72 protein-coding genes are annotated in these 82,205 nt (G+C 68.5%); 42 read left to right on the top strand and 30 right to left on the bottom strand.

From position 1 onward, the window contains the following. Positions 1–47 precede the first annotated feature (47 nt). The 9 genes from phaC (VV867_RS13450) to VV867_RS13410 all read right to left on the bottom strand — a co-directional run bounded on the left by phaC (VV867_RS13450) (position 48) and on the right by VV867_RS13410 (position 12,595). The gene (phaC, locus tag VV867_RS13450) at positions 48–1,730 is read right to left on the bottom strand and encodes a class II poly(R)-hydroxyalkanoic acid synthase (protein ID WP_328566638.1); all 1,683 of its coding nucleotides are present in this window, start codon (positions 1,728–1,730) and stop codon (positions 48–50) included. Between the two features lie 178 nt (positions 1,731–1,908). Continuing rightward, the gene (gene phaZ, locus VV867_RS13445) at positions 1,909–2,919 is read right to left on the bottom strand and encodes a poly(3-hydroxyalkanoate) depolymerase (RefSeq protein ID WP_328566637.1); all 1,011 of its coding nucleotides are present in this window, start codon (positions 2,917–2,919) and stop codon (positions 1,909–1,911) included. Continuing rightward, positions 2,916–4,595 carry a class II poly(R)-hydroxyalkanoic acid synthase gene (gene phaC, locus VV867_RS13440; protein ID WP_109931859.1) on the bottom strand — a complete coding sequence of 560 codons (1,680 nt, stop codon included), beginning with the start codon at positions 4,593–4,595 and terminating at the stop codon, positions 2,916–2,918. Before phaC (VV867_RS13440) ends, phaZ begins: the two co-directional genes overlap by 4 nt. A 397-nt stretch (positions 4,596–4,992) precedes the next feature. Next, complete coding sequence (locus tag VV867_RS13435; RefSeq protein ID WP_109931861.1) at positions 4,993–5,364, bottom strand: gamma-butyrobetaine hydroxylase-like domain-containing protein; 372 nt, start codon at positions 5,362–5,364, stop codon at positions 4,993–4,995. Between the two features lie 203 nt (positions 5,365–5,567). After that, complete coding sequence (gene hslU / locus VV867_RS13430) at positions 5,568–6,908, bottom strand: ATP-dependent protease ATPase subunit HslU (RefSeq protein ID WP_109931863.1); 1,341 nt, start codon at positions 6,906–6,908, stop codon at positions 5,568–5,570. 29 nt (positions 6,909–6,937) lie between these two features. Next, positions 6,938–7,474 (bottom strand): ATP-dependent protease subunit HslV, encoded by a 537-nt coding sequence (gene hslV / locus VV867_RS13425; RefSeq protein ID WP_089392892.1) that lies wholly within the window; start codon positions 7,472–7,474, stop codon positions 6,938–6,940. Positions 7,475–7,630: 156 nt separating this feature from the next. Beyond that, the gene (locus tag VV867_RS13420; RefSeq protein ID WP_328566636.1) at positions 7,631–8,431 is read right to left on the bottom strand and encodes an SPOR domain-containing protein; all 801 of its coding nucleotides are present in this window, start codon (positions 8,429–8,431) and stop codon (positions 7,631–7,633) included. Between the two features lie 6 nt (positions 8,432–8,437). Further along, complete coding sequence (argS, locus tag VV867_RS13415) at positions 8,438–10,177, bottom strand: arginine--tRNA ligase (RefSeq protein WP_328566635.1); 1,740 nt, start codon at positions 10,175–10,177, stop codon at positions 8,438–8,440. Between the two features lie 198 nt (positions 10,178–10,375). Further along, positions 10,376–12,595 carry a primosomal protein N' gene (locus tag VV867_RS13410; protein ID WP_328566634.1) on the bottom strand — a complete coding sequence of 740 codons (2,220 nt, stop codon included), beginning with the start codon at positions 12,593–12,595 and terminating at the stop codon, positions 10,376–10,378. 220 nt (positions 12,596–12,815) lie between these two features. On the opposite strand from VV867_RS13410, the gene rpmE reads away from it, so the two are divergent. From rpmE to VV867_RS13370, 8 genes are all read left to right on the top strand, one after another. Continuing rightward, entirely contained in the window at positions 12,816–13,031 is a 216-nt protein-coding gene (gene rpmE, locus VV867_RS13405) for a 50S ribosomal protein L31 (protein ID WP_009615432.1), read from the top strand. A 23-nt stretch (positions 13,032–13,054) separates the two neighbouring features. Beyond that, entirely contained in the window at positions 13,055–13,861 is an 807-nt protein-coding gene (locus VV867_RS13400; protein ID WP_328566633.1) for a thermonuclease family protein, read from the top strand. Beyond that, positions 13,858–15,309, top strand: a complete 1,452-nt coding sequence (locus VV867_RS13395; protein ID WP_442965021.1) for a M48 family metalloprotease — start codon at positions 13,858–13,860, stop codon at positions 15,307–15,309. The genes VV867_RS13400 and VV867_RS13395 overlap by 4 nt, the downstream gene beginning before the upstream one ends. Positions 15,310–15,414: 105 nt before the next feature. Continuing rightward, on the top strand, positions 15,415–16,683 hold the full coding sequence (locus VV867_RS13390; protein WP_089392898.1) for a malic enzyme-like NAD(P)-binding protein: 1,269 nt from the start codon (positions 15,415–15,417) through the stop codon (positions 16,681–16,683). A gap of 529 nt (positions 16,684–17,212) precedes the next feature. Next, on the top strand, positions 17,213–18,562 hold the full coding sequence (locus VV867_RS13385) for an NfeD family protein (protein ID WP_109931879.1): 1,350 nt from the start codon (positions 17,213–17,215) through the stop codon (positions 18,560–18,562). Further along, positions 18,559–19,326 carry a slipin family protein gene (locus tag VV867_RS13380; protein ID WP_328566642.1) on the top strand — a complete coding sequence of 256 codons (768 nt, stop codon included), beginning with the start codon at positions 18,559–18,561 and terminating at the stop codon, positions 19,324–19,326. The genes VV867_RS13385 and VV867_RS13380 overlap by 4 nt, the downstream gene beginning before the upstream one ends. 93 nt (positions 19,327–19,419) lie before the next feature. Then, positions 19,420–20,193, top strand: coding sequence for a phosphatase PAP2 family protein (locus VV867_RS13375; protein WP_328566632.1), 774 nt, complete (start codon positions 19,420–19,422; stop codon positions 20,191–20,193). A gap of 47 nt (positions 20,194–20,240) precedes the next feature. Further along, complete coding sequence (locus VV867_RS13370; RefSeq protein WP_328566631.1) at positions 20,241–20,969, top strand: substrate-binding periplasmic protein; 729 nt, start codon at positions 20,241–20,243, stop codon at positions 20,967–20,969. 7 nt (positions 20,970–20,976) lie between these two features. On the opposite strand, the gene yccS is transcribed toward VV867_RS13370, so the two are convergent. Both yccS and dbpA read right to left on the bottom strand, forming a co-directional pair. Then, positions 20,977–23,172: a YccS family putative transporter gene (gene yccS, locus VV867_RS13365; RefSeq protein ID WP_328566630.1), complete on the bottom strand. Its 2,196-nt coding sequence runs from the start codon at positions 23,170–23,172 to the stop codon at positions 20,977–20,979. Between the two features lie 601 nt (positions 23,173–23,773). Further along, on the bottom strand, positions 23,774–25,150 hold the full coding sequence (gene dbpA, locus VV867_RS13360) for an ATP-dependent RNA helicase DbpA (RefSeq protein ID WP_275627880.1): 1,377 nt from the start codon (positions 25,148–25,150) through the stop codon (positions 23,774–23,776). Between the two features lie 335 nt (positions 25,151–25,485). Between dbpA and VV867_RS13355 the strand changes: the two genes are divergently transcribed. Then, a complete protein-coding gene (locus VV867_RS13355) occupies positions 25,486–25,698 on the top strand; it encodes a cold-shock protein (RefSeq protein WP_009615451.1) in 213 nt (70 codons plus the stop codon). Between the two features lie 110 nt (positions 25,699–25,808). After that, on the top strand, positions 25,809–26,303 hold the full coding sequence (gene rloA3, locus VV867_RS13350) for a retropepsin-like aspartic peptidase RloA3 (protein WP_328566629.1): 495 nt from the start codon (positions 25,809–25,811) through the stop codon (positions 26,301–26,303). Position 26,304: 1 nt separating this feature from the next. On the opposite strand, the gene mdtD is transcribed toward rloA3, so the two are convergent. Further along, on the bottom strand, positions 26,305–27,738 hold the full coding sequence (mdtD, locus tag VV867_RS13345) for a multidrug transporter subunit MdtD (RefSeq protein WP_275627878.1): 1,434 nt from the start codon (positions 27,736–27,738) through the stop codon (positions 26,305–26,307). Between the two features lie 257 nt (positions 27,739–27,995). Between mdtD and VV867_RS13340 the strand changes: the two genes are divergently transcribed. Both VV867_RS13340 and VV867_RS13335 read left to right on the top strand, forming a co-directional pair. Next, a complete protein-coding gene (locus VV867_RS13340) occupies positions 27,996–28,547 on the top strand; it encodes a DUF2780 domain-containing protein (protein WP_442965020.1) in 552 nt (183 codons plus the stop codon). 273 nt (positions 28,548–28,820) lie between these two features. Next, positions 28,821–29,363 carry a DUF2780 domain-containing protein gene (locus VV867_RS13335; RefSeq protein WP_109935136.1) on the top strand — a complete coding sequence of 181 codons (543 nt, stop codon included), beginning with the start codon at positions 28,821–28,823 and terminating at the stop codon, positions 29,361–29,363. 1 nt (position 29,364) lies between these two features. On the opposite strand, the gene VV867_RS13330 is transcribed toward VV867_RS13335, so the two are convergent. Next, complete coding sequence (locus VV867_RS13330) at positions 29,365–30,252, bottom strand: acyltransferase (RefSeq protein WP_109935137.1); 888 nt, start codon at positions 30,250–30,252, stop codon at positions 29,365–29,367. 131 nt (positions 30,253–30,383) lie between these two features. On the opposite strand from VV867_RS13330, the gene VV867_RS13325 reads away from it, so the two are divergent. From VV867_RS13325 to creD, 5 genes are all read left to right on the top strand, one after another. Beyond that, positions 30,384–31,631, top strand: coding sequence for an HD-GYP domain-containing protein (locus VV867_RS13325; protein ID WP_109935138.1), 1,248 nt, complete (start codon positions 30,384–30,386; stop codon positions 31,629–31,631). Positions 31,632–31,707: 76 nt separating this feature from the next. Next, positions 31,708–32,247, top strand: a complete 540-nt coding sequence (gene rloA2 / locus VV867_RS13320) for a retropepsin-like aspartic peptidase RloA2 (RefSeq protein ID WP_109935139.1) — start codon at positions 31,708–31,710, stop codon at positions 32,245–32,247. Positions 32,248–32,302: 55 nt separating this feature from the next. Further along, positions 32,303–32,986 (top strand): two-component system response regulator CreB, encoded by a 684-nt coding sequence (creB, locus tag VV867_RS13315; RefSeq protein WP_109935140.1) that lies wholly within the window; start codon positions 32,303–32,305, stop codon positions 32,984–32,986. Continuing rightward, a complete protein-coding gene (gene creC / locus VV867_RS13310) occupies positions 32,986–34,404 on the top strand; it encodes a two-component system sensor histidine kinase CreC (protein ID WP_328566627.1) in 1,419 nt (472 codons plus the stop codon). Before creB ends, creC begins: the two co-directional genes overlap by 1 nt. A gap of 316 nt (positions 34,405–34,720) precedes the next feature. Continuing rightward, positions 34,721–36,094 (top strand): cell envelope integrity protein CreD, encoded by a 1,374-nt coding sequence (creD, locus tag VV867_RS13305; protein ID WP_328566626.1) that lies wholly within the window; start codon positions 34,721–34,723, stop codon positions 36,092–36,094. Between the two features lie 247 nt (positions 36,095–36,341). On the opposite strand, the gene VV867_RS13300 is transcribed toward creD, so the two are convergent. From VV867_RS13300 to VV867_RS13275, 6 genes are all read right to left on the bottom strand, one after another. Next, a complete protein-coding gene (locus VV867_RS13300) occupies positions 36,342–36,965 on the bottom strand; it encodes a glutathione S-transferase (RefSeq protein ID WP_328566625.1) in 624 nt (207 codons plus the stop codon). Between the two features lie 12 nt (positions 36,966–36,977). Further along, the gene (locus VV867_RS13295) at positions 36,978–37,934 is read right to left on the bottom strand and encodes a Vgb family protein (RefSeq protein ID WP_328566624.1); all 957 of its coding nucleotides are present in this window, start codon (positions 37,932–37,934) and stop codon (positions 36,978–36,980) included. A 116-nt stretch (positions 37,935–38,050) separates the two neighbouring features. Continuing rightward, positions 38,051–40,456, bottom strand: coding sequence for a TonB-dependent siderophore receptor (locus tag VV867_RS13290; protein WP_328566623.1), 2,406 nt, complete (start codon positions 40,454–40,456; stop codon positions 38,051–38,053). Between the two features lie 336 nt (positions 40,457–40,792). Then, positions 40,793–41,752, bottom strand: coding sequence for a FecR family protein (locus VV867_RS13285; protein ID WP_328566622.1), 960 nt, complete (start codon positions 41,750–41,752; stop codon positions 40,793–40,795). Beyond that, entirely contained in the window at positions 41,749–42,267 is a 519-nt protein-coding gene (locus tag VV867_RS13280; RefSeq protein WP_009615470.1) for an RNA polymerase sigma factor, read from the bottom strand. Before VV867_RS13280 ends, VV867_RS13285 begins: the two co-directional genes overlap by 4 nt. Positions 42,268–42,439: 172 nt before the next feature. After that, complete coding sequence (locus VV867_RS13275; RefSeq protein WP_328566621.1) at positions 42,440–44,629, bottom strand: malate synthase G; 2,190 nt, start codon at positions 44,627–44,629, stop codon at positions 42,440–42,442. A gap of 292 nt (positions 44,630–44,921) precedes the next feature. On the opposite strand from VV867_RS13275, the gene VV867_RS13270 reads away from it, so the two are divergent. Together VV867_RS13270 and VV867_RS13265 are read left to right on the top strand one after the other, a co-directional pair. Next, the gene (locus tag VV867_RS13270) at positions 44,922–45,380 is read left to right on the top strand and encodes a GNAT family N-acetyltransferase (RefSeq protein ID WP_328566620.1); all 459 of its coding nucleotides are present in this window, start codon (positions 44,922–44,924) and stop codon (positions 45,378–45,380) included. A 22-nt stretch (positions 45,381–45,402) separates the two neighbouring features. Beyond that, positions 45,403–45,921, top strand: a complete 519-nt coding sequence (locus VV867_RS13265) for a glycine cleavage system protein R (protein ID WP_043269369.1) — start codon at positions 45,403–45,405, stop codon at positions 45,919–45,921. Between the two features lie 625 nt (positions 45,922–46,546). Here VV867_RS13265 and rarD read toward each other — a convergent pair. From rarD to VV867_RS13230, 7 genes are all read right to left on the bottom strand, one after another. Next, positions 46,547–47,431: an EamA family transporter RarD gene (rarD, locus tag VV867_RS13260; protein ID WP_275627865.1), complete on the bottom strand. Its 885-nt coding sequence runs from the start codon at positions 47,429–47,431 to the stop codon at positions 46,547–46,549. 344 nt (positions 47,432–47,775) lie between these two features. Next, positions 47,776–48,750: a serine/threonine protein kinase gene (locus VV867_RS13255; protein ID WP_109931714.1), complete on the bottom strand. Its 975-nt coding sequence runs from the start codon at positions 48,748–48,750 to the stop codon at positions 47,776–47,778. A 160-nt stretch (positions 48,751–48,910) separates the two neighbouring features. Continuing rightward, complete coding sequence (locus VV867_RS13250) at positions 48,911–49,357, bottom strand: substrate-binding domain-containing protein (RefSeq protein ID WP_109931716.1); 447 nt, start codon at positions 49,355–49,357, stop codon at positions 48,911–48,913. Positions 49,358–49,436: 79 nt separating this feature from the next. Further along, entirely contained in the window at positions 49,437–50,204 is a 768-nt protein-coding gene (locus tag VV867_RS13245) for a TOBE domain-containing protein (RefSeq protein ID WP_109931718.1), read from the bottom strand. Positions 50,205–50,292: 88 nt separating this feature from the next. Continuing rightward, positions 50,293–50,991 (bottom strand): ComF family protein, encoded by a 699-nt coding sequence (locus VV867_RS13240; protein ID WP_256595807.1) that lies wholly within the window; start codon positions 50,989–50,991, stop codon positions 50,293–50,295. A gap of 52 nt (positions 50,992–51,043) precedes the next feature. Continuing rightward, complete coding sequence (locus tag VV867_RS13235) at positions 51,044–51,337, bottom strand: hypothetical protein (protein ID WP_109931721.1); 294 nt, start codon at positions 51,335–51,337, stop codon at positions 51,044–51,046. Between the two features lie 56 nt (positions 51,338–51,393). After that, positions 51,394–52,311 (bottom strand): LysR family transcriptional regulator, encoded by a 918-nt coding sequence (locus tag VV867_RS13230; RefSeq protein ID WP_328566619.1) that lies wholly within the window; start codon positions 52,309–52,311, stop codon positions 51,394–51,396. Positions 52,312–52,443: 132 nt separating this feature from the next. Between VV867_RS13230 and VV867_RS13225 the strand changes: the two genes are divergently transcribed. The 16 genes from VV867_RS13225 to VV867_RS13150 all read left to right on the top strand — a co-directional run bounded on the left by VV867_RS13225 (position 52,444) and on the right by VV867_RS13150 (position 68,898). Further along, a complete protein-coding gene (locus tag VV867_RS13225) occupies positions 52,444–53,202 on the top strand; it encodes a 5-oxoprolinase subunit PxpA (protein ID WP_109931725.1) in 759 nt (252 codons plus the stop codon). A gap of 72 nt (positions 53,203–53,274) precedes the next feature. Next, entirely contained in the window at positions 53,275–53,523 is a 249-nt protein-coding gene (locus tag VV867_RS13220; protein WP_089392929.1) for an acetyl-CoA carboxylase, read from the top strand. A 10-nt stretch (positions 53,524–53,533) separates the two neighbouring features. Beyond that, complete coding sequence (locus tag VV867_RS13215; protein ID WP_328566618.1) at positions 53,534–54,898, top strand: acetyl-CoA carboxylase biotin carboxylase subunit; 1,365 nt, start codon at positions 53,534–53,536, stop codon at positions 54,896–54,898. Position 54,899: 1 nt separating this feature from the next. Further along, positions 54,900–55,778, top strand: a complete 879-nt coding sequence (locus VV867_RS13210; protein WP_328566617.1) for a 5-oxoprolinase subunit B family protein — start codon at positions 54,900–54,902, stop codon at positions 55,776–55,778. After that, a complete protein-coding gene (locus VV867_RS13205) occupies positions 55,768–56,745 on the top strand; it encodes a biotin-dependent carboxyltransferase family protein (RefSeq protein ID WP_109931730.1) in 978 nt (325 codons plus the stop codon). The genes VV867_RS13210 and VV867_RS13205 overlap by 11 nt, the downstream gene beginning before the upstream one ends. A 211-nt stretch (positions 56,746–56,956) precedes the next feature. Next, positions 56,957–58,012 (top strand): biotin synthase BioB, encoded by a 1,056-nt coding sequence (gene bioB, locus VV867_RS13200; RefSeq protein ID WP_109931732.1) that lies wholly within the window; start codon positions 56,957–56,959, stop codon positions 58,010–58,012. 98 nt (positions 58,013–58,110) lie between these two features. Next, on the top strand, positions 58,111–59,316 hold the full coding sequence (gene bioF / locus VV867_RS13195) for an 8-amino-7-oxononanoate synthase (protein ID WP_109931734.1): 1,206 nt from the start codon (positions 58,111–58,113) through the stop codon (positions 59,314–59,316). Further along, on the top strand, positions 59,309–60,034 hold the full coding sequence (locus VV867_RS13190) for an alpha/beta fold hydrolase (RefSeq protein WP_109931736.1): 726 nt from the start codon (positions 59,309–59,311) through the stop codon (positions 60,032–60,034). The genes bioF and VV867_RS13190 overlap by 8 nt, the downstream gene beginning before the upstream one ends. Further along, positions 60,027–60,833, top strand: a complete 807-nt coding sequence (bioC, locus tag VV867_RS13185; RefSeq protein WP_328566616.1) for a malonyl-ACP O-methyltransferase BioC — start codon at positions 60,027–60,029, stop codon at positions 60,831–60,833. The genes VV867_RS13190 and bioC overlap by 8 nt, the downstream gene beginning before the upstream one ends. A 79-nt stretch (positions 60,834–60,912) precedes the next feature. Next, positions 60,913–61,602 (top strand): dethiobiotin synthase, encoded by a 690-nt coding sequence (gene bioD / locus VV867_RS13180; protein ID WP_328566615.1) that lies wholly within the window; start codon positions 60,913–60,915, stop codon positions 61,600–61,602. 66 nt (positions 61,603–61,668) lie between these two features. Then, a complete protein-coding gene (locus tag VV867_RS13175; protein WP_089392938.1) occupies positions 61,669–61,896 on the top strand; it encodes a hypothetical protein in 228 nt (75 codons plus the stop codon). A gap of 304 nt (positions 61,897–62,200) precedes the next feature. After that, positions 62,201–64,006 (top strand): phenylacyl-CoA dehydrogenase, encoded by a 1,806-nt coding sequence (locus VV867_RS13170; RefSeq protein ID WP_109931741.1) that lies wholly within the window; start codon positions 62,201–62,203, stop codon positions 64,004–64,006. Between the two features lie 206 nt (positions 64,007–64,212). Then, a complete protein-coding gene (locus VV867_RS13165; protein WP_275630539.1) occupies positions 64,213–64,548 on the top strand; it encodes a type II toxin-antitoxin system RelE/ParE family toxin in 336 nt (111 codons plus the stop codon). Beyond that, positions 64,541–64,861, top strand: coding sequence for a helix-turn-helix domain-containing protein (locus VV867_RS13160; protein ID WP_089392940.1), 321 nt, complete (start codon positions 64,541–64,543; stop codon positions 64,859–64,861). Before VV867_RS13165 ends, VV867_RS13160 begins: the two co-directional genes overlap by 8 nt. 241 nt (positions 64,862–65,102) lie before the next feature. Beyond that, positions 65,103–66,899 carry an acyl-CoA dehydrogenase C-terminal domain-containing protein gene (locus VV867_RS13155; protein WP_328566614.1) on the top strand — a complete coding sequence of 599 codons (1,797 nt, stop codon included), beginning with the start codon at positions 65,103–65,105 and terminating at the stop codon, positions 66,897–66,899. Between the two features lie 220 nt (positions 66,900–67,119). After that, positions 67,120–68,898 (top strand): acyl-CoA dehydrogenase C-terminal domain-containing protein, encoded by a 1,779-nt coding sequence (locus tag VV867_RS13150; protein WP_109931745.1) that lies wholly within the window; start codon positions 67,120–67,122, stop codon positions 68,896–68,898. Between the two features lie 460 nt (positions 68,899–69,358). Here VV867_RS13150 and VV867_RS13145 read toward each other — a convergent pair whose 3' ends face one another. Next, positions 69,359–70,249, bottom strand: a complete 891-nt coding sequence (locus VV867_RS13145; RefSeq protein WP_109931747.1) for a LysR family transcriptional regulator — start codon at positions 70,247–70,249, stop codon at positions 69,359–69,361. Between the two features lie 100 nt (positions 70,250–70,349). Between VV867_RS13145 and VV867_RS13140 the strand changes: the two genes are divergently transcribed. After that, positions 70,350–71,051: an MOSC domain-containing protein gene (locus VV867_RS13140; RefSeq protein WP_328566613.1), complete on the top strand. Its 702-nt coding sequence runs from the start codon at positions 70,350–70,352 to the stop codon at positions 71,049–71,051. A gap of 305 nt (positions 71,052–71,356) precedes the next feature. Here the strand turns inward: VV867_RS13140 and VV867_RS13135 are convergent, their stop codons facing one another. After that, positions 71,357–72,058, bottom strand: a complete 702-nt coding sequence (locus tag VV867_RS13135; RefSeq protein ID WP_442965022.1) for a helix-turn-helix domain-containing protein — start codon at positions 72,056–72,058, stop codon at positions 71,357–71,359. A 284-nt stretch (positions 72,059–72,342) separates the two neighbouring features. Here VV867_RS13135 and VV867_RS13130 point away from each other — a divergent pair, with 284 nt between their 5' ends. The 3 genes from VV867_RS13130 to VV867_RS13120 are packed head-to-tail and all read left to right on the top strand — an operon-like array spanning position 72,343 to position 75,588. Next, the gene (locus VV867_RS13130) at positions 72,343–73,632 is read left to right on the top strand and encodes an NAD(P)/FAD-dependent oxidoreductase (protein WP_328566611.1); all 1,290 of its coding nucleotides are present in this window, start codon (positions 72,343–72,345) and stop codon (positions 73,630–73,632) included. Positions 73,633–73,651: 19 nt separating this feature from the next. Beyond that, complete coding sequence (locus VV867_RS13125; protein WP_043319201.1) at positions 73,652–74,200, top strand: helix-turn-helix domain-containing protein; 549 nt, start codon at positions 73,652–73,654, stop codon at positions 74,198–74,200. 38 nt (positions 74,201–74,238) lie between these two features. Then, the gene (locus VV867_RS13120; RefSeq protein ID WP_328566610.1) at positions 74,239–75,588 is read left to right on the top strand and encodes a glutamine synthetase family protein; all 1,350 of its coding nucleotides are present in this window, start codon (positions 74,239–74,241) and stop codon (positions 75,586–75,588) included. Positions 75,589–75,776: 188 nt separating this feature from the next. Here the strand turns inward: VV867_RS13120 and putA are convergent, their stop codons facing one another. Continuing rightward, a complete protein-coding gene (putA, locus tag VV867_RS13115; protein ID WP_328566609.1) occupies positions 75,777–79,712 on the bottom strand; it encodes a trifunctional transcriptional regulator/proline dehydrogenase/L-glutamate gamma-semialdehyde dehydrogenase in 3,936 nt (1,311 codons plus the stop codon). Positions 79,713–80,094: 382 nt separating this feature from the next. On the opposite strand from putA, the gene VV867_RS13110 reads away from it, so the two are divergent. Next, entirely contained in the window at positions 80,095–80,253 is a 159-nt protein-coding gene (locus tag VV867_RS13110; protein WP_009615518.1) for a YqaE/Pmp3 family membrane protein, read from the top strand. 187 nt (positions 80,254–80,440) lie between these two features. Here VV867_RS13110 and VV867_RS13105 read toward each other — a convergent pair whose 3' ends face one another. Continuing rightward, positions 80,441–80,926: a BRO-N domain-containing protein gene (locus tag VV867_RS13105; protein ID WP_328566608.1), complete on the bottom strand. Its 486-nt coding sequence runs from the start codon at positions 80,924–80,926 to the stop codon at positions 80,441–80,443. Between the two features lie 458 nt (positions 80,927–81,384). Between VV867_RS13105 and VV867_RS13100 the strand changes: the two genes are divergently transcribed. Further along, entirely contained in the window at positions 81,385–81,567 is a 183-nt protein-coding gene (locus VV867_RS13100) for a type II toxin-antitoxin system HicA family toxin (protein ID WP_089392951.1), read from the top strand. A gap of 32 nt (positions 81,568–81,599) precedes the next feature. After that, the gene (locus VV867_RS13095) at positions 81,600–82,004 is read left to right on the top strand and encodes a type II toxin-antitoxin system HicB family antitoxin (protein ID WP_328566607.1); all 405 of its coding nucleotides are present in this window, start codon (positions 81,600–81,602) and stop codon (positions 82,002–82,004) included. Positions 82,005–82,205 lie beyond the last annotated feature (201 nt).

Here is an 82,205-nt window from a genome sequence, read left to right as displayed (position 1 = left end):
CGTAGGAGCGGACTCCGTTCGCGATTCGCGCGCAGGGCGAGCGCCGCTCACCGCTCGTGCACATAGGTCCCCGGCGCCGCTTCCATCGGCGGGTGCTCGGCATTGCCCAGTTCGAAGCTCACCGGCCGGCGTTCGCCCGAGCGCTCCTGGATCCACGCCAGCCACAGCGGCCACCAGCTGCCTTCCTGGCGCTGGGTGTCGTAGTACCAGGCGCGCGGGTCGGAGCTGAGCTTGCCGTTCTCGAAGTAGCAGGCCTTGGGGTTGCCCGGCGGGTTGAGGATGCTCTGGATGTGCCCGCTGTTGGACAGCACGAAGCGGCTGTCGCCGCCCAGCAGCAGGGCCGAGCGGTAGACCGCGTCCCAGGGGGTGATGTGGTCGGTGATGCCGGCGACGTGGAAGTTGTCCACCGCCACCTTCTTCAGGTCGATGGAGGTGCCGCACACCTCCATGGCGCCCGGGCGGGCCAGCGGGTTGTGCTTGAAGAAGTCGAGGAAGTCGCCGTGCAGGGCGGCCGGCAGGCGGGTGTTGTCGTTGTTCCAGTAGAGGATGTCGAAGGCCGGCGGCAGCTTGCCCAGCAGGTAGTTGTTGACCCAGTAGTTCCACACCAGGTCGTTGGGGCGCATCCAGGCGAACACCTTGGCCATGTCCTTGCCCTCCAGCACGCCGTGCTGGTAGGAGCGGCGCTTGGTGCTTTCCAGCGTCTGCTCGTCGGCGAACAGCGCCGCCGGGGTTTCCACCTGGCTGTCCAGCAGGCTCACCAGGTAGGTGGCGCTGGCGATCTTGCGCAGCTGCCGGCGGGCCTGCAGGTGGCCCTGCAGCGCGGCGATGGTCAGGCCGCCGGAGCAGGCGCCCATCAGGTTGACGCTGCGGCTGCCGCTGATCGAGCGGGCCACCTCGATGGCTTCGTCGAGGGCCTTCACGTAGGTCGACAGGCCCCATTCGCGGTGGCGCGCGTCGGGGTTGCGCCAGCTGACCATGAACAGCTGCAGGTTGTTCTTCAGGGCGTACTGGACGAAGCTCTTCTCCGGGCTCAGGTCGAAGATGTAGTACTTGTTGATCTGCGGCGGGACGATCAGCAGCGGCTTGGCGTGCAGGTGCTCGCCCAGGGGCTTGTACTGGATGAGTTCGAGCACCTCGCTGCGGAACACCACGGCGCCCGGCGTGGTGGCCAGGTTGCGGCCGACCTCGAAGGCGTGCTTGTTGACCTGGCTGGGCATGCCGCCGTTGTGCAGCAGGTCGTCGAGCAGGTGGCGGCCGCCCTTGAGCAGGCTCTGCCCGCCGGTGTTGAACAGTTCCTTGACCGCCAGCGGGTTGATCAGGCTGTTGGTCGGCGCCATGGCGTCGGCGAACAGCGACAGCAGGAAGCGCGCGCGGGCGCGGTCGTCGCCGTCCAGGTCGCTTTCGTCGATCCACGCCAGCAACTGCTGCTGCCAGGCCAGGTAGGCCTGCAGGGTGCGCCGGTAGAAGGGGTTGAGGCGCCAGGACGGGTCCTGGAAGCGGGCGTCCTGGGGGTTGGGCTGCAGCGGCGAGTCGCCCAGCAGCACGTGGCCCATCTGCTTGCCGAAGGCCGCCAGGTGGCGGGCGCTGTGCAGCGGCCGGCGCACGCCCTGGAAGGCCAGTTGGCGCAGAGTGGACAGCATGTCCTTGCCGCGCAGGCCGACCATGGCGCTCTGGGCATTCATGAAGTCGGCGGGGGCCGGCAGCCTGCCGGTGCTGGAGTTCTCTCGCATGTGCAGCGCTCCCTGGGAAAAGAACCGTCGTGAGTCGGGCGCAGCAAGGCCCGTACCAGAATCGGCGCAGGCGCGTTCCTGACGCGCGCAGGAGCTGAAGCATAGGCACGAATCGACGCGCCTGCCGGCCATCGACGATGAACGTGCACTGTTACGAGGCGATGATCCAGGCCGGGGGTCAGCCGGCCTTGGGGGCGAACGGCCGCGGGTGCATGACCGCGCGCTGCCGTTCCTCGGCGAGGAACTTCATGATGATCGGCGCCACCGTCTCGGCGCGGGTCACCAGGAACAGGTGGCCGTCGTCGATCACGTGCAGCTCCGCGTTGGGGATGCGCCAGGCCAGCAGGCGCATGTTCACCAGCGGGATGATCGGGTCGTCGTCGCCGGCCAGCACCAGGGTCGGCTGGCGGATGTGGTGCAGCCAGTGGATGCTGGTCCAGCCCAGGCCGGCGAACAGCTGCCAGTAGTAGCCCAGCTTGCCCGAGGAACGCACCTTGGCGGCGAAGGCCATGGCCAGCTTCGGGTCGCGGCGGAAGGCGCCGCCGTAGATGTCCGGGGCGATGTGCGCGCCGTAGGACGGCTGGATGTAGCGCCGCGGGCTGGCCATGCGCCAGAGCACCTTGGGCTTGCCCGGGACCATCACCGCCCCGGCGGCAGTGGCCGCCAGGATCAGCTTCTTGCAGCGCTCGGGGTAGTCGTGGGCGAACTGCTGGGCCAGGGCGCCGCCCCAGGACACGCCGATGGCGGTGACCTGGCCGTAGTCCAGGTAGTCGAGCATGCGCGCCGCCAGCTTGGCCAGGCCGGGGAAGCGGTAGGGCGTGCTCGGCGTGGATGAGCCGCCGACGCCGGGCACGTCGAAGGCGATCACCTCCAGGTCCGGGTCCAGCGCGGCGACGAAGGGGAACACCAGCTCCAGGTTGGCGCCGATGCCGTTGAAGATCAGCAGCGGCGTCATGTGCCCCTTGCCCGGCCGCACGGCGGTGCGGATGGTCTGCCCGTCCAGGTCGATGGTGCGGAACACGAAGGGCTGCGGCGCGAGCACGCGCGCGCGGGCCTCGGCCGGCTGCTGCGCTTCGGCTTCCGGGGTTGCGGCGCGTGCCTTGCGCGGGCGCGCGGCCGGCGGCGCCGGCTCGGGTTGCGCCGGCACCTGCCGTTCCGGCGTGGCTTCGGGTAGGTTTTCTGTCTTCATCGTTCGTGTACGTAGGTGCCGGGGGATGCTTCGCCAGCCGGGTGGGCCTTGTTGCCCAGGGCGGTCGGCGCCTTTTTCAGCTTGCCCGCGCGCTCGGCCAGCCACTGTTGCCAGTGCAGCCACCAGGAGTCGGCGTGCTTGCTGGAGTTCTCCTGCCAGGTCTTGGGATCGACGGAGAGGTCCGGGCCGGTCATGAAGCGTGCCTTGGGGTTGCCCGGCGGGTTGAGGATGCTCTGGATGTGCCCGCTGTTGGAGAGGATGAACTCGCACTTGCCGCCGAGCAGGCGCGCCGAGCGGTAGCAGGCTTCCCAGGGGGTGATGTGGTCGTTGAGGCCGGCCAGGCAGTAGAAGTCGCAGGTGACCTGCTTGAGGTCGATGGGCGTGCCGCCCACTTCCAGCGCACCGGGGCGGGCCAGCGGGTTGGTCTTGAACATCTCCACCAGTTCGCCGTGCAGCGCGGCCGGCAGGCGCGTGGTGTCGTTGTTCCAGAACAGGATGTCGAAGGCCGGCGGCTCGTTGCCCAGCAGGTAGTTGTTGACCCAGTAGTTCCAGATCAGGTCGTTGGGGCGCATCCAGGCGAACACCTTGGCCATGTCCTTGCCTTCCAGCACGCCGGACTGGTAGGAGCGGCGCTTGGCGGCCTCGAGGGTCTTCTCGTCGGCGAACAGGGCGACGGTGGTGTCCAGTTCGAAGTCGAGCACGCTGACCATCTGGGTGAAGGCGTGCACCTTCTCCTCGCCCAGGGCCGCGTAGTGGCCGAGCAGGGTGACGGTGGTGATGCCGCCGGAGCAGGCGCCGAGCATGTTCAGGTCCTTGCTGCCGGTGATGGCCAGGACCACGTCGATGGCTTCCTTGAGCGCCTCGATGTAGGTGGTCAGGCCCCATTCGCGCTGGGCCTTGGTCGGGTTGCGCCAGCTGACGATGAAGGTCTGCACCTGGTTGCGCAGGCAGAAGCGCGCCAGGCTCTTCTCCGGCGACAGGTCGAAGACGTAGAACTTGTTGATCTGCGGCGGCACCACCAGCAGCGGGCGCTCGTGCACGCTCTCGGTGATCGGGCGGTACTGGATCAGCTCCAGCACGTCGTTGCGGAACACCACCGCGCCTTCGGTGGTGGCCAGGTTCTTGCCGACCTCGAAGGCGCCCATGTTGACCTGGCTGGGCATGCCGCCGTTGTTCACCAGGTCCTTGGCCAGGTGGCTGAGGCCGTCGAGCAGGCTCTTGCCGCCGGTCTCGAAGAAGCGCTTGACCGCGGCCGGGTTGCTCAGGGTGTTGGTCGGCGCCATGGCTTCGGTCATGAGGCTGATGACGAACTGGCCGCGGTTGATGTCCTGGGGCGACAGGTCGCTGTTGCCGATCCACTGGTGCAGCTCCTTGCGCCAGGCCAGGTAGGTCTGCAGGTAGCGGCGGTACAGCGGGTTCTGGCTCCAGGCCGGGTCGTTGAAGCGGCGGTCGTCGTCGGCCGGGCGCAGGTCCGAGGTACCGAGCAGGACATTCTTCAGCTCCAGGCCGAAATGGCCGACGTGCTTGACGCTGTGGAAGGGCTGCCTGAGGGCCTGCAGCAGCACCATGCGGGCAGTGGACAACAAATCCTTGCCGCGAATGCCTATCACCGGGTTGAGGTTCAGGGTGTTTTCCGCGGCTTGCTGGGACAGATCGTTGTTCTTCTTTTCGGTCATCGGCGACGCTCCATTGTCCTGAGACGAATACTGGCGGGGCTGCACCTAGGTGACGGGCCAAGTACTGCTCGGGTTAGCGGAACGTGGAGCAGGCTCCACGCATGTCAACACTTGGCGGCATCGCTGGGGGTCCGGGGCCCGCGTCTGCAACGGCGTTGCACTGACTTGGTTACCCGAGATTCTCCCGCCGCGCAAGCTGGTGCAGCGTGGTTCCCTGCGCCCGAGTATGTCGCGAAAGATTAGAAAACGCGCCCTAGAGCGCTCGCTCGTCCGCAGCCCGGACACAGGAAACACGCGGTTTCCAGTGTGCAGGGCGAATGTTGCAAATGACGTGCCCTGATCGGGGGCAGGAGGATGCTGGCGCGGCGGCGGCCGGTAAACCGGCGCAAAGGTGGGTTCAGAGCATCAGCTTGACCACCGACTCGTCGGGGTCGCGGGACTTGCCGGCGGCGGCTAGCTCGGCGAGGTACTCGGCCCACAGCTGGTCCTTGCGGGTGCACAGCTGGTAGAGGTAGTCCCAGCTGTACAGGCCGCTGTCGTGGCCGTCGTCGAAGGTCAGCTTGAGCGCGTACTGCCCGGCCGGCTCCAAACCGACCAGGGCGACGTTCAGCTTGCCGACCTGGAGGATCGGGTTGCCATGGCCCTGCACCTCGGCCGAGGGCGAATGCACGCGCAGGAACTCGGCGGAGAGGTCATAGGACTGCTCGCCGTACTTCAGGGTAAGCGTGCGCGAGGCCTTGTGCAGCTGGATGGCAGAGGGAATGTGCATGGGAAACTCCGGCTAAAGGCTACAGGCGGCTCTTCGTAGGAGCGAGCTTGCTCGCGAACCGGGTTGGCACGGTGCCAGGTCTGGTTCGCGAGCAAGCTCGCTCCTACAGGGGGATCAGCCCGTCGCTATTGCCTGCAGCGACGGTGAGGCCACCGGCTCTTCGCTCTTGCTTGCAGCTTGTAGCTTGTAGCCTGCAGCCGCTCTTAAAGAATATACCGCGACAGATCCTCGTCCTGCGCCAGCTCGCCCAGGTGGCCGTTGACGTAGGCGGCGTCGATCACGATCGGCTTGTCGCTGTGCTCGCTGGCCAGGTCGGCCGCGTCGAAGGAGACTTCCTCCAGCAGGCGTTCCAGCAGGGTGTGCAGGCGGCGGGCGCCGATGTTCTCGGTCTTCTCGTTGACCTGCCAGGCGATTTCCGCCAGGCGCTGGATGCCGTCGTCGGCGAAGGCGATATCCAGGCCCTCGGTCTTCAGCAGCGCGGTGTACTGCTCGGTGAGCGAGGCGTGCGGCTCGCGCAGGATGCGCTTGAAGTCGTCCGGGGTCAGGGCCTTGAGCTCGACGCGGATCGGCAGGCGGCCCTGCAGTTCCGGCACCAGGTCGCTGGGCTTGGACAGGTGGAAGGCGCCCGAGGCGATGAACAGGATGTGGTCGGTCTTGACCATGCCCAGCTTGGTATTGACGGTACAGCCCTCGATCAGCGGCAGCAGGTCGCGCTGCACGCCCTCGCGGGAAACGTCGGCACCGCCGACGTTGCCGCGCTTGGCGATCTTGTCGATCTCGTCGATGAAGACGATGCCGTTCTGCTCCACCGCCTCCAGGGCACGGGCCTTTAGGTCCTCTTCGTTGACCAGGCGCTGGGCTTCCTCGTCGCGGATCAGCTTCATGGCCTCGGCGACCTTCAGCTTGCGCGTCTTGCGCTTGCCCTTGCCCATGTTGGAGAACAGGTTCTGCAACTGGTTGGTCATCTCCTCCATGCCGGGCGGCGCCATGATTTCCACGCCGGCCGGGACGTCGGCCACTTCCACGTCGATTTCCTTGTCGTCCAGCTGGCCCTCGCGCAGGCGCTTGCGGAACAGCTGGCGGGTGTTGGAGTCCTCGCGCGCCGGCTCGTCGCCGAAGCCCGCGGTGCGCGCCGGCGGCAGCAGGGCGTCGAGGATGCGTTCCTCGGCGGCGTCCTCGGCGCGGTACTTGACCTTCTGCACTTCCTGCTCGCGGAGCATCTTGATCGCGGCATCGGCCAGGTCGCGGATGATCGACTCGACGTCGCGGCCGACGTAGCCCACCTCGGTGAACTTGGTCGCTTCCACCTTGATGAAGGGGGCGTTGGCCAGCTTGGCCAGGCGCCGGGCGATCTCGGTCTTGCCGACGCCGGTGGGGCCGATCATCAGGATGTTCTTCGGCGTCACCTCGGCGCGCAGCTCGGCCGGCAGCTGCATGCGCCGCCAGCGGTTGCGCAGGGCGATGGCAACGGCGCGCTTGGCGTCGTCCTGGCCGATGATGTGGCGGTTGAGTTCGTGGACGATCTCGCGGGGAGTCATGGACATTTGTTCGGCTACTCCGGAGCGACAGGGCCTCAGACGGCGCTGTCGAGCTCCTCGATGGTGAGGTTCTGGTTGGTGAACACGCAGATGGAGCCGGCGATGTTCAGCGCGGTCTCGGCGATCTCGCGGGCGCCCATGCTCTCGTCGGTCTTCTGCAACAGGGCCATGGCCGCGGCCTGGGCGAAGCCGCCGCCGGAGCCCATGGCGATCAGCCCGTGCTCGGGTTCGACCACGTCGCCGTTGCCGGTGATGATCAGCGAGGCGTCCTTGTTGGCCACCGCCAGCATGGCTTCCAGGCGGCTCAGGGAGCGGTCGGTGCGCCAGTCCTTGGCCAGCTCGACGGCGGCGCGGACCAGGTGGCCCTGGTGTTTTTCAAGCTGCTGCTCAAAACGCTCGAAGAGGGTGAAGGCGTCGGCGGTGGCGCCGGCGAAACCGGCCAGCACCTGGCCGTGGTAGAGGCGGCGGACCTTCTTCGCGTTGCCTTTCATGACGGTGTTGCCAAGGGAAACCTGGCCGTCGCCGCCCATGACGACTTTGCCGTTGCGGCGGACAGAAACGATAGTGGTCAAGGGGGAGTTCTCCACACAGCGGGGCATTGGTGCCCGAATGCGGAGTCATATGGGGATGAAGGGCGCGGCCTTCAAGGCGGGGTGACGGACGTACCTTTCCGGCGCTGCCCGGCGAGTGCCGCGCGAACCCGCCGGGGGGCGGGCCCGCGCGGGGCTTCAGCGGGTCTGGCGCTGCTGTAACAGCAGGTTGCTGAAACCGTTGGCCGACAGCTGCTTCTGCGCCGCCGAGACCTGGGCGCGGTCGCTGTAGGGGCCGACCATCACCCGGTACCAGGTCTCGTCGCGCACCGCACCGGATTCCACCCGCGCGCTCTGGCCGAGGAGGATCACCTGGGCGCGCACGCGGTCGGCGTCGGCCTGCTTGCGGAACGAGCCGGCCTGCAGGAAGAACTGGGTGGCGGCCACCGCCGGCGGGGCGATCGGCTTGCTCGCCGGGGCCGTCGCCGGGGGCGTGGCCTTGGCCTGGGTGGCGGGCGGCTGCGCCGTTGCCGCTTGCTGCGGCTGCGCCGGCGGCGTGGCCGGCTTGACCACCGCGGGCGGCGGCGGGACCTGGCCGTTGAGCGCGGCCTGGGCGCGGGCGGCGTCGATCTTCGCCGCTTCCTCCGGGGTGCTGACCACCGTCGGCGTCTGCGGCTTCTCCGGCACGGCCTCCGGCGGCACCACCACTTCCGAGCCCGGCAGCAGGGTGTAGAAGTCGTACTTGGGCTTCACCGCCACCGCCGAGGGCTGCTGCGCCGGGGTGGCCGGCTTGGCGCCCTGGGCGATGCCCGGCTTCTGCTGCTCGGGTTTTTCCCGGCGGACTTCGTTGCGGCCCGGTTCCAGCTTCATCAGGAACATGATGAAGCCGCCGATGGCCAGGCCTGCGACCAGCCAGACCCAGCCGGGGACCGAGGTCTTCTTGGCCGGGGCCTGGTAGCGGCTGGCGCCGCGCTTGGGAGCGGGTTTCTTCTTCGCCATGGAGGGTTACATGCGTTCCAGGGTTTCCAGGCCCAGCAACTCCAGGCCCTGCTTGAGGGTGCGGCCCGTCAGTGCGGCCAGTTTCAGGCGGCTTTCCTGCTGCTCCGGGGTCTGTGCGGCGAGGATCGGGCAGTGCTCGTAGAAGCTGGAGAACAGCCCGGCCAGTTCGTACAGGTAGGCGCAGAGGATGTGCGGCACGCCCTTGAGCGCCACATTGTTGAGCAGGTCGCCGAACTGCGCCAGCTGCGCGGCCAGGGCCTGTTCCTGCGGGGCTTCCAGGACGATCTGGCCGCCGACTTCGTCATAGCCCTTGCCCAGCTTGCGGAAGATGCTGGCCACGCGGGTGTACGCGTAGAGCAGGTAGGGCGCGGTATTGCCCTCGAAGCTGAGCATCTGCTCGAAGTTGAAGCTGTAGTCGCTGGTGCGGTGCTTGGACAGGTCGGCGTACTTCACCGCGCCGATGCCTACGGCATGGGCGATGTGGCGCAGCTCGTCGTCGCCCAGCTCGGGGTTCTTGGCCTTGACCAGGGTGTAGGCGCGCTCTTCGGCTTCGTCGAGCAGGTCGATCAGCTTCACGGTGCCGCCGTCGCGGGTCTTGAAGGGCTTGCCGTCGGCGCCGTTCATGGTGCCGAAGCCCATGTGCTCCAGGTCCATGCTGGCCGGGACGAAGCCAGCGCGGCGGGCCACCTCGAACACCTGCTGGAAGTGCAGGGCCTGGCGCTGGTCGACGAAGTACAGCACGCGGTCGCAGTGCAGCACCTTGTGGCGGTAGCGCATGGCGGCCAGGTCGGTGGTGGCGTACAGGTAGCCGCCGCCGGCCTTCTGCACGATCACCGGCAGCGGGTTGCCCTCGGCGTTCCTGAACTCGTCGAGGAACACGCACAGGGCGCCGTCGTCCTCGGTCAGCAGGCCCTTGGCCTTGAGCGCGTCGACCACGTTGGCGAGGTCGTCGTTGTAGGCGCTCTCGCCCTTGACGTCGGCCATGGTCAGCTTCACGCCGAGCTGGTCGTAGACCTTCTGGCAGTGCGACAGGGAGATTTCGTTGAAGCGCGTCCACAGGCGCAGGCACTCGGCGTCGCCGGCCTGCAGCCTGACCACCAGCTCGCGGGCGCGGTCGGCGAACTCGGCTGACTCGTCGAAGCGCTTCTTGGCGGCGCGGTAGAAGACTTCCAGGTCATGCAGCTCGGCCTGGGCGTCCACCGGCTGCTCTTCCAGGTAGGCCAGCAGCATGCCGAACTGGGTGCCCCAGTCGCCGACGTGGTTCTGGCGGATCACGGTGTCGCCGAGGAACTCCAGCACGCGGGCCACGGCGTCGCCGATGATGGTCGAGCGCAGGTGGCCGACGTGCATCTCCTTGGCCAGGTTCGGCGAGGACAGGTCGACGGCCACGCGCTGCGCCGGGCCGGCCTTGCGCACGCCCAGGTGGTCGTCGCGCAGGGCGGCGTCGAGGCTGGCGGCCAGCCAGGCCTGGTCCTGGAAGAAGTTGAGGAAGCCGGGGCCGGCGATCTCCACCCTGGCCACCTGCGGGTTGGCCGGCAGCGCGGCGACCAGCTTGGCGGCCAGGTCGCGCGGCTTCATGCCGGCGGGCTTGGCCAGCATCATGGCGATGTTGCTGGCGTAGTCGCCGTGGCTGCGGTCCTTGGTGGTCTCGACCTGGATGTCCGGGGTCAGCCCGGCCGGCAGGGTACCGTCCTCGACGAGGCTGGCGAGGGCGTGCTGGATCAGCTGGCGGATGGTGTCTTTCATGGCTTTTCTCCGTGCTCGCGCGCAACTCGGGGCGGCGACCGCATATCTGGCTCAGAACCGCGCATTATCGGCGCCCGGGGGGCGCAGCGGCAAGCTTCAAGCAGCAAGCTACAAGCAAAAGCCCTTCCGGGCCTTGATTTCCGCCATGCCCACGCGCTTTTCGCTTGCAGCCTGTCGCTTGCAGCCTGCAGCCGCTTTCTAAAATAAATCGATCGGGTCGACGTCCAGCGACCAGCGCACCTGGCGCCCGCCGGGCATGGTCTCGAGGATCGGCAGCCAGCACGACAGCAGGCGGTGCAGCGGCACGCGGGCGCTGCTCATCAGCAGCAGCTGGGCGCGGAAGCGGCCGGCTCGGCGTTCCATGGGCGCCGGCACCGGGCCGAGCAGCTCGACCTCGCTGCCCAGTTGCGCCTGCAGGCGCTCGGCCTCGGCGCAGGCTTCTTCGAGGAAGCCTTCGGCCTGGCCCGGCTTGTGCGCCTCGGCGCGCAGCAGGGCCAGGTGGCAGAAGGGCGGCAGGCCGGCGGCGCGGCGTTCGGCCAGGGCCTGGTCGGCGAAGGCGAAGTAGCCCTGCTCGGTGAGCTGCACCAGCAGCGGGTGGTCGGCCAGGTGCGTCTGGATCAGCACCCGCCCGGGCTCCTCGGCGCGCCCGGCGCGGCCGGCGACCTGGACGATCTGCTGGGCCATGCGCTCGCTGGCGCGGAAGTCGGCGGAGAACAGCCCGCCGTCGGCGTCGAGGATGGCCACCAGGGTCACCCGCGGGAAGTGGTGGCCCTTGGCGAGCATCTGGGTGCCCACCAGGATGCACGGCTCGCCCTTGTTGATGGTGGCGAACAGGTCGCGCATGGCGTGCTTGCGCGAGGTGCTGTCGCGGTCGATGCGCAGCACCGGGTAGTCGGGGAAGAGGATGCGCAGGCGCTCCTCGGCGCGCTCGGTGCCGGCGCCGACCGGGCGCAGGTCCAGCTGGTTGCACTTGGGGCACTGGCGCGGCGGGCGCTCGCGGTGGTCGCAGTGGTGGCAGCGCAGCTCGCCGGAGCCCTGGTGCAGCGTCATGCGCGCGTCGCAGCGCGGGCACTGGCTGATCCAGCCGCAGTCGTGGCACAGCAGGGTGGGGGCGAAGCCGCGGCGGTTCAGGTACACCAGCACCTGCTGGCCGGCGCCGAGGGTCTCGCCGATGGCCCGTTGCAGCGGCATCGACAGCCCGGCGTCCAGCGGCAGGCTCTTCACGTCCAGGCGCTGGAACTTCGGCGCCTGGGCGCCGCCGGCGCGCTGCGTCAGGCGCAACAGGCCGTAGCGGCCGCTGGCGGCGTTGTGCAGGCTTTCCAGCGAGGGCGTGGCCGAGCCGAGCAGGATCGGCACCTTCTCCAGGCGCGCGCGCACCAGGGCCAGGTCGCGGGCGTGGTAGCGCAGGCCTTCCTGCTGTTTATAGGAGGCGTCGTGCTCCTCGTCGATGATGATCAGCCCCGGGTTCTTCAGCGGGGTGAACAGCGCCGAGCGGGTGCCGATGACGATGTCCGCCTCGCCGTCGCGGGCCGCCAGCCAGGCGTCCAGGCGCTCGCGGTCGGTCAGCGCCGAGTGCAGCAGGGCGATGCGCGCGTTGAAGCGGCGCTCGAAGCGGCTGAGGGTCTGCGGGCCGAGGTTGATCTCCGGGATCAGCACCAGCGCCTGCTTGCCGGCCTCCAGCACCTGGTGGATCAGCTGCAGGTAGACCTCGGTCTTGCCGCTGCCGGTGACGCCGGCCAGCAGGTAGCTGTGGAAGGCGCCGAAGCCGGCGCGCACCGCTTCGCAGGCGGCGCGCTGCTCGGCGTTGAGCGGCAGCTCGGCCTGGGCCAGCCAGCCGCCGTGGTGCTCCGCCGGCACGTGGCGGCGGCTTTCCTGGGTGGCCAGGCCCTTTTCCACCAGCAGGTCGAGGCTGTCCTTGTTGATGTCCAGCTGGCCGAGCAGTTCGTGGAGCACGCCGTGGGGGTGCTGCTGCAGCGTCTGCAGGGCCTGGCGCTGGCGTGGCGCGCGGGCCAGGCGCGGGTCGTCGAGGCGCGCGCCGGGGGCGGCGAGCCAGAAGCGCTGCACCCGCGCCTCGGCCGGCTCGCCCTGGCGCAGCAGGTTGGGCAGCGCCCAGGACAGGGTGTCGCCCAGGCTGTGCTGGTAGTACTGCGCGGTCCAGCGGCACAGTTCCAGCAGGTGCGCCGGCATCGGCGGCTCGCGGTCGAGCACGGCCAGCGCCGGGCGCAGCTTGTCCTCGGGCACTTCCGAGGTGTCCGCCAGTTCCACCAGCACGCCGACGATCTCGCGGCGGCCGAAGGGCACGCGCAGGCGCACGCCGGGCTGCAGGTGCCGGGGGTCCACCCCGCGCGGCGGCAGGTAGTCGAACAGGCGGCGCAGCGGCGAGGGCAGGGCGAGGCGCAGGATGCTGGGTGATGGCACGCTGTGGGCTTTCCGGGGCGTCGTGAGGCGGCGATCTTAGCACGGGGCGCGGCGACGGTCGGTCGGCGGCCCGACTTGCGCTGGCGAAAGTCTCTGGTATGATCCACGCCCTTAATTTGCGTGCGGTGCCCGGTAAAAGATCCCGCCCGCGGTCCTCGAAGGCCGTGGCTCGGCTTCTGCCAGAGACTGGGTGGCGGCACACCAACCAGAGGAAGACATCATGAAACCGGAAATCCATCCCGCGTACGAAGAAATCGAAGCCACCTGCAGCTGCGGCAACGTGATCAAGACCCGTTCGACCCTGTGCAAAGGCATCCACCTGGACGTCTGCTCCGAGTGCCACCCGTTCTACACCGGCAAGCAGAAGGTCGTGGACACCGGCGGCCGTATCGATCGCTTCAACCAGCGCTTCGCCATGTTCGGTGGCAAGAAGTAAGAGCGATTTCCGGAAAAGCCTCGATGGCCTTTCCCGATCTGCTGAAAAAGGCGCCCCTGCGGGGCGCCTTTTTTGTGCTCGCGGTTTGCCTGGGCGCGCAGGCGCAGGCGGCCACCTGCCCGGCGCCCGGTAGTGCCTCCATGGTCCGCGTGCAGCGGGTGGTGGATGGCGACACCCTGAGGCTGGCAGATGGCCGCAACGTGCGCCTGATCGGCGTCAACGCCCCGGAGCTGGCCCACCGCGGGCGCAGCGCCGAGCCCTTCGCCGAGGCCGCGCGGCAGCGCCTGCGGGCCCTGGTGGCGGCCAACGACGGCGAATTAGGGTTGCAGCTCGGACGCCAGGCCAAGGACCATTACGGTCGCACCCTGGCGCACCTCTACGACCGCCAGGGCGACAACATAGAGGCGCAACTGCTGGCCGAGGGCCTGGGCTACCTGGTGGCGGTGGCGCCCAACACCGAGCTGACCGCCTGCCAGCAGGCCGCCGAGCGCCAGGCCCGCAAGGCCGGCCGCGGGCTGTGGAAGCGCCCGCCGGTGCAGGAGGCCCAGGCCCTGCGGCAGAGCGGCTTCGCCATCGTCCGCGGGCGCGTCGCCCAGGTGCAGCGCAACCGCGGCGGGCTGTGGCTGGAGATGGACGGCCCGCTGGTGCTGCGCATCGCGCCGCAGCTGGTCAAGGCCTTCGACAGGCGCACCCTCGACGCCCTGCCGGGCCGCACCCTGGAGGCGCGCGGCTGGGTGATTGACCGCGCCGCACGGGGCGCAGTAAAACCGGGGCAGGCACGCTGGATGCTGCCCATCACCGACCCGGCCATGCTGGAGCTGCTGCCATGACCCCGACAAGGATGCTGTTGCTGACCTGCCTGTTCACGCTAAGCGGCGTGCTGGGCGGCTGCGCGGTCAACCCCGCCACCGGCGAGACCGACTTCGTCACCATGAGCGAGCAGGACGAGCTGGCCCTCGGCCGCCAGGCCAGCCAGGAGGCGGCCAAGCAGTACCCGCGCTACGCCGACGAGAAGCTCCAGGCCTACGTGCAGCAGGTGGGCGAGCGCGTCGCCCGGGTCGGCGACCGGCCCACCCTGCAGTACCATTTCACCGTGGTCGACAGCCCCGACATCAACGCCTTCGCCCTGCCCGGCGGCTACATCTACATCCACCGCGGGCTGATGGCCTACCTGAATTCCGAAGCCGAGCTGGCCGCGGTGCTGGGCCACGAGATCGGCCACGTCACCGCCCGTCACAGCGTGCGCCAGCAGAGCCAGGCCAGTGCCTGGAACGTGCTCGGCGCGGCCGTGGCCATCGGCACCGGGGTCAGCGCCGCCGGCGACCTGACCAACGTCCTGGGCACCGCCGTGGTGCGCGGCTACGGCCGCGACATGGAGCTGCAGGCCGACGGCCTGGGTGCCAAGTACCTGGCCCGCGCCGGCTACGACCCCAAGGCGATGATCCAGGTGGTGCGGGTGCTGAAGAACCAGGAGGACTACGCCCGCCAGGTCGCCCAGGCCAAGGGCGAGGCGGTGCAGCCGGTGGGCTACCACGGCCTGTTCGACACCCACCCGGACAACGACCGGCGCCTGCAGGAGGTGCTGGGCCCGGCCCAGGCCCTGGCCGGCGGGCAGCAGGAGGTCGGCCGCGACCGCTACCTGAAGGCCATCGACGGCATGCCCTTCGGCGATTCCGCCGAGTCCGGCATCCGCCGCGGGCAAAGCTTCTACCACGGCGAACTGGGCTTCACCCTCAGCTATCCCACCGGCTGGGGCATGCTCAATCAGCCCACCGCGCTGATCGGCTACCCCGAGGACCAGCAGGCCTACATCGGCATGAAACTGGTGCCGCGCGATGGCCAGCTGAGCCCGCTGGACTACCTGCGCAAGGGCGCCGGCGGCCGCCTGGCCGACGAGCAGGAACTGAACCAGGCCGGCCTGAAGGGCGCCGCCGCGGTGATCCCCGGTTCGCCCGCGCGGCGCGTGGCGGTGATCTACAAGGACCAGGGCGCCTACCTGTTCGTGGGTGTGGTCAAAGGCCGCGCCTCGCTGGAAAGCCGCGACGCCGAGTTCCTCTCGGTGATCCGCAGTTTCCGCCCGCTGCGCGCCGACGAACGGAAACTGGCCGAGCCGCGGCGCCTGCAACTGGTCCAGGTGAAGGCCGGGCAAGGCCTGGAACAGCTGGCAAAGGGCGGAAACGAGCCGGAATCTGACGCGATTTCTCGTATACGATTGCTCAACGATTTGTATCCAACTGGTCAGCCAAAACCCGGGGAATGGTTGAAAATCGTGCGTTAGCAGCATTGACACCACAGCCCTGAAGCTATCTTGGCAGGCGCTTTCTTCCCGCGTATGCTCGGTCGCCCGTCTGTCCAACAAAGCAATAAAGCGGAAGTGCCAAAAATGTCTGATCTCAAGACCGCTGCCCTCGAATATCACGCGCAACCCCGCCCTGGGAAACTCAGCGTCGAGCTGACCAAGCCGACCGTCACCGCCCGCGACCTGTCGCTGGCCTACAGCCCGGGCGTGGCCGAGCCGGTCCGCGAGATCGCCCGTGACGCCGAACTGGCCTACAGGTACACCGGCAAGGGCAACCTGGTCGCGGTGATCTCCGACGGCACCGCCATCCTCGGCCTGGGCAACCTCGGCCCGCTGGCCTCCAAGCCGGTCATGGAAGGCAAGGGCGTGCTGTTCAAGCGCTTCGCCGGCATCGACGTGTTCGACATCGAGGTCGACGCCGAGAGCCCGCAGGCCTTCATCGACACCGTCAAGCGCATCTCCATCACCTTCGGCGGCATCAACCTGGAAGACATCAAGGCGCCGGAGTGCTTCGAGATCGAGCGCGCGCTGATCGAGCAGTGCGACATCCCGGTGTTCCACGATGACCAGCACGGCACCGCCATCGTCACCGCCGCCGGCATGCTCAACGCCCTGGAAATCGCCGGCAAGAACCTGGAAAGCGCGAAGATCGTCTGCCTGGGCGCCGGCGCCGCCGCCATTTCCTGCATGAAGCTGCTGGTGAGCATGGGCGCCAAGGTCGAGAACATCTACATGATCGACCGCCAGGGCGTGATCCACGCCGGCCGCAGCGACCTGAACCAGTACAAGGCGGTGTTCGCCACCGAGACCGACAAGCGCACCCTGGACGACGCCCTCGACGGCGCCGACGTGTTCGTCGGCCTGTCCGGCGCCAACCTGCTGAGCGCCGAAGGCCTCAAGCGCATGGCGCCGAACCCGATCGTGTTCGCCTGCTCCAACCCGGACCCGGAGATCAAGCCGGAACTGGCCCACGCCACCCGCAACGACGTGATCATGGCCACCGGCCGTTCGGACTACCCGAACCAGGTGAACAACGTGCTGGGCTTCCCCTTCATCTTCCGCGGTGCCCTGGACGTGCGCGCCACCCGCATCAACGAAGAGATGAAGATCGCCGCCGCCCTGGCCCTGCGCGACCTGGCCAAGGAGCCGGTGCCCAAGGACGTGTGCGAGGCCTACGGCGTGTCCTCCCTGGAATTCGGCCGTGAGTACATCATCCCGAAACCCATGGACAAGCGCCTGATCACCGTGGTCTCCGATGCAGTGGCCAAGGCCGCCATCGAGAGCGGTGTGGCTACCCTGCCGTACCCGAAACACTATCCGCTGCAGTCGGTGGAAGACGTGTTCAAGGGCTGACCGGGCCGCTCTCTTCGGCCTGAGGCCGAAGGCAAAAGCGCCGTTTCTTCCGTGAGGGGGAAACGGCGTTTTCGTTTCTGGGCTCTTGTAGGAGCGAGCTTGCTCGCGAAGGGTGCAGGCCGGCAGCCATGTAGTCGGGCTGACCTCCGTACCCTCTCCCCAGCTCTCTCCCTGAAGGGAGAGGGGGCTAGTCCGTGCCGAGAGAAGGCTTGGTTTCAGCCGGTAGTCCCTGTGCTAGCCGGCTAACGCCGAAACATCAGCGCACTCCGAACGGTCCCCTCTCCCTTCAGGGCGGGGCGCGCAGCCGAGGGTTAGGGAGAGGGAGCGGAGCCAAGCCAAGGCAGCGGAATCACCGGGGGGCCCCTTCGCGAGCAAGCTCGCTCCTACGAGAAGCCGGCTAGGAGTTCTCCAGCAAAACACCCTGCAACAGCCTGCCACGGGCACCGCGGGCCAGGGGGCTATGCTGTAGGAAGGCGCCGTTACTTCACTCGCCGCGGCGCCGCTTCGACCCTGGCCGGGGAGGCGTGCCATGTCCACGCTGATTCGCCGCTGCGCTTTCTGCCTGCTGCTGTTCGCGGCCGGGGCGCTGGCGGCCCCGCCGGCGGTGGTGCTGACGGTGGACGGGGCCATCGGCCCGGCGACTTCCGACTACCTGGTGCGCGGCCTGCAGCGTGCCGCGGACGAGGGGGCGCCGCTGGTGGTGCTGCGCCTGGACACCCCGGGCGGGCTGGACAGCGCCATGCGCGACATCGTCAAGGCGATCCTCACCAGCCCCATTCCCGTGGTCGGCTACGTCGCCCCCGGTGGCGCGCGGGCGGCCAGCGCCGGTACCTACATCCTCTACGCCTGCCACCTCGCCGCCATGGCCCCGGGTACCAACCTGGGCGCCGCCACCCCGGTGCAGATCGGCGGAGCACCCTCCACGCCGGATACGCCGCAGGGCAAGGATGGCAAGCAGGCCCCGCGCGAGGAAGACACCCTCAAGCGCAAGCAGATCAACGATGCGGCGGCCTACATCCGCGGCCTGGCGCAGTTGCGCGGGCGCAACGCCGAATGGGCCGAGCGCGCGGTGCGCGAGGCGGTCAGCCTGTCCGCCGAGGAAGCCGTGAAGCAGAAGGTGGTCGAGCTCCAGGCCGGCGACCTCGACCAGTTGCTGCGCGCCATCGACGGGCGCAAGGTGCAGGTGGCGGGGCAGGCGGTGACCCTCCACAGCGCCGGCCTCGCCTGGGTCGAACACCAGGCCGACTGGCGCACCCGCCTGCTGGCGGTGATCACCGACCCCAGCGTGGCGCTGCTGTTGCTGATGATCGGCGTGTACGGGCTGATCTTCGAATTCGCCAACCCGGGCCTTGCGCTGCCCGGCGTGCTCGGCGGCATCTGCCTGCTGCTCGGGCTCTACGCCATGCAGCTGCTGCCGGTGAACTACGCGGGGGTGGCGCTGATCGTCCTCGGCCTGGCCTTCATGGCCGCCGAGGCCTTCGTACCCAGCTATGGCAGCCTGGGCATCGGCGGCATCGCCGCGTTCGTGATCGGTGGGCTGATCCTGCTGGACACCGAGGCGCCGGGCTTCGGCATTCCCCTGGGGCTGATCCTCGGCGTGGCCACGGTGAGCGCGCTGTTCATCGCCGGGGTGCTGGGCGTGGCGCTGAAGAGCCGGCGACGCCAGGTGGTCAGCGGCGCGGCTGGCCTGGTGGGCAGCCTGGCGACCGTGGATGCGGTGGCCGACGAGGATGCCCACGCCGGCTGGGTACAACTGCAGGGCGAACAGTGGCAGGTCCGCTGCGCCCGGACCCTGCGCGCCGGCCAGCGGGTGAAGGTGCTGGCGCGCGACGGCCTGCGCCTGGAGGTGGCGGCCGACGACGAATCGGGAGGTGACTGATGGGTATTCCCTTCGGACTGCTGGTGGCACTGGTCCTGCTGCTGATGCTGGTGGCCAGCGCCCTGCGCATCCTGCGCGAATACGAGCGCGGGGTGGTGTTCCAGCTCGGCCGCTTCTGGAAGGTCAAGGGCCCCGGCCTGGTGCTGGTGATCCCGGTGGTGCAGCAGATGGTCCGCGTCGACCTGCGCACCGTGGTGCTCGACGTGCCGCCGCAGGACGTGATCTCCCGCGACAACGTCTCGGTGAAGGTCAACGCGGTGGTGTACTTCCGCGTGCTCGACCCGCAGAAGGCCATCATCCAGGTGGAGAACTTCCTCGCCGCCACCAGCCAACTGGCCCAGACCACGCTGCGCGCGGTGCTCGGCAAGCACGAGCTGGACGAGATGCTGGCCGAGCGCGAGCGCCTGAACGTCGACATCCAGAAGGTGCTGGATGCGCAGACCGATGCCTGGGGCATCAAGGTGGCCAACGTCGAGATCAAGCACGTCGACCTCAACGAGTCCATGGTCCGCGCCATCGCCCGCCAGGCCGAGGCCGAGCGCGAGCGGCGGGCCAAGGTGATCCACGCCGAGGGCGAGCTGCAGGCCTCGGAGAAGCTGATGCAGGCCGCCGAGATGCTGGCCCGCCAGCCCGGCGCCATGCAGCTGCGCTACATGCAGACGCTGGGCAGCATCGCCGGCGACAAGAACTCCACCATCGTCTTCCCGATGCCCATCGACCTGCTCAAGGGGCTGCTCGAAACAAACGGACAGACTAAGAGTTGACTGAAGGCAGGTCGGATAGGGCTGAGGCGTCTACCCTCTAGGTTTTCTGAAAATTCGTTACCGTCCCCTTACGGACGGGTTACGGGGGAAACCATGAGCTACCGTACCCTCGCGGCCCTGACCCTGCTGTCATCCGCCCTCGTCGCCGGTTGCGCCGGCGCTCCCCAGATGAGCTGGTCGCGCATCGGCGACTCCGCCCAGCGCGCCGTGCTCGACCCCGGCACCTGGGCGCCGGTGGCCGGCGCCGCGGTGATCGCCGCCGGCAACTGGGACCACAAGTGGCAGAAGTCCGCGGCCAACCACGAATGGCTGTTCGGCGGCGACGCCAACTCCGCCGCCGACCACATGCTCAACGCCAGCACCGCGCTGAGCGTGGTCACCGGCCTGGTGGCCGCGCCCAGGGGCAGCGAGGGGGAGGAGAAGTGGAGCTGGCGCGGGCGCAACCTGGCGCTGCTGGCCACCGACCGCTACGCCGTGACCGGCCTGGTGGAGGAGTGGAAGGAGGTGTCCGGGCGCGACCGCCCCGACGGCATTCCCGACGACTCCTTCCCCTCCAAGCACACGGCCGTGACCGCCGTGCACAACAGCTTCACCCGGCGCAACCTGGACTACATCGACATGGACCCGACCCTGCGCTTCACCGCCAAGGCCGGGCTCTACACGGTGGACGGGCTGACCGCCCTGGCCCGGGTGGAAGGCTCCAAGCACTACCCGACCGATACTTTGGTGGGCATGGCGGTGGGCAACCTCGCCGCCAACTTCACCTACAATCTGTTCCTTGAGGGGTCGCCAGGTAGTGCCTATTCCTTCGGTGTCCTGCCTGAAGCGGGTGGAGGGATGAGCCTACGCGCGGCGATGCTGTTCTGAGTCCGCCCGCTCGCCAGCAGCGGGGCGCGGGCCTTGCAAGGAGAGCCATGCTGCTGCGTGCCCTGCTGATCGCCCTGCTCCTGCCGCTCTGCGCCCAGGCCGAGGAGCCGCTGAACCTGGTCGCCGACCGCTGGCCGCCCTACGCCGACGCGCAGATGCCCGGCCGCGGCCTGGCGGTGCATTTCGTCAGCACCGCGCTGACCCGCGCCGGCTACGCCATCCACTACGCCGAGGTGCCCTGGCCGCGCGCCCTGCACGGGGTGCGCAACGGCGAGTACGACGTGCTGGTGGACTCCTGGTACAGCGCCGAGCGCGAAGCCTTCGGGCAGTATTCCGAGCCCTACCTGGTGAACCGCCTGCGTTTTCTCAAGCGCAAGGGCTCGCCCATCGTCTTCGACCGCCTGGCCGACCTCTATCCCTTCCGCATCGCCGTGGTCCGCGGCTACAGCTACACCCCGGAGTTCAACGAGGATCGCCGGCTGAACAAGGTGCCGGTGCTGTCCTTCCCCAACGCCGCGATGATGGTGGTGGCCGGGCGTGTCGAGCTGACCCTGGAGGACGAGTGGACCGCCCGCTACATCCTCGAGCACGACCTCAGGGCCGAGCGCGACAAGCTGGAGTTCCTGCCCCAGCCGCTGGCGGAGAACCCGCTGCACGTCCTGGTCAGCCGCGCCAACCCGCGCCATGCGCAGATAGTCGAGGACTTCAATCGTGAACTGCGGCTGATGCGCGAGGACGGCAGCTACGATGCCTTCATGAGCCTGCGCGGGCCCTGAGCCGGGCTCAGGCGGCCGCTTCCTGCTCGGCGCCGATTTCCTTCTTCAGCAGGTGCGCGGCCAGGCTGCGCAGCGGCGCCAGCTCGCGGCAGATCAGCGCCAGCTGGGTCTGCACCAGGCGCTGTGGGTCTTCCAGCTCTTCGGGCACCTGTTCCAGGCGCTTGGCCAGGTCTTCCTCGGCGTCGCTGTGGATGGCCACCGGGCGGCGCTGGGCGAGGCTGGCGGCGATGTCGTCGAGGCTGGCGGTGAGCTGCGCGGCCGCCTCGTCGATCAGCGCGTTGGCCGGCGACTCCGGCAGGCGGTCGCGGTGCGCGCCCAGGGCCGAGAGGTAGCTGAGCAGGGTGTGCGAGAGCACCAGGAAGCGGAAGCCCAGCTCGGCGTCCTTGCGGAAGTGGCCCGGCTCCAGAAGCATGTTCGACAGCGTGGTGGAGAGGGTGGCGTCGGCGTTGTGGGCGTTGCGCCGGGCGGTGCGGTAGGCCAGGTCGTCGCGCTTGCCGCTGGCGTACTGCTGCATGACCTCGCGCAGGTAGCGGGCGTTGCAGGCCAGGGTGCCGCCGACCAGGCTGTGCAGGCGCCGGCCCTGCCAGTCGGGGAGGATGAGGAACACCGCCAGGCCGGCGATGAAGGCCCCCAGCAGGGTGTCGAACAGGCGCGGCAGGATCAGCCCGTAGCCGTTGCCCACCTGGTTGAAGCACAGCAGCACCAGCAGGGTGATGGCCGCGGTGGCCAGGGTGTAGCGGGTGCTGCGGGTGGCGAAGAAGGCCACCCCGGCGACCACCGCCAGCAGCGACTGCACCAGCGGGCTGGGGAACAGGTCGATCAGCGCCCAGCCGGCCACCAGGCCGACCAGGGTGCCGAGGATCCGCTGCACCAGGCGGATGCGCGTGGCGCCGTAGTTGGGCTGGCAGACGAACACCGTGGTCAGCAGGATCCAGTAGCCCTGGGTCGGGTGGATCAGGTGCAGCACCCCATAGCCGGCGGTCAGCGTCAGGCCCAGGCGCAGGGCGTGGCGGAACAGCAGCGAGGTGGGCGTGAGCTGCTGGCGGATGCGTTCGAAGGCGTCGCGCAGCGAGCGCGGCGAGCGGTCCAGCAGGGCGCTGTCCTGTTCCTCGGCGAGGGCGTCGGGGTTGCTCGCGCCGCTGAGCTTCTGGTCCAGGCTGGCGAGGTTGGCGGCCAGGGCGCCGAGCGAGCGCAGCAGCGAGCGCCAGGCCGGGTTGCCCTGCTGGCGCAGGTATTCCAGCGAGGCCTGCAGGTCGGCCAGGGCCTGCTCGCTGTCGTCGTAGTCGAAGCGCTGGCGCAGGCGGATGGCCCGCGACAGCGCCTGGCAGGCCTTGCCCTGCTGGTTGAGCAGGCGCTGGCAGCGGAACAGCACGTCGCTGTGGAAGAAGGCCTCGGCCAGGCGGTTGTAGGGGTAGTGCGAGGAGCTGGCGCGCTCGTGGACGTCCTGGGCGATGAAGTAGAGCTTCAGGTAGCGGCTCAGCTTGGGCCCCGGGCGGCCGTGGCTGAGGCGGCTGAGGATGGTCTCCTTGGCCTGGTTGAGGGTCACCACCAGGCGGCCGTTCTGCCGCGCCAGGGCCAGGCGCCGGCCCTCGACGTCGAGCTGGCGCAGCGGCTCGAACAGCGTCGACTTGATCTTCAGGTACTCGCCCAGCTCGAAGTAGGCGCGGGCCAGCACCTGCTGCACCGGCTGGTTGGCGAAGAGCGCGTTCCACAGCACCGAGAGCGCGCCGTACCAGGCCGCGCCGGCCACCAGCAGCAGCGGCTCCTGCCACAGGTCGCCGGGGGCGCCGCCGCGCTGGTCGACGCCGATCATGGTGTAGATGGACAGGATCAGCGTGGCCGAGGCGATGGCCGCATAGCGCTCGCCCAGCGCGCCCAGCAGCGTCATGCCGAAGGCCGACAGGGCCAGGCCGCCGACGAACAGCCAGGGGTAGGGGAACAGCAGCTCCACCGCCAGCGCGGCGATGAGGAAGCACACCAGGGTCACCAGTAGCGCCTGCAGGCGGCCCAGCCAGTGGTCGTCGGTCTCGGCCAGGGCGCTGGCGATGATGCCCAGGAACAGCGGGATCACCAGCTCGGTGCGGCCCAGCAGCAGGCAGGCGGCCATGGCGCCGGCCAGGGCGATGGTCACCCGCAGGCTGTAGGCGAACTTGTCCAGCGCCCACAGGCGCCGCAGGGACTCGAACAACGGGGAGGAAAGCATGCGCGTCGGGGACTTCCGAGTGTCTCTGCGCTGAGACTAGCGGATCGCCTGGCGCGCGGCTATCGGTCGCGGGTGGGAAGCGTTTCGTAGGAGCGAGGGGGACGCCTAGTTCTTGCTCGCGAATGGTGTCTGCCCCGAAGAGCGCCCTCTCCCTAACCCTCTCCCTGAAGGGAGAGGGGACCGTTGGGCAGAGTCGGGTGTTCTGGAGTTAGCCGGCAAGCACGGTGATGTCCGGCTGAAACCATTCCTCCTCTCGGCACGGACAAGCCCTCTCTCCCTGACGGGAGAGGGGCCGTTCGTAGTGCTCGGGTATTTCGGCGTTAGCCGGCAAGCACAGAGACTACCGGATGAAACCATTCCTCCTCTCGGCACGGACAAGCCCCCTCTCCCTTCAGGGAGAGGGCTGGGGAGAGGGTTACGGACTTCGACGACGCTCCGGAGCATGGCTTGACGCCGCACCCCCTCCCTAACCTTCCCTCGCAAGCGGAAGAGGGGACCGTTGGGCAGAACGAAGGGCCATGCAGCCAGCCGGCGGGGTGCGGCGCCCTGCGGAATCTCCGGATGGTGCCGTTCGCGAGCAAGAGCTGGGCCCCCTTGCTCCTCAGAGAATCCGCACCTTGAACGAGCGGCCCTTGATCTTGCCTTCCTGCAGGCGCTTGAGCGCCGCCTTGGCCTGGTCGCGCTGCACCGCCACGTAGGCCTGGAAGTCGAAGATGGCGATCTTGCCCACCGCGCTGCCGGGCAGGCCGGCCTCGCCGGTGAGGGCGCCGAGGATGTCGCCGGGGCGCAGCTTGTCCTTGCGTCCGCCGGCGATGTTCAGGGTGGTCATCGGCGGCAGCAGGGGCGCGGGGTTGGCGCGCAGGAAGTCGATGCGCTCCCAGTTCAGCGGGGCGCCCTGCAGGTCTTCGATGGCCTGGGCGCGGGAGGCCTCGGCCGGGGCCACCAGGGACAGCGCCAGGCCCTTCTCGCCGGCGCGGCCGCTGCGGCCGATGCGGTGCACGTGGACCTGGGCGTCACGGCTCAGCTCGACGTTGATCACCGCCTCCAGGCCCTCGATGTCCAGGCCGCGGGCGGCCACGTCGGTGGCCACCAGCACGCTGCAGCTGCGGTTGGCGAACATCGCCAGCACCTGGTCGCGCTCGCGCTGTTCCAGGTCGCCGTGCAGGGCCAGGGCAGAAATCTTCTGCGCATCCAGCGCCTGCGCCAGCTCCACGCACTGCTGGCGGGTGTGGCAGAAGGCCACGGCGGATTGCGGGCGGAAGTGCTGCAGCAGGCGCACCACGGCGTCCATGCGCTGGCGCGGGTCGATTTCGTAGAAGTGCTGTTCGATCTGGCTGTCGTCGTGCAGCGCCTCGACTTCCACGCGCTCGGGCTGGCGCAGGAACTTCGCCGCCAGCTGCTCGATGCCGGCCGGGTAGGTGGCCGAGAACAGCAGGCTCTGCCGGCGCGCCGGGAGCTGGCCGATGATGTCGGCGATGCTGTCGTAGAAGCCCATGTCGAGCATGCGGTCGGCCTCGTCCAGCACCAGGGTGTTCAGCCCGTCGAGCACCAGGGAGCCGCGGCGCAGGTGTTCCTGCACCCGCCCCGGGGTGCCGACTACCACGTGGGCGCCGTGCTCCAGGGAGCCGATCTGCGGGCCGAAGGGCACGCCGCCGCAGAGGGTGAGCACCTTGACGTTGTCGGCGGCGCGGGCCAGGCGGCGGATTTCCTTGGCCACCTGGTCGGCCAGCTCGCGGGTCGGGCACAGCACCAGCGCCTGGCAGCCGAAGTAGCGCGGGTTCAGCGGGCTGAGCAGGCCGATGCCGAAGGCCGCGGTCTTGCCGCTGCCGGTCTTGGCCTGGGCGATCAGGTCGCGGCCCTTGAGGATGACTGGTAGGCTGGCGGCCTGGATCGGTGTCATCTCGGCGTAGCCGAGGGCCTCGAGGTTGGCGAGCAGGTCGGCGGAGAGGGGCAGGCTGGAGAAGGCGGTGGAGGTCACGAAGGAAAAACCCGACAGGCGTGTGGGCGCGCAGTGTAGCAGCAGCGGTGCCACGGGACCCTGGAGAAACCGCCAAAACCCGCGAAGTCACTGGCCTCGGTCACCATTCGTCTGAAACGGACGGGCGGTTGGATAGTGTATTTTTATACAGATTCGCTTTCCGCAGATTTTTATCGTAGAGTGCCTCCACTGTGTTTGCATGGGTCGCCGTCGATCGTGACCTGATGCGGTCGGTTATTCCACCCCGTCCTGCTCGACTCCTTGTAACTCCTTGCAACTCAGTTCCTGCCACTCTTTTGTGGCTATTTCTACATCTACGTTCCAAGGAGAACACCATGTCGAATCGTCAGAACGGCACCGTCAAATGGTTCAACGAGACCAAAGGCTACGGCTTCATCACCCCTGAGAGCGGCCCGGACGTATTCGTTCACTTCCGCGCCATCGAAGGCCACGGCTTCAAGACCCTGGCCGAAGGCCAGAAGGTCAGCTTCGAAGTCGTGCAAGGCCAGAAAGGCATGCAAGCCGAGCGCGTTCAGGTAATCAACTAAGATTCCCTGGCGTCGCCGAAAACCCCGGATGGAAACATCCGGGGTTTTTTGTTGCCTGATTGGCATAACCGATCTGTACTGCCATTGCCCCCGACCCCGGAGCCCGATCCATGAAGCTGCGCCTCGCCGGCCTGTTGCTGGCCTTCTCCTGCCCCTCGCTGTTCGCCGCGCAGCCGGCCACCTGGGGCTGGGTCGAGCAGGCCAGGCTGATGCCGGAGAGCGTGCTGCTCAAGGTGCGCCTGGACACCGGCGTGCAGACCTCGGTGATGGACGCGCGCAACCTGGTGCGGATCAGGAAGAACGAGCAGCGCTGGGTGCAGTACGACATCCTGGTCAAGGACGTGGCGAGCGGCCAGGTGCAGCGCCTGCCCTTCGAGCGGCCCATCGAGCGCACCCTCAAGGTCCGCGGCGCCAACGGCATCGAGCATCGCCCGGTGGTGAGCATGGACCTGTGCCTGGGCGACAAGGTCTACCGCGAGCAGTTCGCCCTCACCGACCGCGAGGGCAGCGACTACCCGGTGCTGCTGGGCCGGCGCAGCCTGGAGCACCTGGGTGCGGTGGACGTGTCGAAGACGCTGACCACGCCGCCCACCTGCAAGCCCTGACTCAATGCCCGTCGTCGGGCTCCAGGCGCCGCGGCGCCTGGGCCGAGCGGCCGTCGTCGCGGGCCAGCTGGAAGAAGATCGCCGCCGCCGCCATCGACATCAGCCCCACGCTCAGGTAGGTCGCGTGGAAGGCGCCGAGCACGTCGCCGGCGTTGATCTCGACATCGCTCTTGAAGCCGCCCAGCAGCGCGGCCGCGCAGGCCACGCCGAGGCCGATGGACAGTTGCATCACCACCGACAGCAGGCTGTTGCCGGCGCTGGCGTTGTCGTCGCGCAGGTCGATCAGCGTCAGGGTGTTCATCGCCGTGAACTGCAGCGAGTTGACCCCGCCGAGCAGCCCCAGGTGGATCAGCAGCCAGGGGTACGGGGTGTCCTGGTCGATCAGCCCCAGGCCTGCGATCAGCGCGCCCAGCAGCAGGGTGTTGCCGACCAGCAGGCGGCGGTAGCCGAACAGGTCGAGGATGCCCTTGGCCAGCGGCTTGACGACCATGGCCATGGCGGCCAGCGGGATCATGGTCATGCCCGCCTTGGCCGGCGCGAAGCCCAGGCCGACCTGTAGCAGCAGGGGCGTGAGGAACGGCAGCGAGCCGCTGCCCAGGCGGGCGAACAGGTTGCCCAGCACGCCCACGGCGAAGGTGCGCGTCTTGAACAGGCTGGGCGGGAACAGCGGCGCCTCGACGTTCAGGGCGCGCAGCCAGTAGGCGGCGAGCAGGACCAGGCCGCCGATCAGCAGCATCACCACCCGCACGTGGGGCATGTGCAGCTCGCCCAGGCCTTCCAGGGCGATGGTGATCAGCACCATGGCGCCGCCGAAGAGCAGGAAGCCGGGGCCGTCGAAGCGGCTGAGCGCGGCGCCGCGCAGGTCGGGCATGAGGCGGATGGCGAAGACGATGCCCAGCAGCCCGACCGGGATGTTGATGAGGAAGATCCAGTGCCAGCTGGCGTACTCCACCAGCCAGCCGCCCAGGGTCGGGCCGGTCAGCGGGCCGAGCAGGCCGGGGATGGTGACGAAGCTGAGCACCCGCACCAGGTCGCTGCGCGGGTACACGCGCAGGATCACCAGGCGCCCCACCGGCATCATCAGCGCGCCGCCCAGGCCCTGCACCACGCGGGCGATGATCAGCACCCCGAGGCTTGGCGAGAGCGCGCAGAACAGCGAGCCGAGGCTGAACAGGAAGATGGCGAAGATGAACACCCGGCGCGTGCCGAAGCGGTCGGCGATCCAGCCGGAGGCGGGAATCAGCAGGGCCACGGTGAGCAGGTAGGCGATGACCACCCCCTGCATGCGCAGCGGGTCCTCGTCCAGCGAACGGGCCATGCTCGGCAGCGCGGTGTTGAGGATGGTGCCGTCCAGCGCCTGCATGAAGAAGGCGACGGCCACCAGCCAGGGGAGGATGCGGGCGATGCGCGGGGTGAGGATGAAGGGCTCGCTCATGATGGGTCCTTGTTCGGCTCCCGCAAGCATAGGCGGGGAGGGCAGTGCTGCGCGAGGGGCGCGCCAGAGCCTTTGCGCTGTTCGGCCGCGCTGGCGCGGCGGCGGCCCTGTGCTAGACCTGAAGGGGCTTTCGCGGCGCCCCGCGGGCATGCCGGAAGGGGCGCAAGATTGCGCCGCGGTGGCGGAACAATGGCACCCGGCGCCAGTCCAACCAGCGTGCGGCGCACCTTCGGCGTCGCACGCCACTGCATCAGGAGATGTCGATGACCGTCAGATTCCGTGTCACCTGCGCCGCCGCGGCGCTGCTCGCCGCCAGTTCCGCCTTCGCCTTCAACCTTGGCGACGCCGCCAAGGCGGTGTCCGGCGTGGCCGAGGGCGGCAACCCGGGCCAGGTGGCTTCCACCCCGCAGACCAGCGGCCTGCTCGGCGCCCTCACCGGGCAGCTGGGCGTCAGCGACGAACAGGCCATCGGCGGCACTGGCGCGCTGCTCGGCCTGGCCAAGAACAAGCTCAGCGGCGGCGACTATTCGCAGCTGATCCAGAGCGTGCCGGGGCTGGACAAGCTCAGCGGCGCCAACGCCCTGGGCGGCCTCGGCGGGACCCTGGGCAACCTCGGCGGCACCGGCGCCAAGGGCCTGCTGGGCAACGTCAACAGCATGGGCGACGTGAACAGCGCCTTCAGCACCCTGGGCATGGACCAGGGCATGACCGGCAAGTTCGCCGGCGTGCTGCTGGACTACTTCGGCAAGCAGGGCGTGAGCAGCGACCTGCTGGGCAGCCTGGGTAGCCTGTGGGGTGTGGGCGGCTAAGCGCCGCGACGTTTACTGTAGGAGCGCGCCCTGCGCGCGAATCGCGGGCAGGGCCCGCTCCTACCATACCGGTGGCACGGCTTCTCGTAGGAGCGAGCTTGCTCGCGAACAGATTCCGCCGCGGGGCTCATTCGCGAGCAAGCTCGCTCCTACGAAAGCACTTCGGCGCGTTCTGCAAACAACGTAGGGGCGTCCGGAACGAAGGGCACGGCTGTCAGTCAAATCCGCTGACCGCCCATGCCGAGGCGGGACCTGTCTGCCGCGGAGCCCCCGATGATCGCCCGAGCCCTTCCCATCCTCGCCGCCTGCGCCTGGCTGGCGGCCTTCCCGGCCGCCGCCGAGACCTTCGAGGAAATCCCCAGCGCCGAGTCCGGTGCCGCGGCAACGGCCGCCAACGGCCTGGTGGAAACCCTCGGCCAGCGCCTGAACATCAGCGACGAGCAGGCCATCGGTGGCGCCGGCGCGCTGATCGGCCTGGCCATGAACCGCCTCGACGACAGCCAGGGCTCGCAGCTGCAGAAGAGCCTGCCGGGGCTGGACCAGCTGTCCTCGGGCACCCTCGGCGGCGGCATCGGCGCCCTGCTGGGCGGCGCCGGGCAGTTGCTCGGCGGCATCCAGAACCTGCAGGACGTCGACCAGGTGTTCAACGTGCTGGGCATGAGCGAGGGCATGGTCGACCAGTTCGCCACGGTGATGCTCGACTACCTGGTCAAGCAGGGGCTGAACAGCCAGTTGCTGGGCACCCTCGGCAAGCTCTGGGAAAGCACCCCGCTGCCTGCAGCCCCAGCCACCGCCGTGGCCGGCAAAGCGGTCTAGCTCAGAACTCGGCGCGCAACGCGTCGATGCGTGCGTCCTTTTCTTCCCACAGGCGCGACACCCAGGCCTGCACGTACTGGCGGAATTCCGCATCGTTCTCGTAGTCGCCCTGCCACAGCGCAGGGTCGATCCCGAGGGTGCGGATATCGACTATCACCCGCGGCACCTTGCCGCTGAGCAGGTCCCAGAAGCCCGGCTTGGGACCCTTTGGGTAGACCACGGTGACGTCGAGCATGGCGTCCAGCTGCTCGCCCAGGGCGGCCAGCACGAAGGCCACGCCGCCGGCCTTGGGCTTGAGCAGGTTCTGGTACGGCGACTGCTGCTGGGCCTGCTTGGCCGGGGTGAAGCGGGTGCCTTCCAGGTAGTTCACCACGGTCACCGGCATGCCCTTGAACTTCTCGCAGGCGGCCTTGGTGATCTCCAGGTCCTTGCCCTTCAGGTGCGGGTTCTTTTCCAGGAAGGCCTTGGAGTAGCGCTTCATGAAGGGGTAGTCCAGGGCCCAGAAGGCCAGGCCGAGGAAGGGCACCCAGATCAGCTCCTTCTTCAGGAAGAACTTGAAGTAGGGCGTCTTGCGGTTGAAGGCCTGGACCAGTGCGGGGATGTCGACCCAGGACTGGTGGTTGCTCACCACCAGGTAGGAGGTGTCGCGGCGCAGCTGGTCGCCGCCACGGATGTCCCAGACGGTGGGCGTCATCAGGGCGAAGATGGCCTTGTCGATCTCCGCCCAGGTCTCGGCGATCCACATCACGCCGTTGGAGCAGGCGTCCTTGAGCGCCTTGCCCGGCAGCAGCAGCTTGAGCAGGGCGATCAGCAGCATCGGGCCGATCAGGATCAGGGTGTTGAGCAGCAGCAGGAGGGTGGTGACTATGCCGGTCAGCGTGGCCCACATGGCGGTGCGATTCCTTGTTCCGGTTGGCGCGGCCATGATACGCAGGCGGCGTGGCCAGCCCAAGCCACCCCCCTGCCGCAACGTGCGCCGGAGCACTATGCTCTGGGTAACTGCCCCGACGATTGCCTGCCATGCCCGATTCCTTCTATGTACGCCTGCCGGTCAGGGACGTGACCCTCGGTATGTACCTCCACGAACTGTGCGGCTCATGGATGGACCACCCGTTCTGGCGCCGGCGTTTCCTGCTGGACGACCCCGAGGACCTCAGGCGCCTGCGCGAGAGCGGCGTGCTCGAGGTGCTGATCGACCCGGGCAAGGGCCTTTCGCCCCGTCCCGTACTGGCCCCCGGGGAGCCTGCTACGGCGCCGCCCCCCGTTTCGCCCGCAGCGCCGCCGGAGAAGCCCTGGCGCGCCATGGAGGACGAGCTGCGCGCGGCGCACCGGTTGTGCGTGCAGTCCAAGCGCGCGGTCATGGAAATGTTCCAGGACGCGCGCATGGGCAAGGCGGTGAGCGCCGGTCACGCCCAGGAGCTGGTGGAGCAGATCGCCGCCTCGGTGCAGCGCCACCCCAATGCGCTGATCAGCCTGGCGCGGCTGAAGAACGCCGACGAATACACCTACCTGCACTCGGTGGCGGTCTGCGCGCTGATGATCGCCCTGGCGCGCCAGCTCGGCCTGGACGAGGCGCTGGTGCGCGAGGCAGGCGTGGCCGGGCTGCTGCACGACATCGGCAAGATGCACGTGCCCATGGAATTGCTGAACAAGCCGGGGCGCCTGGACGAGCAGGAGTTCGCCCGGGTCCGCGAGCACCCGCGGCGCGGCCTGGACATCCTCATCCAGGGCCGCCAGGTCGGCGCCCTGGTGCTGGACGTGTGCCTGCACCACCACGAGAAGCTCGACGGCAGCGGCTACCCGCACCACCTGGCCGGCGAGCAGATCAGCCTGTTCGCGCGCATGGGCGCGGTCTGCGACATCTACGACGCCATCACCTCCGACCGCCCCTACAAGGCCGGCTGGGACCCCGCCGAGTCGATCCGGCGCATGGGCCAGTGGTGCGGCACGCACCTGGACGAGCAGGTGTTCCGCGCCTTCGTCAAATGCCTGGGGATCTACCCCGTGGGCTCGCTGGTGCGCCTGGAGAGCGAGCGCCTGGCGGTGGTGCTGGAGCAGCATCCCGAGTCGCTGCTCACCCCGGTGCTCAAGGTGTTCTATTCGATCCGCACGCGCGCGGCGATTCCCCAGGAAGTGCTCGACCTGGCGAAGCTCAAGGGCCGCGAGCGCATCGTCGGCCGCGAGTCACCGGCGCAGTGGGGCTTCCGCAACCTGGAGACGCTGTGGAGCGGCCTGGACCGCCGCCGCGGCTCGCTGTTCGACGGCTGACGGTGGCCGCTGGCGAACCCCGGGCCGGCGTGGTAGTCCTATGCGCCATGCATCCCGAACTGCCCTGGAGATTCCCGTGAAACCCGTTCCCGCCCTGCTTTCGCTGCTCGTCCTGCCCGGCCTGGCCCTCGCCGCCGAGCCCAAGCTCTATGGGCGCTACGAATGGGTCGGCTTGCCCGAGCTGAGCCAGACGCTGCAGGCCAAGATGGACACCGGCGCCTACACCTCGTCGCTGTCGGCCAAGGACATCCAGCTGTTCCAGCGCGACGGCGAGCAGTGGGTGCGCTTCCGCCTGGCCACCAAGGACGGCGGCGACTCGCAGTACGAGCACAAGCTGGCGCGCATCTCCAAGATCAAGAACCGCGCCGACGAAGCCGGCGAGGACGACGAGGAGGAACGCGCCGGCGGCCTCAGCGAGCGCCCGGTGATCCTGCTGCCGGTGTGCCTGGGCGGCGACCAGCAGGTGATCGAGGTCAACCTCACCGACCGCAGCCGCTTCAACTATCCCTTCCTGATGGGCGCCAAGGGCCTGCGCAAGTTCCACGCCGCGGTGGACGCCAGCGAGCGCTTCGCCGCCGGCAAGCCCAACTGCGCGGGTGGCCGCGAAGCCGATTGACGGGGCGCGGGCCTTGCGGCTTGATGGAGGACCGCCACCCCCGCGCACGGAAGCCATGCCGCACATCCTCATCGTCGAAGACGAAGCCGCCATCGCCGACACCCTGCTCTACGCCCTGCAGGCCGAAGGCTTCGCCGCCACCTGGCTGAGCCTGGCCGGCGAGGCCCTGCAGCGCCTGCGCGAGGAGGCCTTCGACCTGGTCATCCTCGACGTCGGCCTGCCCGACATCAGCGGCTTCGAGGCCTGCCGCCAACTGCGCCGCTTCTCCGAGGTGCCGGTGATCTTCCTCACCGCCCGCGACGCCGAGATCGACCGCGTGGTGGGCCTGGAGATCGGCGCCGACGACTACGTGGTCAAGCCCTTCAGCCCGCGCGAGGTGGCTGCGCGGGTCAAGGCCATCCTCCGCCGCGGCCCGCCCCGCGCCAGCGCCGAAGCGGCGCCGGCCGGGCCCTTCCAGGTGGACGAGGCGCGCTTCCTGATCCACTACCGCGGCCAGGCGCTGAACCTCACCCTCCATGAATTCCGCCTGCTCCAGGCGCTGCTGGCGCGCCCGGGCCGGGTGTTCAGCCGCGAGTTGCTGCTGCAGGCCCTGGGCGTGGCGGCCCAGGCCGGCTACGAGCGCAACATCGACAGCCACATCAAGAGCCTGCGCGCCAAGCTGCGCCAGGTGGCCGCGGATGCCGAGCCGATCCAGACGCACCGCGGCCTGGGCTACAGCTACGCGGCGGAGAAGGCCTGATGCCGCTGGGCGTGCGGATCTTCCTGGCGTACTTCCTGTTCGTCGGGCTGACCGCCTACTTCGTGCTGAGCACGGTGATGGACGAGATCCGCCCCGGGGTGCGCCAGTCCACCGAGGAAACCCTGGTGGACACCGCCAACCTGCTGGCCGAGGTGCTGCGCGACGACCTGAAGCACGGCACCCTGGTCCACAGCCAGCTCCCCGAGCTGCTCAAGGCCTACGGCGCGCGCAGCCCCCAGGCGGACATCTGGGGCGTGCGCAAGAACGCGGTGAACCACCGTATCTACGTCACCGACGCCCGCGGCATCGTCCTGCTCGACTCGGCCGGCGAGGCGGTGGGCCAGGACTACTCGCGCTGGAACGACGTCTACCTGACCCTGCAGGGCAAGTACGGCGCGCGCTCCAGCCGCGAGTCGGCGGACGACCCGGACTCCTCGGTGATGTACGTGGCGGCGCCGATCAAGGACGGCGAGAAGATCATCGGCGTGGTCTCGGTGTCCAAGCCCAACCGCACCCTGCAGCCCTACATCGAACGCTCGCAGCGGCGCCTGGCCTGGCTCGGCGGCGGCCTTATCGTGCTCGGCCTGCTGGTCGGCGGGCTGCTCTCCTGGTGGCTGAGCGGCGCCCTGCGCAAGCTCACCCGCTACGCCCAGGCGGTCAGCGAGGGCCGCCGCGCCGAACTGCCGCGCTACCGCGGCGGCGAGATGGCACAACTGGCCGAGGCGGTGGAGCGCATGCGCGTGCAACTGGAGGGCAAGGCCTACGTCGAGCGCTACGTGCACACCCTGACCCACGAGCTGAAGAGCCCGCTGGCGGCCATCCGCGGCGCCGCCGAACTACTCGAAGGCGAGATGCCGGCGGCGCAGCGCGAGCGCTTCGTCGGCAACATCGCCGGCGAGAGCCAGCGCCTGCAGCAACTGGTGGAGCGCCTGCTGAACCTGGCCCAGGTGGAACAGCGCCAGGGCCTGGAGGAAAGCGAATCGGTAAACCTGCACGAACTGGTGGCGGAACTGCTGCAGGCCAACCTGGCGCGCCTGGAAGGCTTGCGGGTGGAGAACGCGGTGCCGGAGGAAGCGCTGGTGGTGGGGGAGCGCTTCCTGTTGCGCCAGGCGCTGGGCAACCTGCTGGACAATGCCCTGGACTTCACCCCGGCTGGTGGCCTGATCCGCTTCAGCGCCCTGCGCGAGGGGGAAAGCTGGCGCCTGGTGCTGTTCAACGAGGGGCCGGCGATTCCGGACTATGCGCTGGAGCGGCTGACGGAGCGGTTCTATTCCCTGCCGCGGCCGGGGACGGGGCGCAAGAGCACCGGGCTTGGGCTGAACTTCGTTGCCGAGGTGGCGGGGTTGCATGGTGGAAGGCTGGGTGTGGGGAATGTCGAGGGTGGGGTGAAGGCTTGGTTGGAGTTGCCGGCTGGCTGACAAGGGAAGAGCCAGAGAGCCCCTCTCCCCAGCCCTCGGCTGCGCGCCCCGCCCTGAAGGGAGAGGGGGCTTGTCCGTGCCGGCTGAAAGCAAGGCTTCAGCCGGGCGTCACGGCATCCGGCGAACTCCAGAGCATCCAAGCGCTCCGAACGGTCCCCTCTCCCTTCAGGGAGAGGGTTAGGGAGAGGGAAAGGCGCCCACCCACCACACCGAAGCAAGCCCCCACACAATCCCCACAATCTCCCCATTCCCGCTCCACAAACCCTCCACCTACGCCAATCAGACTCTCCACCACCCTAACCCCCGGAGAGCCCCCATGAACCGCCCCCTGCTTTTCAAGCTCGGCGCCATCGCCGTGCTCATGCTCCTGCTGCTGGTCCCCCTGCTGATGATCGATGGCCTGGTCGTGGAGCGGCAGGCCTACCGCGACGGCGTGCTGCAGGACATCGCCCGCAGTTCCGCCTACGCCCAGCGCCTGCGCGGGCCGCTGCTGGTGGTGCCCTACGTGCGCCAGGTGCTGGAGTGGGAGCGCGACGAGCGCAGCGGCACCCGCGTGCAGGTGCAGCGGGAGAAGCGCGGGCGCCTGTACTTCCTGCCGGAGACCTTCCTGGTCGACGGCCAGATGAGCACCGAGCTGCGCCACCGCGGCATCTACGAGGCGCGCCTGTACCACCTGGAAAGCCGCGTCAGCGGCAGTTTCGTGGTGCCGGCGCACTACGGCGTGCGCGACGACCTGGGCAGCTACCGCTTCGAGCAGCCGTTCCTGGCGGTGGGCATCAGCGACGTGCGTGGCATCCAGAACGCGCTCAAGCTGAGCCTCGACGACCGCACCCTGGACTTCGCCCCCGGCAGCCGCTCGCAGCGCCTGGGCGAGGGCGTGCACGCGCCCCTGCCGCTGGACGCCAGCGCCGCCGAACAGCGCTTCGACTACGCCTTCGAACTGGCCCTGCTGGGCAGCTCGCGGCTGGACATCACCCCGGTGGGCCGCGACAGCCAGGTCAACCTCAAGGCCGACTGGCCGCACCCCAGCTTCGGCGGCGAGTTCCTGCCGGTGGAGCGCAGCATCGGCGCCGACGGCTTCAGCGCGCGCTGGCGCACCAGCTTCTTCGCCAGCAGCATGGAGGAGGCGCTGCAGAACTGCTTCGCCGGCAAGGGCTGCGACACCTTCGATTCGCGCGGCTTCGGCGTCAGCCTGGTGGACCCGGTGGACCAGTACCTCAAGGCCGATCGCGCGCTGAAGTACGCGCTGCTGTTCATCGGCCTGACCTTCGCCGGCTTCTTCCTCTTCGAGGTGCTCAAGGGCCTGGCCCTGCACCCGGTGCAGTACGCCCTGGTGGGCCTGGCCCTGGCGCTGTTCTACCTGCTGTTGCTGTCGCTGGCCGAGCACGTTGGCTTCGAGCGTGCCTACCTGGCCTCCGCCGGCGCCTGCGTGGCATTGATCGGCTTCTACCTGTGCACGGTGCTGCGCAGCGTGGTGCGCGGCTGCGCCTTCGGCGCCGGCCTGGGGCTGCTCTACGCCATGCTCTATGGCCTGCTGCGGGCCGAGGACTATGCGCTGCTGATGGGCTCGCTGCTGTTGTTCGCGGTGCTCGCCGGGGTGATGGCGCTGACCCGCCGGCTGGACTGGTACGGCGTCGGCCGGCGCGCGGAGCCGCGGTTTTCCCTGGACGAAGTGAGCCACGAAGGCTGAAGGAGGCCGCCATGCAGCTGCTGATCGCTGTACTGCCGGGAGCGCGCCGGTGAGCGCCTGGGGCGGGTTGCGCGAGGAGCGCCGGGCCGGCCGGCGCCTGGCCCGGCGGATCGCCGGCCTGGTGTTGCGGGTGCGCGGGGAAGGGTTCGCGAGCAAGCTCGCTCCTACGAAGAGCGGGGGGCGCGCCCAGCCTGGCCCTGCTGCCCGCGGCGAATAACGCGTCAGCGTTATCCGCCGTGCCGATCCGTCAGGCCGGCTGGGTGGCCTGCAGGGAGGGGCGCCTGGCGGCCTCGGCGTACCAGGCCGCCAGCTTCGGGTAGCGCTCGCGCCAGGCCCAGTCGGGGCGGCGGAAGTCGAAGTAGCCCAGGGCGCAGGCCAGGCCGATGGCAACGATGTCGAAGCGCTCGTTCAGCGTCGCGAAGGCCTCGTTCTCGAAGTGCTCCAGGGCACGCTCGATCTTCTGCTGCTGGCCCTGCAGCCAGTCGTCCCAGCGCTTCTGCTCGGGGCGCACGAAGGTTTCGTAGCGGCTCAGCACGGCGGCGTCCATGACGGCGTCGGCCAGCGCGGCGAGGGTCAGGCGCTGCCAGCGCTGCGGGCCTTCGCGGGGGATCAGCGGTTCGCCGGCGTGCTGCTGGTCGAGATATTCGGCTATCACCCGGCTGTCGTACAGGGCCTGGCCGTCGGCCAGGCGCAGGCAGGGGATCTTGCCCGCCGGGTTGCAGGCGTTGACCCCGGCGTCCGGGCTCACCGGGCTGAGGCTGGCGGCCTGCAGGCGCACCTTGTCGAGCTGGCCGGTCTCGTGCAGCAGCACCATGACCTTGCGCACGAAGGGCGAGGCGGGGGCGTGGAACAGGGTGAGGGTGGGGCTCATGGCGTCTCCTGGTTATTCGCGGATGACCAGCAGCCTATCGCTGCCGGCGTCGGCGCCCCAGACCTCGCCGGGGCGGCCGCTGAGCTGGCTGACCCGGGCCTCGGCCTGGTCGCTGGGGTAGGCGGTGAATTTCTCGCTCTGCGGGTCGAAGCGCAACACGGCGTCGCCGCCCGGGTCGCTGAGCCACACGCGGTCCATGGCATCGACGTAGAGCGCGCCGGGCTGCGGGTGGTCGCCGGGCAGGCGCCAGCTCTTCCACTTGCCGTCGCTGGGGTCGAAGCGGCCGAGCCGGCCGCTGCCGGCTTCGCTGACCCACAGCCGGCCGATGGAGTCGGCGCCCAGTTGCTGCGGTCGCCCGCCTGGTTCGGGCAGCGGGAAGCGGGTGACGGCCTGGCCGAGGGGATCGATGCGGTTGATGCTGTCGTCGTCGGCGGAGGCGTACCAGACCTGGCCGTCGGGCGTCACCGCCAGGCCCTGGGCGCTCTTGCCGCCGGGCGTGGCCCAGACCTCGAGCTTGTGCGTGGCGGGGTCGATGCGGCCGTAGAAACCCTTCGCGCCGGTGAACCAGATGTCGTGGTCGTCATCGTAGGCCAGGCTGTCCAGGCCGGCGTCGGCGGCCTCCTTGGGCAGCGGCACCACCTCGCTGCCGAGGCGGTCCGGGTCGACGCGCACCAGGGCGTTGAGGCCGCTGTCGGCGATCCAGGCCTCGCCGTCCGGGCCGGCCAGCACGGCGCGCGGCTGCGAGCCCTTGCCCAGGCTGACCTGCTCGTCCTGGCCGCTCTGCGGGTCGAAGCGGCCCAGCGAACCATTGCCCCCGGCGACGTACCACAGCCGGCCGTCGTCGAGCATGGCCACGGCCTGGGGCGCGCTGCCTTTGCTCAGGGGGTAGTACTGCGGGTCTGCGGCGTGGGCGGTGCAGCTCAGCAGGAGGCCGAGCAGGGCGGGCAGGAGTCGCGGGCTTTGCGGCATGGGGGTGCTCCCGGGCGTGGCCGTTGGAAGGCGCACTGTAGCGCGCCACGCGCCGGGAGGCGAACGGCGCGCGGGGAACGCGCCGTGGGGAGGGCGGCCGCCATGGCGGCCGGAGGTCAGAACTTGTAGTCGACGCTGGCGACCACGTTGCGACGGTCGCCGTAGTAGCAGTAGAAGCCGTCGCAGGTGGAGATGTACTCCTTGTCGAACACGTTGTTGGCGTTCACCGCCACGCTCAGGCCCTTGAGGTTGCTGTCCAGGCGACCGAGGTCGTAGCGCACCGCGGCGTCGTACAGGGTGTAGGAGCCGGTGTGGCCGTCCGACTTGTTGCGCACGTAGCCCATGCTGCCGATGGCGATGTTGTCGGTCTCGCCCACGTAGCGGGTGCCGAAGCCGACGCCGAAGCCGTCGAGCAGCCCCTGGTGCCAGGTGTAGTCGGCCCACAGCGAGGCCTGGTTCTCCGGGGGCAGCGGCAGCGGGCGGTTCTTGTCCAGCGGGTTGGCGACCTTGGTCATCTTGCTGTTGGAGTAGGTGTAGGCGGCGGTGATCTTGAGGTTCTCGGTGACGTCGCCGACCGCCTCCAGCTCGAAGCCGCGGACCTGCGCCTCACCCACCGGGCTGCTGCGGCCCAGGGAATCGGAGAGCACGATGTTCTGGCGGGTCAGGTCGTAGACGGCGGCGCTGAGCAGCAGGTTGCTGCCGGTCGGCTGGTATTTCACGCCCACTTCGTACTGCTTGCCGGTGCTCGGCTCGAAGGCGGCGCCGTTGTTGCCGCCGGCCTCGGTCCGGAACGACTCGGCGTAGGACACGTAGGGCGCCAGGCCATTCTCGAACACGTAGCTGAGCGCCGCGTTGCCGCTGAACTGGCTGTCGCGGCGGGTGTCGGTGGCGCCGCCGGCGTTGTAGAACTTCGAGCCGGTATGGGCCCAGTCCTGGCGGCCGCCGAGGGTCAGGCGCCAGTTGTCCAGGGCCATCTGGTCCTGGGCGTAGAGGCCGGTGTCGCGCATCTTCTGGTCGTAGTCGTTGTATGCGGTATAGCTGACGTTGCTGAAATCCTGGCCGTAGACCGGGTGGATGATGTTGCTGCTCGGCGCGCTGCCGTACAGCCACTGGTAGTTGGTGTTGGCGCGCTGGTGGTCCAGGCCCAGTAGCAGGGTGTGCTTGACCGGGCCGGTGGCGAAGTCGGCCTGGAAGTTGTTGTCGATGGCGAACTGGCTGATGTCTTCGTTGACCACGTTGGCGCCGCGCGCCAGGGTGCCGTCGTCGCTCACCGCGGTGGCCCAGCCGCCGGCGGTGATGCCCTGGAACGACAGGTCGCTCTTGGTGTAGCGCAGGTTCTGGCGGAACTGCCAGACGTCGTTGATGCGGTGCTCGAAGGCGTAGCCCAGGGCGTAGTAGGTCTTGTCGTAGAATTCCCAGTCCGGGTCGCCCAGGTTCTCGTGGAATTTCACCTTGCCCGCCGGGGTCGACAGCTTGGTGCCCTGCAGCGGCAGGAACTGGCTGGTGATGCCGGTATCGTCGCGGTTGAACTGCGAGAGGAAGGTCAGGCGGGTGTCGTCGCTGAAGTTCCAGGTGACGCTCGGCGCGATGTTGTAGCGCTTGCTGTCGACATGCTCGACCTGGGTGTTGCTGTCGCGGACCACGCCGCTGACGCGGTAGAGCATCTGGCCCTGGTCGTCGATCTTGCCGGTGCTGTCGAAGGCAATCTGCTTGTGCTCGTAGCTGCCGACCTGCAGCTGCACTTCATGGCTGCTTTCCTCCTGCGGGCGGCGGCTGACCATGTCCAGCAGGCCGCCGGGCGGGGTCTGGCCGTACAGCGAGGAAGCCGGGCCACGCAGCAGGGCGACGCGCTCCAGGTCCCAGGTCTCCAGCTTGGGCATGGTGTAGGAGCCCTTGGGCAGGGGCAGGCCGTCGAGGAACTGGGTGGGCTCGAAGCCGCGCACCTTCAGCCATTCGGCGCGGGTGTCGCTGCCGTAGCTGCTGGCGATCACGCCGGGCATGTAGCGCACCGCGTCGTCGAGGTTCTGCACGTTGCGGTCCTGCATCTGCTCGCGGGTGGCCACGGAGACCGACTTGGGCGTCTCGAGGATCGAACTGTCGGTCTTGGTGCCGGCGCGGGTGCGGGTGGCGAGGTAGCCGACGGCCGGGCCGTCCGGGTCTTCCTGCACGGCGCTCACGGTGGTGGCGCCCATGGCCAGGGTGTCCTTGGGCAGCGGGCGCACGCTGTAGCTGCCGGCGTTCTCCACCAGCTCCAGGCCGGTGCCTTCCAGCGCCTGGCGCAGGGCGCCGAGGCCGTCGTAGCGGCCTTGCACGGCATGGGCGTTGCGGCCGCTGGCCAGGGCCGGGTCGAGGCTCAGGCTGATCCCGGCTTCCGCGGCGATGCGGTTGAGGGTGCTGGCCAGCGGGGCGGCGGGCAACTGGTAGTCGCGTACGGCGTCGGCGGCGACGGAAGCCAGCGGGCTGGCGAGGAGGATGGCGGCGGCCAGCAGGTGCGGGCGGAAGGCCATGGTGGGGGACGGCATCGGGGATTCACTCCTGGGTGTGAATATGTTTCGTTCGCCTGATTGCCGGACGACAATCGAAAAGTGATAGGGCTGTGCGAAAAAATTTCGCGGGGCCTATTTCCAGTCCGATACAGCGTGATCAAGGGGCGTTCGGCTATCGCGGACAAGGTCGTCTCAGGTTTGCGCCGAACTTCCCGTTCATGCCGGACAGCACCCTCTCCCTTCAGGGAGAGGGTTGGGGAGAGGGAGCGGAGCAAATCCGAAGCACCGTTGTCCCCGGTAAATGCCATTCGCGAGCAAGCTCGCTCCTACGAAGAGCGTTTTTACGAAGAGCATTTCGCGCGGCCGGCAGGCTCAGCCGCGCGGCACCACCTTCGCCCACCAGTCGCCGTGGCGCTCGATGCGCACCGGCAGGCTCGGCGGCAGCGAATCCAGGGCCAGGTCGGTGTCGCGCAGGGAGAAGCTGCCGCTGATGCGCATGTCGGCCAGCGCCGGGTCCAGGCCGAGGTAGCCGCTGCGGTACTGGCCGAGTTTCTCCAGCAGGTCGGCCAGGCGCAGGTTGTCGGCCACCAGCATGCCGTGGGTCCAGGCGTCGGCGGTGGCGCTGTTGGCTTCCAGCGGCCCCAGGCCGTCGGCGCGCACCAGCACGTGGCGCCCCTGGGGGATGACGGTCTCGTCGCGGCCCCGTTCGGGTCTGGCCGCCACCGCGGACTGCAGCACGCTGAGCAGGGTACCGTCGGCCCGGCGCTCCACCAGGAAGCGGGTGCCCAGGGCGCGCAGGCGGCCGTCGCGGGTCTCGACGATGAACGGGCGGCTGTCGCCGTGGGCGGTCTGCACCATGATTTCGCCGTCGAGCAGGACGATGCGCCGCTCGCTGGCGTCGAAGCGGATGTCCAGGGCGGTGCGGCTGTCCAGTTGCACCAGGGTGTCGTCGGGCAGGCGCAGTTCGCGCAGCTCGCCGGTGCCGGTGACCACGTCGGCCAGGGCGTAGCGCAGCGGCAGGTAGCGGTTGCCCACGCCCAGGGCCAGCATCCCGGCCAGCAGCAGCGACAGGCCGGTGCCGGCCAGCCGCCGCAGCTTGCGCCGCGACTCGCCCGGCGCCCGCAGCAGGGCGCTGCGCGCCGCGGGGGCGGCGGCCGCGCCCAGGTTGTGGTCGAGCATGCCCAACTGGTGCCAGGCGCGGGCGTGTTCGCTGTGGGCGGCGTGCCAGTGGGCGAAGGCGGCTTCGTCTTCGGCACGGGCCTCGCCGGAGCCCAGGCGCAGCTGCCAGGCGATGGCCTCGTCGAGGATGCGGACGGAGACCGGGCCCTTCATGTCGGCTCGCCGTACAGGGCGATGTAGCACTGGCGCAGGCCCTGGGCGATGTACTGGCGCACCCTGGGTACCGACACGCCCAGGCGCTCGGCGATCTCGGCGTGGCCCAGGCCATCCAGGCGGTTGAGCAGGAAGGCGCTGCGCGCGCGGCTGGACAGCTTGCCCAGCAGGCGGTCGATCTCGCGCAGGTCGGCGAGGATGAGGAACTGGGTTTCCACCGAGGGCTGCTCGGCCTCGGGCAGCTGCAGCAGTTCGTCGAGGTAGGCCTGCTCCAGCGCCTGGCGGCGCCAGTGGTCCACCAGCAGGCCCTTGGCCACGGTCACCAGGAAGGCCCGCGGCTCACGCAGGCTGGGCAGCTCGCGGCGGCCGAGGATGCGCACGAAGGTGTCCTGGCCGAGGTCCTCGGCGCGCTGCGGACAGCCGACGCTGCGATTGAGCCAGGCGAGCAGCCAGTCGCGATGGTCGCGGTAGAGCGCGCCTACGAATTCGCCATTGCCAGTCTGGACTGCCGACACCTTTGCTCCCCCACCCCGATTCGGAATGAACGACAAAACGATAACTATTCGCAAATGATCGCAAAGTGCAACCAGCCTGCGCAATCGGCGCCTGTCGGTTTTCGGGAAAAAGGCGGGCCAGAAATGAAAAAACCGCCCCGAAGGGCGGTTTTTCAGCTCACGCTGGCGCGAATCAGAGGCCGTTTTTCGCCTTGCTCTTCACCTTGAACTCGCGACGACGGCGGTGCAGCACCGGCTCGGTGTAGCCGTTGGGCTGCTTGGTGCCTTCGACCACCAGTTCCAGCGCGGCCTGGAAGGCCACGTTGTCGTCGAAGTTCGGCGCCATCGGGCGGTACAGCGGGTCGTTGGCGTTCTGCCGGTCGACCACCGCAGCCATGCGCTTCAGGCTCTCGACCACCTGCTCCTCGGTGATCACGCCGTGGCGCAGCCAGTTGGCCAGCAGCTGGCTGGAGATGCGCAGGGTGGCGCGGTCTTCCATCAGGCCGACGTCATTGATGTCCGGCACCTTGGAGCAGCCGACGCCCTGGTCGATCCAGCGCACCACGTAGCCGAGGATGCCTTGGGCGTTGTTGTCGATCTCGTTCTTGATCTCTTCCGCGCTCCAGTTGGTGTTCGGCGCCAGCGGAATGCTCAGGATGTCGTCGACCGAGGCCGGTGCGCGCTTGGCCAGTTCGGCCTGGCGGGCGAACACGTCGACCTTGTGGTAGTGCAGCGCGTGCAGGGTGGCCGCGGTGGGCGAGGGCACCCAGGCGGTGTTGGCGCCGGCCAGCGGGTGGGCGATCTTCTGCTCGAGCATGGCGGCCATCAGGTCCGGCATGGCCCACATGCCCTTGCCGATCTGCGCCTTGCCCTGCAGGCCGGTGGCCAGGCCGACGTCGACGTTGTTGTTCTCGTAGGCGCCGATCCACTTCTCGGTCTTCATGGCGCCCTTGCGCACCACGGCGCCGGCTTCCATGGAGGTGTGGATCTCGTCACCGGTCCGGTCGAGGAAGCCGGTGTTGATGAACACCACGCGCTCGCGGGCTTCCTTGATGCAGGCCTTGAGGTTGATGGTGGTGCGGCGCTCCTCGTCCATGATGCCGACCTTCAGGGTGTTGCGCGGCAGGCCGAGGACGTCCTCGACGCGGCTGAACAGCTCGCTGGTGAAGGCGACTTCTTCCGGGCCGTGCATCTTCGGCTTGACGATGTACACCGAGCCGGTGCGGGTGTTCTTGCGGCTGGTGTTGCCGTTGAGGTTGTGGATGGCGATCAGGCTGGTGAACAGGCCGTCCTGGATGCCTTCGGGAACCTCGTTGCCGTTCTTGTCGAGGATGGCATCGTTGGTCATCAGGTGACCGACGTTGCGCACGAACAGCAGCGAACGGCCGTGCAGGGTCAGCGCCGAGCCGTCGGCCTTGGTGTAGACGCGGTCCGGGTTCATGGTGCGGGTGAAGGTGCTGCCGCCCTTGCTGACTTCCTCGGCCAGGTCGCCTTTCATCAGGCCCAGCCAGTTGCGGTAGATGACCACTTTGTCGTCGGCATCGACGGCGGCGACCGAGTCTTCGCAGTCCATGATGGTGGTCAGCGCGGACTCCATCAGCACGTCTTTCACGCCGGCGGCGTCGGTCTGGCCGATCGGGCTGGTGGGGTCGATCTGGATTTCGAAGTGCAGGCCGTTGTGCTTGAGCAGCACGGCTTGCGGCTTGGCCGCTTCGCCCTGGAAGGCGATGAACTGGGCGGCGTTCTTCAGGCCGGTCTGGCTGCCGTTCTTCAGGGTGACCACCAGGGCGCCGTTGTTCACGGTGTAGGCGGTGGCGTCGACGTGGCTACCGCCTTCCAGCGGCGCGGCCTCGTCGAGGAAGGCGCGGGCGAAGGCGATGACCTTGTCGCCGCGGACCTTGTTGTAGCCCTTGCCCTTCTCGGCGCCGTTCTCTTCGCTGATGGCGTCGGTGCCGTAGAGCGCGTCGTACAGCGAGCCCCAGCGGGCGTTGGAGGCGTTCAGGGCGAAGCGTGCGTTCATCACCGGCACCACCAGCTGCGGGCCGGCCATGTGGGCGATTTCTTCGTCGACGTTCTGGGTGCTGGCCTGGAAGTCTTCGGCTTCGGGCAGCAGGTAGCCGATCTCCTGCAGGAAGGCCTTGTAGGCCGCGGCATCATGGGCCTGGCCGGCGCGAGCCTGGTGCCAGCCATCGATCTTGGCCTGCAGCTCGTCGCGCTTGGCGAGCAGGGCCTTGTTCTTCGGGGCCAGGTCGTTGACCACGGCCTCCACGCCTGCCCAGAACTTGCCGGCGTCTACGCCGGTACCGGGGATGGCTTCGTCGTTGACGAAGTCGAACAGGACTTTGGCGACCTGCAGGCCACCGACTTGAACGCGTTCAGTCATTGCTTGCCTCACTCTGCTCAGGACCAGCTCGGAACCCAGGCAAGACGCCTTGTAGTCCGAGCCGCGGAATACTACATGATGCCGTGGGAAAAATCAGTGGGCTTGCGTCGCGGTTAGACCAAAGAACGCATCTCAGTCACGTAGCAGCAACAATGTTCGCAAAAAACTGGTGAATTGTTCCAGATAAATCTGAAAACAGTACACGATTCATTCGGCGAGGAACCTGCGACGCCCCGTCGCAGCTGGCTCCGTGCCGCAGCCTATACTCAGGCTTCACCCTCGGAGGATCCCCATGCCCATCGCCCGCGCCACCCTTGCCGACCTCGACGAGCTGGTCCCGCTGTTCGCCGGCTACCTGGATTTCTACGAAGTGCCGGCGCCCCCGGCGGACGTCCGCGAGTTTCTCGCCCAGCGCCTGGAGCGCGGCGAATCGGTGATCTACCTGGCGCGCAGCATCGACGGCGTGGGCCTGGGCTTCGTCCAGTTGTACCCCTTCTTCGCCTCCCTTGCACTCCGCCCGGCCTGGCTGCTCAGCGACCTCTACGTGCTCCCGGCGGCCCGCCGCGACGGCCATGGCGAGGCGCTGATGAACGCCGCCCGCGCCCACGCCGAGGCCAGCGGCGCCTGCGGCCTGCAGCTGGAAACGGCGAAGGACAACCGCAATGCCCAGGGCCTCTACGAGCGCCTGGGCTACCAGCGTGACGAACGTTTCTACACCTACTGGCTGGACCTGGGCGAGGCCCGGGGCTGACGCATCGACGCAGGAGGCTGCCATGAACCATCTCGTGCTCACCATCATCGCCCAGGACCAGCCGGGGCTGGTGGAACGCATCGCCCAATGCATCGCCGGCCACGGCGGCAACTGGCTGGAAAGCCGCATGTCGCGCATGGCCGGGCAGTTCGCCGGCATCCTGCGGGTGGCGGTGCCGGCCGAAGGCTACGACGAACTGGTGGAAGGCCTGCAGGAGTTGGGCGACCACGGCATCCGCGTGCTGCTGGCCGACAGCGGCATCGAGCCCTCCTGCAACTGGAAGCCGATCCACCTCGACCTGGTGGGCAACGACCGCCCCGGCATCGTCCGCGACATCACCCGCCTGCTGGCCGAGCACGGCGTCAACCTGGAGCGGCTGACCACCGAGGTGCTGCCGGCGCCCATGAGCGGCGAGCCGTTGTTCCACGCCGATGCGGTGCTGGCGGTGCCGCTGACGTTGCCGCTGGAACAGTTGCAGCAGCACCTGGAGGCCTTGGCCGACGACCTCATGGTGGACCTGAATTTCCACAAGGAGGACTGAGGCGCGGAAAAACACCGGCGGCCTGTGCATAAGTCTGTTGAGGAAATGTGCGTTGAACGCTGGAAGGCCCGCATGGCGGCGTTTCAGGCGCAGTGCTTCGCTGTGAACAGGTCGCCACGGGTTGCCCACAATCACCGTGGGTTGTCCTGTTGGTTGGCTGTGGATGGATGGCTGTACGTCAGGCTGTGCGTGACCTCTGGCGGTTCGCTCAGAAAATGATCCGTGCCCGGGGCGGCCGCCGGGGTGGGCGGCCTATCCACGTCTTTGCACAAAAACCGCGGGTCGCGCTGTGGGCAACTGCTGTATGCCTGGCTACAGACTGCGTGGATGCTGGTTCCGCGGGGAGTGCTCAAAAAAGCGCCAGGCCCGTCGTGGTCCTGCACAGAAACCCGGGAAAGCCCTGTGGAAAACCCTTGGGTAGATCGCTGGCGGCCTTTGGCCACGTGCTCTGCAGGCATTTGTACGCGTTCTGAGCAGCCATCGCTGCCGTTGCCACGGCGCTTCGGTCCGGCTGCGGAATTGCGGGGTTATCCCCGCCAGCGCTGGATGAAACTGTGGAAAAGTTCCGGATGCCTGGCTGCAGGCCCCGCCGGACGGGGCCTGCAAGCTATCGCTCAGGAAATGATCAGGCGCGCCGCAGGCGGTACCAGATGTCCACGCTGTACACCACCAGCGCCGCCCAGATGCAGCCGAAGGCGACCAGGCGCGTCGGGTTGAGGTGCTCGCCGAACAGCAGGACGGCCTGCAGCAGCACCAGGGTCGGCGCGATGTACTGCAGGAAGCCCAGGGTCGCGTAGGGCAGGTGGCGGGCGGCGGCGTTGAAGCACACCAGCGGCACCAGGGTGACGGGGCCGGCGGCGGCCAGCCAGAGCGCCTGCGGGCTGCTCCAGAAGTCCAGGTGGGCGCTGGGGCCGTCGGCGAACAGCAGCAGCCAGACCAGGGCCAGCGGCAGCAGCATCCAGGTTTCCACCACCAGGCCGGGCAGGGCGTCCACCGGCGCCTGCTTGCGGATCAGCCCGTAGAAGCCGAAGGTCAGCGCCAGCGCCAGCGACACCCAGGGCAGGCTGCCCAGTTGCCAGACCTGCTGGGCCACGCCGAGGGCGGCCAGGCCCACGGCCACCCATTGCAGCGGGCGCAGGCGCTCGCGCAGCACCACCAGGCCGAGCAGCACGTTGATCAGCGGGTTGATGTAGTAGCCCAGGCTGGCCTCGAGCATGTGCCCGTTGTTCACCGCCCAGACGTAGACCAGCCAGTTGCTGGCGATCAGCACCCCGCTGGCGCCGAGCACGGCCAGGCGCCGCGGGTTTTCGCGCAGTTCGCGCCACCAGCCGGGGTGCTTCCACACCAGCAGCAGCGCGGCGCCGAACAGCGCCGACCAGATGGCCCGGTGGGTGATGATTTCCAGGGCGGGAATGCGTTCCAGCAGCTTGAAGTAGACCGGGAAGAGTCCCCAGATGACATAGGCGGTCAGGCCCAGGGCATAGCCCCGGCGGGGATTGGCGGTGGCCATCGGACGTCCTTGCGGCAGTAGAGAAGAGTGGCCGCGCCATTCTAGGGGGCGCGGCCGATGTTGTCTGTGTGTTCAGTTTCCGTTGCCGGGTGGTGCGGGGAATTGGCCGTAAAGCGGATGTTACGCCTCGGCCAAACCGTGGGAGCAATCGTCTATTGGGTTCCGATGGGTATCGCTTCGCTCAACCCCGCCAACGCCGCCCCCTTGCAACCCGTAGGGCGGATAACGCCTACAGCGTTATCCGCCAATGGTCCCGGACACCGGTGTTCCGGCCGGCGGCGGATAACCGCGAACGGTTATTCGCCCTACGGTCGAGCATGGTCGTAGGAGCGCGGTGGGATGGCTCAGAACAACCGCAGCGGCTCCTCGTCCAGCGCCGCCATCTGCTCGCGCAGCACCAGCACCTGCTCGCCCCAGTAGCGCTCGCTGCCGAACCAGGGGAAGCTCGGCGGGAACGCCGGGTCGTCCCAGCGCCGTGCCAGCCAGGCGCTGTAGTGCATCAGGCGCAGGGTGCGCAGGCCCTCGATCAGCGGCAGCTGGCGCGGGTCGAAGTCGTGGAACTCCTGGTAGCCGTCGATCAGCTCCGAGAGTTGCAGCAGGCGCTCCTGGCGCTCGCCGGCGAGCATCATCCACAGGTCCTGAACCGCCGGGCCCATGCGGCAATCGTCCAGGTCGACCATGTGGTAGGCCTCGTCGCGGCACAGCAGGTTGCCCGGGTGCAGGTCGCCGTGCAGGCGGATGGAGGTATAGCGGTTGTCGACGAACAGGGCGTCCAGGCGCTTGAGCAGGTCGCGGGCCACCGACTCGTAGGCCGGCAGCAGGCTCTTGGGTACGAAGTTGCCTTCCAGCAGGGTGGCCAGGGACTGGTGGCCGAAGTTATCCACAGTCAGCTGCTCGCGGTGCTCGAAGGGGCGCGTGGCGCCTACCGCGTGCAGGCGGCCGAGCAACTGGCCCAGGCGGTACAGCTCGTCGAGGTTGCCCGGCTCCGGGGCGCGGCCGCCACGGCGGGGGAACAGGGCGAAGCGGAAGCCGGCGAACTCGAACAGGCTTTCGCCGTCGCGCACCAGCGGCGCCACCACCGGCACCTCGCATTCGGCCAGCTCGGCGGAGAAGGCGTGCTCCTCGCGGATAGCCGCATCGCTCCAGCGCCCGGGGCGGTAGAACTTGGCGATCAGCGGCTGCTCGTCCTCGATGCCCACCTGGTAGACGCGGTTCTCGTAGCTGTTGAGCGCCAGCACCCGCGCGTCGCTGAGGTAGCCCAGGCTTTCCACCGCGTCGAGGACCAGGTCGGGCGTGAGGGCGGAGAAGGGATGGGACATGGCGGCGATCCAGGACTGTGAACAGGCCCCTAGTCTACGCACACCGCCGTGGGATTGCTGGCTCCTGCGCCATTACGCCTGGGGGACTCTTCGCAGGATGGGTCTAGCTTGCGAAAACGATGGGTATCGCTTCGCTCAACGCCATCCTACGTGGGTGTCGTCAGTTGCTGCAGGCGCCGAAGTGGAAGCCGGCCTTGGCCAGCGCCTCGGGGTGCGCCTTCAGGTAGCTGAAGAAGCGTTCCGCCAGCACGTGCCGCGGGCCTTCCACCAGCACCAGGTAATACTGCGCCTGCGGGGCGCAGGCATAGGGTCGCGGCGCTTCGCCGCGGCCCTGGGCATGCAGCGCCTGCACGCCGTGGGCGCCGTCATCGGCGAAGAACAGGTCGAAGGGCATGCCCTGGCCGATGTCGCGGGCCAGCTCGGCGCTGTCGCCCTCGATCAGCAGGACCTTGTTGCCGGTCTGCAACTGGTACTGGTCGGCCAGCGCCTCCAGGGCCGCCATCGGCTGGTGGCCGCTGGCCACGCGCAGGACGTCGGGGGTGGCCTGGCCGATCGATGGCAACAGGGCGCTGCACATCAGCAGCAGGGGGATCAGGAAGCGGCGCATGGGCGGGGGCTCAGGGCAGTGGGATGGCCTATTGGAACCCCACCGCCGGCGCCGGCCGTTGACTCAAGGCAGGCTTCGCTCAGACCGGCGTGCCGAGGATCACCTGCGCCGGGGAGAACTGCGTGCGCACCCGGCTGCCGGGGGCCAGGCGGAGGATGTCGATGCGTTCCTGGTCCACCAGGGCGCAGAGCATCTGCCCGCCGGGCAGCTGGATGCGCACCTCGCTGGGGCCGTCGCCGGCCTCGCGGATGTCCTCGACCCGCCCCTCCAGGGCGTTGAGCCCGGCCGGGCACTCGATCTGCGGCAGGTCGACGTAGAGCCAGCCGGCCTTCATCAGCGCGATCACCGGCAGGCCTTCGCGCAGTTCCAGCTTCTCGGTGCTTTCGCGGGTGATGCGCGCGTGGATGCGCGCGCCGCCGGGCAGGTCGATGCCGACCAGGTCGTTCAGCCCCGCCGGCTCGATGCTGCAGACGCGCCCGTGCAGCTGGTTGCGCGCGCTGGTGCGCAGCATCAGGCGGCCGATCAGCTCCAGGTCCTCGCCGTCTTCCTCGATGGTTTCGAGCATGCGCTCGCGCAGCTCCTCCAGGCGCTGGTACAGCGCCAGCAGGCGCTCGCCGGCCGGCGTCAGGCGCGCGCCGCCGCCGCCCTTGCCGCCGACGCTGCGTTCCACCAGCGGGCGTTCGGCCAGGTTGTTCAGCTCGTCCACCGCATCCCAGGCGGTCTTGTAGCTCATGCCGGCGGCCTTGGCGGCCTGGGTGATGGAGCCCAGCGCGGCGATCTGCGCGAGCAGGGCGATGCGTTGCGGGCGGCGGGTGACGTGCTGGGTGAGGAGGCTGAGGCTGGTCATCGTTTTCGTTGTTGTGTTCGCGATAGGGCGAGGCTGGTAGCTGCGCCGGCAAAAGGCAAGGGGAATCCGTCGGATGCCCGCCGCGGGTTCAGCCCGGCTTCGGCGTGCGGGCCAGGCAGTAGACGTCCACCCGCTCTGCGCCGGCACGTCGCAGCAGCTGCGCCAGGGCCGTGGCGGTGGCGCCGGTGGTCAGCACGTCGTCCACCAGCGCCAGGTGCAGGCCGCGCAGGGCCGTAGCGTCGTCCAGGGCGAAGGCCTGGCGCAGGTTGCGCCGTCGCTCGGCCTTGTCCAGGCCCTGCTGCGCCGGAGTGTCGCGCACCCGGCGCAGCGGCTGGCGCCAGGGCAGGCCGAGCTCCGCGGCCAGGTTGCGGGCCAGCAGCTCGGCCTGGTTGAAGCCGCGCCGGCGCTGCCGGCGCGGGGCCAGGGGCACCGGCAGGAGCAGGTCGGGCAGCGGCAGGCCCTCGGCGAAGGCATGCCGCAGGTGGCGCCCCAGCAACTGGCCCAGCAGCCGCCCCAGGGGCCGGTCGGCCTGGTGCTTGAAGCGGGTGATGGCGCCGTCCACCGGGAAGGCGTAGCGCCAGGGCGCCAGCACCTGTTCGAAGGGCGGCGGCCGGCGCAGGCATTCGCCGCAGGTCAGGCCGTGTTCCGGCAGCGGCAGGGCGCAGGTGCCGCAGTGGCCGCCCAGCCAGGGCAGGTCGGCATCGCAGCCGGCGCACAGCGGCAGGCCGGTATCGGCAGGGCCGCCGCAGAACAGGCAGTCCAGGGGTGGCGCGAGGAGGGCGCGCAGGCGGGCGAACGTGAGCAGGGTGGCGTCCTCCGGGTGATGCCCCGGCGGACGCTCAGTGGATCAGCCAGCTCATCACGATGAGGCCGAGCACGGTGAGCAGGATGCCGCCGAAGAACGAGCGCCGGACGAAGGCGCGGATGCCACTGTAGAGCAGCAACAGGCCGAGGAAGAGTAGGACGAAGCTGAAGATCGACACGTCCATTCCGATGGCCCGGGCCAGGCCGTGGAGGAACTGGTCCATGGCCGCCCAGATGCTGCCCAGCAGGCCGGAGAGGAGGTCGACGACGAAGCGGATCGCCTTGCCGAGTGTCTGGCCGAGCCAGTCGAAAACGCCTTCTGTTTCCATGTCCGTATCGTTTTCCCAGTGTTCCGCCCATTGGAGTGGCGCGAAGGCCGCCGGGTTCAGCGCCGTGTGCTGCTCAGTTGCGGCGCCAGGAAGGACTGCCGGAAGTATTCGCGGAACGCCTTCATCGCCGGGGTGAACTCGCGGTCGCGGTGCCAGGCCAGGCCGACGCTCATCGAGGGCACCGCGTCGACCAGCGTGAGCGTCTCGATGCGTTTGCCCTCCAGTGACCAGGGACGGTAGACGAGGTCGGAAAGGATGGCCACGCCGGAACCGTTGGCGACCATGCTGCGCACCGCCTCCACCGAGCTTGTGCGCAGGATCACCCGCGGCTGCTGGCCGCTGTGCTGCCAGTAGCGCATGGAGGATTCGCCCGCCTCGTCGACGGTCAGCATGATGTACGGCTCGCCGGCCACGTCGGCCAGGCCCACGGCCGTGCGTTCGGCCAGCGGGTGGCGTATCGGCAGCCAGAGGCGGCGGGTGGAGCTGAACAGCGTCTCCGCGGTGATCTGCGGCTCGGTGAGGTTGCCGGTGAGCACCACGGCCATGTCGTAGCGTCCTTCGATCAGGCCGCGCTCGATGTCCACCCGTTCCTGCTCGTGCAGGTGCAGCTTCAGGTCCGGGTACCACTGCGCCAGGCGCTGCAGGTGGTGCGGCAGGAAGTAGCCCATCACGGTGTAGCTGGCCGCCACGTTCAGGCTGCCGCTGAGGTGGGTGTCCGGCAGCGGGCTGTTCAGCGCGTCCTCGACGCTGCGCAGGATGGAATAGGCGTGGTTGAGGAAATGCCGGCCGTTGTCGGTGAGGGTCATGCCCTGGGCCGTGCGGGTGAACAGCGCGGCGCCCAGCAGGCCCTCCAGTTCCTGGATGGCGCTGGTCACGGCCGATTGCGAGATGTGCAGGTTCAGCGCCGCCTGGGAGATCTGCCCGACCTCGGCGGTGGCCACGAAGTAGCGTACCTGGCGCAGGGTGAAAGCCATGGGGCGGTGCTCCGGTAGGTATCTGTTTTTCAGAATCTACTGTATCGGATAATAAATCTACCCAATGCCACCCCTGCGACTTAAGGTCACCCCAACGACCTTCACAACAACGCATACAGGGGCCGGGCGGCGATGCAGACAGTCGATCTCAATTCCGACATGGGCGAGGGCTTCGGCCCCTGGACCATCGGCGATGGCGTGGACGCGGCGATCATGCCGCTGATCAGCAGCGCCAACATCGCCACCGGTTTCCACGCCGGCGACCCGAGCATCATGCGCCGCACCGTCGAGCTGGCCCTGGAACATGGCGTGGGCATAGGCGCGCACCCCGGGTTTCGCGACCTGGTCGGGTTCGGCCGGCGGCATATCAACGCGCCGGCCGCCGAACTGGTCAACGACATGCTCTACCAGCTCGGCGCGCTGCGTGAGTTCGCCCGCCTGCAGGGGGCGAGCCTGCAGCACATCAAGCCCCATGGCGCGCTCTACATGCACCTGGCCCGCGACGAGGCGGCGGCCCGCGAGTTCGTCGCCACCCTGCAGCGCCTCGACCCGCAGCTGGCGCTGTTCTGCATGGACGGCTCGGCCACCTGGCGCGCCGCGCAGGAACTGGGCCAGCCGGTGGTGCGCGAGTTCTACGCCGACCGCGACTACGACCGCAGCGGCTCCATCGTCTTCATCCGCCGGGTGCGCGCACTTGATCCCCAGGAGGTGGCCGCCAAGGTGCTGCGCGCCTGCCAGGAGGGCCGGGTGCGCACGGTGGAGGGCGAGGACATCGCCATCGCCTTCGACTCCATCTGCATCCACAGCGACACCCCCGGCGCCCTGGCGCTGGTCGAGGCGACACGCGCCGCCCTGCTGGGCGCCGGCATCCGCATCGAGGCGCCGCGCTGAGCGCCGCCCCGCCTGGCGGGGCCTTCCATCACTGCATCTGCCATCCATACATTCGAACAATGAGGAACAGTCATGGCCGAACATACCGTGCAGTCGCCCTTGCCGGGCACCTTCTACCGCAAGCCGAGCCCGGATGCGCCCAACTACGCCGAAGCCGGCCAGCGCGTCGAGCCGGGCAGCGTGATCGGCCTGGTGGAAGTGATGAAGCAGTTCTCCGAGGTGCAGGCCGAATGCGCCGGCACCCTGCGCGCCTTCCTGGTGGAGGATGGCGAGCCGATCGAGCCGGGCCAGGCCCTGGCGACCATCGACGGCGACGCGTGAGGGCCCGGCCATGCTGAAGAAACTGCTGGTGGCCAACCGCGGCGAGATCGCCGTGCGCATCATCCGCGCGGCGCGGGCCCTGGGCATCCCCACGGTCGCGGCGTGCAGCGAGGCGGACGCCGACTCGCTGGCCGCGCGCCAGGCCGACGAGGTGCGCATCATCGGCCCGGCCCGCGCCGACCGCAGCTACCTGAACGCCGAGGCGCTGTTGCAGGCCGCGCGCGACAGCGGGGCGGACTCGATCCACCCCGGCTACGGCTTCCTTTCCGAGAACGCCGACTTCGCCGAGGCGGTCAACGCCGCCGGGCTGGTCTTCGTCGGCCCCGATGCGCGGACCATCCGCCGCATGGGCGACAAGGCCGAGGCGCGGCGCACGGCCATGGCCGCCGGGGTGCCGGTGGTACCGGGTTCGCCGGGCGAACTGGAGGACGTCGAGGCCGCGCTGCGCTGTGCCGAAACGGTCGGCTACCCGCTGTTGGTCAAGGCTTCGGCCGGTGGCGGCGGGCGCGGCATCCGCATCGCCCACGACGCCGAGGAGCTGCGCCGCGAATTCCCCATCGCCCAGCGCGAGGCCCAGGCGGCCTTCGGTTCCGGCGCGGTGTACCTGGAGCGTTTCATCCGCCAGGCGCGGCACATCGAGGTGCAGATCCTCGGCGACGGCCAGCGCGCGGTGCACCTGTTCGAGCGTGAGTGCTCGCTGCAGCGGCGCCGGCAGAAGGTCTTCGAGGAGGCACCCTCGGCGGCATTGAGCGAGGCCCAGCGCGAGGCGCTCTGCGCCAGCGCCGTGCGCCTGGCGCAGAGCCTCGGCTACCGCGGCGCCGGCACCCTGGAATACCTGTTCGATTCGCACAGCGGCGAGTTCTTCTTCATCGAGATGAACACCCGCATCCAGGTCGAGCACCCGGTCAGCGAGATGGTCACCGGCATCGACCTGGTCCAGGCCATGCTGCGCATCGCCGGCGGCGAGCCGCTGGCGCTGCGCCAGGAAGACATCCGCCTGAACGGCGCGGCGCTGGAAATGCGCATCAACGCCGAGGATCCGGCGCGCAACTTCTTCCCCTGCCCGGGCACGGTCGAGGGCCTCGGCTGGCCCCAGGGCGACGGCGTGCGGGTGGACAGCCACCTGTATCCCGGGTACCGCGTACCGCCTTACTACGACTCGCTGCTGGCGAAGATCATCGTCCACGGCAAGGACCGCGAGGAAGCCTTCGCCCGTGCGCAAAAGGCCCTGGACGAGACCGAGCTGAGCGGCATGGCCACCACCCTGTCGCTGCACCGCTGGCTGCTGGCGGAGCCGCGCGTGCGCGCCGTGCAGTTCGACACCGGCACCCTGGAAACCTGGCTGGCCGAGCGCGCCGCCGCCCTGGAGGTGTGACATGCACGAGCAGATCCGCTACAGCTTCGGCGGCGACGAGCACCTGTTCGCCGAGGTCGCCGAATCCATGTCGCTGGAGGCCTTCTTCCGCGGCATGGCCATCACCCGGGCGATCGAGCGCCAGGCCATCCCCGGCGTGCTCGACGTGTGCCTGGCCAACGCCTCCTTCCAGGTCCGCTTCGACCCCGACCAGGTGGCCCCGCAGGCGCTGCTGGAGCAGGTGCGCGAGCTGGAGGCCCATGCCACCACCGAGCGCAGCATCCGCACGCGGATCATCGAGATCCCGGTGCTGTACAACGACCCCTGGACCCATGAGACGCTGATGCGCTTCCGCGACCGCCACCAGGACCCGGACTCCACCGACCTGGAATACGCGGCGCGGATCAACGGCTACCAGGACGCCCAGGCGTTCATCGAGGCGCACAGCGGCACGCCCTGGTTCGTCTCCATGGTCGGCTTCGTCGCCGGCCTGCCGTTCATGTACCAGATGGTCGAGCGCGAGCGGCAGCTGCAGGTGCCCAAGTACCTGCGCCCGCGTACCGATACGCCGAGGCTGACCCTCGGCCACGGCGGCTGCTTTGGCTGCATCTACTCGGTGCGCGGCGCCGGCGGCTACCAGATGTTCGGCGTCACCCCGGCGCCGATCTACGACCCGCAGCAGCGCCTGGACTACCTGCAGGATTCCATGGTGTTCTTCCGCGCCGGCGACATCGTCCAGTTCCGCCCCATCGACCGCGAGGCGTACGACCGCGCCCTGGCCGAGGTGGAGGCGGGCAGCTTCGCGCTGCGCATCCGCCCGGTCGAGTTCGACCTCGACGCTTTCCTCGCCGACCCGCAAGGCTGCAAGCAACGACTGCAGGAGGTGCTCCATGTCGCTTAAGGTGCTCAAGCCCGGCCTCGCCACCTCGGTGCAGGACGCCGGCCGAGAAGGCTACTACCACCTGGGCATCCCGCCCTCCGGCGCGCTCGACCAATACGCCCTGCGCGCGGCCAACCTGCTGGTGGGCAACCCGGCCACCGCCGCGGCGCTGGAGTGCACGCTGCTCGGGCCGCAGCTGGAATTCCAGCGCGATGCCCTGGTGGCGGTCTGCGGCGCGGCCATGACGCCACGCCTGGACGGCGCCCAGATGCCACTGGACTGCGCCTTCCGCGTGCGCGCCGGGCAGGTGCTGGGCTTCGACTTCATCAAGGCCGGCGCCCGTGGCTACATCGCCATCGACGGCGGCATCGAGGTGCCCGAGGTGCTGGGCAGCCGCTCCACCTATGGCCTGGGCAGCATCGGCGGCTTCTCCGGGCGGCGCCTGCAGGCCGGCGACGAGCTGCCCCTGGGCGCCCCCGCTGGTGCCGGTCGCGAGGGCCTGGCGCTGCCGCGCTCGCTGCAGATCGAGGTCGGCGGCGAGATCAGCCTGCGGGTGGTGCCGGGGCTCTACCACCATCGCCTGACGGCACAGGCCGCCGAGCAGTTCTTCGCCGATACCTGGACCGTCGGCTCCGAGGCCGACCGTACCGGCTTCCGCTTCAAGGGCGGCACGCCGCTGGCCTTCGAGCCACGCGAGCAGCCGTTCGGCGCCGGTTCCGACCCGTCGAACATCGTCGACGCCTGCTACCCGATCGGCTCCATCCAGGTGCCCGGCGGCCTGGAGCCCATCGTCCTGCACCGCGACGCGGTATCCGGCGGCGGCTACGCGATGATCGGCACGGTGATCAGCGCCGACCTCGACCGCATGGCCCAGCTGCAGCCCAACCAGAAGGCCCGTTTCGTCGCCATCTCCCTGGAGGAAGCACTGGTGGCGCGGCGTCGCTACAAGCAGCAGGTCGAAAACCTGTACCGCTTCTTCCTGGCCTAGCTGACCGCCACGGTGGCGTACCCCGCGGCTTCCGCGCCGGGCGCCGCCGTGGCTCAGGGTTGATCAATTAGTAGTCACTTGTCGACTTGTGACTTCATCTTGGTTGACAGCGACCAAGGCTTACATATCATGCCTCCAAAGCCTGAACCGCCGCGCCAGCCGTGGTGGTCGAGAACAACGAGGCGTCAGCCCGCGTCCGAAGGAATTCCCCATGAGTGCATCCGCATCCGTCGTCACCCGCCACGACTGGACCCTCGCCGAAGTGAAGGCGCTCTTCGAGCAGCCCTTCAACGACCTCCTGTTCCAGGCGCAGACGGTGCACCGCGCGCACTTCGACCCGAACCGCGTGCAGGTCTCGACCCTGCTGTCGATCAAGACCGGCGCCTGCCCGGAAGACTGCAAGTACTGCCCGCAGTCCGGCCACTACAACACCGGCCTGGACAAGCAGAAGCTGATGGAAGTGCAGAAGGTGCTGGAAGCGGCCGCCGAGGCCAAGGCCATCGGCTCCACCCGCTTCTGCATGGGCGCGGCCTGGAAGCATCCCTCGGCCAAGGACATGCCCTACGTGCTGGAAATGGTGAAGGGCGTGAAGCGCCTCGGCCTGGAAACCTGCATGACCCTCGGCAAGCTGACCCAGGAGCAGACCCAGGCCCTGGCCGAGGCCGGGCTGGACTACTACAACCACAACCTCGATACCTCGCCGGAGTTCTACGGCAACATCATCACCACCCGCACCTACGGCGAGCGCCTGCAGACCCTGGCCTACGTGCGCGAGGCGGGGATGAAGATCTGCTCCGGCGGCATCCTCGGCATGGGCGAGTCGGTGGCCGACCGCGCCGGCCTGCTGATCCAGCTGGCCAACCTGCCCGAGCACCCGGAGTCGGTGCCGATCAACATGCTAGTCAAGGTCAAGGGCACCCCGCTGGCCGAGGAGAAGGACGTCGACCCCTTCGACTTCATCCGCACCCTGGCCGTGGCCCGGATCATGATGCCCAAGTCCCACGTGCGCCTGTCCGCCGGCCGCGAGCAGATGAACGAGCAGATGCAGGCCCTGGCCTTCATGGCCGGCGCCAACTCGATCTTCTACGGCGAGAAGCTGCTGACCACCACCAACCCGCAGGCCGACAAGGACATGCAACTGTTCGCCCGCCTGGGCATCAAGCCCGAGGCGCGCGAGGAGCACGCCGACGAGGTGCACCAGGCCGCCATCGAGCAGGCCCTGGTCGAGCAGCGCGATTCGCAGCTGTTCTACGACGCGGCAGTCTGAGAGCGGCTGCAGGCTACAGGCGGCAGGCCACAGCGAGAGCGTCATGGCCGGCTGTGGTTTAGCCTGAAGCCTATAGCCTGCCGCCTGGAGCCTGCTTTATGTCCTTCGATCTCACCGCCCGCCTGGCCCAGCGCCAGGCGGACGATCTCTACCGCCAGCGGCCGTTGCTGGAGTCGCCGCAGGGCCCGCTGGTGCGGGTCGACGGCCGGCCGATGCTGGCCTTCTGTTCCAATGACTACCTGGGCCTGGCCAACCACCCCGAGGTGATCGCCGCGCTGCGTGCCGGCGCCGAGCGCTGGGGGGTGGGCGGTGGCGCCTCGCACCTGGTCAACGGCCACTGCGGGCCGCACCACGAGCTGGAGCTGGCCCTGGCCGAATTCACCGGGCGGCCGCGGGCGCTGCTGTTCTCCACCGGCTACATGGCCAACCTGGGCGCGGTGACCGCGCTGCTGGGCAAGGGCGACACCGTGCTGGAAGACCGCCTCAACCACGCATCGCTGCTGGACGCCGGGCTGCTCAGCGGCGCGCGCTTCTCGCGCTACCTGCACAACGACGCAGCCAGCCTGGCCACGCGCCTGGGCAAGGCCGAGGGCAACACCCTGGTGGTCACCGATGGCGTGTTCAGCATGGACGGCGACCTCGCCGAGCTGCCGGCCCTGTGCGCCGAGGCCAGGCGCCACGGCGCCTGGGTGATGGTCGACGACGCCCATGGCTTCGGCCCGCTGGGCGCCGGCGGTGGCGGCATCGTCGAGCACTTCGGCCTGGGCCTGGATGACGTGCCGGTGCTGGTCGGCACCCTGGGCAAGGCCTTCGGCACCGCCGGCGCCTTCGTCGCCGGCAGCGAGGAGCTGGTGGAGACGCTGATCCAGTTCGCCCGCCCGTACATCTACACCACCAGCCAGCCGCCGGCGCTGGCCTGCGCCACGCTGAAGAGCCTGGAGCTGCTGCGCAGCGAGAACTGGCGCCGCGAGCACCTGGGCCAGCTGGTCGCACGCTTCCGCCGCGGCGCCGAGGCCATCGGCCTGACGCTGATGGACAGCTTCACGCCGATCCAGCCGATCCTCATCGGCGGCAGCCGCCAGGCCATGGCGCTGTCGGCGGCGCTGCGCGACCACGGCATCCTGGTCGGCGCCATCCGCCCGCCGACCGTGCCGGCCGGCAGTGCGCGGCTGCGAGTGACCTTCAGCGCCAGCCACAGCGAGGAGCAGGTCGACCGCCTGCTCGAAGCCCTGGAGCAGAGCTGGCGCCAGGTCTCCAGCAGCCTGCTGGCGGAACTCGACGCCGAGGAGGGCGAGGATGCGTGACCAACTGATTCTGCTGCCCGGCTGGGGCCTGGGCTGCGCGCCCCTGGAGCCGCTGCGCGACGCCCTGCTGGAGCAGGCGCCGCACCTGCACGTGGCCATCGAGCCGCTGCCGCGCGAAGCCGACCCGGCGCTATGGCTGGACGAGCTGGACGACGAACTGCCCGAAGGCAGCTGGCTGGCCGGCTGGTCGCTGGGCGGCATGCTCGCCGCCGAGCTGGCCGCGCGCCGCGGCCAGGCCTGCCGGGGCCTGATCACCCTGGCCGCCAACGCCAGCTTCCGCCAACTGGACGACTGGCCGCAGGCCATGCCCAACAGCGTCTTCGAGGATTTCTTCGAGGCCTTCCTGCTGGAGCCGGAACTGACGCGCAAGCGCTTCACCCTGCTGGCCAGCCAGGGCGCCCGCGACGCCCGCACCCTGGCGCGGCAGCTGCAGGTGGCGCTGCCGGCGCTGGAGGCCGGGGCGCTGAGCGCCGGCCTGCAACTGCTGGGGCGCCTGGACACCCGCGCGGCGCTGGAGCGCTACGACGGCCCGCAACTGCACCTGTTCGCCGGCAACGACGCCCTGGTCCCGGCCGGCGCCGCCGACGCCCTGCTGGCGTGGTTGCCGGACGTGGAAGTGAACACCATAGCCGGCGCCAGCCACGGCCTGCCGCTGGAGCGCCCGGACGAGGTGGCCGCGGCCATCCTGACTTTCATCCACGAGGGCGACGATGTCTGATCCCCTGGGCGGCGCGCTGCCGGACAAGCGCCAGGTCGCCGCTTCCTTCTCCCGCGCGGCAGCCACCTACGACGCCGTGGCCGAACTGCAGCGCGGCGTCGGCGAAGGCCTGCTGGCGCGGCTGCCGGCCGACCTGGCGGTGCGCCGCTGGCTCGACCTGGGCTGCGGCACCGGCCACTTCAGCCGGGCCCTGGCCCGGCGCTTCGGCGAGGCCGAAGGGCTGGCCGTGGACATCGCCGAAGGCATGCTGCGCCACGCCCGTGAGCATGGCGGCGCGCAGCAGTTCATCGGTGGCGACGCCGAGCGCCTGCCGCTGCGCGGCGAGTGCTGCGACCTGCTGTTCTCCAGCCTGGCCATCCAGTGGTGCGCTGACCTGCCGGCGGTGCTCGGCGAGGCGCGCCGGGTGCTGCGCGAGGGCGGCGTGTTCGCCTTCAGCAGCCTGTGCGTCGGCACCCTGGGCGAGCTGCGCGCCAGCTGGCAGGCGGTGGACGGCTTCGTTCACGTCAACCGCTTCCGCGCCTTCGCCGACTACCAGGCGCAGTGCGCGGCGAGCGGGCTGGAAGTGCTGCAGCTGGCCACCGAGGACCGCGTGCTGCACTTCCCCGACCTGCGCAGCCTGACCCACGAACTCAAGGCCCTGGGTGCCCACAACCTCAACCCCGGCCGCCCCGACGGCCTGACCGGGCGGGCCAGGGTGCGGGCGCTGATCGAGGCCTACGAACGCTTCCGCCAGCCCGGGGGGCTGCCGGCGACCTATAGGGTGGTCCACGCCATCCTGCGCAAACCCATCTCTTCGTAGGAGCGAGCTTGCTCGCGAACCCGTCTCGGGCTGTTCGCGAGCAAGCTCGCTCCTACAAGGGCGTTTCCAGAGGAACCCCATGCCACACGCGTTTTTCATCACCGGCACCGACACCGAAATCGGCAAGACCACCATCGCCGCCGGCCTGCTGCATGCCGCGCGCATGGCCGGCATGTCCACCGCCGCCGCCAAGCCGGTGGCCTCCGGCTGCGAGCGCCGCCCCGAGGGCCTGCGCAATGGCGACGCCCTGGCCCTGCTGGGCGAGTGCAGCCTGCCGCTGGCCTACGAGGAGGTGAACCCCTTCGCCTTCGAGCCGGCCATCGCCCCGCACCTGGCGGCGCGCGAGGTCGGCGTGGCGCTGAACGTCGACACCCTGGCCGGGCCGGTGCGCCACGTGCTGGCGCGCGGCGCCGACTTCACCCTGGTGGAGGGCGCCGGCGGCTGGCGCGTGCCCCTGGCCGGCGAGGAGAGCCTGTCGGACCTGGCCATCCGCCTCGACCTGCCGGTGATCCTGGTGGTGGGCGTGCGCCTGGGCTGCATCAACCACGCGGTGCTCAGCGCCGAGGCCATCCTGCGCGACGGCCTGCCGCTGGCCGGCTGGGTGGCCAACATCGTCGACCCACAGACCTCGCGCCTGGAAGAGAACCTGGCGACCCTCGCCGAACGCCTGCCGGCGCCCTGCATCGGCCGCGTGCCGCGCCTGGCCGCGCCCACGCCGTTCGCCGTGGCCGGGCACCTGGACCTGGGGATCCTCGATCTTCCGGACTGATGGCCTTTGAATATCACCGACGATCCTGCTTGAATAGGCGGCAGGTTCCACCGAGGAAGATCGACCATGGAAATCTCCGGTAACGCATTCAGTACCGGTCTGCAGGGGCTGCAGCGCGGCCTGCAGCAGGTCGACCGCGCCGCCGCCCAGGTGGCCGCGCAGCCCGTGGCCCAGGACGACATCGCCCGCCCCGTGGTGGACATGGAAATGAGCAAGTACGCCGCCCTGGCGTCCAGCCGCGTCCTGCAGACCGCCGACGAAACCCTCGGGACGCTGATCGACATCAGCGTCTGACGCCTTTCCTCCCTTCAGAATTTCCTTTCAGCATCTTCGGGCCGTCACCTGTCGGCGGCCCGTGGCTGGGCTTTACTTGTGCCTATCGATACCCGCGAACTCAGCGCTCTGGCCCGTGCCCTCGCGCGTGACCGGGCGGTCGGCTTGCGCGCTTGACAAGGGTAGGGCGTAAACGTATGTTTCAAACGCCTGTTTGAGAGTCGAGGCGCACGGCGCATCGGCTGGGCGGCCGGGAACGCTCCCGCACAGCGACCGCAAGCATCGGTCGCCCATTAACCAGAACCCTTCGTAGAGGTTTACCGCTATGCCTGATTACAAGGCCCCCTTGCGTGATATCCGTTTCGTTCGCGACGAGCTGCTGGGCTACGAAGCGCACTACCAGAACCTGCCGGGCGCCCAGGACGCCACGCCGGACATGGTCAATGCCATCCTCGAAGAGGGTGCCAAGTTCTGCGAACAGGTGATCGCCCCGCTGAACCGCGTCGGCGACCAGGAAGGCTGCACCTGGAGCCCCGAGGGCGTGAAGACCCCCACCGGCTTCAAGGAGGCCTACCAGCAATTCGTCGAGGGCGGCTGGCCGAGCCTGGCCCATGACGTCGAGCACGGCGGCCAGGGCCTGCCGGAATCCCTGGGCATGGCCATCAGCGAGATGGTCGGCCAGGCCAACTGGTCCTGGGGCATGTACCCGGGCCTGTCCCACGGCGCCATGAACACCCTGCACGCCCACGGCACCCCGGAACAGCAGGCCACCTACCTGACCAAGCTGGTGTCCGGCGAGTGGACCGGCACCATGTGCCTGACCGAGCCGCACTGCGGCACCGACCTGGGCATGCTGCGCACCAAGGCCGAACCCCAGGCCGACGGCACCTACAAGGTCACCGGCACCAAGATCTTCATTTCCGCCGGCGAACACGACATGGCCGACAACATCGTCCACATCGTGCTGGCCCGCCTGCCCGACGCCCCCCAGGGTACCAAGGGCATCTCGCTGTTCATCGTGCCGAAGTTCCTGCCCAACGCCGAAGGCGGCGTAGGCGAGCGCAATGCCGTGTCCTGTGGCTCCATCGAGCACAAGATGGGCATCCACGGCAACGCCACTTGCGTGATGAACTTCGACGCCGCCACCGGCTTCCTGATCGGCCCGCCGAACAAGGGCCTGAACTGCATGTTCACCTTCATGAACACCGCCCGCCTGGGTACCGCGCTGCAAGGCCTGGCCCACGCCGAGATCGGTTTCCAGGGTGGCATCGCCTACGCTCGCGAGCGTCTGCAGATGCGTTCGCTGACCGGCCCGAAAGCCCCGGAAAAGGCCGCCGACCCGATCATCGTGCACCCGGACGTGCGCCGCATGCTGCTGACCGCCAAGGCTTTCGCCGAAGGCAACCGCGCCATGCTGTACTTCGCCGCCAAGCAGGTGGACATCGTCCAGCGCAGCCAGGACGAAGAAGAGAAGAAAGCCGCTGACGCGATGCTGGCCTTCCTCACCCCGATCGCCAAGGCGTTCATGACCGAAGTCGGCTTCGAGTCGGCCAACCACGGCGTGCAGATCTATGGCGGCCACGGCTTCATCGCCGAGCACGGCATGGAACAGAACGTCCGCGACAGCCGCATCTCCATGCTGTACGAAGGCACCACCGGCGTTCAGGCGCTGGACCTGCTGGGCCGCAAGGTACTGATGACCCAGGGCGAGGCGCTCAAGGGCTTCACCAAGATCGTGCACAAGTTCTGCCAGGCCAACGAAGGCAACGACGCCGTCAAGGAATTCGTCGCGCCGCTGGCCGCGCTGAACAAGGAGTGGGGCGAACTGACCATGAAGGTCGGCATGGCCGCCATGAAGGACCGCGAGGAAGTCGGCGCCGCTTCGGTGGACTACCTGATGTTCTCCGGCTACGCCTGCCTGGCCTACTTCTGGGCCGACATGGCACGCCTGGCCGCCGAGAAACTGGCCGCCGGCACCGGCGAGGAGGCCTTCTACAAGGCCAAGCTGCAAACCGCGCGCTTCTACTTCCAGCGCATCCTGCCGCGTACCCGCACCCACGTCGCCACCATGCTGTCCGGCGCCGGCAACCTGATGGACATGGCCGAGGAAGACTTCTCCCTCGGTTACTGATAGCGCCGCTGGCACCAGCCCGCCCCTTGGCGGGCTGTCCACGGAGGCACCCGACACCCTGCGAGCCAAGCGCCCGCAGGGTGTTTTCATTTCCGAGCCTGCTCCACTCGCGATCGTGGCCCGGCTTGATCGCTATACCAATATGGGTATAGATTCGTTCGGCCGTTCATGGGAAAGCCGAGCCATCAGTGAAGTCGTTGATCTGGATGGGCAGCAGCAAGAAGGACCTTCTGGACATGCCCGAGGATGTCCAGGATGTATTCGGCTTCGCCCTGCACCAGGCCCAGGAGGGCGGCAAGCATCCCCAGGCCAAGCCGATGAAGGGCTTCTCGGGCGCTGGAGTGCTGGAAGTCGTCGAGGATTACGACGGCGACACCTATCGAGCGGTCTACACGGTGAAACTTGCAGCAGCGGTCTATGCTCTGCACTGCTTCCAGAAGAAATCGACCAGAGGCATAGAGACTCCGCAGCACGACATAGCGCTGATCAAGAAAAGGCTGAAAGACGCGGAAGCCCATGCGAAGAGCGTAGAAAATGATTGAGTTCGAAGAAGGTAGCGGCAACGTCTATGCCGACCTCGGCAGGGACGATGCCGGCGAGATGCAGGTCAAGGCCAGGCTGGCATCCAAGATCGGCAGCATCATCAAGGCTCGCCACCTGACACAGACCCAGGCCGCGGAAATCCTCGGGCTTCCCCAGCCCAAGGTTTCCGACATGTTGCGTGGGAAGTTCAGAGGCATCAGCGAGGCCAAGATGATCGACTGCCTGGCCCGGCTCGGACGTGACGTCCAGATCGTGGTCAAGGCCGCGCCCCGTTCACGCCGTGAGGGGCGGGTGGAAGTGGTCTTCGCCTGATCGGCTCTCCCGTGCAGGAAGCCCGCCCTGATGGCGGGCTTTTTTGTGCCCGTGCAGGCCGCGAGTACCGCGTTGCAGCGTATGGCCGGGGCCGTCGCGGGGTGGTGCGGCCGGCCCGAGGCCGGGCCCGGTTATGGCCGCGCATTCATCGCGCGCAGAGTGATTGCCGCCGCTTTCCGGCGCACAGTAGGTTCAGGGTCTATCCGCGCCGTTCCGGCGCCGAACCGACTGGAGAACTGCCATGCCCGAGTACAAGGCACCCCTGCGCGACGTGCGTTTCCTGATCGACGAAGTCTTCGACTTCGCCGGCCGCTACCAGGCCCTGGGCGCGACCGATGCCAGCCCGGACATGGTCGCCGCGATCCTCGAGGAAGGGGCCAGGTTCTGCGAGCAGGTGCTGGCGCCGCTGAACCGTTCCGGCGACGAGGAGGGCTGCCACTTCGACAATGGCGTGGTGACCACGCCCAAGGGGTTCAAGGAAGCCTTCGCGCAGTACGTCGAGGGTGGCTGGAACGGCGTGTCGTCCGACCCCGAGTACGGCGGCCAGGGCCTGCCGCCGTCCCTCGGCCTGCTGGTCAGCGAGATGATCGGCGCGGCCAACTGCTCCTGGGGCATGTACCCGGGCCTGACCAAGGGCGCCATGGCCGCCATCCACGCCCACGGCAGCGTCGAGCAGAAGCAGGCCTACCTACCGCGCATGACCGCGGGCACCTGGACCGGCACCATGTGCCTGACCGAGCCGCACTGCGGCACGGACCTCGGCATCATCAAGACCCGCGCCGTGCCCAACGCCGACGGCAGCTACGCCATCAGCGGCACCAAGATCTTCATCTCCGCCGGCGAGCACGACATGAGCGAGAACATCATCCACCTGGTGCTGGCCAAGCTGCCCGACGCCCCGGCCGGCACCAAGGGCATCTCGCTGTTCATCGTGCCCAAGTTCAGCCTCGACGCCAGCGGCGAGGCCGGCGCGCGCAACGCGGTGAGCTGCGGTTCCATCGAGCACAAGATGGGCATCAAGGCCTCGGCCACCTGCGTGATGAACTTCGACGGCGCCACCGGCTACCTGATCGGCGAGGCCAACAAGGGCCTGGCCTGCATGTTCACCATGATGAACCACGCGCGCCTGGGCACCGGGATGCAGGGCCTGTGCCTCGGCGAGACCAGCTACCAGGGCGCCGTGAAGTACGCCAGCGAGCGCCTGCAGATGCGCGCCCTGACCGGGCCCAAGGCGCCGGACAAGCCGGCCGACCCGATCATCGTGCACCCGGACGTGCGGCGCATGCTGCTGACCATGAAGGCCTTCAATGAGGGCAACCGCGCCCTGGCCTACTTCACCGCGCAGCTGCTGGACATCGAGCACCTTTCCGAAAGCGCCGAGGAACGCGAGCAGGCGGCCAACCTGCTGGCCTTCCTCACCCCGATCTGCAAGGCCTTCATGACCGAAACCGGACTGGAGGTCACCAACCACGGCATGCAGGTGTTCGGCGGCCACGGCTTCATCCGCGAGTGGGGCATGGAGCAGCTTGTCCGGGATTGTCGCATCGCCCCGATCTACGAAGGCACCAACGGCATCCAGGCGCTGGACCTGCTCGGGCGCAAGGTGCTCGGCAGCCAGGGCAAGCTGCTGCTGGGCTTCACCAGGCTGGTCCACCAGCTGTGCCAGGCCAATGCCGAGCACCCGCAGCTGAAGGCCCAGGTAGCGCAGCTGGCGGCGCTGAACAAGCAGTGGGGCGAGCTGACGCAGAAGGTCGGCATGGCCGCCATGAAGAACCCCGACGAAGTCGGCGCGGCGGCGGTGGACTACCTGATGTTCTCCGGCTACGTCACCCTCGGCTACTTCTGGCTGCAAATGGCCCTGGTGGCCCGGAACAAGCTGGAGCAAGGCAGCACCGAAGCCGATTTCTACCAGGCCAAGCTGGCCACCGCGGACTTCTACTTCGCCCGCCTGCTGCCGCGCGCGGCCGCGCACAAGGCGGCGGTGGAGGCCGGCGGCGAAAGCCTGATGCGCCTGTCCGCCGAGCAGTTCGCCCTCTGACGCGCCGACCGCGGCCCCGGTCGCCCCTCGTGGCGGCCGGGGCCGCTGGCTGTCCGGTGGGCGCATATGGTGTGACCGATGATTAACAATTCGTTCGCAATATGACGCTATGGCTCTGAAGAGTTGTCGGGGTAAACTCCGCCGGCGTACCCTTGCGTACGTCCTATCCTGAATACCGCTGGCTGCTTGTTCAGCCGTTGTTTCGCTCGAGGATTCCTACATGGCTGACTACAAAGCACCGCTGCGCGACATGCAATTCGTCCTCCACGAAGTCTTCGAGGTGGGCAAGCTCTGGGCCGAGCTGCCGGGCCTGGCCGAGACGGTGGACGTCGACACCGCCAACGCCATCCTCGAGGAAGCCGGCAAGGTCACCGCGGGCGTGATCGCCCCGCTGAACCGCAGCGGCGACGAAGAAGGCTGCAGCTGGAGCGCCGAGGGCGTGAAGACCCCGGCCGGCTTCCCCGAGGCCTACCGCACCTACGCCGAAGGCGGCTGGGTGGGCGTGGGCGGCGCGCCGGAATTCGGCGGCATGGGCATGCCCAAGGTCATCGGTGCGCAGGTCGAGGAGATGGTCAATGCGGCCAACCTGTCCTTCGGCCTCTATCCGATGCTGACCGCCGGCGCCTGCCTGTCGCTGCTCAACCACGCCAGCGAAGAACTCAAGGGCAAGTACCTGCCGAACATGTACGCCGGTACCTGGGCCGGTTCCATGTGCCTGACCGAGCCCCACGCCGGCACCGACCTGGGCATCATCCGCACCAAGGCCGAGCCCCAGGCCGACGGCAGCTACAAGGTCAGCGGCACCAAGATCTTCATCACCGGCGGCGAGCACGACCTGGCCGAGAACATCATCCACCTGGTACTGGCCAAGCTGCCCGACGCGCCGGCCGGCTCCAAGGGCATCTCGCTGTTCCTGGTGCCCAAGGTGCTGGTCAACGAGGACGGCTCGCTCGGTGAGCGCAACGCCGTGAGCTGCGGCTCCATCGAACACAAGATGGGCATCAAGGCCTCGGCCACCTGCGTGATGAACTTCGACGGCGCCACCGGCTGGATCGTCGATGCGCCGAACAAGGGCCTGGCGGCCATGTTCACCATGATGAACTACGAGCGCCTGGGCGTTGGCATCCAGGGCCTGGCCACCGGCGAGCGCTCCTACCAGAGCGCCGTGGAATACGCCCGCGAGCGCATCCAGAGCCGCGCGCCCACCGGCCCGGTGGCCAAGGACAAGGCGGCCGACCCGATCATCGTGCACCCGGACGTGCGCCGCATGCTGCTGACCATGAAGGCGCTGAACGAGGGCGGCCGCGCCTTCTCCAGCTACGTCGCCATGCAGCTGGACACCGCCAAGTACAGCGAAGAGCCCACCGTGCGCAAGCGCGCCGAGGACCTGGTCGCCCTGCTGACCCCGGTGGCCAAGGCCTTCCTAACCGACATGGGCCTGGAAACCACCGTCCACGGCCAGCAGGTGTTCGGCGGCCATGGCTTCATCCGCGAGTGGGGCCAGGAGCAGCTTGTCCGGGATTGTCGCATCACCCAGATCTACGAAGGCACCAACGGCATCCAGGCGCTGGACCTGATGGGCCGCAAGATCGTCGGTAGCGGTGGCGCCTTCGCCAAGCACTTCACCGACGAGATCAAAGCCTTCACCGCCTCGGCCGGCGCCGAGCTGGCCGAGTTCACCGGCCCGCTGAACGCTGCCGTGCAGAACCTCGAAGAGCTGACCGCCTGGGTGCTGGACCGCGCCAAGGCCAGCCCCAACGAGATCGGTGCCGCCTCGGTGGAATACCTCCAGGTGTTCGGCTACACCGCCTACGCCTACATGTGGGCGCTGATGGCTCGCGCCGCGCAGGGCAAGGAAGGGCAGGACGACTTCTACGCCAGCAAGCTGGGTACCGCGCGCTTCTACTTCGCCCGTCTGCTGCCGCGCATCCACTCGCTGAGCGCCTCAGTGAAGGCCGGCAGCGAGTCGCTGTACCTGCTCGACGCCGCGCAGTTCTAAGCCGCGCAGGCAGGCAGGGCCCCGCTTCGGCGGGGCCTTGTCGTTTCAGCGGGGCAACGCTTTGTAAGCCTAGGCTTACACGTCGTGGTGTCATTTGGCGTCTATCGACGACGGGGGCTGGCGAGTAATCTTGTTTCCAGTCAGGACACTGCGCAGGAAGCGCCGACGACAAAACGGAAAGATAGGGATTCCACCACGGATGGTGGCCAGCATGGACGTCAGGATATCGGTCTGCAAAACCCCGCTCGCAAGGCGGGGTTTTTCTTTGCCTGCGGTTTTTCCCCGCCCAGCCGACTGTAGGAGCGGGCCCTGCCCGCGATTCGCGCGCAGGGCCCGCTCCTACAAAGGGAATGGCGTGGGTGGGGCGGCGTAGGAGCGGATCTCATCCGCGATCCGTGCCGGGACGCCCGGCTATCGCGGAGAAGCTCCGCTCCTACGAAGAGCATCTTGGCGCGGGGCCCTACGAAAAACCCTGCACCGCGCCTTCCAGCAGCGAACGCAGCAGCTCCACCGTGCTGTGCTGGCGCTGCGCGTCGCGGTACACCAGGCCTACGCTCAGCGGGATGCGCGGCTCGCTCAACGGCTTCCACAGCAGGTCGCGGTTGCTGTGCAGTTGTCGCGCGCGGCCCGGCAGCACCGTGGCGAAGCGGCTGTGGGGCAGGCTGTCGAGGATGCCGCTCATGTGGTTCAGCTCGGCCTGCACCCGTGGCCGGCGGCCGATGGCGGCCAGTTGCTCCTGCCAGATCTGCCGGGCGCGGAATTCCTCGCCCAGCAGCAGCATCGGCAGTTCCGCGGCCTGGGCCAGGGATACCTTCTTGAACTCGCGCAACGGGTGGTCGGCGGGGATCACCAGCTGCAGCTCGTCCGGGTACAGCTCCACGCCATGCAGCGCCGGCTGGCGCGGTGGCAGGAAGCCGATGCCGATGTCCAACTGCCCGGCCAGCAGCCGGCGCTCGATCTCCACCCCGGACAGCTCGTAGATGCGCACCTGCAGGTGCGGCTGCGCAGCGTGCAGGCGTTCCACCAGGTAGGGCACCAGGCTGGCGTTCACCGTCTGCAGCACGCCGATGGCCAGGCTGCGCGCGGCCTGCCCGCGGAAGCCGCGCAGGGCCTCGTGGGCGCGCTCCAGGCCTTCGAGCAGGGGCACGGCATGGTTGTACAGGGTGTGCGCCGCCGCCGTCGGCACCAGGCGCTTGCCGATGCGCTGGAACAGGGCCACGTCGAGGCTCCGCTCCAGCTGGCGGATCTGCTGTGACAGCGCCGGTTGCGACAGGGCCAGGCGCTCGGCGGCACGGCCGACGTGGCCTTCCTCGTAGAGCGCGACGAAATAGCGGAGCTGGCGGAAATCCATAAGCGCGGCTTATCAACGAAACTGGAAAATCGAAATGGATAGGTACCTATCCGAGGCTCTAGTCTAGTGCCTGTCCGCTGCTGCAGACGGGTAGACAAAGGTGGAAGGCATCGTCATCCAGGGTGTTTTCATAGGCAAAGTCGAAGAGTGCTGGGGCGGCCTGGTCAGCGCCATCGACAAGCTGGAAACCCGCGAGGAAGTCTGGCTGGGCAGCGAAGGCCTGCCCGGCGACGAACAGGCTGACCTGCGCCACCACGGCGGCCTCGACCGTGCGCTGCACCACTATCCGGCCGAGCACTACCGCCACTGGCGCAAGCAGCATCCGCAGCAGCGCTGGCAGCAACCGGCCTTTGGCGAGAACCTGTCGACCTTCGGTGTGAACGAGGCCGACGTGTGCATCGGCGACCTGTTCCGCTGGGGCGATGCGCTGATCGAGGTCAGCCAGCCGCGCTCGCCATGCTACCGCCTGGGGCGCCGCTGGAACCTGCCGGAACTGCCGCTGGAGCTGCAGCAGCAGGGCCGCTGCGGCTGGTTCTACCGGGTGCGTCGCGCTGGGATGGTCAGCGCCGCCGCGCCGCTGGAGCTGGTGCAGCGGCACTACCCGCAGCTGAGCGTGGCCAGCCTGTTGCGCTGGTACTTCGGCGAACCGCTGGAGCGCTGCGGCCTGCGCCAGATGATGGCGTGCGACGCGCTCTCGCTGCGCTGGCGCAAGACCGCCGCGCAACGCCTGGCCAGTGGCGTGGTGGAAGACTGGACGGCCCGCCTGCAGGGCCCCGAATGCCTGGGCAGCGGCCCCGCCTGACGCGGCGGCTGCCCACAACCTGCCTCGCGCCCGCCCCCGGACGTCGTTTTGGTCCACCGGGGCGGCTTTTATTCCCGGCCGGGGCTGCGCGCCCCGGGGATGGCGGCGGCCTGTCGGCCGCATCGCGGATGAATCCGCTCCCACATCCTCAGGCGAACACACACCGTAGGATGGGTTGAGCGAAGCGATACCCATCACCAATGACCGCATGGGTTTCGCTCAACCCATCCTACGAAAGACGCCTGGCGCAGCCGTAGGCTACCGGCATGCTCCCGTAGGAGCGGACTCCGTCCGCGATAAAGGCGTTACAGTTCGATCTCGCCCCCCGCCAGTGCGCACAGCTCGGTGAAGTCGACGATCTCCGTCTCCCGCCCGTTGACCCGCAGCAGGCCGTTCTTCTGCAGGCGGGTGAAGCTGCGCGACACGGTTTCCACCGCCAGCCCCAGGTAGTCGCCGATTTCGTGGCGCGACATGCTCAGGCGAAAACGCAGGGCCGAGAAGCCGCGCTCGCGGAAGTGCGCCGAGATGTTCAGCAGGAAGGCGGCGATCCGCGAGTCGGCGTTGAGCCGCGAGAGCAGCAGCTTCATCTGCTGGTCCTCGCGGATCTTGCGGCTCATCATCAGCAGCAACTGGTGCGACAGCCCGGGAATCTGCTGCGACAGCAGCTCCAGCTGGTCGAAGGGGATCTCGCTGCACAGGGTGCTTTCCAGGGCGATGGCCGATACCGGGTAGCGCCCCTCGTCCATGCCGGAGAAGCCGAAGATCTCGTTGGCGTAGTAGAAGCCGGTGATCTTCTCCAGGCCCTGCTCGTTGGTGGTCACCGTCTTCAGCGAGCCGGAGCGCACCAGGTAGACGTTGTGGAAGGTGTCGCCCTGGCGGAACAGGTGGTCGCCCTTGTGCAGCAGGTGGCCGGGCTTGATGATGGCCTCCAGCTCGAGAATCTTGTCGTCGCTGAGCGTGGGCGGCGCCAGACGGCAGTTCTTGCAGTACGGTTGCGGCTTCAGCATCTGATTCATCCGGTTATCCCCTGTACACCAGCGCTAACCGCGTCCGGCGGCCTTCTAAGAACATAGCAACAGATGGGCATCTGTCATCCGCGTGGACGGATCGGCCCCGCTGTGGATGGGCTTGTGAGGCAGATGGGCACGGGGCGGGCCGATGCCAAGGCGCCGGCGGTTTTTCCCGGGATTGCATTGCCGCAGGTCAGGTCGAATTCGCGCCGGGCTGGCTTCGTGAAATTCGTTGTGTTAGTTTTCATGAAAAACAAGCATGACAATTTCACGAGGTCGCCATGTTCCTGCAATCCAGCCAGCCCGTCGGCACCTACTACGCCGCCGCCAACCCGGAGTTGCTGCAGCCCCGCGCGCAGCTGACGGATGCGCTGGAGGTCGAGGTGCTGGTGATCGGCGCCGGCTTCAGCGGCCTGCATACCGCGCTGCAGCTGGCCGAGGGCGGCCGCCAGGTCTGCGTGATCGAGGCCAGCCGCATCGCCTGGGCGGCTTCCGGGCGCAATGGCGGCCAGGCGCTGCCGGGCTGGTCCAGCGACCTCGGGCCGATCGAGGCCGACCTCGGCCATGAAGGCGCCCTGCGCCTGTGGCAGGGCATGCTCTGGGCCGCGCGCGAGATGCGCGACCTGCCGCAGCGCCACGGCTTCGACTGCGACTACCGCGTCGGCCACCTGTGGACCGCCGTACTGCCGCGCCGCGTCGGCATGCTCGAGGAATGGCAGGGCGAGGCCGCGCGTCGCTGGGGCTACGAGGGCCTGCAGATGGTTTCCCGCGCCGAGCTGCCGCAGTGGATCGCCAGTGAACGCTACCTGGCCGGCCTGTATGACCCGAATTCCGCGCACCTCAACCCGCTGAAGCTGGCCTACGGCCTGGCCGGCGCGCTGGAGAGGGCCGGCGGGCGCATCTTCGAGCAGACCCGCGCGCTGCGCTACAGCGAGCAGGGCAACGGCTACGTCGTCGAGACGGAGCACGGCAGCATCCGCTGCGCCGCCCTGGTGCTGGCCTGCAACGCCTACATCGACGGCCTGGACAAGGAAGTCTCCGCGCGCATCCTGCCGGTGGGCACCTACCAGGTCGCCACCGCGCCGCTGGGCGCGGAGCTGGCGCATTCGCTGCTGCCGCAGAACTGCTGTGTCACCGACAACCAGTTCGTCCTCGACTACTTCCGCCTGACCCCCGACCACCGCCTGCTGTTCGGCGGCGGCTGCACCTACCTGGGCGGCATGCCCGCGGACATCCGCGCGGCCACCCGGCCCTACGTCGAGCGGGTGTTCCCGCAGCTGCGTGGGGTGGCGCTGGAATACGCCTGGGGCGGGCACATCGACTGCAGCATGCGGCGCACCCCGGACGTCGGCCGCCGCGGCGACCTCTACTGGCTGCAGGGCTATTCCGGGCACGGCGTGCTGCCCAGCCTGGCCGCCGCCCGCGCGGTCAGCCAGGCCATGCTGGGGTATGGCGAGGAGCTCGACCTGTACCAGCGCCTGAGCAATCCCGGCTTCCCCGGCGGCCAACGCTTCGCCGCGCCACTGGAAGCCGTCGGCAAAGCCTGGTATCGCTTGCGGGACTTCTTCTGAACAGAGCCGGGCAGCGCCTATGCAAGAACACCAGAACGAACACCTCGCGACCCTGATCCGCGACCTGCGCAAGCACAAGAACCTGACCCTCGGCGCCCTGGCCGAGCGCATCGGCCGCTCGGTGGGCTTCCTCTCCCAGGTCGAGCGTGGCCTGTCGCGCCCGACCGTGGCCGACCTCACTGCCATCAGCGAAGCCCTCGGCGTGCCGACCACCTACTTCTACGCCGAGGGGCCTGCCCGCGAGCTGGCCTGGGTGACGCGCCCGGCCGACCGCCGCACGCTGTACTACGCCGGCGGCATCACCGACATCCTCGCCTCGCCGAACATGTCCGGCGGCTTCTCCATGCTCGACAGTATCCTCGCCCCCGGCGCCACCAGCGGCGAGGACCACCTCAACGACAGCTCCGAGCAGGGCGGCTTCGTGCTGGAGGGCGAACTGACCCTCTGGTACCAGGACGAGACCGTCACCCTTTACCCCAACGACAGCTTCCAGCTGCCGCCGCACGCGAAATTCCGCTACGGCAACCTGACAGACAAACCAACGAGGGTGCTCTGGATCTTCACCTGAAGGCATCCGGCTGCGCCTGACACACAGGCACCAAGAAGATGAACCGCCAAACCTTCCCCGACCTGCTCAGCGAAGTACGCGCCTTCCGCGCCCAGAACCCGGACGTGCGCTACGTCGACCTGATCTGCCTGGACATCCCCGGGCACTTCTACGGCAAGCGCTACCCGGTGGACATGCTGGAGAAAGTCGCCGCCGGCTCGCCCCTGAAGCTGCCGCAGAACTGCGTGCTGCTGGGCGTGCAGGGCGGCCTGCACCCGATCGGCGACTACTGCTTCAACGACGGCGACCCGGACGCGCCGCGCCGGCTGATCCCCGGCAGCCTCAAGCCGGTGCGCTGGGAGAACCAGCCGCTGGGGCAGATGCTGATCAGCTCCGACGGTACCGAGGCGCCCATCGAGTTCGAACCGCGGGAAGTGCTGGCGCGCGTGCTCAAGCGCCTGGAAGGCAAGGGCATCCGCCCGGTGGTGGCCTTCGAGCTGGAGTTCTACCTGTTCGACAAGAAGCTCAGGGACGGCCTGCCGCAGTACCCGCGCGACCCGCTGTGCGAGGACGAGGACGACCAGCCGAACATGCACATCGAGCGCCTGTCGCGCTTCTCCGACGTGCTCCACGAGATAGTCGAGGCCTCGCGCGAGCAGGGCGTGGATGCCAACGTGATCACCGCCGAGATCGGCCCCGGCCAGTTCGAGATCAACTTCGCCCACTGCGAGGACGGCCTGCACGCCGCCGACCAGGCCGCGCTCTTCACCCGCGCCACCCGCGGCGTGGCACTCAAGCATGGGCACCGCGCCAGCTTCATGAGCAAACCCTACCTGCACGCGCCGGGCAGCGGCATGCACGTGCACGTCAGCCTCTACGACCGTGACGGCCGCAACCTGCTCGACGGCGACGAACAGCGCCCGCTGCGCCACGCCGTGGCCGGCTGCCTGGAGCTGCTGCCGCATTGCATGCCGATCTTCGCCGCCAACCACAACGCCTACCGCCGCTACGGCTCGCGGGTGAACGCCGCGAGCAAGGCCAGCTGGGGCTTCGAGGACCGCGATGCGTGCATCCGCATCCCGGAATCCGATGGCAGGAACCTGCGCATCGAGCACCGCCTCGCCGGCGCCGACGCCAACCCCTACCTGGTGCTGGCGGCCATCCTCACCGGCATGGAATACGGTCTGGAAGCGGGCAAGGAGCCCATCGCCCCGCTGAACGAAGACCGCGACAGCGGCATCGACTTCCCCCGCGACATGCTCGGCGCAGTGGCGGCCATGGAGAACCACCCGGTGGTGAAGGAAGGGCTCGGCAGCGAGTTCGTCTTCGTCTACTGCGAGAACAAGCGCCACGACCACCTGGAGTTCATGGACGAGGTGAGTGCGCGGGAATACCGCTGGTTCCTGTAGGGAGGGAAGCGGCGGGGCGGGTAGCCCCGTCGCGGCATCCACCGTTTGAGTGGACGCGTGGCCTGCAGGGCCGCAGTGGGAAGCCGCGCTACCGGGCGGGTAGCCCCCTCGGCGAGGGCGGTAGCGCGGTTCGCGCCGCAAGGGCGCGGGTATCGCAGGCGGCGCCCGGGTAGGGCGCCGCTTTCACATCAGCCGATGGTCATCAGGCTGGCGTTGCCGCCGGCGGCCGCGGTGTTCACGCTCAGGGCGTGCTCCACCAGCAGGCGTTCCAGCGGTACATCGGTTTCACCCTTGCCCAGGCCGTGCACGCCGACGATGGCGCCCTTGCGCTTGGCGGCCTGCTCGCACACCTCGCGCAGCTGGTCGGAATCGCCGTGGTGCAGGATGGCGTCGAAGGCGGCTTCGGCGGCGGTCCAGTCGTTGACCAGCTCGATGCGCTTCTGCACTTCCTTGGGCAGGCTGTCACGCAGCTCGCGCTGGCTTGCCGGCCATACCGCCAGGCTGCCCACCGCCAGGGTGGCGGCCAGCTGCACCAGCAGGTCGGCGCGCTCCTCGGCGAGGTTCAGCACGCGCTCGCGCGGCAGCAGGGTGTAGGTGTTGCGCTCGCCGGTCGGGCCGGTCAGCACGTGGCAGGCGTAGCTCTGCGCCAGGCTGGCGAACTCGTCCGCCACCTTCGCCAGTTCCGGCTCCTGCCTGGCCGCCCAGTCGCGCAGCGCCTGCAGGGCTTTCTCGCGCTCGGCGGGGCGGGGCAGGGCCTGCACGTTGTCGCCGGCCAGTTGGTTGGCCACCGCGTCGCGCGGGCGGGTCGACAGCAGGCGGTACAGGTACAGCGGGCCGCCGGCCTTCGGGCCGGTGCCGGACAGGCCTTCGCCGCCGAACGGCTGCACGCCGACCACGGCGCCGACGATGTTGCGGTTCACGTACAGGTTGCCGACGTGGGCGCTGCCCACCACCTGGGTGATGGTCTCGTCGATGCGGGTGTGCACGCCGAGGGTCAGGCCGTAGCCGGAGGCGTTGATCTGCGCCAGCAACTGGTCCAGGTCGGAGCGCTCGTAGCGCACCAGGTGTAGCACCGGGCCGAAGATCTCGCGCTTGAGCTCGTCGAAGCTGTCCAGTTCGATCAGCGTCGGCACCACGAAGGTGCCGCGCTTGAGCACGTCGCCATTCACCCGGGCGGCCTGGAAGACCTTGCGGCCCTTGTCGCGCATGGCCTGGATGTGGCGGTCGATGTTGCCCTTGGCCTCGGCGTCGATCACCGGGCCGATGTCCACGTTCAGGTGTTCCGGCGAGCCGAGGGTGTATTCGGCCATGGCGCCCTTGAGCATCTGCGCCACGCGGTCGGCCACGTCGGCCTGCACGCACAGCACGCGCAGGGCCGAGCAGCGCTGGCCGGCGCTGTCGAAGGCGGAGTTGATCACGTCCACCACCACCTGCTCGGCCAGGGCCGAGGAGTCGACGATCATCGCGTTCATCCCGCCGGTTTCGGCGATCAGCGGAATGGCGCGGCCCTGGGCGTCCAGGCGGCCGGCGATGTTGCGCTGGAGGATGCCGGCCACCTCGGTGGAGCCGGTGAACATCACCCCGCGCACGCGCTCGTCGCCCACCAGGCGGGCACCCACGGTCTCGCCGCGGCCCGGCAGCAGCTGCAGCACGCCGGCCGGCACGCCTGCTTCGAGCAGGATGCGCACGGCCTGGGCGGCGATCAGCGGGGTCTGCTCGGCCGGCTTGGCCAGCACGGTGTTGCCGGCGGCCAGGGCGGCGGCCACCTGGCCGCTGAAGATCGCCAGCGGGAAGTTCCACGGGCTGATGCACACCACCGGGCCCAGCGGGCGGTGGCTGTCGTTGGCGAAGGCGCGGGCCTGGGCTGCGTAGTAGCGCAGGAAGTCCACCGCCTCGCGCACCTCGGCGATGGCGTTGGCGAAGGTCTTGCCGGACTCGCGCACCAGCAGGCCCATCAGTTGCTGCATCTCGCCTTCCATCTGGTCGGCGGCGCGCTCCAGCACGGCGGCGCGTTCTTCCGGCAGGGTCGATTGCCAGATCGGGCCGCTGGCCTGGGCGCTGAGCAGGGCGTTGTTCACGTCCGCCTCGCTGGCCTCGAACACCTGGCCGACGACGTCGCGATGGTCGGCGGGGTTCTTCACCGGCTCCGCCGCGGCGGGCGCCGGGGCTTCGCCGCCGAGCACCGGCTGGGCGACGTAGGCCTGGTTGGTGCTGGTCAGCAGCGCCGAGGAGAGCGAGCCCAGGCGGTGTTCGTTGGCCAGGTCCAGGCCCGCGGAGTTGGCCCGGCCTTCGCCGTAGAGGTCACGCGGCAGCGGGATGCGCGGGTGCGGCAGGCCGAGGGTGCCTTCCTGGGCGGCCATCTGCTCGACTTGCTGCACCGGGTCCAGCACCAGGTCCTGCAGCGAGATGCTGTGGTCGGCGATGCGGTTCACGAAGCTGGTGTTGGCGCCGTTCTCCAGCAGGCGGCGCACCAGGTAGGCCAGCAGCGTCTCGTGGCTGCCGACCGGGGCGTAGATGCGGCACGGGCGGTTGAACTTGCCGTCGGCGACCTTGCCCACCACCTGCTCGTACAGCGGCTCGCCCATGCCGTGCAGGCACTGGAACTCGTACTGGCCGGGGTAGTAGTTCTGCCCGGCGAGCTGGTAGATGGCCGACAGCGAGTGGGCGTTGTGGGTGGCGAACTGCGGGTAGATGGCTTCCGGCACCGCCAGCAGCTTGCGCGCGCAGGCGATGTAGGAAACGTCGGTGTAGGGCTTGCGGGTGTAGACCGGGTAGCCCTCTAGGCCGTTGACCTGGGCCAGCTTGATCTCGCTGTCCCAGTAGGCGCCCTTCACCAGGCGGATCATCAGGCGGTGGCGGCTGCGCTTGGCCAGGTCGATGACGTAGTCGATCACGTACGGGCAGCGCTTCTGGTAGGCCTGGATGACGAAGCCGATGCCGTTCCAGCCGCTCAGCGATGGCTCGAAGCACAGGCGCTCGAGCAGGTCGAGGGAGATTTCCAGGCGGTCGGCTTCCTCGGCGTCGATGTTGATGCCGATGTCGTACTGCTTGGCCATCTGCGTCAGGCCCAGCAGGGTCGGGTACAGCTCTTCCATCACCCGCTCGTACTGCGCGCGGCTGTAGCGCGGGTGCAGCGCCGAGAGCTTGATGGAGATGCCCGGGCCTTCGTAGATGCCGCGGCCGTGGGAGGCCTTGCCGATGGCGTGGATGGCCTGCTCGTAGGAGGCCAGGTAGCGCTTGGCGTCCTCATCGGTCAGCGCGGCCTCGCCGAGCATGTCGTAGGAGTAGCGGAAGCCCTTGCTCTCCATGGCCGCGGCGTTGGCCAGGGCCTCGCCGATGGTCTCGCCGGTGACGAACTGCTCGCCCATCAGGCGCATGGCCATGTCCACGCCCTTGCGGATCAGCGGCTCGCCGCTCTTGCCGATGATGCGGTTGAGCGAGGAGGTCATGCCCGCCTCGTTGTGGGTGGAGACCAGCTTGCCGGTGATCAGCAGGCCCCAGGAGGCCGCGTTGACGAACATCGACGGGCTCTGGCCCAGGTGCTGGCTCCAGTTGCCGTTGCTGATCTTGTCGCGGATCAGCGCGTCACGGGTGGCCTTGTCCGGGATGCGCAGCAGCGCCTCGGCCAGGCACATCAGCGCCACGCCTTCCTGGGACGACAGCGAGAACTCCTGCAGCAGGCCCTGCACCAGGCCCTGGCGGCCACCGGCGCTCTTCTGGTTGCGCAGCTTCTCGGCGATGCCCAGGGCCATCTTGTTGGCGGCTTCGGCCTTGTCCTGCGGCAGGCGGGCCTGCTCCAGCAGCATCGGCAGCGCCTCGGTCTCGGGGCGGCGGTAGGCGGAAGTGATGGCGGCGCGCAGCACCGACTGCGGCAGGATGCTCTCGGCGAAGTCCAGGAACACCTGCAGGCCTTGCTCGTTCAGCGCCTCCAGCGGTTCCCCACCGGCCGCGGCGGCCAGGCCGGAATGCTGGGCGGGGGAGAGACCACCCTCGATCTGCTCCAGGTAGTTGAAGATCGCCTGCTTGATGATCCAGTGGGGCGTGCGCTCGATGGCCTGGGCGGCTTGCTTGAGGCGTTCACGGGTGGCGTCGTCGAGCTTCACGCCAAGGGTGGTGGTGGCCATGGTTGTACCTGTTATTGAAAGTGGGCACGGCGGAAATGTGGCGAGAATTTAAACGTCGGACGAAAAAGGTGCAACCGGGTGCAACCTATCATTGGTCGAAGCCGACGGACTGTGTAGAAAGGTGACCATGCCGATGGATGCGGCGGATACCCAGCGATCGCTGCAAGAAGCGGACCTTGCCGGCCATCGGGTGAGTGGGGGGGCGCCCGAGGGGCGCTTGAGCGGGGTTGCACCTTTTCGGCACGCACTGGCCGAAGCCTGCACACAACTATGGCCCGCCGGGGGCACCCGGTCCAGCCGATGGCGCAAAAGGATGGAACGCCAGCCAGGCCGCCGTGGTCGATGCAGGTGTCAGTGAATGCCGCTACAAGGAGCAATAGCCATGGACCTGATCCGCATCCTCATCGCCATCATCCTCCCGCCCCTGGGCGTGTTCCTCCAGGTCGGCTTCGGCGGGGCGTTCTGGCTGAACATCCTGCTGACGCTGCTGGGGTACATCCCCGGTATCGTGCATGCGGTTTACATCATTGCGAAGCGGTGAAGCGGGGTTCGGTCAAGGCTGTCGACGCTAGAGCGAGGCCCGGCAGCCCTCTCCCCAGCCCTCTCCCTTCAGGGAGAGGGCTGGGGAGAGGGAACCCAAGTTAAAAACCGCACCTGACCCAACCTTGACCCCCGTAGGATGGCGTTGAGCGCAGCGATACCCATCACCATGAATACCGCCCCCAACCCTACGACTCCCACCGCACCTCCCGCTCCATCAACCCCACCGCATCCCCAAACCGCACCCACAACATCCCCTGCCAATCCAGCACGCTCAACTGCTGCCCCTGCACCCGCTTCACCCTCCGCCGCGGCAAATCCGGATCACTCTGCCGCGCATCCCGCAACGCCGGCACCACCTCATTGCTCAACCATTGCCGCAAGCCCCGGTTCTCCGGGTGATAGAAATGCACCATCAGCAGCGCATAAACGCCGCTCTCGCTGACCAGCCACTCACGCGTCACCTCACCGCCAGCCGCCTGCAGACACTCGAACCGCTGCTGGTCGGCATCCAGTTTGTGGATAACCCGCGTGGACACATGGCTGTTGGTCAGCCGCGCCAGGTCCCGCCCGACGAACCACGCCTGGTTCTCGATCAGTACCGCCCTCAGGGGACGGCGATGGCGCAGGAAAACGGAAGGGACGAGAACGGAATCGGAAGTAGAAAGGGTCATGCTGTCGCTCCTTGCTGCATCGAAGAAGCCGCCACCCAGGCAATCCGGAGAAGGGAGGCGGACCGTGCAAGGGTGGAAAACCGGATAACGAGTAAGCCGGCCGGGCAAACGCCCGCCTCGCACGGTCCGCCACAGCGTACAGGGCACTACCGGCACGTCGTGCCTACTTCGCCCTGAGAGAGTGGACCGCTCGTTAATCAGGTTTCCACACCTGGCCACGTCTGATCCGTGGCAGAGCGAAAGCTACGCAGCCGTCTTGTAGGACGGCAACGCCAATTCCGAGTAGGGAATTTCCCTGTTTCCGGCGATCGCCAACCTACACACATATCCGCAAAGCCGCGCGTCCTTGAATTGCCGGGCGGCATCAGGCCGGCAATTCGAAACTCATGATGTGTATGGTGTGTAGATAGTTCAGCGCTTGGTGTGTAGGCTACACACCAAGGCTGTGCGGAGGGACGATGCGCAGTCGAGAAATAATGGAGTTGATTCGTGCGGATGGCTGGTACCTGGTCGAGGTGAAAGGCAGTCACCACCAATTCAGGCACTTCACCAAGAAGGGCCGGGTAACGGTTCCCCACCCCAGGAGCAACCTGCCGATAGGAACCGTGAACAGCATCCTGCGACAGGCTGGCCTTCGATGATCCACCCGCCTGCGAAAGAGGAGAGCATCGCCATGAAATTCCCCGTGGTCCTGCACAAGGACGCCGATTCGGATTACGGCGTGACCGTACCCGACGTACCCGGCTGCTTCTCCGCCGGCACCACCGTCAGCCAGGCATTGGAAAACGTCCAGGAAGCCCTGGCCCTGCACTTCGAGGGCCTGGTAGCCGATGGCGAGGAACTGCCGCAAGCGCAAGAAGTGGACGTCCACATGGCCAACCCCGACTATGCCGGCGGTGTCTGGGCAGTGGTCGACTTTGACGTCACCCCCTACCTGGGCAAGGCCGTGCGCTTCAACGCCACCCTGCCGGAAAACCTGCTGCAACGCATCGACGAGCGGGTGAAGCGCGACCACCGCTACGCCTCCCGCTCCGGCTTCCTGGCTACCGCCGCGTTACGTGAGTTGTCTTCGAACTGAACCAGACGCTGCGCAATCAGGCGGCTTTTCGCGGGGCGCGAAGAATGCATGGCAAGCCCTTCTGGGAGGATGAGCCGAATAAATCAATTATTCGGCTCATTTCATGAATCGATTGTGCGAGCTATCCGGAGATACCTGCGCAAAAGCTGTGCAGTGCGCGGCTTTATGGACAGCTTGCTATTCATGTAGCAACATACCTAC

The sequence above is a fragment of the Pseudomonas sp. JH-2 genome, from assembly GCF_036231725.1.
Taxonomy (GTDB): Bacteria; Pseudomonadota; Gammaproteobacteria; order Pseudomonadales; family Pseudomonadaceae; genus Pseudomonas; species Pseudomonas delhiensis.
Note: the sequence above shows the minus strand (reverse complement) of the source record. Positions and strands in the feature narration are given on the sequence as shown.

Excerpts from the sequence above, each read along its gene's own strand:
- VV867_RS13135 (WP_442965022.1), bottom strand. The coding sequence starts at position 72,058 with ATGCTGAAGCCGCAACCGTACTGCAAGAACTGCCGTCTGGCGCCGCCC.
- creC (WP_328566627.1), top strand. The coding sequence starts at position 32,986 with ATGCCGCTGGGCGTGCGGATCTTCCTGGCGTACTTCCTGTTCGTCGGG.
- putA (WP_328566609.1), bottom strand. The coding sequence starts at position 79,712 with ATGGCCACCACCACCCTTGGCGTGAAGCTCGACGACGCCACCCGTGAA.
- VV867_RS13215 (WP_328566618.1), top strand. The coding sequence starts at position 53,534 with ATGCTGAAGAAACTGCTGGTGGCCAACCGCGGCGAGATCGCCGTGCGC.
- bioD (WP_328566615.1), top strand. The coding sequence starts at position 60,913 with ATGCCACACGCGTTTTTCATCACCGGCACCGACACCGAAATCGGCAAG.
- VV867_RS13355 (WP_009615451.1), top strand. The coding sequence starts at position 25,486 with ATGTCGAATCGTCAGAACGGCACCGTCAAATGGTTCAACGAGACCAAA.
- mdtD (WP_275627878.1), bottom strand. The coding sequence starts at position 27,738 with ATGAGCGAGCCCTTCATCCTCACCCCGCGCATCGCCCGCATCCTCCCC.
- VV867_RS13175 (WP_089392938.1), top strand. The coding sequence starts at position 61,669 with ATGGAAATCTCCGGTAACGCATTCAGTACCGGTCTGCAGGGGCTGCAG.
- rarD (WP_275627865.1), bottom strand. The coding sequence starts at position 47,431 with ATGGCCACCGCCAATCCCCGCCGGGGCTATGCCCTGGGCCTGACCGCC.
- VV867_RS13205 (WP_109931730.1), top strand. The coding sequence starts at position 55,768 with ATGTCGCTTAAGGTGCTCAAGCCCGGCCTCGCCACCTCGGTGCAGGAC.
- VV867_RS13420 (WP_328566636.1), bottom strand. The coding sequence starts at position 8,431 with ATGGCGAAGAAGAAACCCGCTCCCAAGCGCGGCGCCAGCCGCTACCAG.
- phaZ (WP_328566637.1), bottom strand. The coding sequence starts at position 2,919 with ATGAAGACAGAAAACCTACCCGAAGCCACGCCGGAACGGCAGGTGCCG.
- VV867_RS13160 (WP_089392940.1), top strand. The coding sequence starts at position 64,541 with ATGATTGAGTTCGAAGAAGGTAGCGGCAACGTCTATGCCGACCTCGGC.
- VV867_RS13100 (WP_089392951.1), top strand. The coding sequence starts at position 81,385 with ATGCGCAGTCGAGAAATAATGGAGTTGATTCGTGCGGATGGCTGGTAC.
- VV867_RS13300 (WP_328566625.1), bottom strand. The coding sequence starts at position 36,965 with ATGAGCCCCACCCTCACCCTGTTCCACGCCCCCGCCTCGCCCTTCGTG.
- VV867_RS13210 (WP_328566617.1), top strand. The coding sequence starts at position 54,900 with ATGCACGAGCAGATCCGCTACAGCTTCGGCGGCGACGAGCACCTGTTC.
- VV867_RS13145 (WP_109931747.1), bottom strand. The coding sequence starts at position 70,249 with ATGGATTTCCGCCAGCTCCGCTATTTCGTCGCGCTCTACGAGGAAGGC.
- VV867_RS13435 (WP_109931861.1), bottom strand. The coding sequence starts at position 5,364 with ATGCACATTCCCTCTGCCATCCAGCTGCACAAGGCCTCGCGCACGCTT.
- rloA3 (WP_328566629.1), top strand. The coding sequence starts at position 25,809 with ATGAAGCTGCGCCTCGCCGGCCTGTTGCTGGCCTTCTCCTGCCCCTCG.
- rpmE (WP_009615432.1), top strand. The coding sequence starts at position 12,816 with ATGAAACCGGAAATCCATCCCGCGTACGAAGAAATCGAAGCCACCTGC.
- VV867_RS13395 (WP_442965021.1), top strand. The coding sequence starts at position 13,858 with ATGACCCCGACAAGGATGCTGTTGCTGACCTGCCTGTTCACGCTAAGC.
- VV867_RS13245 (WP_109931718.1), bottom strand. The coding sequence starts at position 50,204 with ATGACCAGCCTCAGCCTCCTCACCCAGCACGTCACCCGCCGCCCGCAA.
- creB (WP_109935140.1), top strand. The coding sequence starts at position 32,303 with ATGCCGCACATCCTCATCGTCGAAGACGAAGCCGCCATCGCCGACACC.
- creD (WP_328566626.1), top strand. The coding sequence starts at position 34,721 with ATGAACCGCCCCCTGCTTTTCAAGCTCGGCGCCATCGCCGTGCTCATG.
- VV867_RS13130 (WP_328566611.1), top strand. The coding sequence starts at position 72,343 with ATGTTCCTGCAATCCAGCCAGCCCGTCGGCACCTACTACGCCGCCGCC.
- yccS (WP_328566630.1), bottom strand. The coding sequence starts at position 23,172 with ATGCTTTCCTCCCCGTTGTTCGAGTCCCTGCGGCGCCTGTGGGCGCTG.
- bioF (WP_109931734.1), top strand. The coding sequence starts at position 58,111 with ATGTCCTTCGATCTCACCGCCCGCCTGGCCCAGCGCCAGGCGGACGAT.
- VV867_RS13155 (WP_328566614.1), top strand. The coding sequence starts at position 65,103 with ATGCCCGAGTACAAGGCACCCCTGCGCGACGTGCGTTTCCTGATCGAC.
- bioB (WP_109931732.1), top strand. The coding sequence starts at position 56,957 with ATGAGTGCATCCGCATCCGTCGTCACCCGCCACGACTGGACCCTCGCC.
- VV867_RS13255 (WP_109931714.1), bottom strand. The coding sequence starts at position 48,750 with ATGTCCCATCCCTTCTCCGCCCTCACGCCCGACCTGGTCCTCGACGCG.
- phaC (WP_109931859.1), bottom strand. The coding sequence starts at position 4,595 with ATGACCGAAAAGAAGAACAACGATCTGTCCCAGCAAGCCGCGGAAAAC.
- VV867_RS13375 (WP_328566632.1), top strand. The coding sequence starts at position 19,420 with ATGAGCTACCGTACCCTCGCGGCCCTGACCCTGCTGTCATCCGCCCTC.
- VV867_RS13165 (WP_275630539.1), top strand. The coding sequence starts at position 64,213 with ATGGGCAGCAGCAAGAAGGACCTTCTGGACATGCCCGAGGATGTCCAG.
- VV867_RS13340 (WP_442965020.1), top strand. The coding sequence starts at position 27,996 with ATGTCGATGACCGTCAGATTCCGTGTCACCTGCGCCGCCGCGGCGCTG.
- VV867_RS13150 (WP_109931745.1), top strand. The coding sequence starts at position 67,120 with ATGGCTGACTACAAAGCACCGCTGCGCGACATGCAATTCGTCCTCCAC.
- VV867_RS13225 (WP_109931725.1), top strand. The coding sequence starts at position 52,444 with ATGCAGACAGTCGATCTCAATTCCGACATGGGCGAGGGCTTCGGCCCC.
- VV867_RS13120 (WP_328566610.1), top strand. The coding sequence starts at position 74,239 with ATGAACCGCCAAACCTTCCCCGACCTGCTCAGCGAAGTACGCGCCTTC.
- VV867_RS13235 (WP_109931721.1), bottom strand. The coding sequence starts at position 51,337 with ATGGAAACAGAAGGCGTTTTCGACTGGCTCGGCCAGACACTCGGCAAG.
- VV867_RS13220 (WP_089392929.1), top strand. The coding sequence starts at position 53,275 with ATGGCCGAACATACCGTGCAGTCGCCCTTGCCGGGCACCTTCTACCGC.
- bioC (WP_328566616.1), top strand. The coding sequence starts at position 60,027 with ATGTCTGATCCCCTGGGCGGCGCGCTGCCGGACAAGCGCCAGGTCGCC.
- VV867_RS13290 (WP_328566623.1), bottom strand. The coding sequence starts at position 40,456 with ATGCCGTCCCCCACCATGGCCTTCCGCCCGCACCTGCTGGCCGCCGCC.
- VV867_RS13125 (WP_043319201.1), top strand. The coding sequence starts at position 73,652 with ATGCAAGAACACCAGAACGAACACCTCGCGACCCTGATCCGCGACCTG.
- VV867_RS13105 (WP_328566608.1), bottom strand. The coding sequence starts at position 80,926 with ATGACCCTTTCTACTTCCGATTCCGTTCTCGTCCCTTCCGTTTTCCTG.
- VV867_RS13190 (WP_109931736.1), top strand. The coding sequence starts at position 59,309 with ATGCGTGACCAACTGATTCTGCTGCCCGGCTGGGGCCTGGGCTGCGCG.
- VV867_RS13275 (WP_328566621.1), bottom strand. The coding sequence starts at position 44,629 with ATGACTGAACGCGTTCAAGTCGGTGGCCTGCAGGTCGCCAAAGTCCTG.
- VV867_RS13390 (WP_089392898.1), top strand. The coding sequence starts at position 15,415 with ATGTCTGATCTCAAGACCGCTGCCCTCGAATATCACGCGCAACCCCGC.
- VV867_RS13230 (WP_328566619.1), bottom strand. The coding sequence starts at position 52,311 with ATGGCTTTCACCCTGCGCCAGGTACGCTACTTCGTGGCCACCGCCGAG.
- VV867_RS13250 (WP_109931716.1), bottom strand. The coding sequence starts at position 49,357 with ATGCGCCGCTTCCTGATCCCCCTGCTGCTGATGTGCAGCGCCCTGTTG.
- VV867_RS13295 (WP_328566624.1), bottom strand. The coding sequence starts at position 37,934 with ATGCCGCAAAGCCCGCGACTCCTGCCCGCCCTGCTCGGCCTCCTGCTG.
- phaC (WP_328566638.1), bottom strand. The coding sequence starts at position 1,730 with ATGCGAGAGAACTCCAGCACCGGCAGGCTGCCGGCCCCCGCCGACTTC.
- VV867_RS13095 (WP_328566607.1), top strand. The coding sequence starts at position 81,600 with ATGAAATTCCCCGTGGTCCTGCACAAGGACGCCGATTCGGATTACGGC.
- VV867_RS13330 (WP_109935137.1), bottom strand. The coding sequence starts at position 30,252 with ATGTGGGCCACGCTGACCGGCATAGTCACCACCCTCCTGCTGCTGCTC.
- argS (WP_328566635.1), bottom strand. The coding sequence starts at position 10,177 with ATGAAAGACACCATCCGCCAGCTGATCCAGCACGCCCTCGCCAGCCTC.
- VV867_RS13335 (WP_109935136.1), top strand. The coding sequence starts at position 28,821 with ATGATCGCCCGAGCCCTTCCCATCCTCGCCGCCTGCGCCTGGCTGGCG.
- VV867_RS13170 (WP_109931741.1), top strand. The coding sequence starts at position 62,201 with ATGCCTGATTACAAGGCCCCCTTGCGTGATATCCGTTTCGTTCGCGAC.
- VV867_RS13270 (WP_328566620.1), top strand. The coding sequence starts at position 44,922 with ATGCCCATCGCCCGCGCCACCCTTGCCGACCTCGACGAGCTGGTCCCG.
- VV867_RS13265 (WP_043269369.1), top strand. The coding sequence starts at position 45,403 with ATGAACCATCTCGTGCTCACCATCATCGCCCAGGACCAGCCGGGGCTG.
- VV867_RS13400 (WP_328566633.1), top strand. The coding sequence starts at position 13,055 with ATGGCCTTTCCCGATCTGCTGAAAAAGGCGCCCCTGCGGGGCGCCTTT.
- VV867_RS13285 (WP_328566622.1), bottom strand. The coding sequence starts at position 41,752 with ATGAAGGGCCCGGTCTCCGTCCGCATCCTCGACGAGGCCATCGCCTGG.
- VV867_RS13325 (WP_109935138.1), top strand. The coding sequence starts at position 30,384 with ATGCCCGATTCCTTCTATGTACGCCTGCCGGTCAGGGACGTGACCCTC.
- VV867_RS13110 (WP_009615518.1), top strand. The coding sequence starts at position 80,095 with ATGGACCTGATCCGCATCCTCATCGCCATCATCCTCCCGCCCCTGGGC.
- hslU (WP_109931863.1), bottom strand. The coding sequence starts at position 6,908 with ATGTCCATGACTCCCCGCGAGATCGTCCACGAACTCAACCGCCACATC.
- VV867_RS13370 (WP_328566631.1), top strand. The coding sequence starts at position 20,241 with ATGCTGCTGCGTGCCCTGCTGATCGCCCTGCTCCTGCCGCTCTGCGCC.
- VV867_RS13385 (WP_109931879.1), top strand. The coding sequence starts at position 17,213 with ATGTCCACGCTGATTCGCCGCTGCGCTTTCTGCCTGCTGCTGTTCGCG.